This is a genomic window from Terriglobia bacterium (assembly GCA_020072785.1).
Taxonomy (GTDB): Bacteria; Acidobacteriota; Terriglobia; order Acidiferrales; family UBA7541; genus Acidiferrum.
The window spans coordinates 173,015-288,357 of the sequence record JAIQGG010000003.1; the positions used below are offsets into that span (position 1 = coordinate 173,015).

91 protein-coding genes, 1 tRNA gene and 1 pseudogene (2 of these 93 running past the window's edge) are annotated in these 115,343 nt (G+C 63.5%); 44 read left to right on the forward strand and 49 right to left on the reverse strand.

Annotation, left to right across the window (positions count from 1 at the left end):
• A protein-coding gene (locus LAN61_10965) for an efflux RND transporter permease subunit (protein ID MBZ5541025.1) crosses the window boundary here: on the forward strand, window positions 1-908 show its end. The gene continues 2,311 nt to the left of window position 1, outside the view; the window shows 908 of its 3,219 coding nt (coding positions 2,312-3,219); its start codon lies off the left edge, out of view; the stop codon is at window positions 906-908.
• 79 nt (window positions 909-987) lie between these two features.
• Window positions 988-1,218: a DUF2892 domain-containing protein gene (locus tag LAN61_10970; protein MBZ5541026.1), complete on the forward strand. Its 231-nt coding sequence runs from the start codon at window positions 988-990 to the stop codon at window positions 1,216-1,218.
• Here the strand turns inward: LAN61_10970 and LAN61_10975 are convergent.
• The gene (locus LAN61_10975; protein MBZ5541027.1) at window positions 1,215-2,546 is read right to left on the reverse strand and encodes an MFS transporter; all 1,332 of its coding nucleotides are present in this window, start codon (window positions 2,544-2,546) and stop codon (window positions 1,215-1,217) included. The genes LAN61_10970 and LAN61_10975 overlap by 4 nt on opposite strands.
• Window positions 2,547-2,654: 108 nt before the next feature.
• Window positions 2,655-3,890 (reverse strand): MFS transporter, encoded by a 1,236-nt coding sequence (locus LAN61_10980; protein ID MBZ5541028.1) that lies wholly within the window; start codon window positions 3,888-3,890, stop codon window positions 2,655-2,657.
• A gap of 320 nt (window positions 3,891-4,210) precedes the next feature.
• Here LAN61_10980 and LAN61_10985 point away from each other — a divergent pair, with 320 nt between their 5' ends.
• From LAN61_10985 to LAN61_10995, 3 genes are all read left to right on the forward strand, one after another.
• On the forward strand, window positions 4,211-6,967 hold the full coding sequence (locus tag LAN61_10985) for an AMP-binding protein (GenBank protein ID MBZ5541029.1): 2,757 nt from the start codon (window positions 4,211-4,213) through the stop codon (window positions 6,965-6,967).
• A gap of 303 nt (window positions 6,968-7,270) precedes the next feature.
• Entirely contained in the window at window positions 7,271-7,915 is a 645-nt protein-coding gene (locus LAN61_10990) for a multicopper oxidase domain-containing protein (GenBank protein ID MBZ5541030.1), read from the forward strand.
• Window positions 7,861-9,186: a multicopper oxidase domain-containing protein gene (locus LAN61_10995; GenBank protein MBZ5541031.1), complete on the forward strand. Its 1,326-nt coding sequence runs from the start codon at window positions 7,861-7,863 to the stop codon at window positions 9,184-9,186. Before LAN61_10990 ends, LAN61_10995 begins: the two co-directional genes overlap by 55 nt.
• A 124-nt stretch (window positions 9,187-9,310) precedes the next feature.
• On the opposite strand, the gene LAN61_11000 is transcribed toward LAN61_10995, so the two are convergent.
• On the reverse strand, window positions 9,311-11,209 hold the full coding sequence (locus tag LAN61_11000) for an NAD(P)/FAD-dependent oxidoreductase (GenBank protein ID MBZ5541032.1): 1,899 nt from the start codon (window positions 11,207-11,209) through the stop codon (window positions 9,311-9,313).
• 128 nt (window positions 11,210-11,337) lie between these two features.
• On the reverse strand, window positions 11,338-13,947 hold the full coding sequence (locus tag LAN61_11005; protein ID MBZ5541033.1) for a cation-transporting P-type ATPase: 2,610 nt from the start codon (window positions 13,945-13,947) through the stop codon (window positions 11,338-11,340).
• Window positions 13,948-14,355: 408 nt separating this feature from the next.
• Between LAN61_11005 and LAN61_11010 the strand changes: the two genes are divergently transcribed.
• From LAN61_11010 to LAN61_11020, 3 genes are all read left to right on the forward strand, one after another.
• Complete coding sequence (locus LAN61_11010) at window positions 14,356-14,637, forward strand: 4Fe-4S dicluster domain-containing protein (protein ID MBZ5541034.1); 282 nt, start codon at window positions 14,356-14,358, stop codon at window positions 14,635-14,637.
• Window positions 14,621-15,685 (forward strand): 3-methyl-2-oxobutanoate dehydrogenase subunit VorB, encoded by a 1,065-nt coding sequence (gene vorB, locus LAN61_11015; GenBank protein ID MBZ5541035.1) that lies wholly within the window; start codon window positions 14,621-14,623, stop codon window positions 15,683-15,685. The genes LAN61_11010 and vorB overlap by 17 nt, the downstream gene beginning before the upstream one ends.
• A gap of 64 nt (window positions 15,686-15,749) precedes the next feature.
• Window positions 15,750-17,195 carry a 2-oxoacid:acceptor oxidoreductase family protein gene (locus tag LAN61_11020; protein ID MBZ5541036.1) on the forward strand — a complete coding sequence of 482 codons (1,446 nt, stop codon included), beginning with the start codon at window positions 15,750-15,752 and terminating at the stop codon, window positions 17,193-17,195.
• A gap of 54 nt (window positions 17,196-17,249) precedes the next feature.
• On the opposite strand, the gene LAN61_11025 is transcribed toward LAN61_11020, so the two are convergent.
• From LAN61_11025 to LAN61_11055, 7 genes are all read right to left on the reverse strand, one after another.
• Complete coding sequence (locus LAN61_11025) at window positions 17,250-17,951, reverse strand: hypothetical protein (protein ID MBZ5541037.1); 702 nt, start codon at window positions 17,949-17,951, stop codon at window positions 17,250-17,252.
• Window positions 17,948-18,373: a cupin domain-containing protein gene (locus tag LAN61_11030; protein ID MBZ5541038.1), complete on the reverse strand. Its 426-nt coding sequence runs from the start codon at window positions 18,371-18,373 to the stop codon at window positions 17,948-17,950. The genes LAN61_11025 and LAN61_11030 overlap by 4 nt, the downstream gene beginning before the upstream one ends.
• Entirely contained in the window at window positions 18,370-19,254 is an 885-nt protein-coding gene (locus LAN61_11035; protein MBZ5541039.1) for an NAD(P)-dependent oxidoreductase, read from the reverse strand. The genes LAN61_11030 and LAN61_11035 overlap by 4 nt, the downstream gene beginning before the upstream one ends.
• Before the next feature lie 143 nt (window positions 19,255-19,397).
• Complete coding sequence (locus tag LAN61_11040) at window positions 19,398-19,838, reverse strand: hypothetical protein (protein ID MBZ5541040.1); 441 nt, start codon at window positions 19,836-19,838, stop codon at window positions 19,398-19,400.
• Between the two features lie 70 nt (window positions 19,839-19,908).
• Window positions 19,909-22,056 (reverse strand): alkaline phosphatase family protein, encoded by a 2,148-nt coding sequence (locus LAN61_11045; GenBank protein ID MBZ5541041.1) that lies wholly within the window; start codon window positions 22,054-22,056, stop codon window positions 19,909-19,911.
• A complete protein-coding gene (locus LAN61_11050; protein ID MBZ5541042.1) occupies window positions 22,053-22,871 on the reverse strand; it encodes a hypothetical protein in 819 nt (272 codons plus the stop codon). Before LAN61_11050 ends, LAN61_11045 begins: the two co-directional genes overlap by 4 nt.
• A 60-nt stretch (window positions 22,872-22,931) precedes the next feature.
• A complete protein-coding gene (locus tag LAN61_11055) occupies window positions 22,932-23,165 on the reverse strand; it encodes a hypothetical protein (GenBank protein MBZ5541043.1) in 234 nt (77 codons plus the stop codon).
• A 222-nt stretch (window positions 23,166-23,387) separates the two neighbouring features.
• Here LAN61_11055 and LAN61_11060 point away from each other — a divergent pair, with 222 nt between their 5' ends.
• Both LAN61_11060 and LAN61_11065 read left to right on the forward strand, forming a co-directional pair.
• Window positions 23,388-25,424 (forward strand): sulfatase-like hydrolase/transferase, encoded by a 2,037-nt coding sequence (locus tag LAN61_11060; GenBank protein ID MBZ5541044.1) that lies wholly within the window; start codon window positions 23,388-23,390, stop codon window positions 25,422-25,424.
• Window positions 25,425-27,527 carry a sulfatase-like hydrolase/transferase gene (locus LAN61_11065; GenBank protein ID MBZ5541045.1) on the forward strand — a complete coding sequence of 701 codons (2,103 nt, stop codon included), beginning with the start codon at window positions 25,425-25,427 and terminating at the stop codon, window positions 27,525-27,527.
• A gap of 152 nt (window positions 27,528-27,679) precedes the next feature.
• Here the strand turns inward: LAN61_11065 and LAN61_11070 are convergent, their stop codons facing one another.
• The 4 genes from LAN61_11070 to LAN61_11085 form a co-directional block, all read right to left on the reverse strand.
• Window positions 27,680-28,645 (reverse strand): tetratricopeptide repeat protein, encoded by a 966-nt coding sequence (locus tag LAN61_11070; protein ID MBZ5541046.1) that lies wholly within the window; start codon window positions 28,643-28,645, stop codon window positions 27,680-27,682.
• A 173-nt stretch (window positions 28,646-28,818) separates the two neighbouring features.
• A complete protein-coding gene (locus LAN61_11075) occupies window positions 28,819-32,658 on the reverse strand; it encodes a TonB-dependent receptor (protein MBZ5541047.1) in 3,840 nt (1,279 codons plus the stop codon).
• A gap of 209 nt (window positions 32,659-32,867) precedes the next feature.
• On the reverse strand, window positions 32,868-34,628 hold the full coding sequence (locus LAN61_11080; protein ID MBZ5541048.1) for a CRTAC1 family protein: 1,761 nt from the start codon (window positions 34,626-34,628) through the stop codon (window positions 32,868-32,870).
• Entirely contained in the window at window positions 34,603-35,706 is a 1,104-nt protein-coding gene (locus LAN61_11085) for a tetratricopeptide repeat protein (GenBank protein ID MBZ5541049.1), read from the reverse strand. The genes LAN61_11080 and LAN61_11085 overlap by 26 nt, the downstream gene beginning before the upstream one ends.
• Window positions 35,707-35,876: 170 nt before the next feature.
• On the opposite strand from LAN61_11085, the gene LAN61_11090 reads away from it, so the two are divergent.
• Both LAN61_11090 and LAN61_11095 read left to right on the forward strand, forming a co-directional pair.
• Window positions 35,877-37,925, forward strand: coding sequence for an alkaline phosphatase family protein (locus LAN61_11090; GenBank protein MBZ5541050.1), 2,049 nt, complete (start codon window positions 35,877-35,879; stop codon window positions 37,923-37,925).
• On the forward strand, window positions 37,922-38,707 hold the full coding sequence (locus LAN61_11095; protein ID MBZ5541051.1) for a sulfite exporter TauE/SafE family protein: 786 nt from the start codon (window positions 37,922-37,924) through the stop codon (window positions 38,705-38,707). Before LAN61_11090 ends, LAN61_11095 begins: the two co-directional genes overlap by 4 nt.
• A 92-nt stretch (window positions 38,708-38,799) precedes the next feature.
• On the opposite strand, the gene LAN61_11100 is transcribed toward LAN61_11095, so the two are convergent.
• A complete protein-coding gene (locus LAN61_11100; protein ID MBZ5541052.1) occupies window positions 38,800-40,593 on the reverse strand; it encodes a VWA domain-containing protein in 1,794 nt (597 codons plus the stop codon).
• A gap of 356 nt (window positions 40,594-40,949) precedes the next feature.
• Here LAN61_11100 and LAN61_11105 point away from each other — a divergent pair, with 356 nt between their 5' ends.
• Window positions 40,950-42,287: a hypothetical protein gene (locus LAN61_11105; GenBank protein MBZ5541053.1), complete on the forward strand. Its 1,338-nt coding sequence runs from the start codon at window positions 40,950-40,952 to the stop codon at window positions 42,285-42,287.
• 146 nt (window positions 42,288-42,433) lie between these two features.
• Complete coding sequence (locus LAN61_11110) at window positions 42,434-43,390, forward strand: energy transducer TonB (GenBank protein ID MBZ5541054.1); 957 nt, start codon at window positions 42,434-42,436, stop codon at window positions 43,388-43,390.
• A 134-nt stretch (window positions 43,391-43,524) separates the two neighbouring features.
• Here the strand turns inward: LAN61_11110 and LAN61_11115 are convergent, their stop codons facing one another.
• A complete protein-coding gene (locus LAN61_11115; protein ID MBZ5541055.1) occupies window positions 43,525-44,922 on the reverse strand; it encodes an alkaline phosphatase family protein in 1,398 nt (465 codons plus the stop codon).
• A 153-nt stretch (window positions 44,923-45,075) separates the two neighbouring features.
• Between LAN61_11115 and sat the strand changes: the two genes are divergently transcribed.
• Both sat and cysC read left to right on the forward strand, forming a co-directional pair.
• Window positions 45,076-46,233, forward strand: a complete 1,158-nt coding sequence (gene sat / locus LAN61_11120; protein MBZ5541056.1) for a sulfate adenylyltransferase — start codon at window positions 45,076-45,078, stop codon at window positions 46,231-46,233.
• Window positions 46,230-46,847 carry an adenylyl-sulfate kinase gene (cysC, locus tag LAN61_11125; protein MBZ5541057.1) on the forward strand — a complete coding sequence of 206 codons (618 nt, stop codon included), beginning with the start codon at window positions 46,230-46,232 and terminating at the stop codon, window positions 46,845-46,847. The genes sat and cysC overlap by 4 nt, the downstream gene beginning before the upstream one ends.
• Before the next feature lie 352 nt (window positions 46,848-47,199).
• On the opposite strand, the gene LAN61_11130 is transcribed toward cysC, so the two are convergent.
• The 7 genes from LAN61_11130 to LAN61_11160 form a co-directional block, all read right to left on the reverse strand.
• Entirely contained in the window at window positions 47,200-47,598 is a 399-nt protein-coding gene (locus tag LAN61_11130; protein ID MBZ5541058.1) for a hypothetical protein, read from the reverse strand.
• 25 nt (window positions 47,599-47,623) lie between these two features.
• Window positions 47,624-48,028, reverse strand: a complete 405-nt coding sequence (locus LAN61_11135; GenBank protein ID MBZ5541059.1) for a hypothetical protein — start codon at window positions 48,026-48,028, stop codon at window positions 47,624-47,626.
• 64 nt (window positions 48,029-48,092) lie between these two features.
• Entirely contained in the window at window positions 48,093-48,809 is a 717-nt protein-coding gene (locus tag LAN61_11140) for a Crp/Fnr family transcriptional regulator (GenBank protein ID MBZ5541060.1), read from the reverse strand.
• 13 nt (window positions 48,810-48,822) lie between these two features.
• Window positions 48,823-49,164, reverse strand: a complete 342-nt coding sequence (locus LAN61_11145) for a hypothetical protein (protein ID MBZ5541061.1) — start codon at window positions 49,162-49,164, stop codon at window positions 48,823-48,825.
• Window positions 49,165-49,293: 129 nt separating this feature from the next.
• Window positions 49,294-51,972, reverse strand: a complete 2,679-nt coding sequence (locus LAN61_11150) for a sigma 54-interacting transcriptional regulator (protein MBZ5541062.1) — start codon at window positions 51,970-51,972, stop codon at window positions 49,294-49,296.
• A gap of 484 nt (window positions 51,973-52,456) precedes the next feature.
• Entirely contained in the window at window positions 52,457-54,073 is a 1,617-nt protein-coding gene (locus tag LAN61_11155) for a hypothetical protein (GenBank protein ID MBZ5541063.1), read from the reverse strand.
• A 192-nt stretch (window positions 54,074-54,265) separates the two neighbouring features.
• Window positions 54,266-54,341, reverse strand: a tRNA-Ile gene (locus LAN61_11160).
• Window positions 54,342-54,550: 209 nt separating this feature from the next.
• Here LAN61_11160 and LAN61_11165 point away from each other — a divergent pair.
• Entirely contained in the window at window positions 54,551-55,258 is a 708-nt protein-coding gene (locus LAN61_11165) for a hypothetical protein (protein MBZ5541064.1), read from the forward strand.
• A 159-nt stretch (window positions 55,259-55,417) separates the two neighbouring features.
• Here the strand turns inward: LAN61_11165 and LAN61_11170 are convergent.
• The 6 genes and pseudogenes from LAN61_11170 to LAN61_11195 all read right to left on the reverse strand — a co-directional run bounded on the left by LAN61_11170 (window position 55,418) and on the right by LAN61_11195 (window position 66,749).
• Window positions 55,418-56,536: pseudogene (locus LAN61_11170) on the reverse strand (S53 family peptidase).
• 335 nt (window positions 56,537-56,871) lie between these two features.
• On the reverse strand, window positions 56,872-58,233 hold the full coding sequence (gabT, locus tag LAN61_11175; GenBank protein ID MBZ5541065.1) for a 4-aminobutyrate--2-oxoglutarate transaminase: 1,362 nt from the start codon (window positions 58,231-58,233) through the stop codon (window positions 56,872-56,874).
• A complete protein-coding gene (locus LAN61_11180; protein MBZ5541066.1) occupies window positions 58,233-59,714 on the reverse strand; it encodes an aldehyde dehydrogenase family protein in 1,482 nt (493 codons plus the stop codon). The genes gabT and LAN61_11180 overlap by 1 nt, the downstream gene beginning before the upstream one ends.
• 39 nt (window positions 59,715-59,753) lie before the next feature.
• Window positions 59,754-61,190, reverse strand: a complete 1,437-nt coding sequence (locus LAN61_11185; protein ID MBZ5541067.1) for an APC family permease — start codon at window positions 61,188-61,190, stop codon at window positions 59,754-59,756.
• A 25-nt stretch (window positions 61,191-61,215) separates the two neighbouring features.
• On the reverse strand, window positions 61,216-62,595 hold the full coding sequence (locus LAN61_11190) for a glutamate-1-semialdehyde 2,1-aminomutase (GenBank protein MBZ5541068.1): 1,380 nt from the start codon (window positions 62,593-62,595) through the stop codon (window positions 61,216-61,218).
• 215 nt (window positions 62,596-62,810) lie between these two features.
• Complete coding sequence (locus LAN61_11195; protein MBZ5541069.1) at window positions 62,811-66,749, reverse strand: carboxypeptidase regulatory-like domain-containing protein; 3,939 nt, start codon at window positions 66,747-66,749, stop codon at window positions 62,811-62,813.
• 88 nt (window positions 66,750-66,837) lie between these two features.
• Here LAN61_11195 and LAN61_11200 point away from each other — a divergent pair, with 88 nt between their 5' ends.
• The 10 genes from LAN61_11200 (at window position 66,838) to LAN61_11245 (ending at window position 76,530) form a co-directional block, all read left to right on the forward strand.
• Entirely contained in the window at window positions 66,838-67,674 is an 837-nt protein-coding gene (locus LAN61_11200; protein ID MBZ5541070.1) for a cupin domain-containing protein, read from the forward strand.
• Window positions 67,675-67,818: 144 nt separating this feature from the next.
• On the forward strand, window positions 67,819-69,528 hold the full coding sequence (locus LAN61_11205) for an amidohydrolase (GenBank protein ID MBZ5541071.1): 1,710 nt from the start codon (window positions 67,819-67,821) through the stop codon (window positions 69,526-69,528).
• A 117-nt stretch (window positions 69,529-69,645) separates the two neighbouring features.
• Window positions 69,646-70,707: an ABC transporter substrate-binding protein gene (locus LAN61_11210; protein MBZ5541072.1), complete on the forward strand. Its 1,062-nt coding sequence runs from the start codon at window positions 69,646-69,648 to the stop codon at window positions 70,705-70,707.
• A 20-nt stretch (window positions 70,708-70,727) separates the two neighbouring features.
• Entirely contained in the window at window positions 70,728-71,804 is a 1,077-nt protein-coding gene (locus tag LAN61_11215; GenBank protein ID MBZ5541073.1) for an ATP-binding cassette domain-containing protein, read from the forward strand.
• 26 nt (window positions 71,805-71,830) lie between these two features.
• Window positions 71,831-72,688, forward strand: coding sequence for an ABC transporter permease (locus LAN61_11220; protein ID MBZ5541074.1), 858 nt, complete (start codon window positions 71,831-71,833; stop codon window positions 72,686-72,688).
• A 38-nt stretch (window positions 72,689-72,726) separates the two neighbouring features.
• Window positions 72,727-73,503 carry an ABC transporter permease gene (locus tag LAN61_11225; GenBank protein ID MBZ5541075.1) on the forward strand — a complete coding sequence of 259 codons (777 nt, stop codon included), beginning with the start codon at window positions 72,727-72,729 and terminating at the stop codon, window positions 73,501-73,503.
• An 80-nt stretch (window positions 73,504-73,583) separates the two neighbouring features.
• Complete coding sequence (locus LAN61_11230; GenBank protein MBZ5541076.1) at window positions 73,584-75,098, forward strand: D-aminoacylase; 1,515 nt, start codon at window positions 73,584-73,586, stop codon at window positions 75,096-75,098.
• Window positions 75,099-75,165: 67 nt separating this feature from the next.
• A complete protein-coding gene (locus LAN61_11235; protein ID MBZ5541077.1) occupies window positions 75,166-75,516 on the forward strand; it encodes a carboxymuconolactone decarboxylase family protein in 351 nt (116 codons plus the stop codon).
• A gap of 13 nt (window positions 75,517-75,529) precedes the next feature.
• A complete protein-coding gene (locus LAN61_11240) occupies window positions 75,530-76,201 on the forward strand; it encodes a hypothetical protein (GenBank protein ID MBZ5541078.1) in 672 nt (223 codons plus the stop codon).
• An 83-nt stretch (window positions 76,202-76,284) separates the two neighbouring features.
• Window positions 76,285-76,530 (forward strand): hypothetical protein, encoded by a 246-nt coding sequence (locus LAN61_11245; GenBank protein MBZ5541079.1) that lies wholly within the window; start codon window positions 76,285-76,287, stop codon window positions 76,528-76,530.
• A gap of 3 nt (window positions 76,531-76,533) precedes the next feature.
• Here LAN61_11245 and LAN61_11250 read toward each other — a convergent pair whose 3' ends face one another.
• On the reverse strand, window positions 76,534-77,637 hold the full coding sequence (locus LAN61_11250) for a radical SAM protein (GenBank protein MBZ5541080.1): 1,104 nt from the start codon (window positions 77,635-77,637) through the stop codon (window positions 76,534-76,536).
• A gap of 315 nt (window positions 77,638-77,952) precedes the next feature.
• Between LAN61_11250 and LAN61_11255 the strand changes: the two genes are divergently transcribed.
• On the forward strand, window positions 77,953-78,414 hold the full coding sequence (locus LAN61_11255) for a c-type cytochrome (GenBank protein MBZ5541081.1): 462 nt from the start codon (window positions 77,953-77,955) through the stop codon (window positions 78,412-78,414).
• Between the two features lie 45 nt (window positions 78,415-78,459).
• Here LAN61_11255 and LAN61_11260 read toward each other — a convergent pair whose 3' ends face one another.
• A complete protein-coding gene (locus LAN61_11260) occupies window positions 78,460-79,188 on the reverse strand; it encodes a sulfite exporter TauE/SafE family protein (GenBank protein ID MBZ5541082.1) in 729 nt (242 codons plus the stop codon).
• Between the two features lie 166 nt (window positions 79,189-79,354).
• Entirely contained in the window at window positions 79,355-80,260 is a 906-nt protein-coding gene (locus LAN61_11265; GenBank protein MBZ5541083.1) for a LysR family transcriptional regulator, read from the reverse strand.
• Between the two features lie 85 nt (window positions 80,261-80,345).
• Between LAN61_11265 and LAN61_11270 the strand changes: the two genes are divergently transcribed.
• Both LAN61_11270 and LAN61_11275 read left to right on the forward strand, forming a co-directional pair.
• Window positions 80,346-81,824, forward strand: coding sequence for a catalase (locus LAN61_11270; protein MBZ5541084.1), 1,479 nt, complete (start codon window positions 80,346-80,348; stop codon window positions 81,822-81,824).
• 109 nt (window positions 81,825-81,933) lie between these two features.
• The gene (locus LAN61_11275; protein ID MBZ5541085.1) at window positions 81,934-82,170 is read left to right on the forward strand and encodes a hypothetical protein; all 237 of its coding nucleotides are present in this window, start codon (window positions 81,934-81,936) and stop codon (window positions 82,168-82,170) included.
• Here LAN61_11275 and LAN61_11280 read toward each other — a convergent pair.
• From LAN61_11280 to LAN61_11305, 6 genes are all read right to left on the reverse strand, one after another.
• Window positions 82,167-82,451 carry a hypothetical protein gene (locus LAN61_11280; GenBank protein ID MBZ5541086.1) on the reverse strand — a complete coding sequence of 95 codons (285 nt, stop codon included), beginning with the start codon at window positions 82,449-82,451 and terminating at the stop codon, window positions 82,167-82,169. The two genes, LAN61_11275 and LAN61_11280, sit on opposite strands and share 4 nt — an antisense overlap.
• A 126-nt stretch (window positions 82,452-82,577) precedes the next feature.
• Window positions 82,578-83,309 carry a class I SAM-dependent methyltransferase gene (locus LAN61_11285; protein ID MBZ5541087.1) on the reverse strand — a complete coding sequence of 244 codons (732 nt, stop codon included), beginning with the start codon at window positions 83,307-83,309 and terminating at the stop codon, window positions 82,578-82,580.
• An 18-nt stretch (window positions 83,310-83,327) separates the two neighbouring features.
• The gene (locus tag LAN61_11290) at window positions 83,328-83,678 is read right to left on the reverse strand and encodes a DsrE family protein (protein MBZ5541088.1); all 351 of its coding nucleotides are present in this window, start codon (window positions 83,676-83,678) and stop codon (window positions 83,328-83,330) included.
• 26 nt (window positions 83,679-83,704) lie between these two features.
• On the reverse strand, window positions 83,705-84,943 hold the full coding sequence (locus tag LAN61_11295; GenBank protein ID MBZ5541089.1) for an NAD(P)/FAD-dependent oxidoreductase: 1,239 nt from the start codon (window positions 84,941-84,943) through the stop codon (window positions 83,705-83,707).
• Window positions 84,944-84,954: 11 nt separating this feature from the next.
• On the reverse strand, window positions 84,955-85,641 hold the full coding sequence (locus tag LAN61_11300; GenBank protein MBZ5541090.1) for a metalloregulator ArsR/SmtB family transcription factor: 687 nt from the start codon (window positions 85,639-85,641) through the stop codon (window positions 84,955-84,957).
• 116 nt (window positions 85,642-85,757) lie between these two features.
• Window positions 85,758-86,924 carry a PilZ domain-containing protein gene (locus tag LAN61_11305; GenBank protein MBZ5541091.1) on the reverse strand — a complete coding sequence of 389 codons (1,167 nt, stop codon included), beginning with the start codon at window positions 86,922-86,924 and terminating at the stop codon, window positions 85,758-85,760.
• Between the two features lie 206 nt (window positions 86,925-87,130).
• Here LAN61_11305 and LAN61_11310 point away from each other — a divergent pair, with 206 nt between their 5' ends.
• The 3 genes from LAN61_11310 (at window position 87,131) to LAN61_11320 (ending at window position 88,824) form a co-directional block, all read left to right on the forward strand.
• Entirely contained in the window at window positions 87,131-88,096 is a 966-nt protein-coding gene (locus LAN61_11310; GenBank protein MBZ5541092.1) for a cation diffusion facilitator family transporter, read from the forward strand.
• A gap of 170 nt (window positions 88,097-88,266) precedes the next feature.
• Entirely contained in the window at window positions 88,267-88,407 is a 141-nt protein-coding gene (locus tag LAN61_11315; protein MBZ5541093.1) for a hypothetical protein, read from the forward strand.
• Between the two features lie 72 nt (window positions 88,408-88,479).
• Entirely contained in the window at window positions 88,480-88,824 is a 345-nt protein-coding gene (locus tag LAN61_11320) for an STAS domain-containing protein (GenBank protein ID MBZ5541094.1), read from the forward strand.
• A gap of 110 nt (window positions 88,825-88,934) precedes the next feature.
• On the opposite strand, the gene LAN61_11325 is transcribed toward LAN61_11320, so the two are convergent.
• The 4 genes from LAN61_11325 to LAN61_11340 all read right to left on the reverse strand — a co-directional run bounded on the left by LAN61_11325 (window position 88,935) and on the right by LAN61_11340 (window position 93,377).
• On the reverse strand, window positions 88,935-90,281 hold the full coding sequence (locus LAN61_11325; GenBank protein MBZ5541095.1) for a DUF1015 domain-containing protein: 1,347 nt from the start codon (window positions 90,279-90,281) through the stop codon (window positions 88,935-88,937).
• 545 nt (window positions 90,282-90,826) lie between these two features.
• Window positions 90,827-92,557: an AIPR family protein gene (locus tag LAN61_11330; GenBank protein ID MBZ5541096.1), complete on the reverse strand. Its 1,731-nt coding sequence runs from the start codon at window positions 92,555-92,557 to the stop codon at window positions 90,827-90,829.
• A 149-nt stretch (window positions 92,558-92,706) separates the two neighbouring features.
• A complete protein-coding gene (locus tag LAN61_11335; protein MBZ5541097.1) occupies window positions 92,707-93,048 on the reverse strand; it encodes a hypothetical protein in 342 nt (113 codons plus the stop codon).
• Entirely contained in the window at window positions 93,045-93,377 is a 333-nt protein-coding gene (locus LAN61_11340; protein MBZ5541098.1) for a hypothetical protein, read from the reverse strand. The genes LAN61_11335 and LAN61_11340 overlap by 4 nt, the downstream gene beginning before the upstream one ends.
• A gap of 659 nt (window positions 93,378-94,036) precedes the next feature.
• Here LAN61_11340 and LAN61_11345 point away from each other — a divergent pair.
• From LAN61_11345 to LAN61_11365, 5 genes are all read left to right on the forward strand, one after another.
• The gene (locus tag LAN61_11345; GenBank protein MBZ5541099.1) at window positions 94,037-94,618 is read left to right on the forward strand and encodes an RNA polymerase sigma factor; all 582 of its coding nucleotides are present in this window, start codon (window positions 94,037-94,039) and stop codon (window positions 94,616-94,618) included.
• A gap of 64 nt (window positions 94,619-94,682) precedes the next feature.
• Entirely contained in the window at window positions 94,683-94,976 is a 294-nt protein-coding gene (locus LAN61_11350; GenBank protein ID MBZ5541100.1) for a hypothetical protein, read from the forward strand.
• Window positions 94,977-95,410: 434 nt separating this feature from the next.
• Complete coding sequence (locus LAN61_11355) at window positions 95,411-97,291, forward strand: glycoside hydrolase (GenBank protein ID MBZ5541101.1); 1,881 nt, start codon at window positions 95,411-95,413, stop codon at window positions 97,289-97,291.
• A gap of 273 nt (window positions 97,292-97,564) precedes the next feature.
• Window positions 97,565-98,431, forward strand: coding sequence for a YihY/virulence factor BrkB family protein (locus tag LAN61_11360; GenBank protein ID MBZ5541102.1), 867 nt, complete (start codon window positions 97,565-97,567; stop codon window positions 98,429-98,431).
• A 109-nt stretch (window positions 98,432-98,540) separates the two neighbouring features.
• Window positions 98,541-99,209: an HAD-IA family hydrolase gene (locus LAN61_11365; protein ID MBZ5541103.1), complete on the forward strand. Its 669-nt coding sequence runs from the start codon at window positions 98,541-98,543 to the stop codon at window positions 99,207-99,209.
• A gap of 37 nt (window positions 99,210-99,246) precedes the next feature.
• Here the strand turns inward: LAN61_11365 and LAN61_11370 are convergent, their stop codons facing one another.
• Window positions 99,247-101,397: a PQQ-like beta-propeller repeat protein gene (locus LAN61_11370; protein ID MBZ5541104.1), complete on the reverse strand. Its 2,151-nt coding sequence runs from the start codon at window positions 101,395-101,397 to the stop codon at window positions 99,247-99,249.
• A 368-nt stretch (window positions 101,398-101,765) separates the two neighbouring features.
• Between LAN61_11370 and LAN61_11375 the strand changes: the two genes are divergently transcribed.
• The 4 genes from LAN61_11375 to asnB are packed head-to-tail and all read left to right on the forward strand — an operon-like array spanning window position 101,766 to window position 106,902.
• Window positions 101,766-102,878 (forward strand): glycosyltransferase family 4 protein, encoded by a 1,113-nt coding sequence (locus tag LAN61_11375; protein MBZ5541105.1) that lies wholly within the window; start codon window positions 101,766-101,768, stop codon window positions 102,876-102,878.
• Window positions 102,866-104,056, forward strand: a complete 1,191-nt coding sequence (locus LAN61_11380; protein ID MBZ5541106.1) for a glycosyltransferase — start codon at window positions 102,866-102,868, stop codon at window positions 104,054-104,056. Before LAN61_11375 ends, LAN61_11380 begins: the two co-directional genes overlap by 13 nt.
• Window positions 104,057-104,093: 37 nt before the next feature.
• The gene (locus tag LAN61_11385; GenBank protein MBZ5541107.1) at window positions 104,094-104,951 is read left to right on the forward strand and encodes a transglutaminase domain-containing protein; all 858 of its coding nucleotides are present in this window, start codon (window positions 104,094-104,096) and stop codon (window positions 104,949-104,951) included.
• A 4-nt stretch (window positions 104,952-104,955) separates the two neighbouring features.
• Complete coding sequence (gene asnB / locus LAN61_11390; protein MBZ5541108.1) at window positions 104,956-106,902, forward strand: asparagine synthase (glutamine-hydrolyzing); 1,947 nt, start codon at window positions 104,956-104,958, stop codon at window positions 106,900-106,902.
• 98 nt (window positions 106,903-107,000) lie between these two features.
• On the opposite strand, the gene LAN61_11395 is transcribed toward asnB, so the two are convergent.
• Together LAN61_11395 and LAN61_11400 are read right to left on the reverse strand one after the other, a co-directional pair.
• Window positions 107,001-107,408, reverse strand: a complete 408-nt coding sequence (locus LAN61_11395; GenBank protein MBZ5541109.1) for an OsmC family protein — start codon at window positions 107,406-107,408, stop codon at window positions 107,001-107,003.
• Window positions 107,409-107,482: 74 nt separating this feature from the next.
• Complete coding sequence (locus LAN61_11400; GenBank protein ID MBZ5541110.1) at window positions 107,483-110,923, reverse strand: diguanylate cyclase; 3,441 nt, start codon at window positions 110,921-110,923, stop codon at window positions 107,483-107,485.
• 492 nt (window positions 110,924-111,415) lie between these two features.
• On the opposite strand from LAN61_11400, the gene gltX reads away from it, so the two are divergent.
• Both gltX and LAN61_11410 read left to right on the forward strand, forming a co-directional pair.
• A complete protein-coding gene (gene gltX / locus LAN61_11405; protein ID MBZ5541111.1) occupies window positions 111,416-112,915 on the forward strand; it encodes a glutamate--tRNA ligase in 1,500 nt (499 codons plus the stop codon).
• Between the two features lie 152 nt (window positions 112,916-113,067).
• Entirely contained in the window at window positions 113,068-113,664 is a 597-nt protein-coding gene (locus LAN61_11410) for a type VI secretion system tube protein Hcp (protein ID MBZ5541112.1), read from the forward strand.
• A 110-nt stretch (window positions 113,665-113,774) separates the two neighbouring features.
• On the opposite strand, the gene LAN61_11415 is transcribed toward LAN61_11410, so the two are convergent.
• The 3 genes from LAN61_11415 to LAN61_11425 form a co-directional block, all read right to left on the reverse strand.
• On the reverse strand, window positions 113,775-114,335 hold the full coding sequence (locus LAN61_11415; GenBank protein ID MBZ5541113.1) for a protein-disulfide reductase DsbD N-terminal domain-containing protein: 561 nt from the start codon (window positions 114,333-114,335) through the stop codon (window positions 113,775-113,777).
• Window positions 114,332-114,664, reverse strand: coding sequence for an iron donor protein CyaY (cyaY, locus tag LAN61_11420; protein ID MBZ5541114.1), 333 nt, complete (start codon window positions 114,662-114,664; stop codon window positions 114,332-114,334). The genes LAN61_11415 and cyaY overlap by 4 nt, the downstream gene beginning before the upstream one ends.
• Window positions 114,665-115,029: 365 nt before the next feature.
• On the reverse strand, window positions 115,030-115,343 hold the 3' portion of the coding sequence (locus LAN61_11425) for an aminomethyl transferase family protein (protein MBZ5541115.1). Its footprint extends 1,084 nt past the window's final position; the window shows 314 of its 1,398 coding nt (coding positions 1,085-1,398); its start codon lies off the right edge, out of view; the stop codon is at window positions 115,030-115,032.

A 115,343-nucleotide genomic window follows, 5' to 3' on the forward strand; every position in this document is an offset into this window, starting at 1 on the left:
CGCTGCACATCGCGCTGAGCGGCGAAGAGGCGGGGCTGCTGCATGATGCGAAGTCCCGCGAGGATGTGCCCATCGAAGTGCGCCTCAGCCGCGGAGACCGCTCGAGCATCGAGGCGCTGGAGGATCTGCGTGTGGCGGGAGCAGACGGGCGGATGGTGGCGCTGCGCGACGTCACGCATCGCAGGAAGACCACCATCGACCGCAGCCTGTACCGCAAGAACCTGCGCGATGTGGTGTACATCATCGGCGACGTGGCCGGGGCGGAAGAGAGCCCGGTGTACGCGATCCTGGCGATGAACCAGGCCATCGAGAAGATCCAGCTGCCGGAGGGATACCGCGTGGAACGCTACACGGCCACGCAGCCGCCGAACCCCAACCGCTACGCGATGAAATGGGACGGCGAATGGCACATCACCTATGAAGTGTTCCGCGACCTGGGGCTGGCGTTCGCCGCGGTTCTGGTGCTGATCTACGTGCTGGTGGTGGGATGGTTTGGGTCTTTCAAGACACCGCTGGTGATCATGGCGCCCATTCCGCTGACGCTGGTGGGCATTTTGCCGGCGCACGCGCTGCTGGGGGCGTTTTTTACGGCGACCAGCATGATCGGATTCATCGCCGGCGCCGGGATCATCGTGCGCAATTCCATCATCCTGGTGGACTTCATCGAGCTGCGCCGCGCGCACGGGATGCCCCTGGAGCAGGCGGTGGTGGACGCCGGCGCGGTGCGTTTCCGCCCGATGCTGCTGACGGCGGCGGCGGTGGTGGTCGGCGCAAGCGTGATCCTCTTCGACCCCATCTTTCAGGGGCTGGCGATCTCCCTAATGGCCGGAGAGGTAGCCTCGACGCTGCTCTCGCGCATGACCGTGCCGGTGCTGTATTACCTGAGCCAGAAGGGGGCGCAGGCGTGATCCCGGCTCGCTGCAGGAAATTTCACCTGCGCCGTTTTTGTCCGGCGAAAAACGATTCTCAGAAGGAGGAAATACGATCATGAACGTAGAACGTCTATTGCGGCTGATTGCGGGAGCCTTCGTGCTGGCATCGCTGGCGCTCGGCTACTGGGTGCATCCCTACTGGTATCTGTTCACGGCCTTCGTGGGGCTGAACCTGTTCCAGTCCGCGTTCACCAACTGGTGCCCGATGATGACCATCCTGCGCAAGCTGGGCGTGCCGGAGAGTGCCGGCGGACGCCGCGAAACTCCTGCGGCGACTCGCGCCTAGCCGGGCAGCGTCTGGCCGCGAGTTTCCGCTCCGAAGGGGACGAGGAGAAGACCGATGGCGAAGGCCAGCGCGGTGAGCGCCACGGGAGTACCCAGCGAGCCGTAGTGCCGCACTCCCGCCCCCACCAGAAACGTGATGCCGGCACCGCCGAAGCGCGCGAACGACGTGGAAAAGGCGAACGCACTGGCGCGGCATTCCGTCGGATATTGCTCCGGGAGCCACAGCGTATAGACCGCGAAATTGGCCCCGCCCAAGCCGAGAAAGAACAGACAGACGAAAAACCAGGGAAGCGCCGGCGCGCCCAGATAGAAGACCTTGCCGAAGGTAAGCGCGACGAAAACCAGCATCAGCGCGAAATACCAAGCCAGGGCGCCGCGCCGGCCAAAGCGTTCGGCAAGCCAGGGCATGGCCAGGCAGCCAAGAATGGTGGCGAAGGAGACCAGCATGATGGCGCGCGAGGCCAGCTGTGCCGCCTGCGGGCCGGCGCGCCCCGCGGCTTCCGCGAGCACCGTGACCGCGGCCGGGACGTAGACCGTGCCCGCCCACAGGCCGCAGATCGAAACGAGCATGAACAGCGAATTCAGGATCGTGCGGCGGCGCCACGGGCGGGAAAATAGCGCGGCCAGAGGACGCAGGACGGCCCGCGCGCGGACCACACCCTCGATCTGTGTGACCGCGAAGCGGTCAACTTTCTCCCGCCAGCGCGCCGGCTCCGCCACGCCGTGGCGCACCCAGGCCAGGAGCAGCGCCGGCAGGCCGCCGACGGCGAACATGACGCGCCAGCCGAAGCGGCTGCCGATGGCGTAATTCAGCAGCGCCGCGAGAAAAATTCCGACGTAGTAGCCGGTGTGCATGTACCCAGCGCCGGCGCGGCGGCGCTCCTCGGGCCATTCCTCCGCGACGAACGTGCCGCCCATGGCCCATTCCCCGCCGATGCCGATGCCCGCGAGAAGCCGCAGCACGGCAAGCTGCCAGACGCTGCTGACCAGCGCGCTCAAAAAGGTGAACAGCGAATACCACACGATGGTGAGCATCAGCGTGCGCACCCGCCCGAATTTGTCTCCGATGGGACCCCAGAGAAAAGCCAGCCCCCAGCCGATCAGAAACAGCGCGAAAAGCAGCCCGCCGTAGTACCCGATGTTGCCCTTCGTGGCGGCGATGCCGGAGCGTGGAAGCAGGTCGCGCAGCGAGGGAACCAGCACCAGGGCATAGATGAAGGAGTCCATGCCATCGAGGGTCCAGCCGCCCCAGGAGGCCCAGAAGCCGCGCACCTGATTGCGCGTGAGCGCGGCGGAAGAAGGCCCGGCACTGGAGGCGGACGGAATCATGGCAGGCGGGACTATAGCAAATGCCGGCCAACAGGGACAGACGCGATCCTCCGGCTCCAACTTCGCCGGGCCCGCGGGTGACCACGCCAGACTTGGCGCTTCCCTGCTTTATGCCTGCAGCGCCTGCTTGCGTTTCGCGGGGGCGGTTTCGCGCATGAACAGCGCAGCCAGAAAAACCATGATGGCGCCGCCCGAGGCGATCCACAGCGCCGCGCTGAGGCCGTGCTTGTCGGCAACGGAGCCGGCGATGGCCGGCGCCAAAGTTCCGCCAAAGATTTCGCCGACCAGCGTCGTCAATCCGATCGCCGTGGCGGAAAACCGCGCCGGAACACTTTCCGTGGGCACCAGCACCAGCGCCAACGCAGAGATCGCCTGCGCGCCATTGGCAATGAACGCCGCCGCGGCCATCAGCCAGGGATGGAGGACGAGAAAAGGCACCTGGTAGGTCAGCGGCACGAGCGCCGAGAGCAGGGCGATGAAGATCAGCATGGGCTTGCGCCCGGTCGTGTCGGAAATCCACGGATAAAGCCAGCCCCAGACAAATGCTCCCAGGCCGCTGGCTCCCATGACGAAGCCCGCCAGCGTCGGCGTTTGCTTCGAAACTTCGGTGATGTACAGCGGCGCGAACGCGTGCATCACGAAGAGCCAGGTCATGAAGCCAACGCTTGCCAGCGAACACAACCAGATGTTGCGGTAGCGCAGCAGCGCGAAATAGTCCTTCCAGGTGGCCTTGGCACGGTGGGAGTTCGCTTCGCCGCTGCGCACCGGCTCGCGCAGAAATTTCCAGAGCAGGAATCCCATCACCATTCCGGGGATTCCCGCGGCAAAAAAGGCCCCGCGCCAGCCGAAATGCGCGGCGATCTGCGTGGTCATCACCGGCGCAATGGCCATGCCCACCAGAGCCGCGGCGCTGACCACGATGCCGATATTCCGCCCGCGGCGTTCCGGCGCGGAAGATTCCTCGATCGTCGCGGTCATCGTGGACCACGTGGGCCCTTCCGCCACCCCCATCAGCCCGCGAACGGCCAGGAGGTGGCCAAAGGAGCGGGCGATGCCGGAAAGCCAGGACAGAACGGAAAACGCGAAGACCGCCGGAATCAGCACGGGGCGGCGCCCGATGCGATCGGAAAGCGCTCCGAAAACCAGGCCCGAGACGGCCCAGGTGATGGCCAGCGCCGATGCCAGCATTCCCACCTGCTCATGCGTGAGATGCAGATCCGGAGCAATGTAGGGCGCCAGGTAGAGAAGGCTCATGCGGTCGAGAAAGACCGTGCCCCAGGCGAAAAACATGAGGGCGACCAGGCCCAGCTCATAGCGCTTGGTATTCGGTGGTGTGCTGTTCATCGTTTGGTGACCCGCGCCATCCCCTGGCGAAGGCCGGTCGCCGCATCCCCGCCGGCTCTTCCTCCCTGTCTGCAGTGTCTTCGGCGGGAAAGTCGTAGCACGAACCCGCTTTTTGAGGCGCCTATCATTGCGCACTTGTGCTGCAGAGGAAAGCCGAAAAAAACAGAATTTCGAGGGTGGCCCGGAGCTTCCGCAGGCCGCGGCAAAGGCTTCTCGGATGCTCCTCAAACGTGATACAAGCTCTTGGCACCCCGGGTGCGGGGAAATGCAGGCTTGTGCCGGACCCCGGCGGGCGCTGCGCAGGTTGCGCGATTTTTGCGATGCTGGAACACGGGAACAATTTCTTCGATCGTTTCGCGGCCACGGCCGAGCGCTACGGCGGCAACGTCGCCGTGGAATTGCAGCACCGCGACACCGTGGAGACGGCCACTTATGCGGAACTGCGCAGGCAGGCCGAAGCGGCCGCGGGCTTCCTGACCGCCCGGGGCATCCGCACCGGCGAGGCCTGCGCCATCCTCGCCGACAACGACATCGCCTGGTGCGCCGTGTATCTGGGCGCGTTGCGCGTGGGCGCGCTGGCCGTTCCCTTGGACACCCATTACTCGCCGCAGCAGATCGCCACACTGCTGCGCGACAGCGGCGCGAAGATGCTCTTCACCACCTCGCGCTTCGTCGCCGATGTCGAAGAGGCGCGCCGCCTGAGCGGCTCTCCTGCGGAGATCGTGCTCCTGCGCGGCCGGCATGAGGATTTGCCGAGCTTCGACGCGTTGCAGAAGAAGGAGTGGCCCGCGCTCCCCGCCGGCAGCGTCACGCGCGAAGATCCCGCCGTCATCCTCTATACCTCGGGGACCACCAGCGATCCCAAGGGCGTGGTCCTGACGCACGGCAATTTGCTGGCCGAGGCCGACGCCGTCTTCCGTACGGTGCAGATCGGCGCAGAAGACTCCGTCCTCGGCGTCATGCCGCTCTATCATGCGCTGGCGCAGATGGCCAATCTCCTGCTCCCCTTCGTGGTTGGCGCGCGGGTCATCTTCCTCGAGGAAATCAGCTCCTCCGAGCTGCTGAAGGCACTGCGCCAGCACCGCCCCACGGTGTTCTGCTGCGTGCCGCAGTTCTTCTATCTCATCCATCAGCGCGTGTTCGCCAGGGCCGCCGAAAGCGGCTGGACCCGGCGGACGCTTTTCCGCCTGCTGCTGCGCGCGAACGCCGCCTCGCGCCGCCTGCTGCGCCTGAATCTCGGCCCGCTGCTTTTTTCCGCCGTCCATGACGTCCTCGGACGCGAAATGCGTTTTCTGGTGACCGGCGGAGCGCGCTTCGACCCTGTCGTGGGGCGGGATTTCTACCGCCTCGGCTTCGATCTTCTCGAAGCCTACGGCTTGACGGAATCTTCCGGCGCAGCCACCTTGACACGCCCGGGCGAAGGCGGGCTGGGATTCGTGGGCCGCCCGCTGCCCGGCGTGGAAGTGAAGATCCTGCCGGCGGGGATGGGCACGGAGAACGGCGAGGCGCGCGGCGAGATTGCCATCCGCGGGCCCATCGTCATGCAGGGCTATTTCCGCCGGCCCGATGCCACGGCCGCGGTCCTGCAGGACGGCTGGTTCCTGACGGGCGACCTCGGCTGCCTGGACGCCCGGGGCCGGCTCGCGATCACCGGGCGGAAGAAGGAAGTCATCATTCTCAGCTCCGGAAAAAACATTTATCCGGAAGAGATCGAAACGCACTACTTGCAATCGCCGTACATTGCCGAGCTGTGCGTGCTCGGCCTGGCGGCGCCGGACGAGCCCGCGGCGGAGCGCCTGCACGCCGTGGTCGTGCCCAATCTGGAAGTCCTGCGCGAGCGCAAGATCGTCAACATCAAGGAAGCGCTGCGCTTCGACATCGAAAACCTCTCCGTCCACCTGCCCGCGCACAAGCGCATCCTCAGCTACGAGATCCGCATGGAGCCGCTGCCGCGCACCACCACTCGCAAGCTCAAGCGCTACGAAATCGAGCGCCAGGTGCGCAGCCGCGCGCCGGAAACGGAAAAGCAAGCCGCCGCCGCGCCGGACGCCGCCTGGGCCGCCGATCCGGACCTCGCCCGCGCTCTCGACCTGGTTCGCGAAGCCGCGCACGACAAGTCCGCCGTGCATCCCGGCGCCAACCTGGAGCTGGACCTCGGCCTCGATTCCATCGAGCGCATCGAGCTGCTGGCCAACCTCGAACAGCTCTTCGGATCCGCCATGCCCGCCGAAGCCGCGGAAGCCGCCTACACCGTGCGCCAGCTCGTCGAGGCCGTGCGCGCGCAAGCCGGTGCGCCGGCGCCCGGACGCCGCGTCAATGCCTGGAGCAAGCTGCTTGCGGATCTACCGGAGGAAGAGCCGCTTCTCCGCGATCTTTTAAAGCCGCACCACATCCTGACGTTCGCGTGCTTCGTGGCGCTGAAGCTGGCGCGCCTCGCCGCCCGCTTCTTCCTGGGATTCCGCGTGCGCGGCGTCGAGCATCTCCCGAAAGACGGCGCGTTCCTCCTCTGCCCCAATCATCAGAGCTACCTGGACGCATTTCTCCTGGTCAGCGCGCTGCCCTGGCCCATGTTCCGCAGGCTGTTTTTCGTGGGTGCGAGCGAATATTTCGCCACCCCGCTGCGCGCCAGGGCCGCGCGCGCGCTGCACGTCGCTCCCGTGGATCCCGATACGCACCTGCTGCAGGCCCTGCAAGCCGGAGTCTTCGGCCTGCGCCACGGCAGGATTCTGGTGCTGTTTCCGGAAGGGGAGCGCTCGATCGACGGCGAGATCAAGAAGTTCCGCAAGGGCGCGGCGATTCTCGCCGCGCACACGCAAGTGCCGGTGGTTCCGGCGGCGTTCGAAGGGCTCTTTGCGGTGTGGCCGCGGAATCGCGCGCTGTGCTGGCGCGCCTTTCTTCCCTGGAAACACACGCGGGTGACGCTACGCTTCGGCCCCGTCATTCCGGCCGCGCCGGCCCCGGGCGCGGAGGCCACGCAGGCGCAGAGCGAAGCCCTTTACGCCGCGTTCGCGGAGCATTTGCGCGGAAATGTCGTGGATCTGCAGACGTCCTTGCCCGCCAAATCCGCCTCGGCCTGAACGCGCTGCCTTCTCCTGCCCCTTTGCGCGTGCATGCAGGTGTCGCAGGAAAACGCTCAGGACTTGCGCGGCGCCAGCTTGCGGCGGACTTCGCCGGAAAAGTTGAAGAGAAGGGTGAATTTCCTGACCTGCCGCGAATCTGCACTCCAACGACCGCGGTCATCCCCCGCGTTATGCCCGGCGTCCAGACTTATGATAGGCTCCCGCTCATGTCATCGAGCACGGGGAGCTCAATTCGGCGCTCGGCTCCTTCTCCAGCTTTCCGCGCAGCTCCTAACGCCCGCAAAAACAGAGGTGAGCCCAATGGTTGTTTGGTGCTTCTGTCAACTCCTGGCGCGGCAGAGGCGAGCCGCAATTTTTTTGCTGGCGCTGGCCGTGGCTCTGCTGGCGATTGGCGCGGCGCCGGCCTTCGCCAGTGCGAACACCGCGGAGGCCAGCCTTCCCGTCGTCTCGCCCAACGATAACCGCTTGCCGGGAGGCGTCCTCAAGGACGGCGCGCTGACGATCAAGCTGGAACTGCGCGAGACGCGCTGGTATCCGGACAAGGACGGCGGACCGAGCGTGGTCGTGATGACCTTCGGCGAGGAAGGGCGCGCGCCGCAGATTCCCGGGCCGATGATCCGCGTGCCGGAGGGCACGGAGATTCACGCCAGCGTGCGCAACCTGCTGGCCGTCAACGCCACGGTGCACGGCCTGCACGCCCGCCCCGGCGAGGCCAACGATTCCTTCGAGATTGCGCCCGGGCAGGTGCGCGAGGCGCGCTTCCAGGCAGGTGCGCCGGGAACGTATTTCTACTCGGCGAGGACGACGAAGGAAGAAGACCCCACGCCGGCGGAGACACCGCTTTCGGGCGCCTTCATCGTGGACCGGCGGGACAGGCGCCGAACGACCGGGTGTTCGTCATCGGCCTGTGGTACGAGGAGCCTGACAAAGAATCGCTCACCGTGAACGGCAAATCGTATCCCTACACCGAACGGCTCACCTACACGGTTGGAGAGGAAACGCACTGGCGCTGGATCAATCCTTCTGTGTCGGACCACGCCATGCACTTGCACGGCTTCTACTTCACCGTAAACAGCGCGGGCACCGCGGAACGCGACACCATCTACAGCCCGGAGCAGCGCCGGCGGGTGGTGACCGAGCACATGGATTCCGGCGGCACGATGACCGCAACATGGGTGCCGCAGCAAATCGGCAATTGGGTCTTTCACTGCCATATGACAGCGCACATGGGCGTAACGGCCCGGCTGGGACACGAGGAACACGCGAAACACGAAGAAGCGGCCTATGACGATCCAGCGGACCCTGCGGATACTGCTGGTTTCGGCGGGCTGGTCGTAAAAATAACGATCTTACCCAAGGGAGGCAAGGAGCCGGCGGCAATTGCCGCTGCAGCAAATGCGCGCAAGATTCGTCTCCTCGTAAAGGAACGCCCGGCAACAGAGCAGTCTCTCGCCGGATACGCATTTCAGATTCAGGAAGGGAACGCGGAACCCGCGGGCAGGCTGACCGTGCCGGGGCCGCCGCTGGTGCTCACGCGCGGCCAGCCGGTGGAGATCACGGTCGTCAACCAGCTCCGCAAGCCCACGTCCATCCACTGGCATGGAATCGAGCTGGAAAGCTATTACGACGGTCTGGCGGGATTCGGCGGAATCGGAACGCAGATTTCCCCGCCCGTGCCGCCGGGCGGAACGTTCACGGCGCGGATGGCCCCGCCTCGCGCCGGCACTTTCATCTATCACACCCACTGGCACGATTTTGATCAACTGACCGGCGGACTCTACGGGCCGTTGATTGTGGTCGAGCCGGGGGGAAAATTCGATCCCGAAACGGACAAGATTTTCGTCATGTCCCGCGCAAGTCTGACCGAAGAAGGCCGGGCCTTGCTCGTGAACGGAAAAGAGCAGCCGCGACCGGTGACGCTGCACAAGGGCCGCAAATACCGCTTCCGGCTGATCAACATCACTCCCAATGATGCGGATGGTGTGTTCACGCTGAAGAGCGGCGAAACGATTCTGCAGTGGCGTCTGGTCGCCAAGGACGGGCAGGATGTCCCGGCGGCGCAAGCGGTCCTGAAAGAGGCCAAGCAGCTTATTACCGTGGGCGAAACCTACGATTTCGAGTTTCAGCCGGAAACGGCGGGCGATTTTCGTCTCGAAGCGTCTGCTCCGTTTGGCAAACGCTGGGTCATCGCCCCAATCCTTGTGAGCGAGGAATAGCGGCGAAAACCATGATGCGCCGCGCGGGAATTGGCCTGCGCGGTGCTCGATCCGATGATTGGTTCGGGCATAAGAAAAACGCGCTCGTCTTTTGTTTTGCGCCCCCGTAACGCAACTTCACAAATCAGCCGCGCGCTGCGAGGAGCTCACCCACGGCGCGGTGGGCCTGGTCGATGGCGGCGTCGGTGTACGCTTCCGCGCCGGCATCGGAATTGGCGATGGCGATGCTTCCAAAGCGCTGCCGGCCGATGACCCACGGCTTCTCTTCTTCCTTCCAGTCCGGATCAAAGAGCGAGCTCTGCTCGTAGGCGTAGCCGTGCGCCCAGCGGTTTACGGTGATGCCCTGGATGTCGCGCGCCGGATCGAAGCCTGCCGAACCGAGCATGCGCCCCAGTTGGTCGCGAATCTTGCGTTCGAACATCGCGAATGGCGTCTGCATCAGCTCGTAGCGCCCCGCGCGGTATTGGTTGCGCATGGGCAGCCCTGGCGCGCAGGGCGTACGGAGCATGAAGAGCACCATGGGCTCTTCGGGCTGGCTCGGAAAATGGTATTCGCCGAGGCTGACGGGAAAATCGAGAGCGGTGTAGGTATGGTAGCCGCCTGGCGCGACGATGTGCCGCACGCCCAGCTTGTGAAACGACGCCCAGTTGGCCAGCGCCACGTGCGTGTACACCAGCGGCGCCTTCACGAGATAGGCCAGCGCCTCCTTCTGCTTCTCCGGCAGCTCCGGGCACAAATACGGGATCATGCCGTTGTAACATGCCAGGACACAGTGTTTGGCTTGCACGCTGTACAGCTTCTTGTTGCGCACGTAAACGATCTCCACGGTCTTCCCTGCAACGCTTCCGGCATCCGCGTGGCGGGCCTCCACCACTGTGCTGTTCAGCCGCATGCGCACGGAAGAAGCGGCATTGTCGAGGCGGCTGTAATCGGCGCGTGAGGTAACCACATCGTCCATGGTGTGCCCCGGCACGGCCGCGGGAAGGAGAGCGCGCACCAGCAGCCGCGCGATCGCGGCGTTGCCATCCGGAAAATGGAAAATATACGGCTCTTCTTCGTGCTTCTCCTGCCCCGCGATGCCCAGGCCATCGAACCCGGCGTAGGAGAACGATCCGTAATCGTCCCCGGCTTCATAGCAGTCCAGCGCGGAAACGGCGTCAATGCCCACGCAGAAGAGATCGTGCGGGAAGGTCTGAAAAAACTTCAGCGCTTCCGGATGGACCTTGCAATACTGCGTGAGATAGTCCGCGTAGCTGATCCGGGCGAGCTTCGCGCGCTTCTCTTCCCGCGACAGCCCCAGCAGATAGTCCACCTTTTCCATATAGGCACGGGCGATATCGCGCCGCGCCACATCGGAGAGCGGCGCCTTGGCCAGAAATTCGCGCCACGGCGTGCTGTTCATGCCTGTCACCAGGCGGTCCGCTCCGAACGTTTCCCGGTCGAAAAACGCGGCCGTGCCCAGTTTCGCGTAGAGCTTCTGGTCGTAAGCCTTGTAGAAGCGCCGGGTTTCGACGCCCAGCTCGGCCAGCAGGGCCTTGGCCACTTTGCTGTATTTCCCGGGACTCTCGAGGGACTGCGTCCCGCCGTAGCTCAGCAGCGTCCGGCCGCCAGCGCGAAATTCGTTGCGCTTGGCGTGGCCCCCAAAGTCGTCGTGATTATCCAGAATGAGAACGCGCGCATCCGTGCCGGCGTTCTGGCGATAGAAGTACGCCGCGGCCAACCCGCTGATGCCCCCGCCGACCACTGCCAGGTCGTAGGCTTTGCCCGTCGCCGCGGGCGCGCCCCAGGCGTTCCACCGTTCGCCGTCGCGCAGGCGGTGTGCGTAGGTGAACGTGCCGTCGTGGTTGCCACGCATCCCGGTCAGCGCCGGGGGGTAGTAACCCGGCGCCGTCTCCGGCGCGGCTTCGTCCAAGGTCATGGCCCCGAGCAACGCCTCGCCGGCCAGCGAACCGCCCAGCAGCGACGCGCCGGCGCCAACGGCGACACCGTTCAGGAAATCGCGCCGCGTGATCGCGCGGTCCATCCCCAGCTCCCGATCCTTCGATTCCTTGCTCATGGCAACCCCCCTGACTGACACAACCGCCACGAATTATAGCTTTCGGCAGGGTGGATGGAAAAAGTACAGCGCACTCCGCTCGCGAAACGGTAGGATCAGGCGGTCCTTCTCCGGCGCTTCCATTCCTTATGCAGCGCATCGGCGAAAAGCACGGCAGGGATGGCCAGCAGAGCGGTGAGGTAGCCGGCCGTGTTTGGCGGGGCCTGCCCGAGCACCTTCGCGAGCGGCGCGATATAGAGGAAGCCGCCAAGCATGGCCAGTTCGCAGAGCACGGCGAGAGCGAGATAGCGGTTGGAAAGCCAGCCGAGTTTGCCGGGCCAGAGGCTGGCGCTGCGGCAGGCGAAAGCGTTGGCCATCTGCCCCACGACGACGGCGGTGAACGCCGCGCCGGAAGCCGCCAAAAGAGCGGGGCCGGTGGGAAAATGCGCGCCCGGCCGCCATCCGGCGAAAAGCATCGCCGCGAGAAACGCCAGCATCTCCACAAACGATTCCACCGGGCCCAGCACGCAGAACGCCCGGATGAGCAGCGGCGTATCCACGAGGTGGCGGCCCTGCGGCGGGCGGCTGAGCGCGCGCGGGCTGGAGGGCTCCGCGCCCAGCGCCACGGCTGGAAGAATATCCGTGCCGATGTCCAGGCACAGCACCTGCAGAACCCCCATCGCCAGCGGAAAGCGGCCCCCCGAGAGCGCCCAGATGACGAAGGGGGTCAGCTCCGCAACGTTGTCCGTGAGGTGATAGGTGAGGAAGCGCCGGGCGTTGGAGAAAGTGGTCCGCCCCTGCTCGATAGCGGCGACGATGGTCGCGAAGTTGTCGTCCAGGAGCACGAGGTCGGCGGCTTCGCGAGCCACGTCGGTGCCGCAGAGGCCCATGGCCACGCCGATATTGGCTTCCTGCAGCGCGGGCGCGTCGTTGACGCCGTCGCCGGTCATGGCCACGACGTGCCCGCGGCGGCGCAGCGCGCGGGCGATGCGCAGCTTTTCCTCCGGCGAGACGCGGCTGACGACGATGCCATCGCGGTCCAACACTGCGCCGAGAATCTCTTCATCACGCGGCAGGTCTTTGCCCTCGACGACAATGCCCTCGCCATTCAGCAAGCCAACTTCGCGGGCTATGGCCCGCGCGGTCTCCGGATGGTCGCCGGTCACCATGGCCACGCGGATTCCCGCGCGGCGGCACGCGGCGATGGATGCCGCCACCTCCTGCCGCGGCGGGTCTTCGATGCCCACCAGGCCCAGCATCGTCAAATCCGTTTCGATGGCTTCCGGCTTGTCGGAAATTTTCAAGCCGCGCACGTCGCGCGCCGCAATCGCCAGAACCCGCAGACCGTGCGCGGCCATACGCGCCACCTGCTCCTCCGCATCGCCGGTTTCCCGGCAGCAAGCGAAAACCGCTTCCGGAGCGCCTTTCACATACACGCGCGGTCCCGCGACGATGGACATGCGCCGCCGCCGTGGATCGAAGGCATAGCGCCGCGTGGCCGGTGCAGCCGCCTCCTCGTGCGGCACATCCGCCTGTAAACGCCGTGCGAAGACGTCGAGCGCCGCGTCCAGCGGATTGCCCTGGGCCATCCAGCGTCCGTCGCGGAAGACCGCCCGGCCGTTCGAACACCGCACCGCCGCCAGCGCCATCTCCCGCAGCACGGGCAGAAGCTCCGCGCCGGCGCGCACCGTGCCCTCCGGCTCGTAGCCTTGCCCTTCGATGACCGCACGGCCGTTGGGCGTCCACGCTTCCACGACAGCCATTTCGTTGCGCGTGAGCGTGCCCGTTTTGTCCGTGCAGATAAACGTGGTCGAGCCCAGCGTTTCGACGGATTCCAGCCGGCGCACCAGCGCGCCGCGCGCGGCCATGCGCTGCGCGCCCATGGCCAGCGAGAGCGTCACCGTGGGCAGCAGCCCTTCGGGAACGAGCGCCACGGTCACGCCCAGGGCGAACAAAAAGCCATCGCTGAGCCGGATGCCGACGAGCAGCGCGATGAGCAAAAACACGGAGCCCACCGCAACCGCCACGAGCGCGATGATGCGCACCACGCGCTCCAGTTCCAGCGCCAGCGGGCTGGGCGGGCGGCGGCCCGCCGCGGTCATCTGCGCGATCTCTGCGAGGCGCGTAGCCTTCCCGGTGGCGGTGACGGTGCCGCGGGCTTCGCCTTCCACCGCGAAGGTGCCGGCAAACAGCATCCCCCCAATCTGCGGAGTCGCCGGGACGCTTTCTCCGGTGAGCGTGGAAGTGTCCACGGAAAGGCCGTGCACTTCCTCCAGGCGCAGATCCGCGCAGATGCGGTCGCCCGCACTAAGAAGAACGACATCTCCGGGGACCAGCTCCGCGGCGTCTATCTCTTCGCGTCTTCCTTCGCGCAGCACCGTGGCCCGCCGCGGCAGCAGGTCGCGCAGCCGCTCGCCGGCCTTCTCCGCACGGTACTCCTGGAAAAACGCGAAGAGGCCATTGAGCACGATGACCACGAAGATGGCCAAGCCGAGCTGCGGCATGCCCGCCAGAATGGCCAGGCCTCCGGCGATCCACAGCATGACCGCGAAAAAATGGACGAGTTGCGCGAGGAGATGGCGCCACACCGGCAACGGCCGCGGGCGCGGCAGAAGATTGAATCCGTAGCGGATGCGGCGCAGCACAACTTCTTGCGCCGTCAAACCCGCGGATTCCGCTGGGCGCGCTTGGACGCCGATGCTCTCGCTAGTTTGCTCCGCAGACACCGCTCCAGCCTCTTGCCCGATCGCCCTGGCTAGCGCTGCGATGGATCATACTCCGAAGATCAGATGGAATGCCACGCGCGGCCCGCAGACCCTTCCGACCCACAAAGCCCTTATAACGCATTGCGCAAGCAAGAGTTAGCCACAGCTCGTTCATTCCGGTTGTGGCACCCACGGCACCCTGTGTACTAAGAAGTTCCCCCCGCCCCCCGGGGAGTGGGTGCTAGGACGCAGAAAGAGCTGCATTCTGAGGCAAATCGCGCAAGAGCCCTGATTTACGGTTCTAAAACAACTCTAAGTCCTTTGTTTACAGCATATAAGCCTGACCGCCAGACTCCCTACGTGGTATAGCGCGTGCTTCTTCATATCACTGCATGAAGTCGGTACCCGCGCTATAGGAAAGGCTTTAGCATGGCCAACGAACCTCGCGGAAAAGTGACCATCGACATTCAGGAATGCAAGGGATGTGGTTTGTGCGTGGATGCCTGTCCCCCGAAGTGCCTGGAGCTGGCCCCCGAGTTGACCACCTATGGCGTGCATCCCGGGCGCTACCTCGGTAGCGGTTGTACCGGCTGCGGGATCTGCTTCTACGCCTGCCCGGAGCCCGGCGCCATCACTGTCTATCGCATGATGCCGCCCCCGAAATCGGCGACCACCCTGTCTCAGGAGGCCAACCGTGCGGCAACTCTCTAAAGGCAATGTCGCGGTGGTGAAGGGCGCGCTGCTCGCCGGCTGCCGCGCGTACTACGGATACCCCATCACTCCCGCCAGCGAAATTGCCGAAGCGGCCGCGGAGTTTTTCCCGCAGGTCGGCGGCACCTTCCTGCAGGCGGAAAGCGAAGTCGCGGCCATCAATATGGTTTACGGCGCGGCGGCGGCGGGCATGCGCGTGATGACGGCCTCCTCCGGCCCTGGCATCAGCTTGATGCAGGAGGGCATCTCCTACCTTGCCGGCGCCGAGCTGCCCTGCGTGATCGTGGACGTCGGGCGCGGCGGGCCGGGTCTGGGCAACATCGCCCCGGAGCAAGGCGACTACTTCGCGCTGGTGAAAGGCGGCGGCCACGGCAACTACCGCAATCTGGTGCTCGCGCCGGCCTCCGTGCAGGAGATGGCCGACTTGACGATGCTGGCCTTCGACCTTGCCGATCGCTACCGCAACCCCGCGGTGGTGCTGACCGACGGCTACATCGGCCAGATGATGGAGCCGCTCGAGCTGCGCGCGCACAGCGTGCCGCAGCCGGAAAAACCCTGGGCTGTTTGCGGCACGCCCGAGACGCGCAAGAATCTGATCACCTCCATCTATATGGAGCCGGACGTCCTCGAAGCGCACGTGCGCAAGCTGGAAGCAAAATACCGGCAAGCCGCGGAGGCCGAAGCACGCTACGAGCTGTACTGCGCCGAAGAGCCCGAGGTGCTGCTGGTGGGCTACGGCATCGTCTCGCGGGTGCTGCGCTCCGCCGTGGACCTGGCCCGCGCACAAGGAATCCGCGCCGGGCTCTTCCGCCCGATCACCCTGTGGCCCTTCCCGTCGCAGGCCCTGGCGCGCGCCGCGCGCCGCTGCCAGTCCGTCTTCGTCGTGGAGATGAGCACGGGACAGATGGTCGAGGACGTGCGCCTGGCTCTGGACGGGCGGGTCGACGTGGAGTTTTTCGGGCGCGTCGGCGGCAACGTGCCGCTCGCCGAAGAGGTCTGCCAGGAACTGCTGGTACGCATGGGCATGACCGTGGACTGGGGAGTGTAACGGGAGAGAGCGCTCCTTGCGGGGCAGAGGCCCGCAAAGAACACCGCGCAAATGAGGAGAAGCCGTGGCCGACTATCAGGTTATCGAAGCAAAATCTTCCGTTTTCTTCGATCGCTATGAACGCAAACCCGAGCTGCAGCAGCAGACCCACTACTGCCCCGGCTGCGGGCACGGCGTGGTGCACAAGCTGATCGCTGAGGCTATCGAGGACCTGGGCCTGCAGGACCGCACCATCTTCGTCAGCCCGGTGGGCTGCTCGGTCTTTGCCTACTACTACTTCAACGTGGGCAACGTGCAGGCCGCCCACGGCCGCGCCCCGGCGGTGGCCACGGCGCTGAAGCGCTCCCATCCCGAAAGCATCGTCATCGGCTACCAGGGCGACGGCGATCTCGCGGCCATCGGCATGTCCGAGATTGTGCACGCCGCCAATCGCGGCGAGAAGTTCACCATCTTCTTCATCAACAACGCCATCTACGGCATGACCGGCGGACAGATGGCGCCTACTACGCTCGTCGGGCAGATGAGCACCACCACCCCGTGGGGCCGCCGCCCCTCTAACGAAGGTTTTCCGCTGCACATGGCGGAACTTCTGGCCACCCTGGAGGCCCCGGTCTATATCGAGCGCGTGGCGCTGTGCGACAACAAGAACATCATGCGCGCGCGCAAGGCCGTGCGCAAAGCCATCGAGCTGCAACGCGACGCCGCCGGCTTCAGCTTCGTCGAGATCCTCTCGCCCTGCCCCACCATCTGGAAGATGACCCCCACCGAAGCGCGCAATTGGGTCGCGGAAAAGATGCTGCCGGTGTTTCCCCTGGGTGTCCTGCGCGACCGCAAGTTGCCGCCCGGCGGCAACGCCGCTCCGCCGCAGCACAGCGTCGCGGAACTCCTGGAACTTGCCGCACCGGAGGAAGCGCCAGCCACCCTCCAGCCGCTGCGCGCCCCGCGCCCCAGCCTCGCCATAAACGTTGCGGGCTTCGGCGGGCAGGGCATTCTACTGTTGGGGCAGGTGCTGGCGGAGATGGGCCTGCGCGCCGGACAGGAAGTGAGCTGGCTGCCGTCCTACGGCCCGGAGATGCGCAGCGGCAGCGCGCACTGCCACGTCTGCCTGGCGAACGAACGCGTGGGCTCGCCGCTGGTGGAGCATCCGCAGGTGCTGGTCGCCATGAACGAACCGTCGCTGCGCAAATTCGCGGCGCAGGTCGCCGCGGACGGGCTGATCCTGTACAACCGCGATGCCCTGCCCGCCGGTTTTTCCGTGCCGCAGGCCCGCGTCTATTGCGTGCCCGCCTCGGAAATCGCCGACCGCCTGGGCGCGGCCAAAGCGGCGAACATGGTCATGCTCGGGGCGCTGCTGGAGCTGACCCATGCGCTCCCGGCAGAAACCGCGCTGGCCGTCCTGCAAACCAAGGTACGCAACACCGCGCTCCTGGAAATCAACCGCCGCGCCCTCGACGCCGGCGCGGAGCACATCCGCAAGGCCATCCCGCCAGCGGTCCTGACAACAGCTTGACCGTATTTAGAAGAGGCTGGGCGCGGCCCCCGGAACACGCGTCACGCCAGATTTCTACACGAAACGCACGGAAAGAGTTCCGACCGGTTCCAGACGGTAAAGCCATTCTTCGCCGGGTGCCACCGGCATCGGTGGCACGATCGCGCCGGCCAGGATGATCTGCCCGGCGCACAACTTCTCGCCGAAGGCCGCCAGCGTATCGGCCACCTGCCTCACCATAGCGATCCACTCTTCCGTCTTGGACTCCAGACCGGTAACACGCGCCATCTCGACGCCATTCCTCAGCGTGTACCCGGTGAGTCCCTCCAGCACGCACCCGGCACGGGAGCGATCCTGCACACCCACGATGATGTTCCGCTGATAGATATTGCGTGCCAGCAGAACCTCGGCGTCGTCCATCGAACCTTTGATATCCACCAGCTCGATGGCCGGGCCCACACCGGAGATCGCGGCTCGCGCCGTGTTGCGGTCCGCCCCGCCCGGCACATCGCTGCCGATATGCAGCGCAACCTCGGCCTCGGCGACCGCCTTCGTCCAATCCGCGAGAGACAGCGTCGTGCCCGACGCCACTTCCGCGGAATCCATCAGGAAGCCGGTCAGCGGCGCGGTGGTCTGCAGCCGTTCCAGGGATGCCGGCGCGTCGAAGGCCATCTTCCAGCCGCGCGGCCGCTCACCGGCGCGCACGCGTGCGCGCCACGTCTGCAGTTGCGCCGCCAGTCCGCGGGAAATGCGCGGATTCTCCAGGAAGCGGCTCATCGCTTGCCCGATTGCGGCGGCCCGTACCCTTCGGGCGGAATTTCATAGCCCGCCGCTTCGAGCGACCCCGCTCCGCTCCAGCCCCACACAATGACCACATCCTCAGTGCCCGTGTTGTTGAAACCGTGCCAGTGCCCGCGCGGCGTGAAGATCACGTCGCCTTCCCCGGAGGGCTCGTCCTCCCCGTCGGTGTACACATATCCATGCCCCTTGAGAATCACCAGGAACTCATCCACGTTGGGATGGCGGTGCTTGTCGTGCCGCGCGCCCGGCGGAAGCACGGTATAGCCGACCAGAAGCTTGTCCGAGCCGGCGCTCTTCTGGTCGATCAGAAACTGGACCTGCATGTTGATCCAGCCCTCCTCGGCCTTCAGTCCGCCCTCCCGGGGGACGCTGCGCAGATTCGTGCGGTACCGTTTCATTTCGAAATTCCTCCCAGGCGGCGGTAAACCTCATACACAATCACAAAATCATGCTCCTCGAGTCCCAGGCCGCGGCAGGCGTTCAGCATTTCGTTCGCCGCGGCGCCCAGCGGCACCGGCACTCCCTGCTTGCGTCCCAGATCCAGCGCCAGCAGCATGTCCTTCTGCTGCAGACCCACGTCCCCGTACGTGGCCTCGGAAATTCTTCCCTCGAGAATGAGCGGCGCGCGATAGGCGAGCACCGGCGAAGCGATCACGCTCTTCAGCATGGCGTTCACCGCCACCTCGCGCGGCACGCCGCCTTTTTCCGCCAGCGCCACGGCTTCGCAGAACCCGATCACCTGAATCACCAGCGCCATATTCAGCGCCACCTTGATCTGTACGGCCTGCCCCTGCGCGCCGATGTAGGTCACCTTTGGTCCGATAGCCAGCAGCACCGGCTGCACGCGTTCGAAGGCCGCCTTGTCGCCGCCCACCATGAGCGAAGCATTGCCCTCCGCCAGCGTCCGGGTGGTGCCGGAGACCGGCGCGTCCAGCATCGTCAATCCCGCCCGGGCAAATTCCCCCGCCACTTCCCGGCTGGTCTCCGGAGCAATCGTGCTCATGTCCAGATACACGGCGTCCTGGCGCAAACCGGCGATGATCCCGTTTGCTCCCAGCGCCACGAACTTGACCGCCTCGCCATCCGTGACGATCGAGAACACCACTTCCGCTTCGCGCGCCGCTTCCCGCGGCGCCTCCGCCCAGCGCATCCCCTGCTTGCACAACGACTCCGCCTTCCCCTTCGAGCGGTTCCAGCCTGTCACCGCATGCCCGGCCGCGAGCAGGCGCGGCACGATTGCCCGCCCCATGTCCCCGAGCCCCACGAACCCGATCTTCACGGCGTGCCTCCTCACCTCGCCGAAATCACTCCTTCGGCGCAGGGAGAGTCTATCTCACAGCCGCGCGTCGGGAAATTGGATTAGCTTGCGCTCTGTAGACAGAGCGGAAGCGCAAATCGGCAAGAGGTGAGCGGCGGCGCGGCTTATTCTCTGCCGCTCCAGGTGCGAAAGCGGCGGATCAGCGTAAGGTCGCGGCGCGCGTCGCCCGAGTAGGAGAAAGCGCGATCGTCCCAGTAGACATCGGCGACGGGCTTTACCCCCAGCGTGCGGTAGTCGGAGTTGCGATTGATCTCGTGGTGGGGAATGCCATGCTCCTGGAGATAGGTCCCGATCTCCTGCGCGCCGCGGGTGGTGTGGATGACGATCTTCCAGCCTTCGCTATGGAGCTCCTGCAAAGCCTCGCATACGTCCTTGCGGGGAAGGCCGAGGACCCCGCGGCCCTTCCAGCCATCGTATTCGGCGATGACTCCGTCAAAATCGACGGCAATGGTGCGGCGAAAACCCTTGGCATTGGTGGAGGAAGAACGGGCCGCCGGAGAGGGCCGGCGCTGGCGTGGTTTCGCGGTCTTTTTTCGAGTAGCCATCTCGTGCGCAGAAAAAGTTTAGCATCGCCCGGTGCACGGCACAATCGGGCAGCGGCGGACGGATCGCCCGCTAGGAAGAAGTCGAAGGCGCGGTGGACCAGGCGGTGCCGTCCATGTGCGCGGGCACCTGCAGGCCAAAGAGGTCGAGGAGCGTCGGAGCGACATCCATGATGGCGTGGCGCTCTCCGGCGATCTTCCAGTTGGAAAAGAGCACACCGGGAACGAGCTCGGGATCGATGCAGTGATCGCCGCTCCAAGCTTTGGAATTGATCTCGAAGACGGCATGGGTCACCCGCCCCTGCGCGGAATCCCAGGAGGCGCGGTAGCCTTCGCCGAAACCGATGACCACGTCCGGGGCGTTCTCGCGATAGGGCCCCGTGAAGGACTGCATGGCATCGAAGGCGCGGCGGATAGCCACGCGGGAGGTGGCGGGATCGACCAGCCCCTGCAGTTTCGCGCACAATTCCGCGCGCAATCCTGCGGCGTCCGCGCCGGGCTCCACCGTGCCGCTGCTTTCGCGGCCTTTCAGGTTCAGGTAGATGCCGTTCAAGCCCAGGGAGTAGGCGCGCGTACGGCTCCAATCCACGTCCTGAAACCAATCCCCGGATGCGACTCCCTCTTTCAGCGCCAGATAGCCTTGCTGGTGCAGCCAGCTATTCAGGTTCACACCCCACTGAAACGACTTGAAGCCGTGGTCGGAGACGATGAGCAGGAGCGAGTCGCTGGACATTTTCTCCATGGTCCGGCCGACCAGGTCGTCCATCCGCGTATACATCTCTTCGATCACGCTGGGCGGATCGCCGGGCAGCGGAGCGGCGGAAGAGTGGTCGCCGGCGAAGTGCCTCCAGAACATGTGCTGCACCCGGTCGGTGATGTCGAAGACGCAGACGCACACGCCCCGGGCGGTCTTTTCCAGGGCGTCGAAAAACATGCGCTCGCGTTCCTCGTGGATGAGGTAGCACTGCTCGAGAAACGCCTGGCCGCTGAGGTAGCCGTCGTTGAGCGCCCAGGTATCTTCGGCAAGCCCGAGCGTGGCGTACAGGCCGTTGAGCTTGGCGAGATAGATGGAGTAGGGCAGCGGATGGGAAATGGGCAGAGCCGGGCGCATGGGGTGGATGTTGACGGGCGTGGCGTAGAGCTCGAGTTCCGGCTCGACGGACTTCAGATAGAAGCGGCAGATGCCCTTGACGCTGGCCCCGAACCCGGCGCTGAACTCCAGTTCCACCCACTCCGTGTATTGGCCCACGGAAAGCGCGATGCGCTGGCCATCGAGCTGCAGCTCCACCTTGCTCTTGCCGGCCGCGGGCTTGACGCAAAAGGGCGCGCGCAGCTCCCCGGCGGAATCCGCGCGCAGGGCGTCCGGCGGGCCGGGGATGTACGAGTGGAAGAGGGCGCCGCGCTTTTCGAAGGGCACCACTACCCGGTTGCTGGCGGTTTCACGGCTGGCCGTGCGCGTGGTGTGAAACGAAAAGGTGCCCTGGGTTCCCTGAATATCCGGGACGCACATTCCGGAGAGCAGCACCCCCGAAAATTTTTCCGGCGGAAACGTGATGGGCACGCGGATCACGGAGCAGAAGACCCCGGCGTCGGCCAGATAGTGCCAGAAGGGGGTGCTGCGCCGCAGCGGCTTGATCTGCGGCCGCGAGAGCGGAATCACATAGCGGCCGATCTTCAGCACCCGTTTGGGGCCGCGGATGCGCGCGGAGGAGAGTTCCGGGAGGTAGCGGCGGCGGTCGGGCGTCAGGAAATCGTAGATATTGTGCTTGCCGGGGTTCACCCCGGTGAGAAACGACGACCAGGCCACCGGAGAGATGGGCGGAAGCGTCGTGGCCAGCCGCCGAAACGTGCCGTTCGCCCGCAGCTTGGCCAGATTGGGCAGCTTGCCCTCCTGGATGAAGCGCTCGGTCAGCTCGGGGTCCATGCCGTCGAAGCCCAGGATGACCACCCGGCTGGTGCGCGCGCGGCGATAGGCGCGGCGGCGGCGCAGGGACCGGAAAAACTGGCGCAGCGGCCAAGTGAGGAGGGCAAAGACGGCCTGGACGGAGGCCACGAGAATGGTCAGGAAAGAAGAAATGACGGCAAAGCCGGCGCCGGGCCCCACGTAAGCGTGCGCGGGCGGCGTCCAGAGCAAGAGCAGGAGGAGGGCCAGGATGGCGCAGCGCAGAATGCGCTGCGGGCCGCGGGAATTCCACTGCGAGCGTGGCTGCGCGAAGGTCATAGCTCCGTCCTGAGGGCGCCCTTGAGCACCAGAGCGCCGAGGAGTGTCAAAACCAGGTACGGCACCAGCCATTCCATCTTCCAGGTGCGCAAGTGGAAGAGCCGCACCGGGTATTCGATCTGGATCTGCTCGACGAGGCCCGCGCGGGGAAGCGGCGGCTCGCCCGGATTGACGATCTGCTGCCACAGCCCGCCGCGTTCCCGCGCGGAAACGATGCGCGTGAGGCTGTCGCCCACAATCACGCGCTTGGAAAACTCACTGTTCGGGAGCACTAGGCGGATGTCGTACGTGCCCGGCTGCACGGCCTTCACGCGCCAATCCACCTGGCGCTCGGGAGCAATGTGCACCGGCGGCGCCGTCAGCAGCAGTCCGGACGGCAGCCGGAGCACGGCGCCAGCCAGCGCATCCGGGCTCTCGAAGGTAGCGCTCACGAAGAAATCCTGGCCCGGAACGAGCGGGGTGCGCCCGAGATAGGCCTCCAATTGCACGAAAAGAAGGAACAGGGGCAGGGCCAGAAAGAGCATCGGCCGGAAGGTGTGCCGCAGATACAGAAACGTATTGCCGAGCAGCGTGAGATAGGCGCGCAGGACCACGCTGAGCTGATCGGGAAACAAGCGCACCGCAAGAACGTGCGCGCCAATGCGATCTTTCACCCGGCGAATGGCCTTCTGGTCCGACGTCCAGCGGATGACCAGCAGCGCAAGGACCGCGGTCAGGACGGAAAAAAAGCCCAGCACGGCGAACAGCGGCAAGGGCCGCAGCAGGCGGAACAAGAGGTCAACGATATGGTCGAACAAAGATAGGAATGCGGTCATGGGTGTGAACCTGCCGCAGTCCTGCCCCGCGGCCCGCGGCGCAGAAAAAAGCGGACGGGGTTACTCGATGTAGCCAAGGCCCTGCAGGCGCTTCTTGATCTCCTCGGGAGCATCGCCGCCGTCGGAATCAGAACCCATGAGCAGCGTGATTTCCTTCTCCAGAACGTGCTGGATGAACTCCTCGGCGGAGGAATAGCCGGCCAGCTCGGCGCACTTTTTGGCTTTGGCGTAGAGCTCATCGTCAATCTTGACGCGGTTTCCGAACACAGCCTGCCTCCCCACTCGCTGGCGCATTGCCGTGGCGTGCATCCCGGGCCCGCCGCAAACGCCGTGAACAATGCGAATTATAGCGCATCCGCGCGCGGCCGCGCGCGCAAAAAACGCCCCGGCGGACGGCGCCGAGAACGGACACGCGGGAAAAACCCCGCCGTTTCGGGCCTTGGCGCCGGGCAAAAACGTTTGACGTACAATTCCGCGACACTATAGACTCGATCTGTTCAAGGGGCCGACAGAATCATGCAAGCCTACCTGCGGGCATGCGGGACGCACAACAGCAGCGGTGTTTTCTCCCGGGAAATGAAACGGCGGTGGATGCGCAGCCTGGCGCTGCTGGCCGCGCTGCTCGCGGCGCCCCTTCTGGCCCTGCCAGCGCCGCCGGCCAACGATCCGCCGAACGTCCTCCTGATCACTCTGGATACGGTGCGCGCAGATCACCTCGGCTGCTACGGCTACAAACTCATCGAAACCCCCAACCTGGACGCGCTGGCCGCCAGCGGAGTGCGCTTCGCCAATGCCTTTACCCCGGTGCCCGTCACACTGCCGTCGCACAGCGTAATCCTCACCGGGACCTACCCGATGCGCACGGGCATGCACGACTTCAGCGGCAACCGCCTCAACTCTTCGCAGCCCACCCTGGCCACACTGCTGCGCGCCAGGGGCTACGCCACGGGAGCCGTGCTGGGCTCGGCCGTGCTGGACTCGCGCTTCGGACTCAACCGCGGCTTTGACTTTTACTACGACCACTTCGATTTCAGCCGCCTGGACGAGAAAAATCTTGATGCCATGCTGCGCCCCGGCAATGAGGTGGTGGACCACGCGCTGGGCTGGCTCGCAGGGCACCACCGCAAGCCCTTCCTGCTGTGGGTGCATCTCTACGACGCCCATGAGCCCTATAACCCCCCGCCGCCGTTCCGGCAAAAGTACCGCACCCGCCCCTATGACGGAGGAATCGCCTTTGTGGATGCGCAGGTGGGGCGCGTCGTGGCCTACCTGAAAGCCAAGGGCCTCTACGACCGGACGCTGATCGTCCTGGCGGCCGACCACGGCGAAGGCCTGGGCGAGCACGGCGAGAAAACGCACGGCTTCTTCATTTACAACAGCACGCTGCATGTGCCGCTGATCTTCAAGATGCCCGCCGGCGCGGGGCCGCGGAAACCCGTGGTGGACGAGGTGGTCAATCTGGCGGACCTCCTGCCGACCATTCTGGAACTGACCGGGGAGAGCCGCCCGAAAGAGCTGCAGGGCCGGAGCCTGGTCCCGGCCATGGCCGGAAAAGCGGACGGGGGTCCGGCGGAGGACTACGCGGAAACTTATTTGCCGCGGATCCACTTCAATTGGAGCGAACTGCGCGGGGTGCGCTACCGCCAGTACCAGTTCATTGACGCCCCGCGCCCGGAATTGTACGACCTTTCCAGCGATCCGCGGGAGCTGAACAATCTGTACGCGTCGCGCCGGGCAGTGGCTAACGAGATGCGCAAGCGCCTGGAGCAACTCATCGCGCAGTACACCCCGGCCGCGGGGGAGAAGACCGCGGAAACCACGGGGCTCGACCCGGTGCTGATGGAGCGCCTGAAATCGCTGGGCTACGTGGCCGTCGCCGGAGGCGGCGATGAGGTCCTGAGCGACCGGCGATTGCCCGACCCCAAGGACCGCATTCAAGTCTACGAACTGGTGTCGGATGCGCTGACGGATAGCCAGCGGGGCTTCTACTCGGAGTCCATCGCCAAGCTGCGCCAGGCGGAGAAGGCCGAAAAGGATTCCCTGCCGGTTCATTACCTGCTGGCCCTGAATTATTACCGCCAGAAGGACTTTACAACGGCCATCGAGGAGTTCCAGATCGTGCTCAAGCTGAGCCCGAGCTACTCCCTGGCCACCTACTATCTCGGCCTGGCCTACACGCAGACCGGAGAGTGGGAGGAGGCGATCGCCACGCTGCGCCGCACGCTGGAACTGGATGCGACGAACTACTCGGCGGCCTACAACCTCGGCGCGGCCTACGTGAAGCAAGGGAAAGTGGACGAGGCCGAAGGAGCCCTGCGGCAGGCCCTGAAGATCAACCCGGGCTACGCGCAGGCGCAGGAGGCGCTGGGGGAGCTGCTGCTCTACCAGGGAAAACTGGACGAGGCCATCGCCGCTTTGCGCGCGACCCTGCAAATGGAGCCCGGATACACCAAGGCGCGGCAGGCTCTGGTGAAGGCCCTGCAGGCCAGGGGCCTGAACGACGAAGCGGAAGAAGAACGGCGCAAGGGTGCTGACGGAGGCTCGCAGCCCTAGATGCGTCCTTCGCTTCCATCCCGCCGCGCGGCTCTTCTCTTCCTGGGACTGGCCCTGCTCGCCGGCGGCTGCCGGCAAAGTCAGCCGCGGCCCCCGAACATCCTGATCATCACCGTGGACACCCTGCGCGCCGATCGCGTGGGGGCTTACGGCAACACCGGCGGGCTCACCCCCAACGTGGACGCCCTGGCGAAAGAGGGTATCGTCTTCGAGCGCGGCGTCTCCCAGGTGCCCCTCACCTGGCCCTCGCATGCCGCGATCTTTACCGGCACGTATCCCTTCCACAATGGCGTGCAGGATTTCACCGGACAGCCCCTGAGCGAGCGCTTTCGCACCCTGGCGGAATGTTTCCAGGCGCACGGCTACGCCACCGCCGCCGTGGTCAGCTCGTTCGTGCTGGACCGCAGCTGGGGCCTGGCCCGGGGATTTGACAGCTACGACGACTCCTTTGCCGGGCAGGAATTTCTGGAGAAGAACCTCGGGCTGGTGGAGCGTCCCGCCGAAGAGAGCGTGAACCACGCGATCAGCTGGCTGCAGGCGCATCCCCAGAAGCCCTTTTTCCTGTGGCTGCATCTCTACGATCCGCACAGCCCGTATAACCCCCCGGAGCCTTTCCGCACGCAATACGCCAGGCAGCCCTACGACGGAGAGGTCGCCTATGCCGACAGCCAATTGGGGCGCCTCTTTGCCTGGCTCAAGCAGGCCCCCAACAACGTCTACGACAACACCCTGATCGTCTTCCTCAGCGATCACGGGGAGTCCCTGGGAGAACACGGCGAGAAGGAGCATGGCTTCTTCGTCTACGACTCGACGGTGCGCGTGCCGCTGGTGGTGAAGCCCCAGCGCAGCGCAGGGCTGGCCGTACAGCGCGTCGCCGACGCCGTGGAGACGATTCAGGTGGGGCCGACGGTGCTGGAGCTGGCCGGCGTGCAAGACCCCATCCAGAAGCAGTTTCAGGCCGCCAGCCTCGTGCCCCTGCTTTCCGGCAAGCCCCACGGGCCGGAGCGCGCCGCCTACAGCGAGACCTTCTATCCCGCCAACTCCTTTGGCTGGAGCCCCCTGCGCAGCATGCAAACCACCCGCTATCACTACATCGAAGCGCCCCGGCAGGAGCTCTACGAACACGCCAGCGACCCGGCGGAAAAAATCAATGTTGCGGAGCAGAACGCCGGTGTGGCCGCGCGCCTGCGCGAGCAGCTCGGTCAGCTCCTGGCCCGCTACCCCGCGCCGGCGGCAGCCGCGGGCGGCAACGCCGCCGGGGCCAGCCCGGAGGTCCTGGAAAAGCTGCGCTCGCTCGGCTACCTGGCCTACAAGGCCCCCGCGGCGCCTAATGCCAAACTGGCCGACCCCAAGGACAAACTGCCCGTGTTCCAGGACGTGCTGCAGGCCACGGACCTCATCCAGGCGGGCAATTACGCGGCGGCGCGCGCGCTGCTGGCCAGCGTCCAGCAGCGCGAGCCGCGCCTCTATCTCATCCCCTTTTTGCTCGGCGAAGCCGCTTCCCACGACGCGCAATGGAAAGAGGCCGAAAAGCAGTTCGGGCGGGCGGCCGCGCTCAATCCGGGCTTCGACCAGGCCCGCATGGGGCTGGCGCGCGCGCTGGGGCTGCAGGGCAAAACGGGGCCGGCGCGAGAGCTGATCGGCACCCTGCTGGCGGAAAACCCCAAGAACTTCCGGGCGTGGTTTCTGCAGGCGCAAATTGCCGCCCCGAGCGACCCGCGCGCCAGCCGCGAAGCGCTGGAAAAGGTGATTGCCATCCAGCCCAACTTCGCTCCGGCCTACCGCGACCGCGGCATGCTCTCCATGCGCGAGGACACCTACGTGAGCGCCGCCGAGGACCTCTCCCGCGCCGTGGCCATGGGCATGCACGACGCGCTCACCTACAACAACCTGGGCATCTGCTACAGCCGCATGAACCGCCTGGAAGACGCGGCGGAAACATATCGCCGCGCGCTGGCGGCGGAGCCGGGCTACGCCCAGGCCCACCTCAACCTGGGTTTCGCCTACGAGCGCATGCAGCAGCCGGACCTGGCCAAAAAAGAATACGCCGAAGCCTGCCGCCTCGACCGCCGCATCTGCGCCCTCATCGCCAACCGCAAGTAGCGGCCTCCTCGCCAACTCCCGCCCAACGAACTGCTGGTAACTGCCCCCACACAAGCACACATGCCCCCACCGCCCGTCATTTCGAGGCGCTGCGCCGGGAAATCTCTCTTTTTTCTTGGACTCTCGCCAAATACACTTTTTTCCCAAGCGCACTATGGCGTTGAGGAATGCTTCAGCCTGGCCAGGGCGTCGCGCACCTTCGGCGCGGCGGGATCTTTCGAAAACTGCTTGAGAAAGGCTTCGAATTCGGCAGCGGCTTCGCTCTGCCGCCCGGCCTGCAAATAGAGTGCGGCGAGCGCCAGCAGCACCTGCGGCATCTTCGGGTCCAGCTCGCGCGCGGTCTTCAGCTCTTGCTCCGCGGGCTGCAACTCGCCCAGCCGGGCCAGCACCGAGCCGTGGAGGTACCGTCCCAGCGCGGAGGAAGGAGCTCTGCGCAGGCCCTCTTCCAGCGTGTGCCGGGCCTCCTCGTTGCGCCGCGTGAGGTACAGCACGTTGCCCAGATTGAAATACGCCTGCACGCTGTTGGCGTTCAGTTCCAGCACCCGCCGGAACTCCTCTTCCGCCGCCTTGGCGTCGCCCTTCTGCAGGTAGCGGATCCCCAGGTTGTTGTGCGCAGGATAGAAATCCGGAGCCAGGCGCAGCACCGCCTGGTAATGCTCGACCGCCGCCGCCGCATCCCCGCGCTCGTCGGCTTTCTTCCCCGCTTCAAACTCCTTCAGCACACCCGGCGGATATTTCTTGGCGAGATCGGCGACATCCACGAGATCCCCGTTCGCGCCGCCAGAACCCTCAGGCGCGCCGCGCGGCCTCTCCGCGGGTTTGGGACGCAGGACCACGCGCACGAAGTTCGTTGGCATTTGCAGAGGATTCACGTTGACCGGAAGGCGAACCGGCTGATACCCCTCCGTTTCGATGACCACGTAGTAGGTATTGGGAAGCAGGCCGGAGAAGCCAAAGTGCCCTTCAGCGTCGGAGTAACCGGTGTCCACGACCGCTCCGCGGCCCTCGAGTGTGATTCGAATGGGCTGGTCCGGCCACTGCCTATTCTCCAGGTGAATCTGGCCGGCGATATTGCCCTCTTCCTGGGCGTGCAGTACTCCAGCAGAAAGAAGGAACAAAACTGCCAGCAGGAGGCCGGAGGAGGCCCTGTTTGATCGTCGCCCGTCAACCGCCATGAGCTAAAACCTGATGAGCCGAGGCTACCATAAACTCCGCCCTGGTGCGGACACTTTGGAGGAAAGAAAAAGGGCCCGGCGTTGCCGCCGGGCCCTGAGTCCATCTTGTTAACGAATTACCAGAGCAGCTTCAGCGCGAACTGCATCAACCGGGGAGTCATTTCCCCAGCCGACTGGCCGAAGTTGAAAGCGGTAATGCGGTTGGCAAAGTTCGCGCCGGTCGAGCTGCTGGGCAGCTTGAAGTTGGCGCGGTTGAGGGCGTTGAAGACCTCGAAGCGGAACTGCATGTTGAACCGCTCCGTGATCCGGATGTTCTTGAACAGGGACTGGTCGGTGTTGAAAATCCCAGGCCCCGTGAACGTGTTCCGGCCCAGGTTGCCGTCGCACGCCCTGCAGGGCGTGCCAAAGAAAGCTACCCCGCCGCTACTGCATGTTCCGTCCGCACCCTGCACGGCTCCGAGCGAATACCATCCGCAGCTGTAGGGTGACCCGGGCACGTTGAACCACCCGTTGGCCCACTGTTCCCTGCTGACGCTCATGCTGCTCCCGCCAGGTCCTACATTGGGCCGGTCGTTGCGTTCGCCGTCATAGTTGAAATCACATGCGTTGCCGGAGGCGCAATATGGAGTAAAGTGCGCACCCGACTGGAACGCCCAGATGCCCTGGTACTGCCAGCCGCCCAGGAGGTGCCCTGCGAAACCCTTCTGTTCCTTCATGTACGGAATCTCGTACACGTAGTTGAAGCTCAGCCGGTGCCGGACGTCGAACGTGGAGTTGCCCTTATCCAGCATGGGCTTGGTCGGATCCAGGGAGTAGCCATCGCCTGCGGCCGCACCATTGGCCGATGTCGCGCCACTGTGCCAGTCCGAGCCGGTGTCAATCGAGTGGCTCCACGCGTAGTTCAGGTTAAACGCGAACCCGCGGGTCACCTGATGGCGCACCGCGACCTGCAACCCGCTGTACCACGACTTGCTGACGTTCTCCCAGACGCGCAGGCGCCCGTAGTTGGGGTTTAGGAAGCGGCTACCAAGTCCGGTGAGCGTACGGCCGAACTGGTCCACCGCAGTGGTCCCGGCAGGGAGACGGATACCCGGCAGGCGGTTAGCCTGCTCGGCGCGGAAGAGCTTATGCCCCTGCGTGCCGACGTAGTTCACTTCCAGGGTCGTCTTGGGCAGGATTTCCCGCTGAATCCCGAAGTAATAATTCAGCACATAGGGATCCCGGATGCCCTGTGGGAAAACGATGCCCGTCAGGTTCGCGAAGTTGCTGTTCCAGGCGTTGTACCCCTGGATGTTCCCCGCAGCCTGCGATCCTTGCCCGATGCCGGGATTGGCTCCCGCCCCGGTAAACGTCACCGGAGCTCCGCTGGGCGCGCAAGCTGTGGTCACAGGATCGCATGCCGCCACCCCGGCAATTGAGCCGGCGGGACAGAAAGCGGTGACCGTGACTCCATCACACGCCGCGGTCGGCCCGAAAACCACCGCGTTCACATCTCCGCCGAGCGCATTGTTAACCCCGTTGAAGGAATAGAACGGCGGGTTCCAGCGGGAGTTCGAGAGCGGGTTATATAACGTGCCCTCGTACGACACTCCGAAGCCGCCGCGGAAGGCTGTCTTGCCGTTGCCCCACGGATCGTAGGCAAAGCCGGCGCGCGGCCCGAAGTTGTTGTGGTCCGCACCGCCCAGGCTGCTGGCGACCGCGAAGCCGCCCGGCCCGCAGACTCCGGCCAGAACGTTCCTGGCCAACTGCGTCGCCGTATCGCAACCCGCCTGTCCCGCCGGGATGTTGGCGTTGGAGATCCAGTCCGCGCAGTAGCCGTTGGCGGGCGTCAAACAGCCCGGCCCCGGAATGAACGTCGTCACCTTGCCGTCTTTCTCCGTGTGCCGCGTGTAGAGGTCATAGCGGAGACCCACGTTGATGGTCAGTTTGCGGCTCACCTTCCAGTCGTCCTGGATAAAGGCGCCCATTTCCAGGTTGCGCCAGTGCCGGATGTTGCTGGCGAGTTGCGCGGGTTGGTTGGAGACAAAGCCCGGGTCCACGCCGGCGGCCATGCCATACGGCGCTTGCGCCGCAAAGTAGATCTGGTCGAAGAAGTAGTAGGACGGCCGGGCGACGTTGAATTCGCTGTTCTCGATGTTGCGCCGGAAGTCCACGCCGACCTTGATGCTGTGCTTGCCCCTCTGGAAGGACATCATATCCCCGTAGGTATAGATGTTCTCGTGGAAGAACTGCGGGTAGCCGTTGTAGGAGCCGAAGCCGGCCGTGCCGTCGTCGAAACCGATTGCCGGAACGCCCGGAGTCGCGGTTGTAAGGTCGTTGCGGCCCAGGGAATAGCCCGCGCGCGCCTCGTTGATCCAGTTCGGGCTGAAGGTATGCACCCAGCTCAACTGCAGGTTCGGGGAGTGGATGGTTTGCGGGTTCCGGAAGCCGTGAATGCTGCTGCTGGCGTTAACCGGGCCGAAGGAATCGGAGGAATGGACCCACAGGTACTCGCCGAAGACGCGGTCGTTCTTGCGCAGCCAGTCAATGCGCGTGGACCACTCGTTGCCGTTGAAGAGATTGCCCTGGCTCTGCGACCCGAAGAGCACGACGTTGTCGTTGAGGAACGGCGTGTTGCGGTCGATCGCTCCGGCCTGTAGCGGCGGAGGAGTCCCATTATAGCCGTATGTGGAGCAATTGTCGGCATATATAGGATTGTTGTTGATATCAACGCCAGTTTGGTGCTGCCCGGTCAGCCACGTCTGCTCGGCCGCAGTTATCCCGAACATATAGGGGAACGAGCCGGTGGGCAGATTCGTAAATCCCGCCGGGAAGTTGGCCGGGCACATCATAGGACCGAAGTTACCCACGTAGCCTGCCACTGTCGTGCTGTCTGGGCCGCCATAATTCCCCGCACTCGTCGTCGGGAAGTTCTGATAGATCGTCGCGGCCACCGAATTCGGCAGGGCGCTGATAACCGCGGCGCGCCACTCGGGCGTCTCGGAGATTACCGGGATCGGCGCGGCGGCCGTCGTGAAACGATCACCCTGATAAGACGCGGTGAAGAAGAGGTGATCCTTCCAGATCGGTCCGGTGGCGGTAACGCCAAACTGGTTGTAACGCAGCTTCGACGGCTTGCCGTTCACTTCCGGATCCGGCGAGGCGTTGCGGAAGAAATCGTTGGCGTCCAGTTTGTCATTGCGTAGAAATTCGTACGCGCTGCCATGGAGATCGTTGCTGCCGGACTTGGTGACCACGTTGACGCCGGCCCCGGCGCTGTTGCCGTACTGCGCGGACATATTCAGCGTCAGTTCCTGGATCTCCTGGACCATGTCGGCGTTCGGCGTGGTGTTGACGCCGCCGCTCAAGCCCTTGTCCGAGGAGCCATTGATCATGAATCCGTTGAAGTTCGGGCGCAGCCCGTTGACCACCGTGCTGTGGCCGTTCTCGAAGGAAACGCCGGTCGCATCCACGGCGCCAGGCGCCAGGGTGATCAGGTCAAAAACGTTGCGGCCGTTCAGGGGAAGGTTGGAAACCTGGCTCGCTCCGATCGTGGTGGACAACCGCGAGTCTTCGGTCTGCACCATCACCGCGCCGGCCTCGACGGTAACCGTTTCCGTCTGCGCGCCGAGCTCCAGTGTGAAGTCCACGCGCGCGATGAGGCCCGCGCCGAGATACAGCCCGGACTTCGCGGATTTCTTGAAGCCCGCGGCAGACACGGTAATCTTGTACGTACCGACGGGCATTTCCGTAGCGCGGTACAGACCTTCCGCATTCGTCTTTACATCCGTCGTGGCGTTGGTGCCCACGTTGGTAATGGACACATCGGCCGACACCACTGCCGCGCCCTGTGGGTCCATGACCGTGCCCGTGAAGATGCCGTTCTGTACCTGCGCCGAGGCAGGCATGACGGCGATTGCGAATAGCGCGAAGAGCAAGCAGAAACTGGCCAGCACATTGCGGTGGAACGACTTCATCCTAACACCCCCATAAAATTCGTAGTGGAATCTGTAACCACACTAAACAACCTTACAGACCACAGAAACGGAATAACACCCTTTCCCGCAGTGGCGTTATATTCTTCGCCAGACGCTTTTCTGTCAACAACATTTTTTAATCTTTAGATTACAAAGATATAGGAAAGGTTCTAGTACCTAACGCGAGCCAATTTGGCTCAACAGTAGCGCTATTCCTGCTTTGGCCCGCTGGCCGCAGCTCCACCCGCACCTTCGCGGATCACCACTTCCCGATCCACCGGCAGTGTCGTCATCTTCTCCACCAGCCCGGAGGGCCAGTGGATCAGCACCTGTTCCACGCTCGTGGCCGCGCCCAGTCCGAAGTGCAGCCGCGCGTCGCTCGCCGAAAGGAAACTGCTGTTGGCGCGCACCTCATCCATTTGCTTCAGTCCGCCGGCCAGCACTTCCACCCGCGCGCCGTACGCATCCCGGTTGGACTTCGTCCCGATCAGCTTCAGCCGCAGCCAGTGCCCCCGCGGCTTCACGGCGTTGCGCAGCAGCGTCGGCCCGGCGTCGAGATTGGAGAGCAGCGCTCCCAGCGCGCCATCATTATTAAAGTCGGCAACCGCCAGACCCCGGCTGACGCGCCGCTGCCGCAGCGCCGGCCCCGCCCGCAGCCCGATCTCCTCGAAGCGCCCCTTGCCCAAATTGTGGAACAGCAGCGGGCGCTGCGCGTAAGTGATCCCCAAAGCGTGCTCATCCACCTGCGGATTCACGTGCCCGTCGGCGACGAAAATATCTTTCCAGCCGTCGTTGTCGTAATCCAGGAAGCGCACGCCGAAGGCGAGAAACGGGATGCTCACCGCGCCAAAACCAGCCGCTCCGGCCTGGTCGTCAAACGTGCCGTCGCCATTGTTGTGATAGAGGTTGTTGGCGTCGTCGGAGAAATTGGTCTTGACCAGGTCCGGCCAGCCGTCGTTGTCGTAGTCCCCGAAGTCCACGCCCATCCCGGCCTGCTCGCGCCCGTCGCTGCTCAGCGCCACCCCCGCCGTCAGGCCCGTCTCCGTGAACGATTTCCCTTCGTTGTTGTGGTACAGCAGGCTCGGCGAGGAATCGTTGGCCACGTATACGTCGGGCCAGCCGTCGCCGTCGTAGTCCGCCCAGATTACGCCCAGGCCGTAGTGCGACTCCTTGTCGATGCCCATCTTTTCGGTGACGTCGGTGAACGTGCCGTCGCCGTTATTGTGGTACAGCCGGTCGCGGGAACCCGCCAGCCCGCGCGGCCCGCAGGAGACCGGGATGCCGCGGTACTGGCAAAAGGGTGTGCTCCCGAATTTCGGCAGGTTGTTCAAGTCGAGATCTACATAGTTGGCCACGTAGAGGTCCAGGAAGCCGTCGCGGTCGTAGTCGCCGAAGGCCGCGCTGGTGCCCCAGCGTCCCGCGTTGCCCACCCCGGCCTGCGCCGTGACGTCGCGAAACGTTCCGTCGCCATTGTTTTTGTACAGGAAGGAGCCCGTGAGGCAGGTGATGTACAGGTCATCCCACCCGTCGTTGTCGTAATCCCCCACTGCCGCTCCGAAGCACCACCCGCGGTGCGCGAGGCCGGCTTTCTCCGTCACGTCCGTGAACGTACCGTCATGATTGTTGTGATAGAGCTTGCTCGCCGGGCTCTTCCCCGTTTTCAGCTCCTCCAGCGTCGCGCCATTCACCAGGAAAATATCCGGCCACCCGTCGTTGTCGTAATCAAAGACGGCGACGCCCCCGCACATCGAATCCATGATGTACAGCTTTTCCCGGCTGCCGCAGGTCAGGTGGAAATCGATGCCGGCGGCGCGGGTCACATCCGTGAAAATCGCCGCCGCGGGCAGGCCCCGCTGTGCCCGCACCGTGGCCACCGGCAGCAGCAACGCCAGCAGCCCGCACAACAACACCGCAGGCAGCACCCTCGAGCCCGCTGCGCCCCCGCTAGTTCGGCCGGTACGCCATTCCACCCGTGACCCCCTGACGCTTCTTGAGTTCCGCGAACTGCTGCAGCGCCTTCGCGGCTTCTTCCCGCTTCTGCAGCTTGCCGTAGGCCCGCGCCAGCAGGAAATACGGGCGCGGGTCCTCCGGGTTCAAGGCCGCGGCCCGGCGCAGCGCTTCGATCGACTCCTGCGTCTGTTCCAGATCCAGCAGGGCATTGCCCAGCGCAAATTGCGCATCGGCATTGTTGGGCTCCGCCCGCAGCGCCCGGCGCAGCTCCACCAGCGCCTCCTTCGCCTGCCCGGAATCCAGCAAAGCGCGTCCCAGCCGGTAGAACACTTCGCTGTTGCCCTCGTGCTGCGCCAGTTCCTTGCGAAACTCCACAATCGCTTCCGCATTGCGGCCCAGGCTCTCGTAGGCGTAACCCAGATGGTAGTGGCCCAGCGGAATTTTCGGATCGATCGCCAGCGCCTTCTGGAATTCGCGAATCCCCAGCAGCGTGCGATTGCTGTTCTGGTAGGCCCGCCCCAGCAGAATGCGCGGCAGCGCCAGTTCCGGCTGCAGCCGGATCACCGCTTCCAGCGCGTCGGCTGCAGGCCCGTACTGCTTCACGCTCAGATAGGCCAGCGCCAGATCCATCTGCGGCTCGTGGCGATTCGGCAGCAGCTTTGCGGCGCGCGAAAGTTCCCGGATGGCCGGCTCCGCCTGGCCTGTCTGAAAATAGAGGAAGCCCAGCAGGTGCCGCGTCTCTCCGTCCTCCGGCCAGCGCGCCGCCGCCTCCCGCGCCACGTCCAGCGCGCGGGCCTTCTCTCCCAGACGCAGGTAGCACAGCGCCAGGCTGCCCCACGTCTCCTTCACCTCCGGCGCTTCCCGCCGCACCTCTTCGAAGCCCCGCGCCGCCGCGGCGAAGTCGCCCTGCTCCATCGCCTGCCGCGCCCCCCGCAGCGCCAGCTCCGCCGAACCGGAAGGGGCCTGCGCGGTTGAGCGCTTTGCGGTCGCCCAGAACAATGCAGGGAAGAAAGAAGCGAGCAGCAGGACGAGCGTCGGCGCGAACAACAGCCGCGCTGTCGCGTGACTCCATCCCGTGGCTGGGGAACTCGTCCGCATCGGCTCGGAGGAAATCATACAACACCCGGCCCGGCGCCGGGCCATTCACCGCGCCGGAAAGCCGCGCGGCTTCTCGCGCCCCGTTTGCTATACTCTCTGCGTTCCTAACTGAGACTGTGCAGCGGAGCGGTGCACGCGGGAACTGCGCCCAAACTCAGAGCGCCGAAAAAATGAAAAGAATTCCCAAATGGATGTTGGCTCTCGCCGCGGCCGCTCTTCTCGCCGCCGCCTTCGGCGTATCGCGCTCGCTCTCCCACAGCGCCGCGCCCCCCGCCCCGCACAACAAGCTCATCATCCTTGGCATTGACGGCATGGACCCCCTGCTCCTCCGGCAGTTCATGGCCGCGGGGAAAATGCCCCATTTCGCGGCTCTGGCCGCGAGCGGCGGCTTCCTCCCTCTCCAGACCAGCATCCCTCCGCAAAGCCCCGTCGCCTGGGCCAACCTGATCACCGGCATGAACCCCGGCAGCCACGGCATCTTCGATTTCATTCATCGCGACCCCGCTACGCTCACCCCCTACTTCTCCACCTCGCAGGTCAAGGCCCCGGAACACAACCTGCGCCTCGGCAACTGGGTCATCCCCATCTCCGAAGGAAAAGTAGAGTTGCTGCGCCACGGCAAAGCCTTCTGGCAATACCTCGACGAGCACAAGATTCCCCTCACCGTCTTCCGCATCCCCTCCAATTTTCCCCCCGTGCCCACCCAGGGCAAAACCTTCGCCGGCATGGGCACCCCCGATCTCCTCGGCGGCTACGGCACCTTCTCCTTCTACACCGACGATCCCATCTTCACTCCCGGCCCCGTCAGTGGCGGCGTGATCTATCCCGCGCAGGTCGCCGGCGACCGCATCGAAGCGCAGCTCCACGGCCCGGTGAATTCCCTCCGCAAGGACAATCCCGAACTGATCATTCCCTTCACCGTGGACCGCGACGCCTCCGAACCCGTCGCGCGTTTCACCATCCAGGGCCAGCAGTTCATCCTGCGCGTGGGCGAATGGAGCCCTTGGATTCGCGTCACCTTCACCTTCGTCCCCGGGCTGGAAAGCATCACCGGCATCTGCCGCTTCTATCTCAAACAAGTGCGCCCGCAATTCGAGCTCTACGTTTCCCCCATCAACATCGACCCGGCCAATCCCGCGCTGCCCATCTCCACCCCGGAAACCTACGCCCGCGACCTGGCCCGCGATGTGGGCTCCTTCTACACCCAGGGCATCTCCGAAGACACCAAGGCCCTCACCAGCGGCCTCCTCAGCGACGACGAATACCTCCAGCAGGCGCACATCGTCTTCGACGAACAGCGCCGCCTCTTTCTGCACGAGCTGGCCCGCTTCCGCGCCGGCCTCTTCTTCTACTATTTCTCCAGCCTCGATCAGAATAGCCACATGTTCTGGCGCGCCAATGACCAGAAATTTCCGGCCTACGATGCGCAGCTCGCCGCCCGGCACGGCCACGTCCTCGAAGACTATTACGGCGAGATGGACGCCATGCTCGGCGCAGCGCTGCAGGCCGCGGACGCAGAGACCACCGTGCTCGTTGTCTCCGATCACGGCTTCGCTCCCTTCCATCGCTCCTTCAGCCTCAACACCTGGCTCGTCGAGAACGGCTACCTGGTCCTGCGCGCCGGCGCGCAGCCCGGGCCCGGCCGCGACATCTTCAAGGATGCCGACTGGTCGAAGACTCGCGCCTACGGCCTCGGCCTCAACGGTCTGTATGTAAATTTGCGCGGCCGGGAAAAGAACGGCATCGTGAATCCCGGCGCGGAATCCGATGCGCTGCAGCTGGAGATCGCCGCCAAACTGGAAGCCGTGCGCGATCCCAACGACAAGCAGCAGGTCATCACCCGCGTGGACCGCGCCTCCGAGGCCTACTCCGGCCCGGCCGCCGCGCAGGCCCCGGACATCATCGTCGGCTACAATCGCGGCTTTCGCGTCGGCTGGGACAGCGTCCTCGGCGGCATCCCCGCGAAAGTGCTGGAAGACAACACCGAGCCCTGGAGCGGCGACCACTGCATGGACTACACCAAAGTTCCCGGCGTGGTCCTCAGCAATCGCAAAATAGAGGCCACTCAGCCCGCGCTCACCGATATCGCCCCCACGATCCTCGCCGAATTCGGCATCGCCCGTCCCGCCGCGATGCATGGGCACAGCATCTTCGCGCCCTCCGCGCAGAATGCGCAGCGCGCCGCGAAATCGCCCGCCGCCCAAGGAACGCGCCGGTGAGCCTTGTTCTCCTCATCGGCGTCGGGCTGGGCGTGGGGCTGCTCCTCGGCCTCACCGGAGTCGGCAGCGGCTCCGTGCTCACTCCCCTGCTCATTCTCGCGGTCGGCTTTTCCCCCGCCAAAGCCGTTGGCACCAGCCTGGCCTTTGCCTTCGCCACCAAAATCGTCGCCAGCGCCAGCTTCTACCGCCGCGGCCTCGTCGATTTCCCCATCCTCCGCAAACTGCTGCCCGGCGCCGGCGCCGGCCTGCTGACCGTTTTCTCCCTGCTCAAAGGCCTGGGCTATCAGTCCCCACTGAAGACCAACCTCTTTCTGCAGCGCTCCATCGGCGTGGCCCTGCTGGCCGTCTTTGTGCTGATGCTCGTGCAACTTTTCCCTGGCGCCGCCGGAGAAGCCTTCACCGAGCGCCGCCTGCGCTTCACCCAGAAGCACGAGCTCCCGCTCACACTTGCCGTCGGCTATATCGTCGGCGTAAGCGTCAGCCTCACATCCATCGGCGGCGGCGCCGCCCTTGTTCCCATGCTTTATCTTCTCTACCGCCTTGATCCCGGGCGTCTCGTCGGCACCAGCATCCTTTTCAGCACCCTGCTCAGCGCGGCCGCCGGCTTGCTCCACGCCAGCGGCGGCCATATCGACCTCCTCGCCGTCGCCGCTCTCCTCCTCGGCTCCCTCCCCGCCATCTGGCTGGCCAGCCACCTGCACGCCCGGCTCCCCCGCCTGGCCTCCGAATCCATCATCGCCGCAGTCATGCTCCTCCTCGGCCTCCGCCTCGCTTTCCTCTAAAAAGGAAAGCCGCATCCTTTCCCGTCCTGCGGAAAAGATGCGGCACCCACACCCTCCGAACTTGTCAGGAATTGGCGCGTTCCGGGAGTCCGCTATTTGGGGCCTTCGAGCAGCAGGGGCAGGTCTGCCGTGCCGATGAACCCGCTGCGCGAGTCCACAACCCCGAGTCGCAGCATGTAGCGCCCCGGCGGCAATTCCAAATCCACGTGGTAAGCAAGTCCCTGTTGCTGGATCGCGGCGAAGTTGGCCGCTTTCAGTGTGGCTTTCGTCGCGACGTCCCGTTGTCCCGCAACCTTTCCATCTTCTTGATACGCCACGGCGTGAAACTCCAGGGCAAGCCGCTTGCTGCCACCCCCCGCATCTTCCACCGTGAGCGTGGTGGGATCTACGAGAAAGTCGGCCCCTACCTTCATTTTGGCGGCGGGCGCCGGCGGCACCACGCGCGCGTCAAACGTGACGCCGGTCGCCACCGGCGACGACGCCCGCATCGCCATCCCCACTTCGGCTTCGTGTTGTTTCGAGGCCTTGGCTTCCTCGCCAAAGGGGTATGCGTAGTAGCCGTGCCGCGCGCGCACCGTCACTCCGGGACGATTCACTTTCACCGCGATCTTGTGGAATTTTCCGTCGGCTTTCCCCTCGGGGGTATATCCCAGCAAATAGTACGAGGCGCCGTCCTGGGCGCTGAGGGCCACGGAATTATCCAGGTCGTTCCGATTTGTGAATACCTTGCCCCCTGTGTCGGCTGCGACCTGCTGCATGGTGGCCTGCGTCTCCTGCAGCGAGCGGCTGGCGAGCTGGACGTCCTGCGCATATTCCGCGCCGGCCTTCAGTTGACCCCCTGCGTTGAGACCTTGATCCTCCGCGCCGCCAAGCAATTGCCCGATCAGCCCCCGGGCATCCACCGGGTACACAGCCACCTGGGCGTCATTCAGGAGAGAAGCTGTTTCGCGTATCATGTCCTCGTAATCGTGCTCGATGCGCACGGCGTTCGGGTCGTTCACTGCATTCTCGCTGTATTGGATGATTCGCGAATAGGTGGCCAGCGGGAACGAACCCGTTACCCACACCAGATTCTTTCTCCCCGGCAGGCCAGCCACGGCCTGCGCAATGTACCGAAACGCCGTCAGCGTCGTCCCTACGCGCGCATCGGTCACCACGTTTGCTTGCTCCTCATAGAAAAGCTGCATCCGCGAAAGAGCCCTCTCAAGCTCCAGATCCACTCCTCCCCCGTGCAGTGACTCCGGTCTTGCCCCCGACCTCCGGCCCACTCGGGCATTGATATCGGCGACTTGCATGGCCATCGATTCGTTTGGCCGGAAGCCTTGGATGGCGGCTTTGAGCAGCGCCGGGTCATCCGTGAAGTCCTGCAGGATCCGCAACGAGGTAGACAGCGTGTAGACGGCGACCTGCTGCCCGGGTTGCAGCTGGGTGTCGAGGTATTTCAACAACTCCATCCGCGCCCGCGATTGGTCCTGGCTTCGCGTATTCAGCGCATCCAGCACCACGATCACCATCGGACCTGCCGGCACGCGGTATGCCGGACGATTGGTGGTGACGTTCGGCGGCAAGCTCGCACGCTGGCTGCGCAGCGCTCGCGCCACCTCCGCAGCCTGTTCGAACGAAACCGTGGTCACTTTCTGGGGTTTCCCGTCCTCCAGCACGGTGAAGTCCGGCGCACCGAGGCCCGTCACCATCTTCCCGTCCTTGTCCGTCACCAGGGCATCCACCAGAACCAGGCGCACAAAGGCCCGCACCGCCGGCGCAGGCGTTTCCGCTTTCTGTTCCTGTGCCCAAACCATGGCGCTCTGCGCCAGTGTCGCTCCCGCCAGAGCCATCGCCGCGACCAGCACCCGGATGCTTCCCCGCCATGCGTTTGCGTTTTTCATCTCACACCCCCGAAGTCATTTCTCTCTGCCTTACCGCAATAACACAACAAGCTATCTCCTAAAGGACTGGCCACTTACCGAACACCGTCATCCGCGGGTGGCACATCCAATTGCCAGATTTTCCTTTTGACAGCACGCCCCGGCGAGAGGATATCACTCTTGCAATTCATTTCGGCGTACAAATACGGGAGTGCCTTTCTCGCGATTTTGTAGCGCCGGGCTTCAGCCCGGCATCTTCCTCCTGCGCGGGCCGCCGCAAAAGCATCCGCCACGCACGGCCGCAACCATAGGCCCGCAGCAACCCGCCTTCGATTCCTCGCATCTTTGCGGCTAAGGAAAAAGGCGGCGAGAAACCCATGCCTTCAGATAATTCAAGTTGGTTCATGCGGTGGGTGCTTGCAGTGGCCGGAGTCACTCTTTGCTGCGCGCTGCCTTTGAGCATGCCGGCGCAAGTGAATTCACCGAATGTCGCGCCCAGCCAAGTTTTCCGTATTGTTTACGACAGAATGAGAAATGTCCCGCTGGCAATGGACGCACCCCTGTTCAAGAATATCTATGCAATAAACAGCGACGGCAGCGGCGAAGAGCAACTCACGGAAGACAATCACAGCTTCAATCCTGTCCTGTCTCCCGACGGAACGAAAATCGCCTACATTCACATCAAACCAGAAACCTGCGAAGGCTGTCTATTGCCCGCAGAGTACGAGATCTATGTAATGAATGCGGATGGAACAGGTCCGCATGTTGTGGCTGGCATGGTGGGGCCTGACGCGAAGATATGCTGGTCGCCAGACGAAAAAACATTGTCCTACACAGGATTTCCGGTTGAATCCAATCAAAATGTCCCCTTCGCGCCAGAATCTCCACTTTATCTCGTGCAACTGGGCAGCACAGCATCACCACGGCTGCTGAGTCACGAGATTGGGGACACTTTCGAGTGGTCTCCAGACGGCAAGTGGATCGCGCACGGTTGCCCCGCTCCGCAAAAAGATTCCCGGTCGCGCATCCGCCTCTGCCTTTCGGAAACGGGCAAGGGAGAACACTTCAAAGTTTTGCCTGAGGGGGCGTTTCCCTATGGCTTTTCGTGGTCGCCGGATGGCACTCGGTTAGCCTATGTCGTCGCGGGCAAGAATACTTCCGCACTTTTCGTTGCGGGAACTGATGGTTCCCCGCCAAAATCGCTGACGGAGGTGAACTCCGTCATCATTGCCCCGCAATGGTCCCCTGACGGGAAGCAGATCGTTTTCTCGGATTCGGGGCATGGCAAGAGGGCGGTTTATGTAATGAACGCAGATGGCGCGGCCCGTCAGCGACTCACCGACCCAAAACTCAGAGCAGCGAGCCCGATGTGGTCACCCGACGGAAAGCAGATCGTATTTACCGGGGTTGTTCATGACAGGCCTCAGACCTATTTGGTGAATGCCGATGGATCCGAACTACGCATAGTCACGCATGACGAGAAGATGGGGTGCAGGAACATCGCGTGGCTCAGGGATAGCAGGCTCCTCTTGCTCCGCTGTGGATACCCACAACCATCTCCGACCTTTCCGATGGCCGCTTCAAATGAAAACCTCTACGTCGTAGCGGTTGACCCTGCCGGCCAGCCGCGTCAATTGACGAAAGACGGCATCGGCGCCATTTCCTTCGCGCCGGTCAATCCCGGTCCAAGGCGTGCAGGCCCAACAAGTCCATAAAAGGTGGGTGGCACATCCAATTCCGTGATTTCTTGGCCACACGACTCGGCAAGACGCACCCTCGCCTCCGCACGTCTCCATAAATGGAATAAGTGCTATCTTCTCATCGTGCTTTTTCACCAAGAACTAACTGGGAGGTAGTTCAGTTGGCCACTTGCTTCGCACGTTCTATTCGCTTTCTTGTCGTGGCACTGATGCTGCTGGGCTTCGAGGTCCCCGCTGGCGCGGCACCCGACCTTGAACAGGAGCTCGCCCAGATGTTCGTCGGGCACTCTCTCACACTCCGCAATTTCTACCAGGGCAGGGACCTCCGCTACGGAAGCGACGGGCGGCTGCTGGGCAAAGCCGAACCCGGATACTGGTCCCGGGATGGCATGGTCGAAATCTTTTCCGTGAAGCTTTTAAAGAACAATGAGTTGATCATGCAGGGGAAGCGCAGCTGTGTGCTCTTTGATCCGGCAAAGGGCGAGTTGGCCGACGTCTGGACTGGTGACCGGGTTCAAATTACGGTGGAGCTCAAACCCGAGCAGCTTACTTTGCAGGCGGTCATTCCCATACTGCAAAGAGTTCTTCTGACGAGCCAAGACAGACTCGAGGATCTTGTTCCGCAATACTGGACAAACTGCCTCCGGCGAAAAGTGAATCGGCCCGACAAACATTCTCCGTGGGAGTGCGTGGCCCTGGACAAGCAACAAGTGCCTGATTTTGCCGGCAAAGAGATCGCCTGGGAAACGCGGCCGCCCGATACGACTCTTCACAACGGGATGCAACTTTACGCCCTCAATTACCGCGTGGGTTACCTGGCGGAAAAGGGGATGACCGTGCCCCAACTCCTGGCTGGCCCTGTCCCGATCTTTCAGTGGCAGCAAAGGCGAACGAAATTCGTCGCTGTAACCCTGGTGCTTTCTCTCACCGTGGGAGAGGACGGCAAGCCAGGCGACATTTTTATTGTCAGCCCGGCGGGTATGGGGGTAGACGATGAGGCAGCGGAAGCGGTGGCAAAATGGAAGTTCAGTCCGGCCACCTGCCAGGGCCAGCCCTGTGCTGTGCATGCGCGCGTGTTTTTCGAGTTCTCCGATCCGACGAGCCCGTTCCTGCGGTAGAAATCCTCGTGGGTTGGTATCCTTTGTCATGCGGCAAGGCTTGGGTGCCGCATGGCTTGACGAAGTCAAAGCGTGCGGGTTTTGAGTTTTCGGACGACAAGAGAAAAACAATCTCCGCAGTTTTGTCGCGGCCGCTACGCGCGGGAGCGGAGGGAGCGGCCCTGCATGGCGGAGGGGATGTCGTAGCCGGCAAGGTCGAGGAGCGTCGGCGAGACGTCCAGGAGGTGCGCGCCCTGGAATTCGCCGCGCAACTCCGAGCCGGGGGCGTAGAGGATGAAGGTACCGAACTGGGCGTGGTTGCAGGCGTCCGGGCCGGTGTCGTTTTCCTCGACATGGATGCGGCCGTGGCCCACGCTGCCGATGGAGCGCCAGTAGAGCCCGCCGAAATGCACGATGAGGTCGGGAGCGACGTTGCGCACTTTGCGGTAGATCTCCTCGGGCTTGAAGACCAGGGAGTTGAGCGGCTTCCCGGCCGGATCCGTCAGGGCTTCCAGCTTGTGCTTCATCTCGTCGCGAAACGCTTCGTATTGCGCGGCGGGAATGACGCCGCGCGGCTCGCGGCCGGCGACGTTGAAGAAGACGCGCGCGTAGTAGCCGCCCTCGCTCCACACCCTGGTCTTGGCCCAGTTCACTTTGATCTTGGCGAAGGGCGTGACTTCCTTGGGCATTTCGTCCACCACCAGCAGGCCCTCGCGAATCAGCCATTCGTTCACGGCAAAGCCGCCGTCCAGGCGCTGCGCGCCGTGGTCGGAAACCACCAGCACCACGGCCTTCCCCTCGAGCATTTCCAGCACCGCGCCGATCTGCTCGTCCAGCCACAGATAGTAATCGGGGATGACGCTTTCGTAGGGGTTGCCGGGCTTGTAGTGGATGTGCTTGGGGTCGAAGGAATCCCAGAAGCCGTGGTGCACGCGGTCGAGGCCGATGTCCACGTAGTGGAAGTAGTCCCACTCCTTCTCCGCGAGCAGCCAGCGCACCACTTTCCAGTGCTTGCGGCTCATGGCGAAGATCTGCTCGCGCAGCCAGGCCTTGTCGTCGGTGCGGAAACCCGGCACATCCACGGCGTACTCGCCCACCAGCGCGCGGATCTCCTGGCCGATCTCCGCCGGGTAGGTGAATTCGTTCTTCATCGGGTCGGGATTGAGGAAGCAGCCGATGCGGATGCCTTGGAGCGGCTTCGGCGGGTAGCCCGGCGGCAGACCCATAACGATGGAGCGCTTGCCGTGGCTCGCGAGGTGATCCCAGATGGCCGGCTCGGTGATCGACCGCGAATCCACAAAGCCCAGGCCGCCATACATGCGATTGGCGCGGTTGCGGAAGCCGTACACGCCGAGCGAGCCGGGGTCCTGGCTGGTGGCCATGCACATCCACGCCGGCACGGTGATCGGCGGAATGACGCTCTCGAGGCGGCCCCACGTGCCCAGGCCCATCAGCTGGCGCAGATTCTTCAGCCGGGCGTCGCCGAAGACGATCTCCGGCGCGGCGCAATCGAGCCCCAGAACGCAGATTTTCGGATGCGCAGCGTTGGCCATGTGGACCGTCCCTTTCGTCTATGCGCTGGAAGAGCCGCCGCGAGCTTCGTTGACCGCCTCGCGGGGGTGTATTATAAACGTAAGGTTGAGATTCGCGACGAAGTTTGCGTGCCCGAGCGCACGCCGGCAGGAACGGAGCACGACCCCGACTTCATGATCCCCAATCGCCCGCACGGCGGCAGACTCATTAACCGCATACCCGAAGGAAAAGCCCGCGAAGAGTGGCTCGCGCGCGCCGCCAAGCTGCCCCGGGTGCGCCTGAATTCGCGCCAGCTCTCCGACGCCGAGTTGATCGCCGTCGGGGCCTTCTCTCCGCTCGAAGGCTTTCTGGGCAGCCGCGACTACGCGCGCGTCCTCGCCGAAGAGCGTCTGGCCGATGACACCGTGTGGACCATTCCCGTGACCCTGGCGGTCAGCGAAGAGACACAACGCGCTGTCGCCACGGCCGAAACCGTGGCCCTCACCGACGACAATGACCGCGTCGTCGCTGTGATGGAGCTGCAGGAAATCTTCCACTACGACCGCGAGCGCGAAGCCCAGTGCGTCCTGCGCACCACCGACGCTGCGCACCCCGGCGTGCGCTACCTGCAAAGCACCGGCGAATACTGCCTGGCCGGGCCCATCCATCTGCTGGAGCGGCGCCAGGACAAGCTTACCGAGAACTACCGCCTGGACCCCAAGGAGACACGCTACCTGTTTGCACAGCGCGGCTGGAAGACCATCGTGGCGTTTCAGACGCGCAACCCGGTGCACCGCGCCCACGAATACATCCTGAAGTGCGCGCTGGAAACCGTAGACGGCCTGCTGCTGCATCCGCTTGTCGGGGACACCCGCGACGAGGACATTCCCGCCGACGTCCGCATCCAGTGCTACCTGGCGCTGCTGGGCAATACCCTGCCCGCCACGCGCACGGTCTTCAGCGTCTATCCCGCGGCGATGCGCTATGCCGGACCGCGCGAGGCCATCTTCCACGCCATCGCCCGCAAAAATTACGGCTGCACGCACTTCATCGTGGGGCGCGATCACGCCGGCGTCGGCAACTTCTACGGGCCCTTCGACGCCCAGAAGAAATTCTTCGATTTCGCCCCGGAGGAGCTGGGCATCACGCCCTTCTGCTTCGACGCCACCTTCTACTGCAGGAAGTGCGCCCAGGTGGCTTCGGAAAAGACCTGCTCGCACGGGCCGGAGCACCGCCTGGTCCTCAGCGGCACCAAGGTGCGCGAAATGCTGCGCAACGGCGAGGGCTTGCCGGTGGAGTTCACGCGCCCGGAAGTGGCCGCGATCCTGGAAAAGGCGTACCGCGAGAAATGACAAAAGCAACGAAGGGCTTCACGGTGTGGTTCACGGGCTTGCCCTCGGCGGGCAAGTCCACGCTGGCGGAATTGCTGGCTCCCGAGCTGCGCCGGCGCGGCCACGGCGTGGAAGTGCTGGACGGCGACGTGGTGCGCACGCACCTGTGCAAGGGCCTGGGCTTCAGCAAAGAGGATCGCGACGAAAATATCCGGCGCATCGGCTTCGTCTGCGCCATGGTCACCCGGCACGGCGGCGCGGCCATCGCCGCCGCCATTTCTCCTTACCGCGCCATCCGCGACGAAGTGCGCGCCACGGTCGGCAATTTCGTGGAAATCTACGTGCAAACGGCGGTGGAAACCTGCATCCAGCGGGACGTCAAGGGCCTCTACAAGAAAGCGCTGGCCGGCGAGATCAAGGGCTTTACCGGCGTGGACGACCCCTACGAGGCTCCCGTGAATCCCGAGCTGACCATCGCGACCGAATCGGAGAGCCCGCAGCAATCCGCCGCGCGCATTCTCCGCAAGCTCGAAGAACTGGGTTACGTCGCGCCGCTGCCCGGCTCCGCCCACGCTCCCGAGGAAGAAGCGCGCATCCGCGCCCGCCTGGTGCGCCTCGGCTACCTCGCTTCCTGACGGCGTCCCGCTTCCGCCCCAGCCACCCACCGTAGCAGAAATGCCGGACCGCGAGCATTGTTCTCACTTCTTTTTGTCATCCGTTCGCGGTTTCCTTAAGGGGCGCCATGCAGTAGCCGCATCGCGGGTCTTGCTGGCCGGGCCTGTAGAAGAGGGGACTGTAGCACTGGTGACAATAAAGAATCACCTTCGACTTGCATTTCGGACAGAACAGGGAAGGAATTTTGAAATGGCTGTCTTTGTCTGCTTGCATATCGAAAGTATAGATACACGATTCTTTCGAGCAAATCGCAAAGGGCGGCATTCCGAGGCTCCCTCCCGGATGTTTTATACATGTGTGGACATTACACGCTCATGAATGCGCCAGTTCTCGGGAATCACCCGCGGCCTTGAGCTTGTCCACCAACTGATCGAGAATCTTGGCGAATTCGCCCGGTTGCAGCGCGAGCGCCCCCGGGCATTCTTGGCCGTGCAATACGGCCGGCAGCCATAAGCAGCCGTTCTCCACGCGGTGCGAACGGAACAGGCTTGCGGACGAGCCGATCGTGGAAGCGACGAGCGGGCCGATGCCTTCCCGGCTGTCGCAGCAGAGGACCAGATCGAAGGCCAGCTCGCGAACGAGCCGGGCGCCGTCCGCATTCGAGGTGGCGATCCGGCACTCGCACCCGCGTTTCTCCAAACGCTGGGATAGAAACGAATACCCAGTGGGACGCTCCCCCACCAGGAGAACCTTTACCGGCTCCGAAGCCATGTGCTCCCTTCCTGCGAATGCCTGCTCACAGTACCGCCTCAAGCCCGTGTTTCTTCCGGGATGCTTCCAGAAGAGCGGACTGCAGAACTCGCTCGGTCTCTGCGGAATCCGGCGGGCAGGCGATGGAATCAAAGGCCCCGGCCCGGAGCGCCCCCAGATAGGCATCCCAGTCCGCGCGCCGCGAGAGCAGGACCAGAGGGGCGGAGCGGCCGATTCTGGAGGCCACTCGCGTCACGTCACGAAAATTGCCGTCGGGCAGCAGATCACTGCAGAAGACCACACTGAAATTCTCCCGGGCGAGCAAGCTGCGTGCATCCCGCAGGCTAAAACAACATACGGGACGCAGATTGCGCTTCACGATGGCGCGCGCGATTTGGTCCCGGGTCTCCTGCTCTTCACAAACCACCAACACGGGATGGAAAGGAATCATGTCCACCGCCCTCCTGCCACGCTACAGAAAGGGATGACGCGCCCGCCGGGCGGCGCCGCCATCCTTACAGGCTCACGAAACTCGCGAGTGCCGCCCGGTCGGGAATATTCAGGGTCGAGCCCTGCAACGCGACCAGGTGCCGCGTTCGGAAATCGCTGAGCGTTCGCGTGACCGTTTCCCGCGTCGTGCCGATGAATTCAGCGATCTCCTCGTGGGTCAGCGGCAGCTTGATCTGGGTGCCCTCTCGCGTTTTCTGGCCTTCGGCGGACCAATGCAACAGCAGCTTGGCCAGCCTCTCCGGCGCAGACGCGGAAAGGCCGAGAGTCCGCAACTGTTCGCAGGCGGCCTGGTAGTAGGACCCCATTTCCCGCACCACGTTGTGATTGGCCTCCGGATGTTTTTCAATAAATCTCAGGAAGTCTTCCCGGCGGATAAAAGCCACCTGACAGGGATGCAGGGTTTCGGCGGTTACCTCGTGGGGGATCTTCAACAGGGCCGGCAGAAGGCCCAGGATTTCTCCCGGCCGGGCGATCCTCAAGATGAGCGTTTTTCCCTCGCTCGAACTGATGGATAGTTTTGCCTGGCCTGCGCAAAGAACGTAAATCCCCCGCGCCTCCTGCTTTTCCAGAAAGAGAACTGCGTCCTCCGGATACACGGACAAGGATTTGATAGCGTCAAAATCATCGAGGGCCGCGACAGACAACTGGCAAAAGAACCCGCATCCTCTGAGCTTGCAGGTTCGGCAATGTTCATTCAGTTCCAAACCGTAAGGACAGCGCATTGCAGTCACCTTTCTACCCGGCTGTCTCTGTCCGCTGCATCGCTTCCTCGGCGAAATACTTGGTCAGCGGGGAATCTGTCAGAAACTCAGCATGTGTCGTCTCGTAAATTTCCTTGAGAAGTTGCACTCCGTCCGGGTTCACATAGGTCACGCCGCTTAAGTCCAACGACAACTTCCTGATTCCCAGGGAAGGTGCCAGGGACTGCCACGCCTGGCTAACCTCGGACACCCAGGGTCCAGCGATCCGACCTTCCAGCTTCATGGTCAGAGCTCTTGGATTTTCTTTAATCGTGATTCGCAACGTAAGCGTGATCCTTTCTTGATCATAAAATATTAGACGCACGAACATGGCCATTGCTGTGTCGGCCAAAGACGATAAAAGAAGCCATAGCAAAGCAAGGGGATAGGAATAAAAGAGCAGGCAATTGGGACGATTTTACAGGGTCGGCGACGACATGCAGTGACGAAGTATCGTCAGGAGCGACTAAATATAGTCTTCGCGCTCGATTCTCAGTTTTTTCAACTTCGAGTTCAGGGTTGTCCGCTTCATATCCAGGCGGACTGCGGCACCTTTGGGCCCGCCGATGACGCCCTGGGTCTCCCGGAGTACGCGCAAGATATGCTCTCTTTCCGCGGCTTCGAGGGTCAGATTCGCCGGAGGTTCCGGCTGCGCAGGTAAATCGATCTCGGCGAGCGGGACGCGCAGCACGGGCCCTGTCGTTAGGATCACCGCTCGCTCGATGAAGTTTTCCAGTTCGCGCACGTTCCCCGGCCAATCCCAGCGCGACAGGACCTGCAGCGCCTCGGGCGGGATGGTATCGATATGCCTATCCATGCGGCGGGAATACTTGTCCACGAAGTAGCGGACCAGCAGGGGGATGTCCTCGCGGCGCTCGCGCAGCGGCGGGGCCGTGATCGGAAAGACCCGCAGCCGGTAGTAAAGATCGCTCCGGAACTGCCCGGCGGCGACCATCTTGGCCAGGTCGCGATTCGTGGCGGCCACCAGGCGGAAGTTGACGGGAATCGTCCGCGTGCTGCCGATCCTTTCGAACTCCTTCTCCTGCAAGGCCCGGAGAATTTTCGGCTGGAGCTCGAGTGGGAGGTCTCCAATTTCGTCCAGAAAGAGAGTTCCTTTATGTGCCAGCTCCAGGCGGCCTATCTTCTGAGCGATGGCGCCGGTGAAGGCGCCTTTCTCGTGCCCGAACAATTCACTCTCCAGCAGCCCCGCGGGGATCGCTGCGCAACTGAGCCTGACGAAAGTTTGTTCACTGCGAGAACTGAGCCGGTGGATAGCCCGGGCAATAAGCTCTTTCCCCGTCCCGGTCTCGCCTAGGATCAGGACTGTGGCATCGGTCGGGGCTACGGTTTCAATCTGTTTGAGTACCCGCTTCAAGCTCGTACTCTCGCCGATGACGTCCTCGAAGCTGTTCTCCAGATTGAACTCGTCCTCCAGATATTGTTTGTGGTGGATCAATTTGTCGCTTAACTCCGCGATTTGGCGGAAGGCGAGGACGTTGTCCACGGCCAAGGCCACCTGGCCGGCAATCTGTTCGAGCATGTCGCAATCTTTCTGTGTAAAGGCATCCTCGCGGCGGCTGCCGACCATCAGCGTGCCCAGCGCCCGGTCGCGCCCGATGAGCGGCAGCCAGCATCCGGACTTGATGCCGGCGACGGTCAGATGCCGGAACGCCCTGGCATCAAAGCGCTCCGTATCCAGGCGCCCGAGGCAAAACGGTTCCCGGGTGGTAAACGCGTGCCCGGCGGCGGAGCCTTCCACCGGCAGAGTGGTTTCGGCGGGATGCGACTCCTCCCGGTTCCAGGCGTCAAGGAGTTGCACGCGCAACAGGCTGGTCTCCGGGTCGAAGAGGGCCAGGGTCGCGTAATCATGGGGCACGACTTGCTCGATGCTGGCGGAAATCGCACCCAGCAACTGGTGAATATTTCGATTGGCAAGGAGGGCATTACTGAGCTCCAGCAGGAGCGCTTCTTCCGCCTTCTTGTGTTCGGTGATGTCGCGGGAGACTCGGGCAAAGCCGAGGAGCTGGCCGCTCTCATCCCGGATCGCGGAAGTAATCGCGCTGGCCCAGAAGCGCGAGCCATCCTTCCGTATTCTCCACCCCTGGTCCTCGAATCGTCCCTGCGCGGCAGCCGCGCGCAGCGTCTGCTCCGGCTTTCCCCGGGTCACGTCTTCGGGAATGTAGAAGCACGAAAAGTGCTTGCCGAGGATCTCCGGCGCCTCGAATCCGGTGAGGCGCTCGGCTCCCGCGTTCCAGCTGCCGACGAAGCCTCCGGGATCGAGCATGAAGATGGCATAGTCCCTGGCACTGTCCACGAGCAGATGAAAACGCTCCTCGCTGAGACGATAGGCTTCTTTCGCTTGCTTGCTTTCCGTGATGTCCTCGGCGATTCCGACCGTGCGCTGGACCTCTCCCGAAGGACCTCGCACCGGAAAGGCCCGGTCGAAGATCCAGCGGATGGTGCCATCCGGGCGGAGCACACGGTACTCCGCCTTGAATTCCCCATCGACCAGGAACTTTTCCACCGCGGGTGCAATCTTCTTCCGGTCGTCGGGATGGATGGCTTCAAACCACGACATGGGCGATTCGTACAAGCTCTGGCACGAGCGTCCCCAGACCGTTTCGTAGGCCGGGCTCACGTAGAGCACCTTCCCGGACGCCATGTCCGAAACGAAGAAGATCTCGTTGATATGGTCCGTGAGCTGCCGCAAGAGTGATTCGCTTTCCCGCAAGGCCACATCGATTTGCCTGGCCTCCGAGAGATCGCGGATGGCGGCCACGAGGAAGTGGCCGGCAGGGGACTCCAGGGGGGCCAGTTGCACCTCGACCGGGAAAACGCTTCCCCCTTTGCGGCGGCCGCGCATATTGCCGTCGGCACCTATGCAGCGCATCGGGGGCGCGGCAATGTCGTCTTCGCGAGGCGCGGAGGGAGCCTCAGGCGCGTCCTCGAAGATCAGGATTTCCACAGGCTGACCCAGCAATTCGTTCCTGGCATAGCCGAACAGCCTCTCTGCCTGAGCATTGACTTGACAGATGCGTCCTGCGTGGTCGGTGACGATAACAGCTCCGGGCAGAGCTGCAAAGACTGTCTCAAAGGAAGGTTGCGAAGTGGGGGCCCCGGCGCCGGCAGCAGATGGACTGCTCATGGTCTTACAATCCCCAAATGAATAATATCTCAACACACCCAGCAAACGGTATATTCCTCTCAAAGACTCCGGGGAGGGAAAGAATCAGGGCGGGAACCGTGATCAAACGCACATCCGGTAACTGACCTGACGGTATTAGGGGGGTATTTGAGGGGGCTGTTCTCAGGTTGTTCTCAACTGCACCGACTGCACCCCGCGAATGAGACAGCTTTCGACAGGCCTACGACTGTGATGCAGTAGATCTCGTACAAAAACTCGGTCTGGTCAATCCTCGGGCAGGGATATAGATTTCGCCTCACATCAGGCTGTTGATTTGCATGCTCTCGTTTTTTTTCGGTCGGCCCCATCGAGGAGATGTTCGAAAGCCACGGCAAATTATCGGAGAGAATTCGTATGGATAAGATCCGGGAGAGAACCAGACGTATCTAAACGCGGTTTTCTGCTCTTCCGGAGCGCGGAATCTTTCTCGTGACCGGAGCTTCTCCTACTTCTGCGCTAGTTGCTTCCGGGCATAGATGAGCTCGGGGCGGTCGGAATGGCCGGCTCCCTCGCAATTCTGCACCAACTGCGCGTAATACTCCTTGGCCTTCGCAGGCTGATGGGAAAGTTCAGCCGCCCATGCGGCTCCATATAGGCTGTTGAATCGGCCGGGAGCCTCTTTCAGAGACGCTTCGTACTCCGCCAGCGCCTCCTGCGGACGTTCCAATTCCAGCAGCATGTCGGCGAGCATCTCCCTGGCGGGTACTTCGACTTCCTCGAGGCCCCGTGCGCTCTGCTTGTCCGCCGCAGCGCGGAATTGGCGCAAGGCCTGCTCCTGCTCTTTTCCGGCGAATGCTACCCAGGCTTCCAACACCTCTGCGGGAATGTCCATTTCCTCGGCCACATACGCCTGATCGGACTTCTTAATCTCCTCGATCACGGCGCGGAACTCTTCGAGCGCCTTGCGGGCCGCAGCCGCATCTCCGCTGCGCGCGGCTCCAATCCCTCGCGCATAGATCGTGATGCTTCTCACCTCCGCGTCGGCCTGCGCAGGTGCAATGAGGCTGGCGGCTTCGGCCCATTCGTGCCGCTCCAGCGCGTAGTGCGCCGCAAATTGCGCGCGGCCAAACGGCAGCATCTGATGGTCGGTCATGCTGTGCGCGTGATCCTGCAGCTCCTTCATTGTGTTGACTTCGTCCAGGATCGCTTTGGCCTGGGCATCCTCGCCCATCTGCATATAGGCATACTGCAGGAAATCCATGGCATGAAACTGGTGCCCGGCACCGCCCAGGTGCATGGCCGACGCTTTGTGCGTTGCCGCAATTGAGGCCAAGTTGGACTTGACCGCCTCCGGCCACAGGCCCAGGCGAATGAAAATGTGCGACGGCATGTGCACCGCGTGCGGCGCGGCCGGAGCAATCTTCGCGTAGCGCCGCGCGGCCTCCAGACCCATCGCCGCCAGTTGCGGCTTGTCGCTGCTGTGGATCAGATAGTGGGCCACTCCGGGATGATTGGGATTTTCCCGGAAGAGATGATTCAGGATAGGGATGGCTTTCTTGCGGTTCTCGAAGCTCGTGTCGTTGGGCGGCTCGGAAGCCAACAGCGAAAGCGCGTAGAAGGCCGCGGCTTCCTGATCTCCGGGATTCTCCCGGTAGACTTTTTCCATAGCCTGCGAGTAGGCGGCCGCGCGGGTCTGGTGGTCCTTCTTGTCGGTGTCGGCGTAATATGCGGCGGCGGCAGCGAGGTACCCGCGCTCGCGGTCGGTCTTCACTCCCAGGGCCTGTGCCTTCTGCATCTCTTCCCAGCCCTTCTTCAGGTCCGCGGCGTCCGGCCGGGTCCACAGCTGGTGGTAGAGGCTCATCGCCACGCCCCAGTGCGCCAGGGCGCAGGAGGGATCCTTCTCGGCAACAGCCTGGAACTGCTTTTCGGCCTCTTCATACCAGAAGGAATGCAGCAAGGCTACCCCGCGTTCGAAGGGCTTCTGAACCTCGGCGGAACACGAAGTCGGGAACCTGACCGTTCCCAGTTCTTCGCCTTCCGAAGGATGCTTACCGTCACCCGCCCTTGCGGACGACAGGGCGGCGAACAAAACCAGGCTCAACGCTGCGCGGCGCACTTTCATCGGTTTCCTCCACGAAGCACAGGGGAATTTAGCAGATATCTCGGCTCTGTTGACATCCCTTCGGGAGCGAAGTATGCGTCAACCCATAGAGCTTGTAAGCCTGAATTTGCGATTCTTAGTTCCTGGCCAAAACCCATTTCACCACTCGTCCAGAAAATCAACTGATTGTGAGAGCAGGACTTACAAAACAGTTGGTGGGCCCGCCTGGATTTGAACCAGGGACCAACGGATTATGAGTCCGCTGCTCTGACCGCTGAGCTACGGGCCCGGCAATGGCTCGTCCATCGCGGAAGGCGATCTGCTTTTCGAGTGTAGTGCAATCGGCGGGGACCGGCAATCGCTTTTGCCCGGCGCACCGCTTGCGCGCTCTTGACCGGAAAAACAGGCTCCTCCCTCCCGTTACCGCTTGCACAACATGCCCCCTGCGCTGACGCACCCTGCGATATGCTGAAGACGCACACGGACTGGAGGCATGCCATGGCCCTCGAAAGACGGCCTGCGGAACTGCAGCCCCCCGGCGAGGGGCGCCGGCGAAGCCGCCGCTTTCCCGTATTCGTTCCCGTCCAGGTCCGCTGGACGGCCTCCGGTAACGAACCCCTCATCACCGATGTGCAGGCCAAAGAGGTCAACATCCACGGCGGCTTGCTGCACTTCCCGGACAACAGCGCCTCTCCTCAGGTGGGCACCGAGATGAACTTGAAGAACTTGTTCACCGGAGAGGAAGCCCGCGCGCGGGCCACGGCCCTGCGCCGCGCCACGGACGGTGCGCTCCTCGGGGTTGCCGTGGAACTGCTGCCCCCCAGCGAAACTTTCTGGGGCTTGACCTTCCGGTTGAAGAAAACAACCTCGGAATTACTGCAGCTGGATCAGGCCATCACCCAGGGCAACATCGACGCACGCGTGCTGCGCGAGTTCCGTGACGCCGTGGATTATGTTCGCAAGACCGCCTGGGCCGTCCAGGAATGGCAGGAGCGCCAGGAACAGCAGCGCGACACCGCCACAGTCCTGCCGCTGCTCTTCATGGAGCGCGTCCGCCGCGGCACGCAATTGTGCGCCGCGGTGAGTTCAGACATGAAGGCCCACGACGTCACTCCGGATACCGCCGGCCTGGAAGCCCTCTACCGCGCCATTCAGAAGCTTTTCCGGGAACTGCAGGGCCTGTTCGAAGACGGCAAAGTAAAGTAGCTCCCGCCCCGTTTTGACAGCCATTCCGCTCAGGCAAATCTCGGAAGCCCTTGCGCCACTCTCGCGTGCAAAAAAACTGCGGACCGGCGTGCTGTGGACTCCCTCCTGGTTGCGGAGAAGAAATCACGGCGCGCCGGTCCGCGCAAAGCTGTAACACCCTCAGTAGTTGGCGAGGGCGTTGATGACGTTGTAGGCTTGCGGGCTGCCCAAGCCGGTAACGTAATCGTAACCGGTCGTGGCCGTGCAAAGTGTGCCGCAGGTGCCGTTGGTGCCGCTGCTGATGTCGTGGTAGTTCGTGCTGTAATTCGCCTTGGCCACGCTGTAAACAGCGGTGTCTGTGCCATTGAGCGTGGCCTTGCTCGCGGCCACCCGCATCGAGTTGACAATGGCGAGCAGGGCCGCCCACTGTGGCGCCCCGGCGCTCGTGCCGCCTACCTGGAACCAGCCGGACTGCCCGTTGTACTTCACCGTGTCGTAAACGGAAAAGCCCGAACTGGGATTCGCGTCGTAGGCCACATCCGGAACACCGCGCTGGCCATTGGGATCGTTCGGAATGGGATAGGTCGCCTGGAAGAGCGGCTCGGCTTCATAGGCGCTCTGTCCGCCGCCGCTGCCGCTCCAGGCGGCTTCGCTGGCATAGTTGCCGCTCGAATCGATAGTCAGCGTGGTGCCGCCGACGGCCAGGACACCGGGCGAGGCCGCGGGGTATTCCACGCCGTTACCGCTGTCGCCGGAAGAAGCCGTGAAGGTGACGCCATTGACCGAAAAATGGGAATCGTTGCTCGTCTCGCTGGAGAATTCAGAACCTCCGAAACTCATCGAAACGACGCTGGCGCCGTGCTGCACGGCAACGTCCACGGCGGTCAGCAAATTCGCGAAGCTATTCGTGGCCGCTTCGACAAGGATGATTTTGGCCTGCGGCGCGACGGCGTGCGCCCATTCTACATCCAGCGAAATCTCCAGCGCCCACCCGGAATTTGTCCTGGGTTTTGATCCTGCGGCATAGATCTTCTGGAAACAGCCGTTGCCGCTGGTGCACGCGGGCAGGCCGAACTGCGCATCGAAGACCCCCAGGTCCGCTTCGATGTTCGGATCGTCGTAGGCATCCACAATGCCGATCGTCTGTCCCGCTCCCTGGCTGGCCACCAGATCAAAACCATAAGCATGCCGCGTTTGCGCGGGAGAGAGTCCGGTCGGGGCCGTTGTTGCATTGCCCTTTATGTGAAACGGCGGCCGCGCATAGCCGGCGGGAGGCCGCTCGGCCCAGGTGCCTTGGATCACGAGGGGTTGAAAAACCAATACACCGACTGCCAGCACGATCAGGAAAAGACGCGACCATCCGCAAGAATTTTGGGCCATTTGCAGCATTCTCCTTCTCTGGAAGCACTCGGATTATCTGGGGACTCTCCGGCCTTTGCCGGATTATTTCCGCGTGCTTGGGCGGGAGGTATAACACAATAAACATATGCGATGCAAGGAATGATCGCATCGCAACTCCCCGAGCGCCGGCCATGGCCACAGTTCTTCGCTCGTATCTGCAGAACAGATATTCCTGCCGGACCTCTTCTTCTAGGCATTGCGATTCGTCGCAACAGGCGGAAATGCTTGTCCTGCTAGGCGCGGGAGAGAGCGGCGCTCTTGCGCTCGGCTACGGCGGCCAGCGCGGCTTCGAGCACCCCGAGGCCTTCGTCGAGCTGCGCGTCGCTGACCACCAGCGGCACGAGGATGCGCATCACGTTGCTGTAGCTCCCGGCGGTGATGGTGATCAGGCCGTGCTCGTAGCAATACTGCGCGACTTCCTTGGTCTCCGCATCGGCCGGCTCGCGCGTCTCCGCGTTGCGCACCAGCTCGATGGCGCACATCCCGCCGAGCCCGCGCACGTCGCCCACCAGCGGCCACTTCTTCTGCCAGCCGCGGGCGCGTTCTTCGAAACGCTTGCCGATGGCCTGCGAGCGTTGCAGCAGCCCTTCGTTCTCGAGGATCTCCATGCTCGCCAGCGCCGCCGCGCAAGCCAGCGAATTGCCGGAGAACGTCCCGCCCAGCCCGCCCACGCCCGGAGCGTCCATGATCTCCGCGCGCCCCGTGACCCCGCCGATCGGCAGCCCGCCGCCCAGCGACTTCGCGCTCACCAGCAGGTCCGGCTCGATGCCCAACTGTTCGCTGGCGAAGAACGTGCCCGTGCGCCCGAAGCCCGACTGCACTTCGTCGGCGATAAAAACGATTCCGTGCTTCCGGCAGATCTCCTGTAGCACCCGGAAGAACTCCCTGGGCGGCGCGATGAAGCCCCCTTCGCCGAGCACCGGCTCGACGATGACCGCGGCCACCGATTCCGCCGCCACCACGCGCTTGAAGGTGTCCTCCAGGTGCTGCGCGCAGGCCGCCGCGCATCCGGGATATTTCAAGCCATAGGAGCAGCGGTAGCAGTAGGCGTAGGGAATCCGGTAGATGTCGCTGGCGAACGGCTCGAACCCCGCCTTGTACGGATGCGTCTTGCTGGTCAGCGACATGGTCAGCAGCGTCCGCCCGTGAAAGGCGTCCTCGAAGCAGATCACCGCGGGCCGTTTGGTGTGCGCACGGGCGATCTTGACGGCGTTCTCGACGCCCTCCGCGCCGCTGTTCACCAGGAACGTCTTCTTCGCGAACTTGCCCGGCGTCCGCGCGTTCAGCTTCTCGGCGAGTTCGATGTAGCTCTCGTACGGCGTCACGCTGAAGCACACGTGCAGAAATTTTTCCATCTGCTCGCGCAGCGCCGCCAGCACCCGCGGCGCGCGGTGCCCCATGTTCAGGCAGCCGATGCCGCCGGCGAAATCCAGAAAGCGGTTGCCGTCCACGTCCTCGAGCACCGCGCCTTCCGCGCGCGCCACGAAGACTGGCGTGGCGTGAAACGCCCCGCGCGGCACCGCCGCGGTGCGCCGCTCCATCAGGGCGCGCGAGCGCGGCCCGGGAATTTCCGTGCGTAGCTGTATGGTGCTCATCAGTACCACCCGATCGGTGTCTCGTCCAGATTGACGAACACCTGCTTGGTTTCCAGGTATTCTTCCATGCCCCAGGGACCCAGTTCGCGGCCGAAGCCGGACTGCTTGTAGCCGCCCCACGGCGCTTCCACGTAAGTCGGCTGCATGTGGTTGACCCACACGATGCCCGCGCGCACCGCCTTCACCACCCGGAAGGCCTTATAGATGTCCCGCGTCCACACCGCCGCGGCCAACCCGTAAGGCGTGTCGTTGGCGATGCGGATGGCGTCCGTCTCGCCGTCGAACGGGATCACCGTGGCCACCGGCCCGAAAATCTCTTCGCGGGCGATCCGGGCGTTGTTGTTCACGTCGCAGAAAATCGTCGGCTCCACGTAGTAGCCCTTGCCGAACTGCTTGGCCCGCCCTCCCCCGATGGCCACCCGGGCTTCCTTCTTGCCGATCTCCAGGTAGGAGCTGACGCGGTCGTACTGCTCCTGGCTGACCAGCGGGCCCATCTTGGTGTCCCGCTCCAGCGGCGCGCCCAGCTTGATGCGCTTGGCCTTCTCCACCATGGCCTCGACGAACTGCGCATAGATCTTCTTCTCCACCAGGATGCGGCTGCCCGCGGAGCACACCTCGCCCTGGTTGATGAATACCCCGAACAGCGCGCCGTCCACCGCCGCTTCCCAGTCGGCGTCGGTGAAGAAAATGTTCGGCGACTTCCCGCCCAGTTCCAGCGTCACCCGCTTCAGCGTGTCCGCCGCGCTCTTGACGATGAGCTTGCCCACCGCCGCGCTCCCCGTGAAGGCGATCTTGTCCACCCCCGGATGCGCCACCAGCGCCGCCCCGGTCGTCTCCCCCATCCCGTTGATAATATTCACCACGCCCGGCGGCAGCCCGATCTCCTCGAACCACCCGGCCATTTCCATCGCCGTAATCGGCGTCTGCTCCGCGGGCTTCAGCACGCAGGTGCAGCCCGCGGCCAGCGCCGGCGCCAGCTTCCACGCCGCCATCATCAGCGGGTAGTTCCACGGAATGATCTGCCCGGCGACGCCCACCGGCTCCTTCATCGTGAAGCTCAGCGCGTTCGCCGGAACCGGCAGCACCTGGCCCATGATCTTGTTGGCCAGCCCGCCGTAATACTCGAAACAAGTGGCCGTGTCGGCGATGTCATATTCCGCTTCGACGATCGGCTTGCCGGTGTTGCGCGCCTCCAGCTCCGCGAGCAGGGCCGCGTTCTGCCGGATCTTGTCGGCCAGCTTGAAGAGCAGCCGCCCGCGGTCCTGCGGCGTGGTCTGCGGCCAGGGGCCGGTCTCGAACGCGGTGCGCGCCGCGTTCACCGCACGGTCCACGCTCGCGCTGCTGGCCACAGCCACCCGCGCGATCACCTCTTCGGTCGACGGGTCATAGACCGGAAAGGTCTCGTCCGCGGTGCCGCCCACCCACTGTCCATTGATGAAGTTCCGGTAGCTGCGAACATCGTTCTTGCCGCTTCCTGCCATGACATCCTCCCGAAATCTGAATCTCCGTGCAGCTCCGCGCTAGCCCGCCGGCCAAGAAGCCGCGGCCTTGGCCGCCTTGCGCCGCCCGTACACAAAAAAGAAAAAGGCCGCCAAGCCGATAAAAAAGAGGGTTCCGCCGGCCATCCACACCTCGTAGGAGACGATGGAGGTGATCTGTGCGGCGGGAAAGAATACCAGCACGATTCCCAGAGTGGTGGTGAGCAGCCCGCTCGCTCCCGCCAGAAACAGCGTCGTGCGGCTGTAATACCCCGTGGCCACGGGCTCGCGCCAGGCGATCTTCAACAGGGCCCCGAACATGTACAGAAACGGAATCAGCTGCAGCACCACCGCCAGAGACAGCAGCCGCTGAAACGATTCCTGCACGCTCGAGCCCGCCAGCACGAAATTCAGCACCACCAGAATCAGCGACACCGCCGCGTGCACGATTAGCGCCGCATACGGCGTGCCGTACTTCGCATGCACTTTCCCCAGCCACGCGGGCATGTAGGAATCGAGCCCCGCGACAAACGGAATCCGCGCCGAGCCCCCCAGCCACGCCGAGCCGATTCCCGCGATGGAAATGCTCAGCATCAGCGCAAATGGCGCCACGATCCAGCTTACCCCGACGCGGTAGGCCATGTGGCTCACCGCCTGCACGATCCCCTGCAGCACGCTGATCTCGTCGCGGCTCACCGCCACCAGCAGCGTCAGCGTCGCCCCGATGTACAGAATCCCCGAGAGCACGCCGCCCCAGGCCACCGCTCCCGGCAGCGTGCGCCGGGGATCCTCGATCTCATCGCCCATCACCGAAGCCAGCTCCAGCCCCACCAGCCCGAAGCAGATCACTCCGAAGGAATTCAACACGAAGCGCGGGTTGTCCGGAATGCGGAAGTCCGCGGCGGAAATATGCACGCCGAATTTCAGGCAGACGATGATGCCCAGCCCGATCAGCAGGCCGGCCGCTATCGTCGACCCAATCCCGCCCAGGTTGTTGATCCACTTCCCCACTCCCAGGCCCACGATATTCAGCACCACCAGGACCGCCAGCAACGCCACCGACGCGCCCAGCGCAAACGCCTTGTTGTCCGCCAGCCCCTGATGCCCGCTGCCGAATACGAAGACCGATACTCCGACGAAGTACAGCATCACCGTCGGCACGTACATCATGTTGTTCGTCCAGTAGCACCACCCGGAAAGAAATCCGTGGAAATCGCCGAAGACCTCCTTGGCCCACAGGTAGACGCCGCCTTCCCCGGGATACCGGTGCCCCAGCTCGATCACCGCAATGCCTTGCGGCCAGAAGAAAAGCAACAGCGAAATGATCCACAGCCAGACCGTGACTCCGCCGTTGGCGGCAATCGAAGGCAGGACGTTCAGGTTGAAGACGGCGACCACGAAAAGCAGAACCAGGTCACCCCGTCCGAGCACGCGCCGCAGATGCGGCTGTGACTCTGCCGATGTGACCTCGTTTGCCATGTGGATCTCCCGTTGGGGCCGCTGCTTAGTGGCCCGCGGCGACGGTGACCGGGCCGCGTTCCTGCTGGGCCTTCGCCAGCCCAGGGGCGACCTCTTCGAACGCCGCGATGTGTTTGTCGATGTCCGCCTCGGTGTGCTGCACGGAAACGGTCCACTGCTCGTCCCACCAGTAGGGCTGGGCCAGAACACCGCGGTTGACCATCCCGAACCAGTACTGCCGCCACAGGTCGATGTCGATCAGCGTCCAGTCCCGGTAGTTGCGGATCTCTTTCGGATACAGCATCAGCGCGCCGTTGACCCCGGCGCTGGCCACGTAAGCCTGCAGGCCCGCCTTGGCAATCGTCTTGCGGTAGCCCTCGGCCAGTTTCTTGCTCAGCTTGTCCGTGTGCGCGTAGTTTTCGCGCGTGAGCACCGAACGGAACGTCGCCAGCCCCGCAGCCATGGAGATCGGATTGGTGTTGTACGTTCCGCCGTGAAAGACCTTGTGGTCCGAGATCAGCGACATCACTTCGCGGCTCGTTCCGAAGGCCGCCAGCGGCAGCCCGCCGCCGATCGACTTCGCCAGGCAGATGATGTCCGGCTTCACGCCGAAATATTCGCAGGCGCCGCCCCAGCCCAGCTTCGCTCCCGTCTTCACCTCGTCGAAGATCAGCAGCGCGCCGTGTTTCGTGGTGATTTCGCGCAGCCCCTGCAGGAAGCCCGGCTGCGGCATGCACAGCCCCACGTTCATCAAAATCGGCTCGAGAATGATCGCCGCGATCTGCCCGGGATTCTCCCGGAAGCGCCGCTCCACGCTCGCCAGGTTGTTGAAGCTGGCGACGACCACGTTGGCGATGCTTGCCTGGGGCACGCCCAGCCCGCCGGGAATGGAATTCGGCGCTTCCTCGTCGCCGTACTCTTCCGGCTTGGGCTTCACGCTGACCAGCGCCGTGTCATGCAGCCCGTGGTAGGCCCCTTCGAACTTCAGAATCTTGTCGCGGCCCGTCGCGGCGCGCGCGATGCGGCAGGCGTGCATCGTCGCTTCGGTCCCGCTCGAGCCGAAGCGCACCATCTCCACCGGAAAGCGCCCGCAGATCTCTTCCGCCAGCTCCCACTCCATGTCGTGCGGCATGCCGTAGGCCGTGCCGTGGTGCAGCCGCTGCTCCACCGCCTTGACCACCGCCGGATGCGAGTGCCCGGCCATCAGCGTGCCGAAGCACAGGTTGTGGTCGATGTACTCGTTGCCGTCAATGTCCCGGATCTTGCTGCCTTGCGCTTCCTTCACGAACAGCGGGTAGGGGTCGTAGGCCCGGTAGTTGCTGGCCACGCCCAGGGGGATACGCTTCAGCGCCCGGGTATGCGAGGCCGCCGATTTCGGCGTGCGCTTTTCGTAGGCCGCGATTTCCTTTTGCAGTGCGTCGTGCATTTCAATGCTCCGAGTTCGCAGGTCTCTTCCCTGCAGTCAGTGTCTGCTCGAAAAACCTGGTGCGGGTTGCGTCTCCTGGCAGTTTGCGCCGTTCCGCTTACGCTCTAATGAAGCCAGGGCGAAGGGCGGGAATTACCGGGACCAGCGTTTCAGGCGCGAAAGCGCGGCCCTTGCGGACCGCGCCTTGCACCGTTTCTGGTTCTCTTCCGGCCGCGTTAGAAGTACAGCTTCAGCGCGAACTGCACCAGCCGCGGTTCACGTGCGCGCTTCACACGGCCGAAATCTCCTCCATCGGTAATGTTGCCGTCCGGCTGGAAGAACTGCGTGTGATTGAATACGTTCATGAAGTCGCCGCGGAATTCGAACCGCACGCGCTCATTTACCGGGATTTGCTTCTGGAATCCCAGGTCGGTGTTGAAGGCGCTCGGCCCGCAGCAAATCGTCCGCGGAGCGTTGCCGATGGTGCCAAGGGCCACGGTGCCATTGGTGAAGGTATTGGGGTCGAACCCATAACCAGGAAGTATTTGACAAGGATCACTGGTGCCGGAGTACGGTCCCGTGCCCAGCGCGCAAGCGCCGGTGCGCGGGTCCGTAGCCTTGAACGTGGCTCCCGCAGCATAGTTCGGCTGGCCCGGCATTTCGAAGTCGAAGCTCCCCTGCAACTCCTGATCATCCTGCGACGTGATGCGGATGGGGAATCCCGACTGCACCGTCGTGATGCCGGAAAGCGACCAGCCGTTCAGCATCTTGCCGGTAAACCCCTGGTATTTGGGCACAGGGAGATCCCAGTAAAAGCTGAAGATGAAGCGGTGCCGCGCATCGAAGATCGAAAGCGAGCGGTTGCGCTTCATATTGTAGGGATCCACCAGGCTTTCGAACGTGGACGCGTAGTCCATCGATTTTCCAAAGGTGTACGACGCCTGGAACTGCACCCCGTGCGAGAATCGCTTTTCCAGGCTGGCCTGCAGCGAGTTGTACGAAGAGTTCGCAATTGTGTCCTGCGAGAAAATACTGCTGATCACCGGAACATTGTCAATCGGGCAGCCCCCGCCGCTCAGCGGGTCGCAGTTCGGCGAAGAGTACGGCCGTAGCCCTACGAGCGTGATCGGAGTACCGAGTGCCGCACCGGTCACCGTACACGCAGCCGGAGCGTTCACGAGGGGGCAGGGAATGTTCGGGCCTCCCGGCGTCGAACCCCCCACATAGGGCAGGTGGAAAACCGAGCCGCTCGGGAGAGTGAACGAATAGGAGCTGTCGGCGTAGAATTGCCCGCAAGAGAGATCCGCGTTCCCCGTCGAATCTGCGAGGCTCTGCAGGTCCAGGCAGGTTTGCGCGTTGCCGGGATTCAGGTCCCGCGTCGCCAGTTGCCGGTGGCCCTGCCGTCCGACGTAGCCGATCTGGAAGACCAGATCCTTCGCGATCTCCCGCTGGATCGTCAGGTTGTACTGCTCGGCATACTGCGCCTTCATGTTCGCCGGCCACTGCCCATAGAAAAGCATGGGCCGGAAAACGGACCAATCCACGGGCGTGCCGCGAGCCGGATTGAGGATGCCGTTGAAGGGGTTGGGAGCGCTCGTGCCATCCTGATACTGAAACGGCAGGCTGAGCATGGTGTTATAAATGCTCGAACTGCCGCCGAACGGCGGCTCGGCGCTGAACTGTTCAAGAACGAGCTGTTCGATCGGGTTATAGAACATGCCGAAACCAGCGCGCACGCTGGTCTTGCCCGGTCCGCCAAAGAGCTTGCCCAGCACGCCTTCTCTTGCTTCCGGGCTCCAGGCCAGTCCGATGCGCGGCGCGAAGGCATGGTAGTAGGTATTCGTCAGTCCGTCCGGAACGCCCGTATCTCCTGGGACAACCACTCCGGTCGGAAGAACGCCTGCCGTTCCGCAGTCGGAGCTGTTCCCATTTAGGGCATAGAGCGGATTGTCCACGCCAATCGAGCAGGGATAGATCGTGGTGCTCTGTCCGGGGTGGAAGGTCTGCACCTTTTTGCCTTTATCCGTTAGCGGGGTATTCAGTTCCCAGCGTACCCCGTAGTTCAAGGTCAGACTGTTCGTGATCTTCCAGCTGTCCTGCGCAAAGAGGTAAGCCGCTTTGCTGCGCACCAGTTCGTCCTGCGCGGAACCCTGAATGTAGTTGTCGTTGAGCCCCAGCAGGAAGTTCGGGAAAAGGTTCTGATACATCGGGTCGTTCGGACCGCCTCCATAGATATAGAAGGCGCCGTTGATGTCAAAATAGAGGCGCTGATCGAACTGCTGAATGCGGAAATCGCCGCCGAACTTCAGGCTGTGCTTGCCGAGCTCCTTGCTGTAGCTCTCGGTGAACTGGTAGGTGTTGCCCTTTTGCGGGAGCTCGCCTTCGAAGTTGTTGCCCATGGAGAATCCGCCGGAAATGGAAACAAAGGGCAGACCTTCATGAGTGGCGCCGAGATTGGGATAGACGCCCAGGCCCGTATTGTTGGTGTTGTTCGGATTGTTCGGGTCGATAAAGCAATTGGAAGCGACGATCCCCGGGCAGGAATTCCCGACAAGACTGGTGTTCTGCGGATGCAAGTAGGTTCCCTGTCCTTCCCGCATGAACGTAAACTTCAGCTCGTTGACCGCGGTGCTCCCCAGCCGCCAGCTGTGCTTGACCACGATCTGCTGGGTACGCTCATCCGTCAGGTCTCCGAAGCCGGGAAGGTTCGAACCGCCGGCCTGGAACCTGGCGAAGGGTTTTGCCAGGTAGTGCTGGGTGAAGTAGTAATAACCCATCAGGTCTTGGGTCTTTGTCAAGGTATGGTCAAATTTTAGAGTGAACTGATTGCTGCGCTCGTGCCCCAGCGGCACGCCCTGCCAGGTGCCGTCTGGACGGTTGGCGGAGGGTACCAAGGTCATCAGATCCTGGGCCAGCGGGTCCATGCAAGACACGGGAATGATGTTGTCCCGGCCGCCTGGCGTTACTGTATCGGTGAACAGACCCGGCGTCAGCAAAGCATTGGTAATCGGATCGTACGTCCCGGCATAGTTCACCCCGGCCACGATGGGGAACGAGCCGCCATGTTGCGTATTGATGTCCGCCTGACAGGTTGACCTTCCAGCCAGCACAGTTGCAAGATTCGCGTCGGTCAGCACACCGGCAAACGGGGAGCCCGCGGAAAAATTACCGGCGCGCTCGTCAGCCGTTGGCACTGTCACCGTGTCGGAGGAAGTGCCCTTGCGTAGGCGGTTGCCTTCATAACTCGCGAAGAAGAACGACCGGTCTTTCTTCACGGGCCCGCCAAAGGTGGCCCCGAATTGATTCTGGAGATAGTCCAGCTTGCTGGAGTCGAAGAATCCTTTGGCGTTCAGGTTCTGGTTGCGGAAGTAGTCGTACACGTTGCCGTGCCAGTCGTTCGTGCCGGACTTGGTCACCACGTTGATCACCGCACCGGAGTTGCGCCCGTATTCGGCGTCAAACGTGTTGGTGAGCACGCGGAATTCACCGATGGCGTCCGGAGAAGGCTGAATGGCGGGCAGGTTGGCGAACTGGTCGTTGCCGTCTCCGCCGTTCACCATGAAGTTGTTGTCCCGTCCGCGGCCGCCGTTGACGCTCACCACGCCGGCTTTGTCGCTGCCAAAAACGTTGTCCACGCCCAGCTGTGACTGCACGCCCGGCTGCAGCGACAGCAATTGATAGGTGTCGCGCTGCGCCAGCGGGAGCTGGCTCACCGAGCGCTCATTCACGACCGCGCCCAGTTGCGTCGACGTCGTATCCACTAGCGGGGGCGCGCCGGTCACTTCGACCGTTTCCGCCGCCGCGCCCACCTGCAGGGTGATGTCCAGCGTAAGCACTTCGTTCAACTGCAGCACGATGCCCTTGCGCAGATACTTCTTGAAGCCCGCCATCTGCACTTCCACCTGGTAGCTGCCCACCGGCACTTCCAGGAACATGTACTCGCCCGTGCCGCTGCTCTGCGCGTCGCGCTTCGCCCCCGTCGCCTCATTGGTCAGAATAACCGTGGCTGCGGTGACCGAACCGCCGCTGGAGTCCAGCACCGTGCCGCGGATGCGCCCGCCCGTGCCCTGCGCGTGCGCCAGCGACGGCGCCAGCAGCGCAACCAATAACAGAAAAATGGGCGCGGACGCAGCCCGCCGCGCAGCGTGACCAAAAATTTTGTTCAGTGAACTCATGGACGTGACCCCTCCCAAAAAACATTGGAAATCGTGGTTGCTGCACCCCTGAAACCTTACTATAATCCAGCAAGGTTAGAGAAAGCCCATGCCGCTGTCAAGCACAAAGAATTCGCGGAACCCCAAGCGCGCCGCCGCCCACGGAAAGCCTCTGCGCATCAGCGCCGTCGCCAAACGTGTGGGCATTTCCTCTTCCGCCCTGCGCGCCTGGGAAGCCCTGGGCCTCATCGCTCCGCGGCGCACCCGGAGCAAGTACCGCCTCTACTCCGAGCGCGACGTGCGCCTCCTGCAGCGCGCCATCTTTCTCCGCCGCGCTCGCGGCCTCAACCCCGCCGCCATCGTCCACGTCCTCAAGCGCCAGGGCGTGGTCACCGCCCCCGCCGGCAGCGCCGCCCTTCCCGGCCCGCGCTTCCGCCGCCTGCGCACCCGCCGCGGCCTCTCCCTGGCCCAGGTGGCCCGCGCCACCGGAGTTTCCGCGGGCTTTCTCAGCGCCCTCGAACGCGGCCAGATGCGCGCCTCGGTTTCCACCCTGCGCCGCATCGCCCGCTTCTACCGCACCAACATCCTTTCCCTCTTCGAGCCCGTTGGCGACAATCCCCGCCTGGTGCGCCCCGCGCAGCGCAAAGTTCTGGAGACCGCTCCCGGCGTGCGCATGGAGCTTCTCGCCTGGGGCAACACCGCCATGGAGCCGCACCTCTTCCGCCTTAAGCCCGGCGGCGGCAGCGGCGAATCCTATGCCCACGAAGGCGAAGAGTTCTTGCACATTCTCAAGGGCCAACTGGAAATCTGGCTCAACGAGCACGAGCACTACCGCCTGCGGCCCGGCGACAGCCTCTATTTCGAGAGCGCCACGCCGCACCGCTGGAAAAATCCCGGCAAGCGCGAGACCATGCTGCTCTGGATCAATACGCCGCCCACGTTCTGAAAATGCGTTGACCGCTTTGCGGTCACGCATGAAGTTGACCGCTTTGCGGTCACGCATGGATTTGGCCGCTTCGCGGTCACAGATATCTATGACCCCTGGTTCGTGACCCGGAAATCGTGATACAAGCTCAACCCTGAGGTGCCCGTGAAGACCACGCGTTTCTTTTCCGCCATCCTGGTTCTGGCTTCCTTCTTTAGCTTCTCCTCCACCGCGCGCGCGCAATCCGCAAAAATTCCGGTAGCGGACACCGTCGTCGTGCACGGCCGTGTCTATACCCTCAACGCCGGGCAGCCGTGGGCCGAGGCCGTGGCCATCCGCGGCGCCAAGATCGTCGCCGTCGGCTCCGACGCGGAAGTCGGCAAGCTCCGTGGCGCGGGCACCAAAATCATCGACGCCCAGGGCCGCCTTGTCCTCCCCGGCTTCGTGGACTCGCACATCCACTTCCTAGACGGCTCCTTCAGCCTCGGCCGCGTCAACCTCGAAGGCGCGAAAGACCCCGCGGACATCCAGCAGCGCCTCCGCGCATACGCCGCCCAGCATCCCGGCACTGGCTGGGTCCTCGGCCGCGGCTGGAACTACGCCATGTTCGGCGCCGTGGCCCTCCCGCACAAAAAATATCTCGACGAAATCTTCCCTGACCGCCCGGTCTTCCTCGAAGGCTACGACGGCCACACCTACTGGGCCAATTCCAAGGCTCTGGCCCTCGCCGGCATCACCCGCGAAACCCCCGACCCGCCCAACGGCATCATCGTCCGCGACCCGCAAACCGGCGAAGCCACCGGCGCGCTGAAGGAAGAAGCGCAGGCGTTAGTCGCCAGGATGGTGCCCAAGCCCACGCGCGCCGAAAAACTGGCCGCCCTGCGCGCCGGCATCCGCTGGGCCAACCAGCACGGTCTCACCAGGGTGCACAGCTGCGGCGGCGATTTCCCCGAACTCGACCTCTACGACGAGCTGCGCCGCCACGGCGATCTCACCCTGCGCTTCACCATCGCCTATTTCCTCGATCCCCCGGAGCTCCGCCCCCGGGACCTCGAGGCCATCGAAGCCGCGCGCAAGAAATTCCACGACGAGTGGATCGACACCGATGCCGTGAAGTTCATGCTCGACGGCGTGGTCGAAGCCCACACCGCGGCCATGCTCACTCCCTACAGCGACGACCCCTCCGTGCAGGGCAAGCTCTTCTGGGATCCCGCCAAGTACGGCGCCGCCGTCGCCGAACTCGACAAGCGCGGCCTGCAGCTCTTCACCCACTCCATCGGCGAGCTCGCCGTGCGCACCGCGCTCGACGCCTACGAGAACGCCGCCAAACTCAACCGCACCCGCGACCGCCGCCCGCGCATCGAGCACATCGAAACCGTCGCCGCCGCGGACATCCCGCGCTTCGGCAAGCTCGGCGTCATCGCCAGCATGCAGCCTCTGCACTCCTATCCCGACGACAACCTCAATAACGTCTGGGCCCGCAACGCCGGACCGGACCGTTCCTCGCGCGCCTGGTCGTGGCGCAGCATCGCCCAGGCCGGCGGCCGCTACACTTTCGGCAGCGACTGGCCGGTGGTCACCCTGGATCCCTGGATCGGCGTGCAGACCGCGGTCACCCGGCAGACCACCGAAGGCGCTCCCCCGCCAGGTTTCGTCCCCGAGCAAAGGCTTTCCGTCGCCGAAACCATCCGCGGCTACACCCTCGATGCCGCCTTCGCCGGCCGCCGCGAAAAAACCGAAGGCTCGCTCGAACCGGGCAAACTTGCCGATCTCATCATCTTGTCGCAAAACGTTTTCGAGATCGACGCGCACAAAATTGCCGAAACCAAGGTGCGGACCACCATCGTCGCCGGCCAGGTCGTCTATCAGCAGTAGCGCATTGGCACGGAGGGAATTTATCCTGAAGCACTCTGCGGTCTGTGTTCTTCCGTTTTTTCCGCCGGCTGGAAGCAAGCGCACAGGCTGAAGCCTGTGCGGCTGGAGCTGGACACCATGAAGCGTCGCGCATTCTTCCTGACTCTGTTGGCGCTGGCACTTGCTTGCGCCTCCTGCAAGAAAAAAGAGGAAACCCTCAGCCTCCTCGTCTGGGAAGGCTACGCCGACCCCGCTTTCGTCCGCGCCTTCGAAGAGGCCCACCACTGCAAAGTCGTCGCCTCCTACATGGGCTCCAGTGACGAGCTGGTCGCCAAGCTGCGCGGCGGCAGCGCCTCAAATTACGACGTCATCTCCCCTTCCAGCGACGTCGCCGGAATGATTGCCAGCACCGGCCTCGCCGCGCCGCTCGATCTCGCCAAGCTTCCCGCCTACTCCCAGCTCTCCGCGAAGCTCCGCGCCCTGCCCCTCGTCAAAGCGAATGGCCGCACCTACGGCGTTCCCTTCATGTGGGGCCCCAACCCGCTCCTCTATGACACCACCGCGTTTCCCCAGCCTCCCGGCTCCTGGGCTGTCTTCTGGGACCCCCAACACAAGGGCAAAGTCTCCGTGTGGGACGATCTTTCCACTGTGTACATGGCCGCGCAGATCCTCGGCTACGACAAACCCGATCCCGCGCAGCTCTACAATTTGAATGACGCGCAGCTCGCCGAAGTCAAAAAGAAACTCCTGGCCCTCAAGCCCAACGTCCGCAAGATGTGGACCTCCGGCGGTGAGCTCACCAATCTTTTTCAGAACCACGAAGTCGCCGCGGCCATGGGCTGGCCGCTCATGACCAACCAGCTCCGCAAACTGAACTTCCCCATCGGCGAAACGATTCCCAAGGAAAACACCACCGGCTGGATCGACCACCTCATGATCACCGCCGCTAGCGAGCGCAAGGAACTGGCCCACGCCTTCCTCGCCTATATGATCGAGGCCCGGACGCAGAAAAAAGTCACGGACGTTACCGGATACGTTCCCGCGAATCCCGCCGCGGCGCAGTTCATGACCGCCGGGGAAAAAAAGAGCCTGCACCTCGACGATCCCGACGCCTACATGCAGCGCATCTACTTCTGGCAGGACGTGCCGCGCCGCGCCCGGTACAACGAACTCTGGAACGAGGTCAAAGCCGCGCAGTGAGCAGCGCACCCGCACCCGCGATTCCGCAAAGCGCCGCGCCCCTTCTAGAGGTGCGCGGGATCGCCAAGCGCTTCGGCGCGCACGAAGTTCTCAAGCGCATCTCCCTGGACATCGCCCAGGGCGAATTCCTCACCCTGCTCGGGGAAAGCGGCTCCGGCAAGACCACCCTCCTGCGCCTCATCGCCGGCTTCGAACAGCCCACCTCCGGCGAAATCTGGATGGGCGGCGAACGCCTCGACACCCTGCCTCCCTACCGCCGCCGCGTGAACACCGTCTTCCAGAACTACGCGCTCTTTCCGCACCTCAGCGTGCGCGACAACGTGGCCTACGGTCTGCGCGTCACCCGCGTGCCCAGCCACGAAATCGCCGCCCGCGTCGAGGAAGCCCTGCGCATGGTCAAGATGCAGGAGTTCGCCGGCGCCCGCCCCTCCCGCCTCAGCGGCGGCCAGCAGCAGCGCGTGGCGCTGGCCCGCGCCCTCGTCAACCGCCCGCAGCTCCTGCTCCTCGACGAGCCGCTCTCCGCGCTGGACGCCAATCTGCGCAAGGAGATGCAGTCCGAACTCAAAGCCCTGCAGCGCGAAATCGGCATCACCTTCCTCTTCGTCACCCACGATCAGGAAGAGGCCATGGCCCTCTCCGACCGCATCGCGCTCCTGCGCGACGGCGCCCTCGAACAGGTCGCCTCGCCTCGCGAAATCTACGCCCATCCCGCCACCGCCTACACCGCGCGCTTCATCGGCCACACCAATCTCCTGCGCGCCGAAATCCGCAACGAAATCGCCACCTGCGGCGCTCTTCGCTGGCCCGTCGTCGAATCAGCCGCAGAAGCCGCCCCGCTGGCCATCGGCCCGGCCGTCTTCTCCCTCCGGCCCGAAGTCATCCGCCTCGCGGCCGCCGGCAGCGCCGCTCCCGCCGGTGCCGTAAAATTTTGCGCCACCATCCGGCAGCAGATCTTCAGCGGCGCCAGCGAAATCCTGGAACTCGCCTGCAGCGGCGGCTTGGAACTCCGCGCGCGCATCCCCGCGCAGGGCCCCCTTGCCGGCCCACACGAATTTTTCTTTTCCGCAGCGGACGCCATCCGCGTCCGGGGGTCGTGACCACCGCCCGCGGACCACTTTCTCCCATGTACTCGCGCCTCTACAAAGCGATCATCTCGGTGCCGCCCCTCTTCTGGGTGGGGCTCTTCCTGCTGCTCCCCTATGCCCTCATGTTCGCGCACAGCTTCTGGGCCGTCCGCGAAGGTTTCCTCGTCCACCAGTGGAATCTCCACAACTACCAGACCCTCGCCGGCAATCCCGTCTATGCCGAGGTTCTCTTCCGCACCATGCGCATCGCCGCCTCCGTCACCCTCTGCTCCCTGCTCCTCGGCTATCCCCTCGCCTACTACCTTTCCTTCCACGCCGGGCCGCGCAAGGAACTTCTCTATCAACTGGTCATCGTCCCCCTATGGGTCAGCTATCTCGTCCGCGGCTACGCCTGGAAAACCATCCTTGGCAGCGACGGCGTGCTCAACGGCTTCCTGCAGTATTTCCATTTCACCAGCGAGCCCGCCGGCTTCCTCCTCTATAGCCCCTTCGCCGTCGTCCTCATGCTCACCCACATCTACACTCCCTTCGTCTTCCTCCCCATTTACGCCGCTCTCGAGCACATCCCCCGCCCGCTCGTCGAAGCCTCGCAGGATCTCGGCGCCGGTCCGCGCGCTACCTTCTTCCGCGTCATTCTGCCCCTCTCGCTTCCCGGCCTCCTCGCCGGGGCCACCTTCGCCTTTCTTCTTTCCCTCGGCGACTTCCTCGCCCCGCTGCTCGTCGGCGGCCCCTCCGGCACCATGATCGCCAACATCGTGCAGAGCCTCTTCGGCGCCGCCTACGACTGGCCCCTTGGCGCGGCCCTCTCCGTCTGCATCCTGCTGCTCACCGTCTCCCTGCTCTTCCTGACCGAGCGCCTCGAAAAGCGCTGGTCCTACAAAGGAGCGGCCCAGTGAACGCGCGCGCCAGTACCTCGCCCGCGCGCCGCGCCCCGCTGCTCACTGCTTACGCGCTGCTCGTTTTCGCCTTCCTCTATCTGCCCATCGCCGTGCTCATCGTCTATTCCCTCAACCGCGACGGCGTCGGCGGCTTTCCTCCGCAGCATTTCACGCTCGCCTGGTACCGTCAGCTCTTCGCCGACAACGCCATCTGGGACGCGGTTCTCAACAGCGTGTTCGTCGCCGTGGCCAGTGTTCTGCTCTCTCTGACCCTCGGCCTCCTCGCCGCTCTCGCTCTCGAGCGCGCCACCTTTCCCGGCAAGCCGCTCTTCCGCCGACTCGTCCTTCTCCCCCTCATCCTCCCCGGCATCATCACCGGCCTCTCCCTGCTCATGTTCGCCGTTTTCGCCGGCGTCAAGCTTAGCCTCCTCACCGTCTTTCTCGGCCACGGCACCGCGCTGATCTCCGTGGCTACCACCGAACTCTTCGCCGGCCTCCAGAAAATGGACCGCGCCCAGGAAGAAGCCTCGCTCGATCTCGGCGCCAGCCAATGGCAGACCTTCTGGCGCGTCACCCTGCCCAACCTGAAATTGCCGCTCATCGCCGCCGCCCTGCTGATCTTTACGCTCTCCATGGACGAAATCGCCGTCACCTTTTTCCTCATCGGGCGCGACAATACCCTGCCCCTGGAGATCTGGGGCCGCCTGCGCCGCGGCATCACCCCGGAGATCAACGCCATCTCCACCATCATCTTTGCCGCTTCAGTCGTGCTCATCGTTATCTGGTACCGCCTGCGCGCCCGTACGGAGCGCGCCGAGCGCCTGCTCTTGTAGCGCCGGGCGGAATTTATTCCGGCTTGCCCCCGCAGAAGAGGTACGCAACAATGACTTGCGCAATTCACACAGGTGGCCCCATGACGCGATTCCTTGCACGCTCGTTTGCCGCAGCCTTCCTCCTTCTCGCTGGCGCCGGAATGTTTCTCCGCTCCCAGGAAAAACCGCCATCCTTCGTCATTGCCGGCGCGCAGCTCGCCGACGGCACCGGCGCGCCGCTGCGCGCCGCCAGCGTGCGCGTCGCCGGCGGCAAGATCGTGCAGATCGGCAAGTTTGCTGCGGCCCAGGGCGAGCGCGTCATCGACGGCACGGGCCTGGTCCTGGCCCCCGGCTTCATCGACATGCACAACCACTCCGCGGAGGGCATCGCCGAGGATCCGCTGGCCGAATCGCAGATCGCCCAGGGCATCACCACCGTGATTCTCGGCCCGGATGGCGATTCTCCCTGGCCGGTCGGAGCCTGGCTCGAAGCGCGCCGCAAGAATCCCGCCGCGTTGAACCTGGCCACCCTGGTCGGCCACGAACCGGTGCGCCGCGCCGTCATGGGGCAGGACTACAAGCGCGTAGCCACTCCGGAAGAGATTGCGAAAATGGCCGCGCTCGTCGAGCAGGGCATGCGCGAAGGCGCCATCGGATTTTCGAGCGGTCTCGAATACGAGGTCGGCAGCTACAGCTCCACCGGCGAGGTCGTGGCCCTGGCCCAGGCCGCCGCAAAACACGGCGGCTTCTATGAAACGCACATCCGCGACGAAGCCGACAAAGCCTTCGACGCCCTCCGGGAAGAGATCGCCATCGGCGAGCGCGCGCACATCCCCGTCGAGCACTCGCACATCAAGCTCGGCACCGTAGCCGTGTGGGGGAAAGCTCCCGGATACATCCGCCTGATTGAAGAAGCGCGCCAGCGCGGCGTCGATTTCCTCGCCGACTGTTATCCCTATGACGCCTGGCACTCCACAATCAAGGTGCTGGTTCCGGACAAGCAGTACGAAAATCCGCAAAGCGTGGAGAAGGCGCTGGCCGATGTGGGCGGCGCAAACCACGTGACCATCACCGGCTTCCCGCCGAATCCGGCCTACGAGAACCGCACCATCGCGGAGCTCGCCGGCGCTCGCGGCATCTCCCCCGTCGCGATGTTCATCCGCATCATCCGCGAGGGCGACGCGGCCAACTCCGATGCCGCCGTGATCGGCCAGTCCATGGTCGAAAGCGACATCCAGGCCTTCTACCAGCAGCCCTGGGTCATGGTGGCCAGCGACGGCGGCATCGGCATGCACCACCCGCGCGGCGCGGGCACCTTCCCCCGCGTCCTCGGCCTCTTCGTCCGCGAGAAGCACTGGCTCACGCTGCCCGAAGCCGTGCGCAAGATGACTGCGCTCCCCGCCCAGCGTCTCGGCTGGAAGGACCGCGGCGTCCTGCGCGAAGGCGCCGCCGCCGACCTCGTGCTCTTCAATCCCGGCACGGTCATCGACCGCGCAACCTTCGCCAAACCTTTCGAGCTGCCTGCGGGCATCGAAAAAGTTTTCGTCGCCGGCGAACTCGTCTGGGACGCCGGCAAGCCCACCGGCGCGCGCCCCGGCCGGGTCCTGCCGAATTAGCCGCACGGGCCTGCGCCGCCGATTTTGGTACATAATAGGCCCCGCGCCCGGACTCCTCGGAGGAAACATGGCCGATCGCCTCGACGATTTTCAGAAATTCCGCGCCGACCTCAACGAAGAGATCCTCGGCTGCGGCCATCTGGGCATCAAGCGCTTCTTCGCGCTGGACCACCAGGCCTACGAGCCGGGCGCTTTGCCAACCAAGACCAAGGAACTCCTCGGCCTCACCGCTTCCATGGTCCTGCGCTGTGACGACTGCATCACCTATCACCTGGTGCGCTGCGGCGAAGTGGGCTGGACGCGCGACGAAATTATCGACGCCCTCAACGTCGCGCTCATCGTCGGCGGCTCCATCACCATCCCGCACGTGCGCCGCGCCTTTGCGCGCATGCGCGACATCGCAGGCCTGAAACCCTGAGCAGCGCAAACGCATGAACGAAAAACCAGCAACGGAAAAGGCCGGGCCCCGATTCCTCGCCACGCTGCAGCGGCTCGCCGTAGGCGCGCTTTTCGCCCTCGTGCTGCTCGTGCCCAGGCTGCTGCGCCTCCGCCGCGATCCGCGCTCCTGGCTCGCCCTCCGCGTGGCCCTGGGCGTTTTCGGCGCCGCGCTCGTCGTCGTGCCCCTCGGCCTATGGAACAGCTGGGTGCTCTCGGTCACCGGCCTGTTCCTGTTTTTGGCTGCCGTGCTCCTGCCTCCCGCGCGGCAAGACCTTTCGCTCGACGAAAAGGCCCGCGAGCTGGGCGCTCTGGCGGTGGTGAACGGCGGCGACTACCAGCCGGGCAATGCGCTCCCCGCTCCGGTGCACCTGTTCGTGGGCGCGGAGCGCATCTGGGCGCTCGACCGCGCCCTGCGCCCGCTGCTGGTCATTCCTTCCGCGGAGATCCGCGCGGTCCGCGTGCTGGCCGCAGAGCATGCGGCGCGCCTGCGCATCGAATGGCTGGAGCACGCCGCCGAATTTTCCTACCGCGGTTTTTTCGCCGCGCACCTCGCCGAGGTTGCGGCCGCCACCATCCGCGGCGTGCTGCGCTCTCCGCTTCCCGTCCTCCGGCCAGCCCCGGACAATCCGGCGGCGCCGCCGCGGGGCCGCGCCGCCGGCGCCTAGGGAACCTTTCTTTCACGTCTCTGCACTGTCACCCCGCCGCAGGTTTATGCCCCGGCGAGGGCAAACTGTGTCAAAATGTGTGTATGGCTCGAGGCTGGGAAAGCAAGTCCGTAGAAGAACAGATCGAATCCTCCAAGGCGAAGGAAGTACCCTCCGGCGAAGCTGCCCGGGCTGAGGCGCAACTCCAGCTGCAGCGCGAACAGGGAGTCCTGGAACTCTCCCGCAAGAGAGTCCAGAAGGACCTTGAAACCGCCACCAATCCGCGCTACCGCAAGACCCTCGAAGCCGCTCTCGAACACCTCAATAAAAAAATCGCCGAACTGAAATAGCCCTCAACGGATAAAATCTCCGGCCAGCCCCCAGAAATCGTTCACGTAGTAGTGCGAGAGCACATTCCCGAACAGGTAGCAAATCCCCCGGCAGGGCGGGATCCCGCCGTAGAGCTTGCGGCCGCGCGCGAAAATTTTGCGTAGCGAGCCGTCGCGCAGCAGGTTGCCGGCAATCAGGTGCAGCGGCTCGCAGGGATAGAAGACGTCGCCGTTGGGATAGACCCGCGGGAACATCGTCGGAAAACACTGAAAGTCGCCGAAACGCAGCAGCGTCTCGATGCTGCGCGGCGTGCCGTTGATGGGCTGCGCCCCGGCGCGGCGCCGCGCGAGGATTTTTTCGACCAGGGCCAGGTAGCGCGCGCTGCGGATCAGCGTCAAGTTCGGCATCTTCCCGTTCTGCGCCGATTGCGCGGCGAAGACAAAGCCTTCCTCCCGGCACCAGTCCAGCAGCCGCTCCACCTCCGCGACGTTCCACTCTTCGATCACCGTGCTGATGGTGATGCGTCCCGCATGGCCCATGCGCTCCTTGGCCAGCGCGATGTTCTCCAACACCCGGGGCAGCGCCGCGGGCTTGGAGAGCGCATTCGCCGGGTCCGGCGCCAGCGCGTCCAGGCTGACCACCAGCCCGGTCAGGCTCCGCAGCACATCGGGCTTGCGGTCCAGCAGCGTCCCGTTGGTGATCAGCAGCACCGAACGGAACTTGCAGTCGAAGCGCGCCGCCGCAACCAGCTCCTCGATGTCCGCGCGCAGCGTCGGCTCCCCGCCGGTGATGACGATGGAGTCCGTCTCGCGCCGGATGCAGCGCAGAATGCGCATGGTCTCCGCCGTGGACAATTCCCCGCTGAAGACTTCCGGTTCTTTCTGCGTGCAATAGCTGCAGGCCAGATTGCACTTGTGCGTGACGTAGTAGCTCACCGCGTAGGGCGCGACGATGTCGCTGCGCAAAATCTTGCGCCGCCAGGCGTTCTGAAAATACAGCCGGAAATTCTTGCCCACGAACGGCGCCTGGCGCACCAGCCCGCGCAGGAGCTTGCGCTTGCAAACCGGCGGCCGGGTGGGCGCCGCCCCCGGCGGCGCGTTCGCGGGGATTGTGGTCCGTGTGGTCATTGCCGGGGCCCCGTCACTTTATCCCATCGGGGGCCGGAGGGAGAAGCGAGAAGGAGTTCACCCTCCTGGTACTTCACATTCAGGTCTGGAAATCTCTGTTTCTAACGATCTTGAGCAGCGAAGGGACCGTTGGAGGCGAGCCGGGCCTGCCGCCGGAGCACGCGCCTGGGTGATGCTGGTCACAGACGGCAGACCAGGAAGGGTATGAAATTTTCTTGCGGCCCCGTCTGGGGACCGCGGATTTTCCCTCTATTTCACACGTGACCGCAAAGCGGTCATCCCACACAACTGCGAAAGCACACGAGGAGGTTAGTCATGAGACGCATCGGATTCCTGGGATTGCTCATCTTCACGGTTCTGGCTCTTGCGGCATGGTCGCAACAGCAGACCCCCGAGACCCCGCCACAGAAAATCATCAAGAAAGCCCCGATGAAACACACTCCCGCAGATTCGGGTATGAGAATGTACAGGGCGTATTGCGCCGTCTGCCACGGGACGGAAGGAAAGGGCGACGGTCCTGCCGCTTCGGAGCTCAAGGTACCACCTACGGACTTGACCATGCTGGCCATGCACAATGACGGGAAATACCCCGCCGAGCACGTGGCCGCGGTCTTGCGCTTCGGAACAGAAAAGCCGGCCCCAGCCCATGGCACGGCTGACATGCCCATCTGGGGTCAGCTCTTCGCGACCTCTCCCGTGCACGGGACGAATCCGGCCATGGTTCAGCTGCGCATCCGTAATCTGACGCAATACATCGAGACGCTGCAGGCGAAATGAACCATCGGGCAGCCCGCCCGTCCGCGATCGGGTGCTGCACGCCGCCTAGGCATAGGCCTTCAGGAAGAAGTAGATGCTCATGGCCAGCCCGGTGAGGATCACGAAGCCGCGGATCCACGCCTGGGGCAGCTTCTGCGCGTAGTGCGCGCTCATGTATCCGCCGAAGATGGCCCCGGCGGTCATGACCACGCCCTGCGGCCAATAGATGATGTGCGTGGCGATGAAGGTGATGGTGGCCACGCCGTTGATGGCCCCGCCCAGGGTAACCTTCAGCGCATTCATGGCGTTGATATCGGTCATGCCCAGGGCGGCCAGCATGGCCAGGGTCATGATGCCCATTCCCCCGCCGAAGTACCCGCCATAAACGGCTACGAACAGCTCGAAGAGGCAGGCTCCGGCGATGGCGGCGCTGCTGGGCTCCCGCGAAACATCCACCGCCAGCATGCGCGTCAGGTGCTTGCCGAAGGTGAACAAGGACGTCGCGCCCAGCATCAGCCAGGGCAGCGTGCGCAGAAAGGTGTGCGCCGGCGTCTTGATCAGCACCAGCGCCCCGGTCAGACCACCAACGACGCTCACCACCAGCAGCGGCAGCAGCACCCGCCGCGAAATGTTCAGGTGTCTGCGGTAGGCCCGCGCGCTGGCTCCCACGCCAACCCACAGCGAAACGGTATTGGTGGCATTCGCCGCTATCGGCGGAACTCCCGTGAAGAGCAGCGCGGGAAAGGCCACGAAGCTGCCCCCGCCGGCCACCGCATTGAGCGCGCCGCCCAGCATCCCGGCAAAGAAAAGAAAAATCCCCGTGGAGAGACCGATCATCGTGCCGCTATCCGCATTCGAGCCATGTTCTCCTTCTCTTCGCGCGCGGCCAGCTCCGGGCGCTGAATATCCCCGGCGAAATTTGTACCACCTCGGATAGTTCTTGTCGAACGCAGGGTCCGGGCTAGGTGTGACAGGCCACGGCGCTGGAACTCACCCGGGCCTGTGCATCCAGATAGGACAGGAATGCCTGGTGGACGCGAGGAAGAAATTTCCCCCGCAATGTCACGGCGCCGATAGTTCGCGTGGCGCGCTCATCCGCTAGCCGGACAAAGCGGCACCCATTGCGTTTCTCGACGGCCATCGCCGGAACAATCGATACGCCAAGTCCGGCACTAACCATGCTGAGGATGCTGGTGAATTGCCCGCTTTCAAAAACGATCTGTGGATTCATGCGGGCGCGTTCGCAGGCAGCCACGGCTGTATCGCGGAAGCAGTGTCCGTCGCGCAGCAGGAGAAAAGGCTCGGCGCGAAGCTCGGACAAGGACAGTGTGCGGCGCCTTGCCAGCGGGTTGTGTTTCGGAAGTACGGCAAGAAGCCTTTCCGTGAGCAAGGGGAATGAGTGGAACTCGTGTCCCCGAATCGGTAGTGCCAGGATAGCGACGTCCACAGTTCCTGCGCGGAGGCGTTCCAGGAGTACCGGAGTTATCTCTTCCACCACCGTCACCCTCGCCAGCGGATACCTGCGGGAAAAGACGGTGAGATGCGGTGGAAGAAAATAAGGCGCGATTGTTGGAATAACGCCTACCGACACGGGGCCGCCGACCGCCGCCTTACGTTCCAGGATATCGCCTTTTGCCGCCTCCAGTTCTCTCAGAACGGCGCGCGCGCGGGGAAGAAATGTCCGCCCAAGCTCTGTCAGCCGCACCGTGCGGCCCAACCGGTCGAAGAGGCGCACGCCCAGCTCCTCCTCGAGTTTTCGGATCTGCTGCGAAAGCGACGGCTGCGAGACGTGCACTGTCCTGGCGGCGCGGCTGAAGTTGCCGGTTTCGGCGATGGCGCAGAAATACCGGAGTTGATGGAGTTCCATAGGATATCCCTATAGATTCTATCGGAACCATATATTGGATGTATAGCTCGTCCTCCGCTAACCTTGCCTGCGAAGGAGAATTCCTATGACCGATGAACGCAAGAAAATGACCACCGCCGCGGGACGCCCCGTGGGCGACAACCAGAATTCCCTCACCGTGGGTCCCCGCGGACCGGTAGTATTTGAAGACTTCCTGCTTTTTGAAAAGATGGCCCATTTCAACCGCGAGCGCATTCCGGAGCGCATCGTCCATGCCAAGGGTTCCGGCGCTTATGGCTATTTTGTCTGCAACAATCCCGATATCCCCCAATATACGGCCGCGAAACTTTTCTCCGCGGTAGGCAAAAAGACGCCGGCGTTCCTGCGCTTTTCGACGGTTGGCGGAGAAAAGGGCTCGGCGGATACCGAGCGTGACCCGCGGGGATTTGCCCTCAAGTTCTACACCGAAGAGGGCAACTGGGACATGACGGGAAACAATACCCCCGTCTTTTTCATCCGCGACCCCCTGAAGTTCGGGGATTTCATCCACACCCAGAAGCGCGATCCGCAGACGAACCTGAAATCGCCCACGATGATGTGGGACTTCTGGTCGCTCTCGCCGGAATCGCTGCATCAAGTGACGATTCTTTTCTCCGATCGCGGAACGCCGGACGGCTACCGGCACATGAACGGCTACAGCAGCCATACGTTCAGCCTGATTAACGCAAAGAACGAGCTCTTCTACGTGAAGTGGCACTTCAAGACAAAGCAGGGGATCAAGAATTTCACGCGGGAACAGGCGGCGGAACTGGCGGGCAAGGATCCGGACTACGCGCAGCGCGACCTGTTCCACGCGATCGCGCAGGGTGACTTCCCGAAGTGGCGCGTGTGCGTGCAGATCATGCCGGAGAAGGATGCGGAGACCTATCACATCAATCCCTTTGACCTGACGAAGGTCTGGCCGCACAAGGACTATCCGCTCGTCGAAGTCGGCGAACTGGTACTGAACCGCAACCCCGAGAACTATTTTGCCGAGGTTGAGCAGGCGGCCTTTGAACCGAAAAATATCGCACCGGGCATGGGGTTCTCGCCGGATAAGATGCTGCAGGCGCGGCTGATCTCCTATCCGGACGCGCACCGCTACCGTCTGGGCGTGAATTATGACGCCCTGCCGGTGAACCGGCCGCAGTGCCCCGTGCACACCTATAACCGCGACGGCGCGATGCGCTTTGACGGCAATGCCGGATCGGCGGTGAACTACGAGCCGAACAGTTTCGGCGGGCCTGCGCAGGATTCGCAATATCTCGAGCGGCCGCGGGCGATCAGCGGGTCAGTGGCGCGGCACGATCATCGTGTGGACAGCGACTACTACACACAGCCCGGAAACCTGTTCCGGCTGATGCCCGCGGATGCCCAGCAGCGGCTCATCGGCAACCTCGTGGCCAGCATGAAAACGGTTCCGCAGCGCATCCAGGAACTCCAGATTCAGCACTTCTTCAAAGCCGATCCTGCCTACGGAGCCGGGGTAGCGAGGGGGCTGGGTCTGAACATCGAACAAATCGTCGGCCGCGCGGCAGCAGGCTAGCACCGCGGACGAACATAGACTTCCGATCACAAACAAGCTGAGGAGCAGGAAGTCCGCTTACGCGGATCTCCTGCTTCATTCCCTCGGGACCAGAGAACAGGAGAAAAACATGAAGAGTTGCTTTGGGACAATATTCCCTGACTTGACGCAGTTTCATTTCGGAAAAGAGTTGCCCGGCAAGGTCTTTCACCTGCGGGTGAGCACGCTCGGACCCGGGCATCGAGACCGCAATCTCGAAGTTGCAATGAAGGAATGGGAAGACTGCCAGCAGTGCGAGTTTTTCCGGAGTTGCTACGACTTCTCGAGTGCCAAACTGGCGATGCAGCGCGTCATCTCCACGTTCTAAGTTGTCGCCCCTAACACTGGATTAGAAGCACTCTTCTCCTTTTCTTCGCGCGCGGCAAGCTCCTGGGCGCAGCGCATCCCCGGCGAAATTTGCATCACCTCGGATCGCTCTTGTCGAACGCCGGGCAGCAGCGGAAGGTTGAGGCACATGCCATTCTTCACTTGCGGGAGCGCCCCGCCGGGACAACAAAGCGCATCCGCCAGCCCGATGCGGAAGCCGTCGCTTTTGTGGTCTGCGACGCCATTGGCCTCAAGGCACAAAATTCCGCGGATTACATTCAACTCTTTTCCGGCTGCAAAGAAACATTGGCGAAATCATTGGAGCAGGTGCAGCGCGCCGGCGCGGAAATCCTCGCCGCTATCACGCCGTAGTGCCGGTTAGTCGCCGTTTCCATCCCTTGAACTTCCTCAAGCGCCGTAATCCACGGCGCCCGCCGGGACACTCTTGGCCGGCAGAGGTTTGCTGGCCTTCACCGCGAGGAATGCCGCTCCCCATCCACCCAGGATGGACAGCGATCGGTCGTAATGACCCGCCAGCTTGGCGCAGGTGGCTAAGGGCGGGTAATAAACGGCGCCGCGAATGGTTTTCAGGCCGAGCCCCGCATCCCGAAGAAGAGCGCGCAACTCTCCGGTTGTCCAGAAGTGCGCTTGTTTCCAGAATTCGGAGCCCAGCCACGCGCGCACTCTTCGGCCGAGCGCCCACGTACTACAGCGCCCGAGTTCCCCGAGCAGGAGCATCCCGCCGGGCCGCAGGACTCGCGCCAACTCGCCCATGACCCGCTTCGGTGACGGAACCAGACAAAGTACAGTGATCGCGAGGACGAGGTCGAAGGAAGCATCTTGAAAGGGAAGGGCCTCGACTTGACCTTGGCGCCACGAGATTCCAGCCTTGGACAAGCTCTGTTGCTCCCGCTGCCGCGCTGCGACTAACAGGGGACGCGAGCAATCCAGCCCGGTGACGATGGCGCCACGCCGAGAGGCTTCGATCGCGTAACTCCCATCGCCGCACCCGGCATCGAGAACGTTCCATCCCCTGAGATCGGGGACTTGCGAGAAAATGGCTTCCTGCTCCAGGCGTTCGGTGATGGATCCTAGTTCGGATTCTCTCCAATGCGCGTATGCCGTAGGCGTGATGTCCATGAAGCGCGAGCGGCGTTCTCAGAACACGAGGGTTCTGTCGGCGGCCTGAGTCCAGGCGGTCAACTCATCCATCGAGCTTCGGTGTGTTCCTTCCACCAACATTTCGGGTTTGATTCCGCGCGCGTCCATACAGGACCCGCACACACCGATTTTCGCGCCCTTCCCCGCAAGAAACTTCAGCATCCGCTCCAGATTGTAATAGCCGCTCGGTGTGCTTTGTCCGTTGACGGCGCAGGAAGCCGCGTCCCCGATCAAAAAGACCGAGACGGCCGTTCCATCGGATTTCGCCAGCGTGCTCGCCAGCCGCAGGCCGTTGTAGCTGCGTTCCGTGCCATAAGGGGGATCGTTGAGAATGAGGAGGTAGCGCATAAAGCCTCCAGCGAACTCGTGAAAATCTAAACCGCGATGGGAATGCCGTACATCTTGCCCCCGGCCTTCAACATCGCGCCGTACAACTCGCGCTTCCAGCCCGGCGGGGATAGCCACCATTTTTCGAGCAGCACTTTGCCGATGTGCCATGCCTTGCCAATCTGCCGCATCTTCACTTGCGGGGACGGTTCGGCAAAGAAATTGCCGTAGGCGAATCCGGCGAGGTCTTCGCCTGCCTCCAGCATGCAGTAGCCTTCCCCGCAGAAGGTCTCCGTTGGCTTCCGTCCTTCAATTTCCGCCACAATTCTGCCTGCGACAATCTCTGCTTGATCGTGAGCAAAGACGCCCGCCTTCGGGAGCAGCAAAGGAACGTCCGGCTTCCAGCGTCCTGGTATCGGAATGGCCGTTACATCGCCGATGGCAAACACCCGTTCCTGGCTGGTTTCGAGCGTCTGGGCGCTGACGGGCACCCAGCCCGCCGCATTCGTGAGACCCGCGTCACGCACCAATTGCGGAGCACGATGGGGGGGGATGGCAATCAAGAGGTCGTAATTTTCCACGCCTTGCTGAAAGCGCGCTGTCCTCGCGGCCGGTTCAACGGCAACCAAGTTGTGCAGCGGATGGAAATGAATGCCTTTCTTTTCGAGAAGCTGCCGCACGGCTCCGCCCAATTCCGGCCCTGCGACGGGCATGGGCAGAGCCTCCGGCGTATAGAGATAGATGTCCACCTTGCCCGCAAGGCCGCGCTTGCGGAAGTAATCCGCGATTAGCATCGCCCCTTCATGCGGCGCGGCGGGACACTTGTAGGGCATGCCAGCCACGACAACCGCGATGCGCCCGCCGGGAAAAGTACGGAGAGCCTCCTGCAATCGCGAAGCTCCTTGAAATGTATAGAAGCTGTGGGAACCCTCGACCAGTCCGGGAACAAGTTCGGGCGCCAGCTCCGCGCCCAGGGCAATGATCAGATAATCAAAAGAGAACTCCCCGCTTTTGGTGATGACCCGGCGCGTTTGGAGGTCCACCACCTCTGCGCTGGTGTGGACAAACTCGACTCCGCGGCGCAGCAGGCTCCTCAGCGGACGGCGCACTTGCTCCGGCTTCCGGTCCCCCGTCATCAGCCAGAGAAAGGATGGGGCAAAAGCATGCTCGGCGTTCCGTTCAATCAAGACAACCTTGTGCTCCATGGACAATTTCGCGCGCAATTCGTTTGCGGCGATCATGCCGCCCACGCCCCCGCCGAGAATTACGATCGTCTTGGAAGGCATATCTCTCCCCCTCATCCGGCCGCGCGCGATACCATTTCGACCGGAAATCCGCGGGCCTTCCAGTCCGGGAAGCCCTGTTCGAATCGAAAGGCTTTCAAACCTCGGGAACGAAGCAACGCGACCGCTTCATCTGCCAGAACGCAATACGGACCCCGGCAGTAGGCGACAATCTCCCGGGTTTTCGGCAGTTCCCGCAAACGGAGCTTCAGTTCCGCAAGCGGAATCGATCGGGCGCCTGGAATGTGGCCGGCCCCGTATTCCTCCACAGGCCGGACATCGAGAACGATCGCGTTGCCGTTCTTCAGCCGTTTCCTCAACTCTTCCGTCGTGACTGCCCTCAGCGTGCTGCGATCTTTCAGGAAGGAATGCGCCACGCGGTCAATCTCGGCGATGCGGTCTTCGCCGAGATCCCGCAGCGCCTGCCACAGGCTGAAAACCCGCTCGTCCGCGAGGCGATATCTCGCATACAGCCCATCTTTCCTGAACTCAATGAGGCGCGCATGCCGCAGCACCTGCAAATGTTGTGAGGTATTGGCGGTGGACATCTCCGTCAAACGCGCCAGTTCTTCGACGTTTCGCTCTTTCTGCGCTAACAGTTCGAGCAGTTCCAGGCGCTTGCCGCTGGCGAGAGCCTTTCCAATGCGGGCGAACTGCTCGAAAAGATTGTCCTTGAACTCTCGTTTGCCTGGTCGGTTCATGCCACTATTCAATCATTCGCTTGAATACTTGTCAAGCTAGCTGACCAAGCTGTGCCCGTCACTGCAGGAGGCGGGAAGCCCTCGGGGCGGAAGAAGATGCACGAAGGGCGAAGGACTCAGTCGGTGAAGACGACACCGACCGAGGAGTGGCCCTTGTCCTTGTCGTTTTCGATGCGCACGACGTAGCCGCGCAGGCGCATGGAGCGCACACCCTCGTCGCCCGGCGTTTCCATGGTCACCTGCAGCTCGGACTGCAGCTTGGGGCTGTGGTTGAGGACGATGAGCGCGCCCTGCAGGGAGAGATCGCGGACCACGGTCTCTTCCTCGAACATGCGGCCGTCTTCGGTGGTCCCGGTAACCAGGGCGCGGAACTGCGCCTCGCGGCGCAGCGCGGTGCGCGTCCCCGGCAGGTGAATATCCGCGTGGCTGGCCCCGTCGAGGGTCATGACCATGCCCTCGCTGGCGGCGAAAACGGATTCGCACTGGTCGCGGGCCTGGCGCAGCAGGTTGTCCACCATGCGGTCGGTGGAGTCCGGGTCGTGGTGAAAGAGCACCAGGGTTTTCACGCCGGCTTCGCGGGCCAGGCGCACGCCCTCGAGCCACGAGGAATGGCCCCAGCCGCGGCGCGTGGTGGCCAGTTGCTCGGGCGTGTATTGCGCGTCATTAATAAGGATGTCCGCGCCTTCGGCCAGCTCGCGCAGGCTCTTGTCCAGCTCCGGATTGCCGGGCTCGTTGTCGGTGGCGTAGACGATGGTGCCCGCGGGGGTCTCGATGCGGTAGCCCAGGCTTCCCTGGGGATGGTTGAGCCAGCGCGCGGTGATCTTGCTGCCGCGAACTTGAAACGATTCCCCGCCTGCGAGTTCCTTGAAGGTGCGCTTGGCGCTCATGGCCGAGAGGTCCACGGGAAAATAGGGCAGGGCCATCTGGGCCTCGAAGACCTGCTTGAGGCTGTCGCGCCCAAGAAACTTGGAGCGGAAGCTGTAGAAATGGAATTCGTTGTTCTCCACGTAGAGGGGCGCGAAAAACGGCAGCCCCTGAATGTGGTCCCAGTGATAGTGGGTGACGAGAATGTGCGTTTCCGCGGTGCTCGAGCCGTTGGGGCTGACCCAGCGGCTGCCCAGCATGCGCAACCCCGTGCCGCAATCCAAGATGAATTGCGTGCCGTCCGGGGCGATCAGTTCGAGGCAGGGCGTGTTTCCGCCATAACGCCAGGTGGCCGGGTCCACCGTGGGGGTCGAGCCGCGCACCCCCCAGAAGCTCAGTTTGGCGATCGGAAAACTCATCGTGCGCGTGCGCAGCCTGGCGCTTTGCCCGGGCCGCACACGCTCCCCCTTCCGGCTTACCGCAGGCTGCGCGGAGCGTGCCGTTACCTCGATGGTAGGCAGCAGCGGGCGAAAGCGTCAATCACAACCCCGCCCGGAAGTGTCAAACTGCCCACTACGGGACGCCCAAGGCTGCGCCGGCATCCCGGAATGAGTAGAATGAAGCCGTGCACGTCCACGACCACGCCGGCGCACACGGCCATCTCCATGAGCCTGACCATGAGCATGTCCACGCCCACGGCCTGCAGCCCGCCACGCTGGCCTGGGCCATGGTGGTCACCCTCGGCCTGGTGGGCGCGGAGATTGCCGGCGGCCTGCTGGGCCATTCGGTGGCCCTGCTGAACGACGCCGTGCACAATCTTTCCGACGTGCCCACCCTGGGCCTCTCCTGGCTGGCCATGCGCTGGGCGCAGCGGCCCGCGGACCAGGAGCGCACCTTCGGCTACCAGCGCGCGAGTATTCTGGCGGCCTTCACCAATTCCCTGGTGCTGTTGCTGCTGGCGCTGTGGCTGGGCTACGCAGCGATCGAACGGCTGCGCGCGCCGGTGGCCGTGGTGGAGAGCTGGATGGTGTGGACCTCCCTGCTGGCGCTGGGCGTCAACGGCGGGATCACCCTGGCCCTGGTGCGCGGGCGCAGCGACCTCAACCTGCGCAGCATCCTGGTGCACAATTTCGGCGACGCCCTCTCCAATATCGCCATTCTCGTTGGCGCTTTCCTGATTCACCGCACCGGAGCCAACTGGATCGATCCGGTACTCGGCCTGGGCATCGGCGCGCTGGTGCTGTGGTCCAGCATCGGCATTCTGCGCGAGTCCGCGCACATCCTGCTCGAAGGGCGGCCCGCGGAAACCCGCGTGGCGGACGTGGCCCGCGCGATTCTCTCCGTCCCGGGCGTACAGGAGGTCCACGACATCCACATCTGGACGCTCGGCGGCGGCTACACCCTGCTGAGCTGCCATGTGCGCATCCCGGACATGCACATGGAGGAGAGCGAGCGCCTGCTGCAGGCCCTGCAGGAAAAGCTGCGGAAGGAATTCCAGATCCACCACAGCACGGTGCAGTTCGAGCGCGCCGGCCTGCCCGCGCAATCCGGCTACGTGATGCCCCAACCGGTTTCCCGGCCGCGGCGGTAATCCAACTGTTCCGGTGTGACCGCGAAGCGGTCAACCCCTGCGGCCCTCGCGCCAGGGACTGCCCCGCACCCCCCGGCCCGCCCCCGAAGGGCTTCTTCCCCCTTGCATTGCGGATGTGTTATAAACTTCGGGCTGTGGATCGTGCAGTGAATTCGGAGCCCGCACCGCCGGTGGCGGACCAGAAACCGGAGGCGCCGCAGGAAGATGCTTCCTGCTACTGTCCGGTCTGCTCGCAGCGGCTCGGAGCGCACCGCTGCAAGCTGGTCTGTCCGGTCTGCGGCTACTATATGTCCTGCTCGGACTACTACTGAAACGCATTCGGCTCGCGGCAGGAAGCGCCGCCGGGGCCCCCCAGAATCGAGACTGACGAGGAGGAAACGATCGTGGCACTTAAGATGACGAACCGCGAAGTAAACGGAGTGGAAGTGGTGGCGCTGGACGGCCGGATCGTTCTCGGCGAGGAAAGCAACGCCCTGCGCGAGAAGGTGAAGAGCATGATCGCCGCGGGCAAGAAGAAGATCGTGCTGAACATGAACAACATCACGTTCATCGACAGCGCGGGGCTGGGCACGCTGGTGGCCGCGCATCACAGCGCGAGAACGCAGGGCGTCACGATGAAGCTCTGCCATCTGGGCTCGAAATTCCAGGAAGTGCTGCAGATCACCAAGCTGCTGACGGTGTTCGACGTTTCGGACACGGAAACCGCCGCCGTCGCCAGCTTCAAGTAGAGCCGCGCGCGGCGCTTCCCGCGCCGCCGTCCGGACTCCCCGGCTTCGATCGCCTACCGAGGGCACGCGTGCGCGTGCCCTCTTGCATTTTGCGAAGCGGCGGAGGGCACTCATGCATTCAGCCGGTACATGGTGATGCCGCTCAGCAGCTTGGGATAGAAATCCGTGGATTTCTGGGGCATGACCTCGCCGGCCGTGGCCACGCGCATCACCTGGGCGACGTCCACGGGATTGAGCAGAAACGCAAGCTGCGCCGCGCCGCGGTCCACGGCGTCCAGCGCCGTTGCCGCTTCGCGCTCATAAGTGAGATTGGCTTCCGCGGAAACGGCCTGCTGGGTAATGCCCAGCCCCGCCTCGAGAATCCCGTGATGCAGCAGGATGACGTCCAGCTCGCGCTGCAGCGGGGAATCCCCCTTCAGCAGCCCGGCTAGGTCCGCGCCTTTGCGCAGCGTCAGAAGGTAATAGGCGCGGGCCGGGGCCGCCGCGCCGGCATAGACGCCGATGGCGCGCCGCGCGTGATTCGCCGCCAAGCGCTTCAGAAACACCGCGCACGCCTCGCGGCGCGCGGCGTCCGCAGTGAAGGCAAAGGCCTCCATCTCAAACCAGGGCTCGAGAAACCGCCGGAAGGCATCCCAGAAAAAATCGCGCAGGTTGGCCACTACACGGTGCGTCGGGAGAATCAGCAGGCCTTCCGCCTCGGTGTTGACGAAAGTCATCATCACGCGCTCATACGGAGCGTCGGGAGAGACGGCGCCGGCGCGGGCGCGGCACTCGTTGCGGTAGTTGAGCGCGGTCTCGTAGCGGTGGTGGCCGTCGGCGATCACCAGCTTCTGCGCGGCCATGACGCGCTGGATCTCCGCGATGCGCGCGGGGTCGGAGACGGGCCAGAGGCGGTGCGTCACGTCGTATTCATCGGGCACTTCCGTGGCCGGAGGCGCGGCCGCCGCGGCTTCCCGCAGAATGGCGTCGATGCGGCGCTGCGCGTCGGAATAGAGCATGAAGAGCTGGCCGGTGTGGGTCTGCGTGTGGCGTAGCAGCTCGAGGCGGTCGGCCTTGGGCCCGGAGAGGGTGCGCTCGTGGCGGAAGACCACTCCGGCCTCGTACTCCTCGAGCTTGCCCGCGCCGATGAAGCCCCAGCGCGTGCGGCGCTCGCTGGCGCCCGGCACGGTGTATTCCTGGGCGTAGGCGTAAAAGGCCGGCGCGGGGTCCGGCACCACGACGCCTTCCGCCACCCAGGCGTCCAGCGCCGCCGCCGCGCGGGTGTAGACATTGTTCTGCGGCGTGTCGTCCGGGAATATCCGGCCCTTTTCCACGGCGATCAGGTTGTGGGGGTCGGCGGCGTAATACTTCTCCTGCATGGGCGGGGAGATCTTGTCATAGGGCTGGGTGAGGGCGCGGCTGAAGGGGACCTTTGCCGGGTTGTAGCGGTAGGCGCGAAAAGGGTAGACCTGGGCCATGAGTTCTCCAATCAAAATTGGGTGCGGCAACGAACCAACCATTTTACGCGAGAAGCCGGCGATTCGCGAAAAAGTAGCGGCGGCAAGAGGCGGGCGGAGCCGGAAGTGAGCTTTGCGAGAAGGAGCGGGGCTAGAAAGAGCGGGGCTACCCCCCACCCCCGCCGTGCGACGCAAAAGAGTGCGGTTGTGACTGATTCTAAAGAGCTTGGCGTTTCCCGTCAGCGCAAAGAGCGCGTAAGAGATTGAAAACAAAGACGGTAAAGCGGTACTGAAGGAATGAGGTGATGAGGGCAGAGGGAACGCGGCGGAGGAGAGGGTGGAGTTGAGGGGGAGTTTTCGAACGGTGGATTGGCGTAACACGGAAAAGGATAGCAGATGGGTTACGTTATTTCAAGAGATTACTGAGTGGTATTCGAATGGGTTGTGGAAAAGTGTGCGGGGAGAATTGCCCTTGTGGCACAAAAAGTCAAAATCCCCACACGCAACACCGGCATATGGAGCACCCACTAATCCTCTCCCGACCTTATGCCTGGGCCACCCGCCAACTATTTCGTCGCCTTCCCTTTGGGCGGGTTCTTCTGCGCACAGTAGTTTCGCAAGCTTTCTGTGAATGGCTGCGTCCGCAGAAAATCAGAATCCAATTTACTGCCGGACACGAGTCGAATCGCCTCAGCTGCTTCCTGAAACACTTTCAGGGACTTGCGTTGGTCCCAGAGGACTTTCATAAGTTCGTCACAATAACGCTCCATCTCGTGCGAATTCATTCGTGGCAAAAGAGCAGAGCTTGATAGTAACCGGAACGCTAGCAATATCTGGAAGCGCGCAGGCTTGAATTTTGAGTCCAGCTGCTGATTCCGAAACAAGAACTCCAACCGATATAGAGCCAAGGCTGAAACATAATATGGCTCTAAACGGTCGTTTGCGGCGAATATACTCTTCCCCACACGCTCTAATATGGCTCGATAACTGCGCGTGGTTCGATGCGGCTCTTCCAAGAATATGGATGCAAAAGAACGAATGAGACCCCCGGGAGTGACTATGCGGGTTTTTTCAAAACCGGCGGAGCTGTTGTACTGGCGCGAGCGTCGTTCGTAGAATAGTCGCTTGCCTTCTTCGAAAGCCTGAAAGTAAGCTTCAATCTTTTTTTGAAAATCGGATATCGCCAACAGCTGTTCTTCTTTCACCTCGGTCTGACGGTTCGTTGCCTTGATGATGGAACCAATTACATCATCGTTTTTTGTAGATATTAGGCGAAGCGGTACCATAACCGACTTATCAATATATGCTTTCTGTTCGTGGAGGACATGGCTGGTCTGGCAGCCGTTAACGATCTGATAGTCCTCAATATGAAAACGATTACCGGTGGTGCGGAGCGTTTTGGCGATGATGGTGACACCATTGTTCATCAGGGCAAATCGTGATCGAAGCTCGCCCGACACCAACGTATCCCGCATCTCCGTGTTGACGGGGTTATATTCTTGCCAGTCACGAACATTGTCATAGAAAATACTTTTCAATATATCCCCATCTTCATCTTCGATTAGACGAAGAAATTCAGAAGCTGGCAAGAGACCGAGGTATGCTTCGCTCACTTGTTCGATGTCCGGCACGACGGTTCGCTGTGGAAACTCGAATTCCCGCGTGACTGAGTTCTTGCTGTCACGATATAAGCGCTGAATACTATCTGCATCGATCGGCAAAAACTCTACTTCACCGAATAGCCCCAGAGACTTCAGGTCAGCAACAACGGTTTTCCGGCGGGCTTCCAATGCGGCATCACCAATCCAGCGCCCGGTTGTGACGTAATAAAGTTTACATGTTGGATTCCTGCGCTTGAATTTACTACTCCGAGTATATGCCGCCGCCATTATAGACGCAGCCGACTTGACGGCAGCGTTACGGGGCAGTTTGGGCTTCTCCTCAAAGAAGTCCTGTACGCCAAATTCAAACTGACCAATTTTCGCCGAGTCAAAAGCAGAAGAGCGCTCCGCTTGGACAAAAATAAAGTCGACGTCCAAGTATCCGTTACGCTCGGCGTAATCCTCAATTAAGTCGGCATCAGAAATAAGCGAGCCATTAACTATAATTGCAATTCCATCGATTCCCGTATCCCCTCCAGAGCCGGTTACGATATCAGCCGTGTCGAACGCTTCTAACAAGAAACGTCCAACTGTCAGGTAACAGGAAAAATGCTCGAAACGTTTATCTTCAGCAAGCGTCATAATGTCTTGCTCTTTTGAGAATTCATCAAGAAGGGATTTAGTGATGCGATCCATTTTCTATCTCCTCAATGCCCTGCCCTTTTTGTATCTCTATGGTTGCAAAGCGTTAAGTTACGACAATATAAGCAAGGAATTCGCAGAACGGCAAGAACAAGTGAAAGCGGATTTGACCAACGCCTAGAGAACCGAATAAGCCGCTTCGTTCACTTTAGTTGCGGTGGCGGTGACAGGCCGTATATCGGCAACGCGGCCTGTCTTTCACTTTGTATTTGGTTTGAGACACTATGGAGCCAATCCCAAGCCGCCTGAGGCAGCCAACCGTTGAATTGGTGGGGTTCAATCTTCACTACTATCAAGGAGTCCGTTGCTTCGATGTGTTGAATTAGTTTTTTTGTCATCGCGTCTTCATCTAAATGGCTGGACACCAAACAGGTCTGCTCTATAAAGTGCATCCAATTCAAGGAATTTCCCCGTAGCTCTACAAAAAATGGGTCATAGACCTTGTTGGGGTCTCTGAGGGCGAACGTGACGAGCAGCAAATTCATGCGGCACCGCCATCACTTAATATCTTCGGTTTCTCTGTTCCCTCTGTTAAAGCCAATTCAGCAATGGACATTTCTTTTTTTTCTGTACCCATCCCCAGTCTTAGTTCAGCACGGTGGCTCGCTTCGCCATAGACCAGATTCTTAATCTTGAAGGTCGTAAGGAATGCCACAAGTAGTGCCAGACCGCTCAGTGCGCAAATTCCGATGACGAAGATTTCAAAACGCCGTTCGGGAAGAACAAGATATAGGCCCGCACCGATTACAACTGTAAACGCAACAAGGCACCTGAAATAGAATGCCAACGGAGTTTTTACCTCACGCTGGGACATCCACGTCAGTATCTTGCGCGTCCACGTTTCGATCCAATTCGAGGATTCCCGCATTTGCACAATTTTAATTCAGTCTCAAGGCAAGTACAAGGAACGATAACAGACGAATCCTGAGCAGTTCGCGGGTGGCTTACTCCTCAGGATTTTTACCTTCTTCCTGGCAGCGCGCGATGAGAGGATACCATTTCTGCAAGTCATCGCGGAGCAGTGCGATGGGGCGGGCCGAAGCTGCCCGGTCACTAAAGCTGGGCACCCGGCTGAAAAATTTTAAGGGAGAGCTTCAGGGGTTAAAACCCCTGAAGCAGACGCGCGGCTTATGTCGCGGCTGAAGCCGCGACCCACAAACTGCGGACATTTTTCAGCAGCCTGCTAGAGGCTGGGCAAAGGATGGCAAAGAGCACAGCCAGGAATGGCTGTGCCACAAGGGCGAGATGCGGGTGGGCGTCGAGGGGTTGGAGCGCGATGTTTCCGGCGAGCGTGGCGGTGTTTAAGTCCGGCCACGATCCCTCTGCTCCGCAAACCCATCCGGAGCGCAAAGAACGCGCTCCGCTCGGGATGACAGCAGGAGAGAAAGAGACCGAAGGGCACCCAAATTCGCCGTAGTTTCGCCGATGCAAATCTCTACAATATTTGCGGCCGCCGTTCGTCTACAGGAAGGGATGGATGAGCCGTGGAGCAGCACCGCGATGACCGAGCGAGACCGTCAAATCTCCGAGATCATCGCGGAAGAACGATTCCGGCTGCGCAATTTCATCCGCCGGCGTGTGCCCGATCCCTCCGACGCCGAGGACATCGTGCAGGAGGTCTTCTACGAACTGGTAAAAGCCAATCGCCTGCTGATGCCGATCGAGCACGTGACCGGCTGGCTTTTTCGCGTCGCGCGCAATCGCATCACGGACCTTTTCCGCAAGAAGAAGACAGCGACCTTCAGCGACGCAGCGATCGAGGACGAAGACGGCGAGGCGCTGCAGATCGAAGATCTTTTGCCATCGCCGGATGCCGGGCCGGAAGCGCTCTACGTCCGCAACGTGCTTCTGGATGAGCTGGAACTTGCGCTCGACGAGCTGCCGGAGGAGCAGCGGGAGGTATTTACCGCGCACGAAATCGAGGGGTACAGCTTCAAGGAGATCGCCGCGCGGACCGGCGTCAGCGTAAACACGCTGCTCTCGCGCAAACGTTATGCGGTGTTGCATCTACGCGAGCGATTGCAAAGCATTTACGACGAATTCACGAAAGGATAAGGAGCTGAACATGAGCGGGAGATGGAAGAGAGTGATTTTCATTGCTCCGCTGGCGATCCTGGGGATGCTGCTGTTTGTCGCCATCGGCGGCGAAATAGTGCGGCAACTGTGGAATTGGCTGCTGCCGCCGCTCTTCGGCTGGCGCGAGATCACCTTCTGGCAAGCGGTGGGGATGCTGGCGCTGTGCCGGATCCTCTTCGGCGGATTTGGATTTCACGGTTCCGGCCGCTCCAACTACCGCCGCCGCATGGCCGAGCGCTGGGAGCACATGACCCCTGAGGAGCGGGAACGATTCCGGCAAAGCTGGCGCGGACGCTGGGGCTTCGGCCCATCCACCGGCGAGAGCAAGGAGCAATGAAGCCATTTCGACGTTTTCGAAATAACAACAGGTTTCTGGCTTTTGTTTAAAGGCGCAAACGACCGGGCCGCCGGCGCTTGACCGTTAAGTACTTCCCGCTGCTAACTGCTAAGCCGCATAACCGGAAAGATTGCTCCTAATACTCCGGCTAAATCGGAACGACAATTTAATGTGTTCCTGGCGTTTTTTTGCGACCTTGCTAGTGGTACTGGACCTGGTCAGCAGTTCCGTGCGCGGGGAAAACGGCCGGTACTGCCTGGCTTTGGTACTTGACGCCGCCCCTGTTATAGGTAGAGTTTATACCGCTCATAAGACCAATGGGTGCGAAGAGGCGCCGGTCGCTTCCAGGCAGACCCCACGCCTGCTTCTTTTTAGGCCGTTCCGTCCCGTGGAAAAAAGATTGAAAGCTCTCTGATCGTTCCTGTGGAGGATCCGTGAAAAATCTATCGCTGGTCTCCTCGCTGACGGCAGGTCTGCTGGCCATGGCTCTTCTCGCCGGACACGGGAGTGGTTTCCGCGCCGCGGCCGCTGGTGCGAATTCCGCCGCAAGTACGGACAACTCCAACTTGACCTATGACATCACCACACTGGCGGGGAAAGTCGCCTCCGTGCATGGCACTGCGGGATTGCAGATTCGCTTCTCCGCGTTCATCGAGCAAGAAGCGAATATGAGCGACTTGATCTCCAGCCCCACTGCCACGCCAGTCACTCCCTTCCAAATCTTGTCCAGTCCGCTGGACGGCACCAGCGTGCTGGCGCCCGACGTCACCGTGAATCTGGATACCGGGGGAGCGCCGCAAAACGAGACGGCCATCGCGGTCGATCCCAACAATCCCCTGCGCGTCGTGGGAGGCGCGAACGACTACGTAACCCTCACCTGGAACTGCGCCATCGGGAGCGTACCGTGCAGCGCGGTGGGCGACGGATACTCGGGGACGTATTTCTCCAAGGATGGCGGCCAGACGTGGTGCTGCGCTTCGAAACTCGACGGAACAAACCCAGGGACGCTAATTCCCGGAGTCCAACACTTGACGGGAGGCCCGTACGACGCGGGCGGAGATCCGGTGGTGGCCTTCGACAGCCGCGGCCATGTCTACTACGCAGGTCTGGGGTTCGACCGCACCGCGCCGCCCAACACCGTGGCGGTGAACAAGGGCAGCTTCGACAACAACGGGAACCTAACCTGGGGCGCGCCCGTATTCATCAATGCAACCGCGGCGCCCTCCACGCTCAATGACAAGCCTTGGATGGCAGTGGATGCGACCGCCGGGAGTCCCTTCCGCGACAACGTCTACGTGACCTGGACGCGTTTTATTTTCAACCCGCTCAACGGCCATTACGTGCAGTCGCCCATCGCGGTGGCCGTATCGCGAAATGGAGGACAAACTTTCAGCGATCCGCAGCTCATCGTGGGCAACGTTTTGTACGGACAGGGTTCGCGGCCGGTGGTTGGCCCGGACGGCACGGTTTATGTCTTCTGGGACGGGGCGACGCGGCTGGCGACTTTCGACAGTATTTGGGTCGTCAAGTCGACCGATGGGGGTAAGAGTTGGAGCAAGCCAGTGGCCGTGTCCCCGCTGGTGGACATTATCCCCGCGGCAAATACGTCCTTCCGCGTGAACAGCTTTCCGGCAGCGGCCGCTGCGCCCAACGGCGATCTGTACGTCACCTGGTCCTCCATGATGAGTGACACTGGAGACCTGTGCCCAGGATATACGAACACCGGTTGCCACGCCGCCTCCCTCTATAGCAAGTCTACCGACGGTGGCGCAACCTGGAGCGCACCGGCGCCGCTGCTGCCTTCCGTGGATGCCAGCACGCGCACGGCAACGGGTTATCCGGTGACGCAGCCGGACGGAAGCACTCTGAACGCGCCCAGCGCCAGGCGAGTCGACACGCTGTTCCCCGCCATAGCTGTGGGGCCCACGGGACGCGTGTACATGTCGGCCTACGCTGCCGACGTGGTTTCGCCATGGCAAACGTGCGCAGTGTTCGGCTCGCCGAGCCTGAACGGCACAAGCTGCAAGACGCTTGGCTCGTTCATTAATAATGCCCGGCTGGATTACGTGGTGAGAGACCTGACCAGCGGGGTGACCAACACCGTGACCACGCAGCCGATCAACACACGTTATGGGTTCCGCGGCGCATTCTTTGGAGACTACACGGACATCGCGGCTGGATCCGACGATGTCTTCCACGCCTTCTGGACCGACAGCAATAACGTGCAAAACTTCGTGTGGTTCGGCGGCGTTGAGTGGGTTGCCGGCACCGCAAGCCACCAGCAGGACGTGGTCGCGCGCTCGGACAGCTTCTAGGTCCGCGCTGTTGCTCGTCTGTGATGATTCCGGGGTTCTCTATCGGAAGGGATTTCTCTCCCGGTGGTCTGCCCTGCCAATCGTTGCGTCCGGCGTTGGGCGAATTCCGATCCTCAATTCTCAAACATATTTGGATTAATCGAGTGCATCGCGTTTCTTCTTGACAGCGCGGCGCGCGATGAGAGGATACTATTTCTGCAAGTCATCGCGGAGTGGTGCGATGGGCACCTCGAACCTGCCCGGTCACTAAAACTGGGACACCCGCCAATGGCCATGAACGCTGCAACAAAGAAGCTGTTGCGAATCGTGGAGAGAGTGATTCCGCAATGCGGAATGGTGTCGCAGGCTGTGGCCTTTAATATGTTCCTGGCGTTTTTTCCGACCTTACTGGCCGCGCTGGGCCTGGTCAGCAGTTCCCTGCGCGGGGAGGGCGGCCGGGAGCTGGCCGTGCGGTTTTCGGCGATGCTGCCTCCGGGCAGCTGGCAGCTCCTATCCGAATACCTGCTGCACCGCGAGGTGAACCCCTGGCTCTGGGTGCTTCTCGGCTGGGCCGGGACGCTGCTCATCGGCTCGCAGATCATGAAGCTGATCATGGAAGGGATCCACATGATTTACGGGGATCGCGAGAGACATTCCTTCCTCGGCCGGCAGCTTCGCGGTTTGTTCTTGTTCTCGGCGGCCCTTGGGGCCTGGGTCGTGGCGATTGCGTTCAGTGTCTTTGGGCAGCGCTTGCGGCAATGGATGACGGGCGGATTTGGCGATTCCGCTCTGGTTCGCGGCTTCTGGGGCGTCGTGCCTCCGATCCTGGCGATGCTTCTGGCGGTGCTCGTCCTGGCCTTGATCTATCGCGTGGCGCGAGCGGGCGCAGCGAGCTGGAGATCCGTTCTGCCGGGAGCGGCCGTGGCGACGGCGCTGTGGTGGAGCGTGAATTTGCTGTTCGGATTCTACGTCCGGAAGATGAGGTTTGGACTGGTCTTCGGCGGGCTAGCCGCGGCCATCGGATTGATGGTGTGGATGGAGCTCTCCGCGATGATTATCTTTCTGGGTGCGGCCTGGAACGCGGAAGGCGCGCCACGAGCGGAAAGGCTTTCGAGGAGCGGCGACGTGCCGCGGCCCTGCGCGGGAGGGACAGCGGGATGAGGGTGGGCCGGGGTAAAGAGGCGGCAGAATGAAGAGCACAGCCAGGAGGGGCTGTGGCCCCGACTGCTGTCCGGGGCACGGCCGGGGGGAGATTCGACTACAATAAAGGATGATGACGACACCTGAACTGGGCGCGGTGCGGGCGCTGATCTTCGATCTGGACGGCACGCTGATCGATTCGAAGCAGGATCTGATCCTCTCCGTGAACGTGATGCTGCGGGTGATGGGGCGGGCGGAGCTGAGCGAGGAGAGGATTGCGGGGTACATCGGAGCGGGCGCGCCGCAGCTGATTGCGCGGTCGCTGGGCGGGGGCGCGAGCGCGGAGGAGATCCAGTGCGGGCTGGAATTCTTTCTGGGTTATTACGAAGAGCACAAGATGGACCACACGCGGGCGTATGCGGGGGTGCCCGAGGCGCTCGGCGAGCTGCGGCGCTATCCCATGGCGGTGCTCACGAACAAGCCGTTTAAGATCAGCCGGCGCATCCTGGAGGAGCTGGGGCTGGGGGATTTTTTCCGCGCGGTTTACGGCGGGAACAGCTTCGAGACCAAGAAGCCCGACCCGCTGGGCGCGCAGAGGATCCTGCAGGAACTGGGCGCGGCGCCGCGCGAGGCGCTGCTGATCGGCGATTCCGAGATAGACGTGCAGACGGCGCGCAACGCGGGGACGCTGGCCGCGGCGGTGAACTACGGCTTCGGGGTGCACGACCGCGCCGCGCATCCCGCCGATGTGTACCTGGAGCGCCTGGCGGACCTGCCGGTGCTGCTGAATCACCATTAAATTCGCCCGCACGCAGCGCGCCTGAGCGGCTGGCGGGTCAGCGGCGCGCCGCGGCTGGCGCGGCCGATATTTCGCTCACATCCAGAACGAACATCTCCTGATGCGCGCTCAGCACGAGGAGCCGTTTTCCGTCCGCGGAAAAGCGGGTGTAGACAATTTCGTCCGGAAAGGACTCCTCCCCGCGCTTCTCTCCCGTTTTCAGGTCGCGCAGCATCACCCGGCCGCCGTCGCAGACCGCCAGAAGATGGGCTTCGCCCGAAGCTGCGGGACAGGAGCCGAACAGCCGCGCCCGCTCCTCGCCGGAACCGAGCGCGACGACGGTGATCCGCGTGCCATCCTTGACGACAATCAGCGCGTCGCCCGCCGAAAACGCGGAGCTGAAATGCTCCGGGCCAGCTCCGCTCTGCACCAGCGCCCCGCCGAGGGTCTTGCCGGTGCGGGCGTCGAGCACCTCGAAAAAAGTGTCCTCATCGGACAGTTTGGCGCTCTTGTAGCGGCGCTCCGCCACGGGGTCGCGCTTCGCCGCGCTGCGCGCCTCGCCCGTTTTCGCCCGCCACGCCAGCAGGACGCGCTCGCCCTGGGGGTCCGCAAAGGGAACGGCGGCATCGTGAGGAATCTTGCGGGACCAGAGCTGCGCGCCGGTGCGGATATCCATCGCGCGTAATTCACTCGAACTCTGCAGGCCCAAGGGAACGAGGCCACCGACGCCCCTGAGTGCCATGAAAGGCGCCTGAAAATAGAAGAGCAGAACCGGCCCGGCGGGGTGCGAGTCCTGGAGCGGGCCCCCTGACCCTTCCATCTTCGGGCCCCGCCAACTATCGGAAAGCGTTCCACTCTTTTCATCGACTTTTTTCACCAGGAAGCCTTCCGGGCTGGTTGTGTCCACGTAGGCCTCGCTGTTGCCGCCAAGCCATACCCCGTACAGCCGCGGGAGTGGAACAATCCGCTCCCCGCTGGCCACGCGGAAAACTCCCGCGCCGCCGCGCACCCCCAGGGCAATCTCGTCGAGGTCCCCCGAGACCGCGGCCGTGCGCAGCGTGGGCAAAGGGGCCAGCGGGAGAAAACCCTGCGCGAGGGATTCGCGGGCCCCGAGATGCGCGAGGCGCACTTCCCCGTCCTGGGAGTAGCTCAGCAGCGTGTCGTTCCAGACGTCCGCCGAGGTTCCTGCCACCTTTTGCACGACCTTGTCCGTCTCCAGATCAACGATGCTGATGTCGTCCTGACCAGCCTCCTGCACCAGCAAGTATTTCTGCTGGGTGGCGCTACGGGCCATAGCCGCCGGCAGGGGCAGTTTGCCGAGCGTGGCTCCTCCGGGAAACGCCAGGAGCACAGAGTTTTCGTCCTTTTTCGCGTCGCGGGCCGCGATCTGGTCAGAGCCCACGAAACAGAGCAGGTTGCGCGCATGGTGTTGCACGGAGCCCGGCACATTGACGCGCTTGCGCTGCACCAAGTCCAGGGCCAGCGCAGTGCCGGCGAGGTTTCTGGTCAGCAGATAGCGGCCATCCGGCGAAAAAAGCAGCGGAAACCAGAACGATTCGCGCTCGACGAGGGGCGGCAGCGAATTCACGGTCAGGAAACCGATGGGCTCGGCAAAGGCGGTGCCCGAGCCGCGCGGAAGAAACATGGTGGGCGGAGTCGAGGGACCCTCGTCGCCTTCGGCGAGAATCTGCTCCCCGGTGTCCGTACGAAAGACGCGGATCTTGAGGCCGGGGTCGTAGCACGCCGCCAGTTCGCCGTCCGCAGAGAGCTCCGCCACGAGGCAGCCCTCCTTGGCCGGGAGATCCTTTTCATCGGCCATGCGGTCTTCGGCAATCAGCCAGCGCCCGATTTGCAGGGAGCGGCTGGCAAACACGAGCATCTTCGAATCGGAGGAAAAGCGCGCGGGCAGCGCGTCAGGAGCAAAGAACCATTTGCGCAGGGCCAGGTGTTCCCGGCTGAGCAGGTAGATTACGGATTCATCCTGCACAACCAGGTAGGCCCCGTCGGGGCTGAAGCGTAGCTCGCGCGGCGCGTTGCGCAGCAGCGGGGAGAGGCGCTGGCGGCTCAGGACTCCGTGCAGCGTGCCTGGGGAGTGCAGCTCCTGGCCCGCGGCCGCACTTTTTTCAAGAAGCCCGAAGAAAGAAGGAGTAGCGGCGAGCAACGCGGCAACCGCCAGCGTCCGGTACAAAGTCTGCATCGCGCCACGCATGGACCGATCCCCTATCTGTTCCTGAAAACAGCAGCAGCCAGCAGGCCCCGCAAGGCGGTGCCGAGGCTGCGGCTAACGGCGCCGCCGCGACATCCGGCCAGAAGACCCTGGTCCGCGCGGGTAAATCGCAGAGCGAGAGCTGGCCGCGCCCGCAAGGGCGGCTCGGGATATTGCTGTGCCTCCGGAGGAGCTTGCCGGCGAGGCTAACATCTTCGCCGGGAAGTGTAAACGACAGCCGTCAGACCCTTGTCTGGGTGACCGCGAAGCGGTCAACTCTGCAACTCTGGCCTGCGGTTGCACCTGCCAAGCGAGGCACTATTCTCCACTGTCATCTTGCGTTCTGGCGCGCGGCTTGGCAGACTCGGCGCGTGCTGGTAGGCCTCTTCCCCGAACTGGACGCGCCCGGAGGTGTGCAGCGCGCCGGCCGTCATCTGGCGGCGGTGCTGAGCGAATACGCTGCGGGCCGCGACATGGATTACCGCTTTCTGAGCCTGAACGATTCGCCGGAGCTGCACCGCACGGTGGTCGCGGGGCGGGAGTTTGTCTACACGGGGTGCGAGCGCGGGAAGCTGCGGTTTCTGGCCGCGGCGCTGCGCGCGGCGCGGCGCGGCGCGAAGATCGTTCTGGCGGCGCATCCGAATCTGGCGCCGGTGACGCGGGCGATGCGCCTGGTGGCGCCCGGGCTGAAGACCATCGTGTGCACGCACGGCGCCGAGGTGTGGGAGCCGCTGCCGTTGCTGCGGCGGCGGGCGCTGCGGCGCAGCAATCTGGTGCTGGCGCCGAGCCAGGACACCGCGAATCAGGTTATGGTGCGGCAGGGAGTGGGCGAGGAGCGCGTCCGGGTGCTGCCCTGGGCGCTCGATCCGCAGTTCGAAGCGCTGCTGAGCTTGCCTCAAGCCGCCGCGCTCCCGCCGGGCTTTCCCCGCGGGCGGGTGATCCTGGCCGTGGGCCGCTGGATGGCCAGCGAGCGCTACAAGGGCGTGGATCATCTGATCGCCGCGATGGCCCGGCTGCGCACGCGCTGGCCGGACGTGCAACTGGTGGCCGCCGGAGAAGGCGATGACCACCCCTGGCTGGAAAATCTGGCCGCGGAGCACGGCGTCCGCCGGCACGTGCATTTTCTGCACGGGCTCTCGCTGGCCGCGCTGGCGGCGTGTTACGCGGCTTGCGAAATCTTCGCGCTGCCCAGCCGCGGGGAAGGCTTCGGCCTGGTCTATCTGGAGGCGATGGCCTGCGGCAAACCGGTGATCGGAGGAGCGCACGGCGGGGCCCCGGAAGTGATCGAAGACGGCGTGACCGGCTATCTGGTGCCGCACGGGGACGTGACGCAGATCGTCACGGCGCTGGAGACGCTGCTGCGCGATCCCGAGCACGCGAGGGCCATGGGCGCGCGCGGGCGGGAGCGCGTGCACAGCCAGTTCCGATTTTCCATGTTCGCCAAATCCCTGAAGAAACTCCTGCACCAGCAATGCGCATCCTGAAAGTTACCGCCAGCTATGCGCCGTTTTTTGAATTCGGCGGGCCGCCGGTCAAGGTCCAGGCGCTGGCCGAAGGGCTGACGCGCCGCGGGCACCGGGTCACGGTGCTGACCGCGGACTGGGGGCTGGCCGAGCGCGGCGGAGGGCAGCGCACGACCTTCGGGCTGCGCCGCGAGGAAAACGGCGTCGAGGCGCTGTACCTCGCGCCGGGCCTGCCGGCCTGGCTGCGCTACCGCTCCCTGACCTGGTATCCGGGCGCGGCGCGCTTCTGCCGCGAACGCCTGCGCGAATTCGACGCCGTGCACATCTACGGGCTCTACGACCTGCTCGGCCCGCGCGTGGCCGCCGCCTGCCGCGCCGGCGGCGTGGCGTATGCCGTGGAACCGATGGGCATGTATCTGCCCATCGTACGCAGCGTGCGCCTCAAACGCGCCTACCATGCGCTGTTCGGCCGCGCGCTGATCTCCGGGGCGCGCGCGGTGATCGCCACCTCCGAGCAGGAGGCGGCGGAACTCGCCGGCGGCGGCGTGGAGCCGGGGCGCATCCTGCTGCGGCGCAATGGGGTCGCGCTTCCCGGGGCGCTTCCGCCGCGCGGGCAATTCCGCGCGGCCCACGGGATTGCCAGCGACGCGCAGGTGGTGCTTTTTCTAGGGCGCCTGGCCAGCAAGAAGAGCCCGGAGCTGCTCCTGCGCGCCTTCGCGCATCTGGCCGGCGGCGACGACGCGGCACGGCTGCGCCTGGTCTTCGCCGGGCCGGACGATGAAAATATGATGAAACGCCTCAGGGAGTCCGCACGTTTACTGGGGATAAGGAAAGGTGTAATCTTTGCCGGCCCGCTATTCGGTGAAAGCAAGTGGAGTGCGTACCGGGATGCCGACGTTTTCGTCCTGCCATCGCAGAACGAAAATTTCGGCAACGCCGCAGCCGAGGCCCTTGCGGCGGGCACCCCGGTGATCGTCACCGAGACGTGCGGGATTGCGGCACTGCTGGCGGAGGGAGCCGGGGTGATCGTGCCACACGACGAGGCGGCGCTCACCGGCGCACTGCAGCGGGTGCTGCACGATGCGGCGCTGCGCGAGCGTTTGCAGGCGGGAGGGGCCGCGCTGCTGCCGCGCCTGGGATGGGAAGAGCCCGTCCGGGAGATGGAACAGCTTTACGAAAGGCTGGGCCGCAGACCATGATTTTTTCATGGTCCGGGAGGACGTAATTACTTAATTCATGGCGGCCTCAAAACATCCCGTCCTGCGCACGGTGTGGTGGAGCGCCGACCTCCTCCTGAAGCTGGCCTTGGTGACCCTGCTCTACTCGGGGACCTGGGAATTTTCCGTCCGGCAATATCTCCGGGGCTTTTCGAATGCGGTCGTTCCCGCGGTGGCCACGCCCGAACAAAAAGTGGAATCCATTCTTGACTGGCTGCGTGCCGGACCCGCACGCGCGCAGTCCCCTTCCCCGCAAGGACTCGCGCAGCGCGATCCGGAGACGACCCTCAACGATCAGGAACTCCTGCGCGTCTGCGGCACGGCAACCAATGCCTTCGTGAATCTGGCCAGAAGCTCCGGGCTTGCCGCACGCCGCCTGTTGCTGCTCAGCCCAGACGGCAGGGCAAAGCACGTCGTGGCGGAAGTCAAGATGGAGGGGCGCTGGGTGATCGTGGACCCCTCCTACCGCGCCATCCTGCGCGATGCGCAGGGTCGCATGCTCACGCGGCAGGATCTGCAGGACCCGCAAACGTTCCGGGAGGCCACCCGCGTTATTCCCGGCTATCCCCCCGAGTATAGCTACGAAAAGTTCGCGCACATCCGCCTGGCGCGGCTGCCTCTCGCTGGCCTCCGCCTGCGCCGGTTCCTCAATGCGGTCTATCCCCGTTGGGATGAGAAGGTGGACTTGACCTTGCTCGTGGAGCGCGAATCCATGGCCCTGCTGGCCGCCTCCATCGCGCTGGTGGTTTCCCTGCTGCTCCTGCGCATCCTCCTGGTGCGGTATGCCGACCGCCGGTGGTCATTCACGTTGTGCCGCCGGTACCTGCGTTTATTTGGCAGCAGCCCCAATCCCTATATCCAATCCGCGCTAAACTAAGCGCGTGTGCGGCATCTGCGGAATTGTCCTGACGGCAAATCCGGCGACGGCGGAAGCGCGCGTGCGCGGCATGACCGCGGCGCTGCGGCATCGCGGCCCGGACGACGAAGGCTTTCTCGCCGGCGATCCGCGCGCACCGGGCGTGGCGCTGGGCATGCGGCGGCTCAGCATCATTGACCTCCAGGGGGGCCACCAGCCCATTTGGAACGAGGCGCACGACATCGCCGTGGTCCTCAACGGCGAGATTTACAACTACCGCGACTTGCGCGAACGCCTGACCCGCGCCGGCCATCATTTCGCCACGCACTCCGATACCGAAGTGCTGGTCCACGGGTGGGAAGAGTGGGGCGAGGATTGCCTGCACGAACTGCGCGGGATGTATGCCTTCGCCGTGCTCGACCTGCGCGGCCAGGTCCTGGCACCGCAGCTCTTTCTCGCGCGCGATCCCCTGGGCATCAAGCCGCTGTACTACACGCAGACCCGCGAAGGCCTCTTCTTCGCCTCCGAGGTGCGCGCGCTGCTCGCCGGAGGGGTGGCCAAAAAGCTTTCCCCGGACGCGCTGACCTCCTATCTCCTGTTCGGTTCCGTCTCCGAGCCGGTGACGCTGCTGGAGAACGTGTTTTCGGTGCCCCCGGGACACTCCATCCTGCTGCTGGTGCCCGATCGCCGGCAGTTGCCGCGGCCGCGCCCCTGGTGGGACCTGCGGCGCAGCCCCGCGGCGCGCGATCCCAAGCGCCCCCGGGACTTCGCGGGAGCGGTGCGCGCGCTGCGCCCGCTGCTCGAGGATTCCGTGCGCGCGCATCTGATCGCCGACGTGCCCGTGGGGCTGTTTCTCTCCAGCGGGCTGGATTCCAGCGCCCTGGCCGCGCTGGCGGCGCGCGAACAGCGCGGCATCCGCAGCTTCACGCTGACGTTTCCGGGAACTCTTTACGACGAAGCCCCGCTGGCTCGCTGCGTCGCCAAACACTGCGGCACCGAGCACAGCGAAGTGCCGCTGGGCGGCGCGGAAATGCTGGAGCATCTGGAGAGCGCGCTGGGCGCGCTCGACCAGCCGACCATGGACGGCATCAACACCTATCTAGTCTCCTGGGCCGCGCGGCAGGTAGGGCTGAAAGTGGCGCTCTCGGGCCTTGGCGGCGATGAACTCTTCGCCGGCTACCGCACCTTTCGCGATGTGCCGCGCCTGCGGGGCCTCGCGCAACTGGCGCGCCTTTTCCCTTCTGCGCTGCGCCACGTGACCGCGCCGCTGATCGAGCGCCTCGCCGCGCGCGGCGCCGCTCCTGACGCCGCGCGCAAGGCCGCCGCGCTGTGGCGCGACCGGGAGCGTCTGCCCGACGCCTACTTCTTCGCCCGCGCTCTGTTTCCCCCGGGGGAACTGGAGCGCATCGCCACCCCGCGCTATCGCAGCAGCGCCATCGGCGGGGACGGCACGGCATTGCTGCCCACCTGGCTGGGCTGGATCGAGCACGTCGCCGGAGACGCCCGCAACATGGAGCGCGTGGCGGGCATCTCCTGGCTCGAGCTGCGCACCTACATGGTCAGCACCCTGCTGCGCGACACGGACTCCGTGAGCATGGACCGTTCCCTGGAGGTGCGCGTGCCGCTGCTGGATACGCCGCTGGTGGAATTTCTGGCCACGCTGCCGGACGCGGCGCGGCGCCGCCCGAAAGTGCAGAAGGCCCTGCTGGTGGAAGCGCTGCGGGATGCGCTGCCGGAGGAGATCGTGACGCAGGCGAAGCGCACGTTTACCTTGCCGTGGGAGGAGTGGCTGCGCGGGCCGCTGCGCGAGCGCATCGAAACGAGTCTTGCGGAGCCGGCCGCGGCGCTCGCGCCGCACCTGCGCCTGGGGGGAGTGCGCGGAGTCTGGGAGGCGTTTCAGGCGGGGCGCACGTCGTGGTCGCGGGTATGGTCGCTGTACGTGCTAAACGAGTGGTGCCACCGCAATCTGTAGCGGCGGGCCTTAGCAGGCGGTCATTTTGCGGGCCGGTTGCACACCACAAAGAAGGCAGGCGCCCGACAAAACGGGGATAAATTCCGCCTGGGGCGGCACTACTCCCGCACGATTTCGTAGCGATGCGTGAGCGCCGCCGTCTTCTTCAGCATGGCCGCCACCGAGCAATATTTCTCCTGGCTCAAGCCGATGGCCCGCTGCACGGCCGTTTCCTCGAGCTGCCCCTTCAAGCGGAATAGAATCTCGATTTTCGTCCACACGGTGGGCGGCTCGGCGGCGCGCTCGCCGGAGACAAGCACCTCGAGGGATTCCAACTTCTGGCGTTTTTTCGCCAGAATAAGGACCACGTCGGTGGCCGTACACGCGCCCAGGGCCATGATCAGCAGCTCCATCGGCCCCGGCGCCTGGTTGGAGTCGCGGTCGCAATCCAGGGCCAGGGCGTGTCCCGAAGGGCTGGTGGCCACGAATTTCTGCCCGCCAATCCACTGCACCGTTGCCGTCTGCATGGAGCCTCCTGAGAAGAAAATGAGGATAGCACTTCTTTGATTTTCCGCGGAGTAAGGGGCGTAAGAAGGAGGGGTCAGGAGTTCCGGGAGGAGATGACGGAAGCGACTTCGATGATGGGGTTGGGGAGCTGGCGCATGGTCTGGACGAAGAGGGCCACGATTTTGGCATCGAACTGCGCGCTGGCGCAACGCTCCAGCTCGGCCATGGCGTCCAAGGCGCTGCGGCCCTTTTTGTAGGTGCGGTCGCTGGTGATGGTGTCGTAGGCGTCGGCGATGGCGATGATGCGCGCGCCCAGGGGAATGCCGTCTCCCGTGAGGGCGTCGGGATAGCCGGAGCCGTCAAAATATTCGTGGTGATGGCGCACCATCTCGCGGATGCGCCCGAGCGGGGTCAAGGGCTCGAGGATCTTGGCGCCAAAGGTTACGTGGGACTTCATGGTCTCCCACTCGCCGGGATCGAGCGGGCCACTCTTGTTGAGAATGGCTTCGGGAATGGCCACTTTGCCGATGTCATGGAGGACGCCGGCGAGGCGGATTTCCTCGACCTCCACATCGTTCATGCCCAAGGCCTCGGCGATCAGCGCGGCGTAAGCGGAGACCTTCTGGGAATGGCCCTGCGTGTAGTGGTCCTTGGCGTCAATGGCAAAAGCGAGGGAAGTCACGGTGTCCAGCACCGCCTGCGGCAGCGAGGCCGGGCCGGCGCCGTTAGACGGCGCGGCTTCCGGCACAGCAGCGTCTGGAGAGAGCGATTCGGTGAATTGCTTAAGGCGCTGATAGATCTCCTCAAAAGCCTCGGGGCCCGTGGAAAACAGCCTCTTTAGTGTAACACCAAGATAGGCCTCGAGGACGTCGCGCTTCCACTTCTTGGCCTCGCCGGGGTCGAAATGGTCGGCGGTGGAAACAGCGTTGCCGCCCTGATGCTTGGAGAGGTACATGGAAGCGTCGGCCACCTGGATGAGTTCCTGAGGGGAAGAACCGTGCAGGGGGAAGCAGGCGATGCCGAAGCTCGCGGTGATGTTCTTCTCGCGCAGCAGGGGATCGGCGCAGACCCAGCCGCGCAGCTTGAGGGCCAGCTGGCGGGCGTGCTCCATGGTGGTTTCCGGCATCAGGATCACGAACTCGTCGCCGCCGTAGCGCGCCACGACGTCAGAGCGGCGGCAGTTGGTCTCCAGAATGTGCCCGACGCGCTGCAGCACCAGGTCCCCTTCGAGATGCCCGTAGAAATCGTTCACGAACTTGAAGCGGTCGAGGTCCATCAGCACCAGGGAGAAAGAGCGGCCCGCGCGCGTCGCCCGCTTCCATTCCGCCGAGAGAGCTTCCATAAAGAAGCGGTGGGTCTTGACGCCGGTCAGTCCGTCGGTGATGGCCTGTTCCTGGGCCTTCTGGAAGGTCAGGGCATTGTGCAGGGCGCCGGCGATCAGGTCGGCGAGCGTGCGCAACAAAAGAATCTCTTCTTCGTTGAAGTTCACGAGTTTTGTAGAGCCCACGTAGAGCACACCGTGCAGCTGATCGGCATAGAAGACGGGCAGGGCCATGGCCGCGATGCACTCGGCAAGCAGGGGCTTGAGCGCGGGATCGGGAGAATCCCCCGCACCGTAGAAGGCCATCTGCCCGGTGCGCGCCACGTGGCCGACGAGTCCCGCACCCAGGGGGATGCGCCAGCCGAGGGCGCCGCGCAGCTCCCCGGCTTCCGACTGGATGACCACTTCGCGGGTCGAGTAGTCCAGCACACCGATGCCGACGTGATCGAGAGTCAAGCCCTGGCCCAGCTGCTGGGTGATCTCGGCGAGCATCTCTTCGGGATTGAGGGTGGCGATGGCTTTGCGCGAAACGGCGTTGAGCAGGGAGAGGTGCCGGGCCTTGGTCCGCTCTTCCTGGAACAGCCGCGCGTTTTCGATGGCGATGCTGGCCTCGCTGGCCAGCACGCGCAGGAGTTCCAGATGCCCCTCGTCGAACTGCCGGTCGATCTCGGCAAAGACGACGATGGCCCCGATGGCATGATCATAGGCCACCAGCGGAACGCCGCAGAAGCAGCCGCGCGAGCGGAGGGGCTCGACGCCCAAGGCCCGCACGGAGGCGACAAAATTTTCGCGGATGAGCACGGGCTGGCGGGTGCGGATGATGTATTCGGTCAAAAAGTTGCCGAGGGGCCGGCTGCGCTTGGGCAGGCGAGTGCCGTCGATGATTTCGAGGTCGAAGATCAGTTCGTCGCGGAGCGGATTGAGCGAGGCGATATAGAAATTATCGGTGTCGAAGAGCCGGCGCAATTCCTCGCCCACTTTGCGCAGCAGATCTTCCTTGTTCAGCGTGGAGCTGAGGGCGCGGCCGATCTCGTTGAGCACGTGCAGCTCTTCGGAGCGGCGCGAAGTCTGCTGGATCAGGTAGCTGTTCTCCACGGCCATGCCGATCTGATGGCCCAGGGCCAGGAGCAGGCGCAGTTCCGCGGCGGTGAAGCGGCGGTTGTCCGGCGTGCCCAGCAGAAGCACGCCGAAGCCCTGCTCCTTGGCTTGCAGGCTGATGGCCACCACGGTACGCAGCCCCTGATGGACGGCCAGTTGCCGGAAGCGCCGGAAACTCTCTTCTTTCTCCAGAGCCGTCCAGGCCGAATCGCGCGTCAATTCGCGGAAGACCACCAGCCCGCCGAGACGCGATACCAGATTGACCAGGTGATCGTCGAGCCCCTCGCGCTGCGCGGTGCTGCAGAAATCCTCGCGGAGCCCGGCGGCCACCACCGAGGTGGGCCCCTGCGGATCGCCATGGTGCAGGAACAGGGCCCCGGAGGGAATGCGCACCACGCCAAGGACGCGGTCCAGCGCCAGGGAAAGCATGCGCTGGATCTCCCCGCCCACAAAACTGGAGGTCGCCAGGTTCAGGTTGGACAGCGCGAGCATGTTGCGCTCGACGCGGCGCTTCTCTTCCTCGTACAAGGCCATGACCATGACGATGCCGACGAAGGCGGCAGGCATGGCGGCCAGGGACCACACACCGGTTTCCTGGATCTGCTTGTTCTGGTAGGCGAGGATCAGCCCCAGTTGCAGGACCGCCCAGATGCCGAAGGTTACCGCGAGCAAGCGTTCGCTCAGTGTTTCCTGGCGGTTGCTCTCCTGGAAAAAGACCAGGGAAGCGGCAAGAAAAATCAGAGCGGTAGCGATGCCGGGCGGAATGGGATACCAACCCAGCTGGTACGCGACGGTCCAGAAAAGCACCGTGACGGCGGTCAACCCCGCAGGTACGAACCATGGCCGGCGCTGCGCGTAAATTTGCGCGCCGAGAAAAAAGAAAAGACCGGTGAGCGAGAGGCACCACTGCCCGAGGGTCGCCTGTAGCGAAATGCTGCCGGCGCCGGGCGCGAGAACCCTGGTCAGGTAGTGCACCGTGTACAGGCACCAGCCCACGGCCCAGAACAACTGGTAGGTCTGGCGTTTCAGACTGTAGACATAGGCGAAGAACCCCGCAACCAAAGAGGTGGCGATCAGAAGCCCAAAGGCTACGAGATTGGCATGCGTCACGGGCATGGTTCGTGCGATGAACGACTCAGTTGTGACCGCCGAGCGGTCAACTTCTCACAGTGACCACAAAGCGGTCAACTTCCTACCGTGACCGCAGAGCGGTCAACATTCTACCGTGACCGCAAAGCGGTCAACTCCTGAAAGCGCAGGAAGCAACCGCCGGAGACGATGCTCCGGTGAAGCCCACGGAGCTTCAGGGCACTGCACAGAATGCCGGGCGCGGATTGTTGCTCCTCCACGATCCAGCACGGAAAAGAAAGCACTTACAGACTATAGGAGAGGGGGGTACCGGGACCAGGAAACCTGCGTGCTGTAGCGAAAAAGATAGCAGGGGGGAAGGACCGCGGCGCAACAGCCATCCGGTGGCTCAATCCGGGCGGCCCCCGGAGGGCCTGATTCTGCGCGCTGGGAATGCACAGGTTGAACGCCACGCACCGCTTCAGCTAGACTGAATGATTGACGCCAACTTGAAAGAGCACACTGAGAATGACTTCCTTCATGGATTCGAAGACCGGCGCACCAGGCGCCGCGAAGTCCGGGCCGCGCGTCCGCTTTGCCCCTTCGCCGACGGGCTATCTGCACGTGGGCGGCGCACGCACCGCGCTGTTCAACTGGTTTTTCGCACGCCATGAGGGCGGCACGCTGATCCTGCGCATCGAGGACACCGACGTCGAACGCAACAAGCCCGAGCTGGTGGAGGGCATTCTGGAGGGCCTGCGCTGGCTGGGCATCGACTGGGATGAAGGACCTTACTACCAGTCGCAGCGCATCGAACTCTACCGCGAGGCCGCGCAGAAGTGCCTGGACAACGGCAGCGCCTACCTGTGCTACTGCGCGGCGGAGCGCTACGCCGGAGGGGACCACGCCGAGGAAGAGGCCGCGGGCGGGAAGGTCCGCCGCGTGGTGCGCTGCCCCTGCCGGAACGCCCAGCCGGGCGCGGCAGAGACCAAGCCGGCCGTGCGCTTCAAGGTGCCGCTGGGGGGCACGACGAAATTTCAGGACGCAGTCTTCGGCCCGCGCGAATTTTCCAACGAGGAGATCGAGGATTTCGTGCTGCTGCGCTCGCCACGCGGCGAGGAGACCGCGGGACAGCCGACCTACCAACTCAGCGCCGTCGTGGACGATATCGACATGCGCATCACGCACGTCATCCGCGGCGCGGATCACATCTCCAACACCCCGAAGCAGGCGCTGCTCTATGGCGCGCTGGGCGCGGAACCGCCCGTCTTCGCGCATCTCCCGCTGATTCTCGGCTCCGACCGCACGCGCCTTTCCAAGCGCCACGGCGCGACCAGCGTGACCTCCTACCGCGACGAGGGTTTTCTGCCCGAGGCCTTCCGCAATTTTCTCGCGCTGCTCGGGTGGTCCGCCGGCGGCGATCAGGAGTTTCTGCGCACGCCGGAGCTGATCGGAAAGTTTTCGCTGGAACACGTGCTGCGCACCAATGGCGTCTTCGACCGCGCCAAGCTGGAGTGGTTCAACACCCAGTATCTGCAGAAGCTGCCCATCGAGGAACTGCTTCCGGAGGTCGAGGCGGAATTGAAGCGCAGCAAACTGTGGAAGGAAGAGTGGGGGAGCGGAGCGGGCCACGAGTGGTTCGCAAAGACGGTGGACCTGCTGCGGCCGCGGGTGCGTCTGCTGCCGGACTTTTCCTCGTGGTCGCGGGCGTTTTTCAGCGACGAATTCACCTACAACGAGGCGGCGCGGGAAAAATTCTGGAAGAAAGAGCCGCGCCTGCCGGAGTTCCTGGGGCAGATCGCCGACGCGCTCGCCGCGCTTCCGGACTGGAATCACGACGCCTGCGAGCACGCCCTGCGCGGGGTGGCGGAGGCTGCCGGCGTGAAGGCCGGGGTGCTGATCAACGCCACGCGAGTGGCCATTGCCGGGGAGGCCGTGGCGCCGCCGCTGTTCGAGACCATGCTGGTGCTGGGGCGCGAGCGGGTGACCGGGCGGCTGCGCGCGGCACTGCCCGCGGTGCAGGAATCCTGCAAAGCGTAGACGAAGCGTGAAATCGTGAGGCCAGACCCGCGACCTGCCAGAGCAATGAAGCAAAGCCCTCGTGCCTGAAACGCCACACCAGTAGCATAAAGAGGCTGCCGAAATCCCGGATTCAGAGGACAATTGGCGGAGTTTGGCCCGGGAGGCAGCTTATGACAAGAATGACGGCAACGCGCAATTGGACACTCGGACTGGCGGCAGGCATTGTATTTTTGTGCGCGGCCAGCGGAGCCAGGGCTCAGAACGCCGGATATATGCGGCTGGTCACCGCGCAAGGACCCATTGAGGGCACATCGAAGGAAGCGGCACACTTGAACTGGATTCCCTTGACGGGCGCCCAGATCGGCGATGTGGATGGGGATGGCGCCCCGGACCTGGCACGTGCGACACCGGGAGCACCTGCAACCCCAGCCACACAGGGACGGACAGCAAAGGCCGCAACGAGCCAGCCGCAGACGGCGCGGGAACATGGCAGCGGGCTGGCGACCGGGAAGCGGATGCATAAACCGCTGACGATCACCAAAGAGTGGGATGCAAGCTCGCCCAAGCTGCGAATGCTGCAGGCCAGCGGAACGCAGATACCCACGGTGGAAATCCATCTTCCGACCACTACCGGCGCAGCCAAAGCCGGGCGCTACAAGCTGAGTAACGCGATGATCAGCTCGATTCAGGTGACGGGCGGAGGAGGCAAGACCCCGCAGATGGAATCGGTGACGTTCACCTATCAGAAGATCGAGTGGACCTACTAAGAAGCGTCACACACTGGGAACGGAACCCGCAGAAGCAGCACCGGGCGGGTGCACCGGAAGCTGGCGAACAATCCAACTGAAAAGAAGGCCTGCCTGCAAAAGGCAGGCCTTTATTTTGAGAAAAGCTCGGGGTGCGCCGGCTTGGCAGCGGCGCCGGCGGCGGCGACGTGCAGTTCCGCGTCGAGCGCTACGGTGACCGGGGGCAGGCAGATTTCGTCGCTGCAGGCCTGGTAACGCAACTTGAGCGGAATGTGCTGCGCGCCGAGCGGAGCGCTGGGCAGGGCGTTCAGCGAGATGCGGAGCACCGCGGTGCCCTGGTAAACATTAAGAGGTTTCTCGGGAGAGAAGGAAAATTTGCGCAGCGCGCCTTTGGGATAGGCCACGGCGCCGACGCGGAATCCCGCGGGCACGGCCGCCTGAAGATCGGTGGGGATAAGGTAGTCCATGGAGGCTTCGCGGGCGTTGATGTGGAAGCCCGGGCGGATCTTGAGGACGACGGCAAGCTGGAAGGCGCGGCCGCGCGGCACCGGCTGCAGCGAGACATAAACGGCCGGGGCGACCACCTCCCGCGCCGAGGGAATTTGGGCCGCGGCGCGCGGCGGGCAGAGCATTCCAAGCAGCGCCAAGAGCGCCACCACGGGGAGACGCAAAACGCCGCTGCGGGGAATCACAGGGCCACCTGCGCGCCAAGCTGCCGGGAGATGACGCGGCTCATCACCTGAAAAAGATCCTCGCCGGTTTTTTCCAGGACGAATGCATCTTGGGCGCCGGACCAGCCGAGCTTGAAACTCGTGGAAAGCGCCGAGATCCAGATCTCGCGCACGGGAGTATTCGGAGAGATCACGAATTTTGCCGGCTCCGGCTCTTCAAAGAGGACCTCGAGCTTGCCGGAGCCCGCTTCCACGTCGAAGCCGTGCAGGTCGCACAACGGCAGCAGTCTCCGGCGGAGCTCCTCGAAGGCCGCATCGCATTTTTTCTGAAACTCTTTTTCCTCGAGCATAAGTTCAGCGTACACGAAGAAAGTGAGTAGTGGGTAGTGGAAGAAGAAGACAGAGGGGGGCAGGCCGGGACCCCTCGAGGAGAAAGAACCCAGGAGAGGAACGGTTGGAGGTTCATCGGAGGGTGAGATCCTTTCCGACCGGGCCGGAATCTTCGAGCCCGAACGGGACGGGGTCCGCGATCGCCAGGCTTCGCTCTTATCGAGGGGCACCCCGAGCTTGCCCGCTCCTTAAGCCCGGGCCCCCCGCCCACCTGACAGCGAATGAGTTCGCCCAAAGCCAGGCACTGCGGACCGCTGCGGAAGCCGCCTTTTCCGGTGAAGACCTGTCTCGTTACGGGACCAACGTCACAGGCCAGCCCGGCTCACTATTGCCCGGTACGCCAACCTACCGCGTAGGATTTACGCGCAACTTCGGAGTAAGGAACAGGGCTGACTATCGCCCGGATTTCGATTTGCTTGTGGCGTTCGACCGTCGTTTTCTGCGAACCGCCGCCTTCTTCGCCCCAGACGAGGGTGACCTCGTTGCCGATTTCGATGTCCGGATCCACCACACCCAGCGAGAGCATGGACCGCTCGTTGTAGCTATAGCCGCTGAACATCGAGAGGCCGACCATTTTTCCGGCGTTCAAAACCTTGTCGTACGACGCCGATGCGTAATTCGACAGCGGCAGGTCGATGT

Coding starts and splice junctions, on each gene's coding strand:
- LAN61_11010 (MBZ5541034.1), top strand. CDS start 14,356: ATGGCCAACGAACCTCGCGGAAAAGTGACCATCGACATTCAGGAATGC.
- cyaY (MBZ5541114.1), bottom strand. CDS start 114,664: ATGCTCGAGGAAAAAGAGTTTCAGAAAAAATGCGATGCGGCCTTCGAG.
- LAN61_11180 (MBZ5541066.1), bottom strand. CDS start 59,714: ATGGCAGGAAGCGGCAAGAACGATGTTCGCAGCTACCGGAACTTCATC.
- LAN61_11065 (MBZ5541045.1), top strand. CDS start 25,425: ATGCGTCCTTCGCTTCCATCCCGCCGCGCGGCTCTTCTCTTCCTGGGA.
- LAN61_11100 (MBZ5541052.1), bottom strand. CDS start 40,593: ATGAAAAACGCAAACGCATGGCGGGGAAGCATCCGGGTGCTGGTCGCG.
- LAN61_11200 (MBZ5541070.1), top strand. CDS start 66,838: ATGCCGCTGTCAAGCACAAAGAATTCGCGGAACCCCAAGCGCGCCGCC.
- LAN61_11325 (MBZ5541095.1), bottom strand. CDS start 90,281: ATGGCCCAGGTCTACCCTTTTCGCGCCTACCGCTACAACCCGGCAAAG.
- LAN61_11395 (MBZ5541109.1), bottom strand. CDS start 107,408: ATGCAGACGGCAACGGTGCAGTGGATTGGCGGGCAGAAATTCGTGGCC.
- LAN61_11145 (MBZ5541061.1), bottom strand. CDS start 49,164: ATGGCCATGTTCGTGCGTCTAATATTTTATGATCAAGAAAGGATCACG.
- LAN61_11050 (MBZ5541042.1), bottom strand. CDS start 22,871: ATGACCGCATTCCTATCTTTGTTCGACCATATCGTTGACCTCTTGTTC.
- gltX (MBZ5541111.1), top strand. CDS start 111,416: ATGGATTCGAAGACCGGCGCACCAGGCGCCGCGAAGTCCGGGCCGCGC.
- LAN61_11285 (MBZ5541087.1), bottom strand. CDS start 83,309: ATGGACATCACGCCTACGGCATACGCGCATTGGAGAGAATCCGAACTA.
- LAN61_10970 (MBZ5541026.1), top strand. CDS start 988: ATGAACGTAGAACGTCTATTGCGGCTGATTGCGGGAGCCTTCGTGCTG.
- LAN61_11345 (MBZ5541099.1), top strand. CDS start 94,037: ATGGATGAGCCGTGGAGCAGCACCGCGATGACCGAGCGAGACCGTCAA.
- cysC (MBZ5541057.1), top strand. CDS start 46,230: ATGACAAAAGCAACGAAGGGCTTCACGGTGTGGTTCACGGGCTTGCCC.
- LAN61_11350 (MBZ5541100.1), top strand. CDS start 94,683: ATGCTGCTGTTTGTCGCCATCGGCGGCGAAATAGTGCGGCAACTGTGG.
- sat (MBZ5541056.1), top strand. CDS start 45,076: ATGATCCCCAATCGCCCGCACGGCGGCAGACTCATTAACCGCATACCC.
- LAN61_11410 (MBZ5541112.1), top strand. CDS start 113,068: ATGACAAGAATGACGGCAACGCGCAATTGGACACTCGGACTGGCGGCA.
- LAN61_11295 (MBZ5541089.1), bottom strand. CDS start 84,943: ATGCCTTCCAAGACGATCGTAATTCTCGGCGGGGGCGTGGGCGGCATG.
- LAN61_11335 (MBZ5541097.1), bottom strand. CDS start 93,048: ATGAATTTGCTGCTCGTCACGTTCGCCCTCAGAGACCCCAACAAGGTC.
- LAN61_11240 (MBZ5541078.1), top strand. CDS start 75,530: ATGAACGAAAAACCAGCAACGGAAAAGGCCGGGCCCCGATTCCTCGCC.
- LAN61_11305 (MBZ5541091.1), bottom strand. CDS start 86,924: ATGAGTTTTCCGATCGCCAAACTGAGCTTCTGGGGGGTGCGCGGCTCG.
- LAN61_10975 (MBZ5541027.1), bottom strand. CDS start 2,546: ATGATTCCGTCCGCCTCCAGTGCCGGGCCTTCTTCCGCCGCGCTCACG.
- LAN61_11135 (MBZ5541059.1), bottom strand. CDS start 48,028: ATGATTCCTTTCCATCCCGTGTTGGTGGTTTGTGAAGAGCAGGAGACC.
- LAN61_11190 (MBZ5541068.1), bottom strand. CDS start 62,595: ATGCACGACGCACTGCAAAAGGAAATCGCGGCCTACGAAAAGCGCACG.
- LAN61_11140 (MBZ5541060.1), bottom strand. CDS start 48,809: ATGCGCTGTCCTTACGGTTTGGAACTGAATGAACATTGCCGAACCTGC.
- LAN61_11210 (MBZ5541072.1), top strand. CDS start 69,646: ATGAAGCGTCGCGCATTCTTCCTGACTCTGTTGGCGCTGGCACTTGCT.
- LAN61_11370 (MBZ5541104.1), bottom strand. CDS start 101,397: ATGCGTGGCGCGATGCAGACTTTGTACCGGACGCTGGCGGTTGCCGCG.
- LAN61_11105 (MBZ5541053.1), top strand. CDS start 40,950: ATGCCTTCAGATAATTCAAGTTGGTTCATGCGGTGGGTGCTTGCAGTG.
- LAN61_11245 (MBZ5541079.1), top strand. CDS start 76,285: ATGGCTCGAGGCTGGGAAAGCAAGTCCGTAGAAGAACAGATCGAATCC.
- LAN61_10990 (MBZ5541030.1), top strand. CDS start 7,271: ATGGTTGTTTGGTGCTTCTGTCAACTCCTGGCGCGGCAGAGGCGAGCC.
- LAN61_11230 (MBZ5541076.1), top strand. CDS start 73,584: ATGACGCGATTCCTTGCACGCTCGTTTGCCGCAGCCTTCCTCCTTCTC.
- LAN61_11030 (MBZ5541038.1), bottom strand. CDS start 18,373: ATGAAACGGTACCGCACGAATCTGCGCAGCGTCCCCCGGGAGGGCGGA.
- LAN61_11220 (MBZ5541074.1), top strand. CDS start 71,831: ATGTACTCGCGCCTCTACAAAGCGATCATCTCGGTGCCGCCCCTCTTC.
- LAN61_11385 (MBZ5541107.1), top strand. CDS start 104,094: ATGGCGGCCTCAAAACATCCCGTCCTGCGCACGGTGTGGTGGAGCGCC.
- LAN61_11300 (MBZ5541090.1), bottom strand. CDS start 85,641: ATGAACCGACCAGGCAAACGAGAGTTCAAGGACAATCTTTTCGAGCAG.
- LAN61_11400 (MBZ5541110.1), bottom strand. CDS start 110,923: ATGCCCGTGACGCATGCCAATCTCGTAGCCTTTGGGCTTCTGATCGCC.
- LAN61_11130 (MBZ5541058.1), bottom strand. CDS start 47,598: ATGGCTTCGGAGCCGGTAAAGGTTCTCCTGGTGGGGGAGCGTCCCACT.
- gabT (MBZ5541065.1), bottom strand. CDS start 58,233: ATGAGCACCATACAGCTACGCACGGAAATTCCCGGGCCGCGCTCGCGC.
- LAN61_11165 (MBZ5541064.1), top strand. CDS start 54,551: ATGGCCCTCGAAAGACGGCCTGCGGAACTGCAGCCCCCCGGCGAGGGG.
- LAN61_11195 (MBZ5541069.1), bottom strand. CDS start 66,749: ATGAGTTCACTGAACAAAATTTTTGGTCACGCTGCGCGGCGGGCTGCG.
- LAN61_11040 (MBZ5541040.1), bottom strand. CDS start 19,838: ATGGCTACTCGAAAAAAGACCGCGAAACCACGCCAGCGCCGGCCCTCT.
- LAN61_11360 (MBZ5541102.1), top strand. CDS start 97,565: ATGAACGCTGCAACAAAGAAGCTGTTGCGAATCGTGGAGAGAGTGATT.
- LAN61_11340 (MBZ5541098.1), bottom strand. CDS start 93,377: ATGTCCCAGCGTGAGGTAAAAACTCCGTTGGCATTCTATTTCAGGTGC.
- LAN61_11330 (MBZ5541096.1), bottom strand. CDS start 92,557: ATGGATCGCATCACTAAATCCCTTCTTGATGAATTCTCAAAAGAGCAA.
- LAN61_10980 (MBZ5541028.1), bottom strand. CDS start 3,890: ATGAACAGCACACCACCGAATACCAAGCGCTATGAGCTGGGCCTGGTC.
- LAN61_11085 (MBZ5541049.1), bottom strand. CDS start 35,706: ATGCGGACGAGTTCCCCAGCCACGGGATGGAGTCACGCGACAGCGCGG.
- LAN61_11265 (MBZ5541083.1), bottom strand. CDS start 80,260: ATGGAACTCCATCAACTCCGGTATTTCTGCGCCATCGCCGAAACCGGC.
- LAN61_11000 (MBZ5541032.1), bottom strand. CDS start 11,209: ATGGACCGCGCGATCACGCGGCGCGATTTCCTGAACGGTGTCGCCGTT.
- LAN61_11235 (MBZ5541077.1), top strand. CDS start 75,166: ATGGCCGATCGCCTCGACGATTTTCAGAAATTCCGCGCCGACCTCAAC.
- LAN61_11275 (MBZ5541085.1), top strand. CDS start 81,934: ATGAAGAGTTGCTTTGGGACAATATTCCCTGACTTGACGCAGTTTCAT.
- LAN61_11260 (MBZ5541082.1), bottom strand. CDS start 79,188: ATGCTGGGCGGCGCGCTCAATGCGGTGGCCGGCGGGGGCAGCTTCGTG.
- LAN61_10985 (MBZ5541029.1), top strand. CDS start 4,211: ATGCTGGAACACGGGAACAATTTCTTCGATCGTTTCGCGGCCACGGCC.
- LAN61_11045 (MBZ5541041.1), bottom strand. CDS start 22,056: ATGACCTTCGCGCAGCCACGCTCGCAGTGGAATTCCCGCGGCCCGCAG.
- LAN61_11025 (MBZ5541037.1), bottom strand. CDS start 17,951: ATGAGCCGCTTCCTGGAGAATCCGCGCATTTCCCGCGGACTGGCGGCG.
- LAN61_11270 (MBZ5541084.1), top strand. CDS start 80,346: ATGACCGATGAACGCAAGAAAATGACCACCGCCGCGGGACGCCCCGTG.
- LAN61_11150 (MBZ5541062.1), bottom strand. CDS start 51,972: ATGAGCAGTCCATCTGCTGCCGGCGCCGGGGCCCCCACTTCGCAACCT.
- LAN61_11290 (MBZ5541088.1), bottom strand. CDS start 83,678: ATGCGCTACCTCCTCATTCTCAACGATCCCCCTTATGGCACGGAACGC.
- LAN61_11380 (MBZ5541106.1), top strand. CDS start 102,866: ATGCGCATCCTGAAAGTTACCGCCAGCTATGCGCCGTTTTTTGAATTC.
- LAN61_11055 (MBZ5541043.1), bottom strand. CDS start 23,165: ATGCGCCAGCGAGTGGGGAGGCAGGCTGTGTTCGGAAACCGCGTCAAG.
- LAN61_11365 (MBZ5541103.1), top strand. CDS start 98,541: ATGATGACGACACCTGAACTGGGCGCGGTGCGGGCGCTGATCTTCGAT.
- LAN61_11060 (MBZ5541044.1), top strand. CDS start 23,388: ATGCAAGCCTACCTGCGGGCATGCGGGACGCACAACAGCAGCGGTGTT.
- LAN61_11185 (MBZ5541067.1), bottom strand. CDS start 61,190: ATGGCAAACGAGGTCACATCGGCAGAGTCACAGCCGCATCTGCGGCGC.
- LAN61_11075 (MBZ5541047.1), bottom strand. CDS start 32,658: ATGAAGTCGTTCCACCGCAATGTGCTGGCCAGTTTCTGCTTGCTCTTC.
- LAN61_11155 (MBZ5541063.1), bottom strand. CDS start 54,073: ATGAAAGTGCGCCGCGCAGCGTTGAGCCTGGTTTTGTTCGCCGCCCTG.
- LAN61_11250 (MBZ5541080.1), bottom strand. CDS start 77,637: ATGACCACACGGACCACAATCCCCGCGAACGCGCCGCCGGGGGCGGCG.
- LAN61_11255 (MBZ5541081.1), top strand. CDS start 77,953: ATGAGACGCATCGGATTCCTGGGATTGCTCATCTTCACGGTTCTGGCT.
- LAN61_11090 (MBZ5541050.1), top strand. CDS start 35,877: ATGAAAAGAATTCCCAAATGGATGTTGGCTCTCGCCGCGGCCGCTCTT.
- LAN61_11115 (MBZ5541055.1), bottom strand. CDS start 44,922: ATGGCCAACGCTGCGCATCCGAAAATCTGCGTTCTGGGGCTCGATTGC.